58 protein-coding genes and 5 pseudogenes (2 of these 63 running past the window's edge) are annotated in these 115,343 nt (G+C 65.9%); 28 read left to right on the top strand and 35 right to left on the bottom strand.

The genetic code is table 11. From position 1 onward, the window contains the following. The 8 genes and pseudogenes from QE379_RS16310 to QE379_RS16345 form a co-directional block, all read right to left on the bottom strand. Positions 1-70, bottom strand: partial view of a helix-turn-helix domain-containing protein gene (locus QE379_RS16310; protein ID WP_307002113.1) — the beginning only. 671 nt of this gene lie to the left of the window's left edge; the window shows 70 of its 741 coding nt (coding positions 1-70); its start codon is at positions 68-70; its stop codon lies off the left edge, out of view. Between the two features lie 195 nt (positions 71-265). Next, entirely contained in the window at positions 266-8,494 is an 8,229-nt protein-coding gene (locus QE379_RS16315) for an MBG domain-containing protein (RefSeq protein ID WP_307002115.1), read from the bottom strand. 15 nt (positions 8,495-8,509) lie between these two features. Next, positions 8,510-10,246, bottom strand: a complete 1,737-nt coding sequence (locus tag QE379_RS16320; RefSeq protein ID WP_307002118.1) for a ShlB/FhaC/HecB family hemolysin secretion/activation protein — start codon at positions 10,244-10,246, stop codon at positions 8,510-8,512. A gap of 108 nt (positions 10,247-10,354) precedes the next feature. Then, positions 10,355-25,387 (bottom strand): YDG domain-containing protein, encoded by a 15,033-nt coding sequence (locus tag QE379_RS16325; protein ID WP_307002120.1) that lies wholly within the window; start codon positions 25,385-25,387, stop codon positions 10,355-10,357. Positions 25,388-25,406: 19 nt separating this feature from the next. After that, positions 25,407-36,677: pseudogene (locus QE379_RS16330) on the bottom strand (YDG domain-containing protein); the annotation flags it as partial. 106 nt (positions 36,678-36,783) lie between these two features. Continuing rightward, on the bottom strand, positions 36,784-37,560 hold the full coding sequence (locus QE379_RS16335; protein WP_307002122.1) for a SapC family protein: 777 nt from the start codon (positions 37,558-37,560) through the stop codon (positions 36,784-36,786). Positions 37,561-37,584: 24 nt separating this feature from the next. Further along, positions 37,585-39,321: a ShlB/FhaC/HecB family hemolysin secretion/activation protein gene (locus QE379_RS16340; RefSeq protein WP_307003265.1), complete on the bottom strand. Its 1,737-nt coding sequence runs from the start codon at positions 39,319-39,321 to the stop codon at positions 37,585-37,587. A 237-nt stretch (positions 39,322-39,558) separates the two neighbouring features. Then, positions 39,559-40,905 carry an EAL domain-containing protein gene (locus QE379_RS16345; RefSeq protein WP_307002124.1) on the bottom strand — a complete coding sequence of 449 codons (1,347 nt, stop codon included), beginning with the start codon at positions 40,903-40,905 and terminating at the stop codon, positions 39,559-39,561. Positions 40,906-41,085: 180 nt separating this feature from the next. Here QE379_RS16345 and QE379_RS19665 point away from each other — a divergent pair, with 180 nt between their 5' ends. Both QE379_RS19665 and QE379_RS19670 read left to right on the top strand, forming a co-directional pair. After that, the gene (locus QE379_RS19665; protein ID WP_373461810.1) at positions 41,086-41,424 is read left to right on the top strand and encodes a tyrosine-type recombinase/integrase; all 339 of its coding nucleotides are present in this window, start codon (positions 41,086-41,088) and stop codon (positions 41,422-41,424) included. Positions 41,425-41,450: 26 nt separating this feature from the next. Next, a complete protein-coding gene (locus QE379_RS19670; protein WP_373461866.1) occupies positions 41,451-41,708 on the top strand; it encodes a tyrosine-type recombinase/integrase in 258 nt (85 codons plus the stop codon). A gap of 711 nt (positions 41,709-42,419) precedes the next feature. Here QE379_RS19670 and QE379_RS16350 read toward each other — a convergent pair. From QE379_RS16350 to QE379_RS16370, 5 genes and pseudogenes are all read right to left on the bottom strand, one after another. Continuing rightward, positions 42,420-44,321 (bottom strand): amidohydrolase, encoded by a 1,902-nt coding sequence (locus QE379_RS16350; protein WP_307002126.1) that lies wholly within the window; start codon positions 44,319-44,321, stop codon positions 42,420-42,422. Between the two features lie 5 nt (positions 44,322-44,326). Then, positions 44,327-46,819 carry a TonB-dependent siderophore receptor gene (locus QE379_RS16355; RefSeq protein ID WP_307002128.1) on the bottom strand — a complete coding sequence of 831 codons (2,493 nt, stop codon included), beginning with the start codon at positions 46,817-46,819 and terminating at the stop codon, positions 44,327-44,329. Positions 46,820-47,235: 416 nt separating this feature from the next. Next, the gene (locus tag QE379_RS19675) at positions 47,236-48,222 is read right to left on the bottom strand and encodes an FAD-dependent oxidoreductase (protein ID WP_373461867.1); all 987 of its coding nucleotides are present in this window, start codon (positions 48,220-48,222) and stop codon (positions 47,236-47,238) included. Between the two features lie 147 nt (positions 48,223-48,369). Next, positions 48,370-49,327 (bottom strand): annotated as a pseudogene (locus QE379_RS19680) (NADH:flavin oxidoreductase); the annotation flags it as partial. 15 nt (positions 49,328-49,342) lie between these two features. Beyond that, entirely contained in the window at positions 49,343-50,857 is a 1,515-nt protein-coding gene (locus tag QE379_RS16370; RefSeq protein ID WP_307002132.1) for an APC family permease, read from the bottom strand. 296 nt (positions 50,858-51,153) lie between these two features. Here QE379_RS16370 and QE379_RS16375 point away from each other — a divergent pair, with 296 nt between their 5' ends. From QE379_RS16375 to QE379_RS16395, 5 genes are all read left to right on the top strand, one after another. Further along, a complete protein-coding gene (locus QE379_RS16375) occupies positions 51,154-52,074 on the top strand; it encodes a LysR family transcriptional regulator (RefSeq protein ID WP_307002134.1) in 921 nt (306 codons plus the stop codon). A gap of 89 nt (positions 52,075-52,163) precedes the next feature. Further along, entirely contained in the window at positions 52,164-53,690 is a 1,527-nt protein-coding gene (locus QE379_RS16380) for a sulfotransferase (protein ID WP_307002136.1), read from the top strand. 179 nt (positions 53,691-53,869) lie between these two features. Continuing rightward, the gene (locus QE379_RS16385) at positions 53,870-55,120 is read left to right on the top strand and encodes a cytochrome P450 (RefSeq protein ID WP_307002138.1); all 1,251 of its coding nucleotides are present in this window, start codon (positions 53,870-53,872) and stop codon (positions 55,118-55,120) included. Between the two features lie 299 nt (positions 55,121-55,419). Then, positions 55,420-56,094 (top strand): site-specific integrase, encoded by a 675-nt coding sequence (locus QE379_RS16390; RefSeq protein ID WP_307002140.1) that lies wholly within the window; start codon positions 55,420-55,422, stop codon positions 56,092-56,094. A gap of 524 nt (positions 56,095-56,618) precedes the next feature. Next, complete coding sequence (locus QE379_RS16395) at positions 56,619-58,454, top strand: M66 family metalloprotease (protein ID WP_307002142.1); 1,836 nt, start codon at positions 56,619-56,621, stop codon at positions 58,452-58,454. Between the two features lie 125 nt (positions 58,455-58,579). Here the strand turns inward: QE379_RS16395 and QE379_RS16400 are convergent. Next, a pseudogene (locus QE379_RS16400) lies at positions 58,580-58,749 on the bottom strand (IS630 family transposase); the annotation flags it as partial. 333 nt (positions 58,750-59,082) lie between these two features. On the opposite strand from QE379_RS16400, the gene QE379_RS16405 reads away from it, so the two are divergent. The 4 genes from QE379_RS16405 to QE379_RS16420 all read left to right on the top strand — a co-directional run bounded on the left by QE379_RS16405 (position 59,083) and on the right by QE379_RS16420 (position 65,190). Next, positions 59,083-61,275, top strand: a complete 2,193-nt coding sequence (locus QE379_RS16405; protein WP_307002144.1) for an alpha-galactosidase — start codon at positions 59,083-59,085, stop codon at positions 61,273-61,275. Between the two features lie 121 nt (positions 61,276-61,396). After that, positions 61,397-63,919 (top strand): TonB-dependent receptor, encoded by a 2,523-nt coding sequence (locus QE379_RS16410; protein ID WP_307002145.1) that lies wholly within the window; start codon positions 61,397-61,399, stop codon positions 63,917-63,919. Next, the gene (locus QE379_RS16415) at positions 63,882-64,160 is read left to right on the top strand and encodes a TonB-dependent receptor (RefSeq protein WP_307002147.1); all 279 of its coding nucleotides are present in this window, start codon (positions 63,882-63,884) and stop codon (positions 64,158-64,160) included. The genes QE379_RS16410 and QE379_RS16415 overlap by 38 nt, the downstream gene beginning before the upstream one ends. Before the next feature lie 52 nt (positions 64,161-64,212). Beyond that, on the top strand, positions 64,213-65,190 hold the full coding sequence (locus QE379_RS16420) for an aldose epimerase family protein (protein ID WP_307002148.1): 978 nt from the start codon (positions 64,213-64,215) through the stop codon (positions 65,188-65,190). Here the strand turns inward: QE379_RS16420 and QE379_RS16425 are convergent. From QE379_RS16425 to QE379_RS16445, 5 genes are read right to left on the bottom strand one after another with little or no spacing between them, the layout of a single operon-like run. Then, positions 65,185-65,901 carry an SDR family NAD(P)-dependent oxidoreductase gene (locus tag QE379_RS16425; protein WP_307002149.1) on the bottom strand — a complete coding sequence of 239 codons (717 nt, stop codon included), beginning with the start codon at positions 65,899-65,901 and terminating at the stop codon, positions 65,185-65,187. The two genes, QE379_RS16420 and QE379_RS16425, sit on opposite strands and share 6 nt — an antisense overlap. Next, entirely contained in the window at positions 65,895-67,040 is a 1,146-nt protein-coding gene (gene dgoD / locus QE379_RS16430; protein ID WP_307002150.1) for a galactonate dehydratase, read from the bottom strand. Before dgoD ends, QE379_RS16425 begins: the two co-directional genes overlap by 7 nt. Before the next feature lies 1 nt (position 67,041). Continuing rightward, positions 67,042-68,022: an L-arabinose ABC transporter permease AraH gene (gene araH, locus QE379_RS16435; protein ID WP_307002151.1), complete on the bottom strand. Its 981-nt coding sequence runs from the start codon at positions 68,020-68,022 to the stop codon at positions 67,042-67,044. Then, positions 68,019-69,539, bottom strand: coding sequence for an L-arabinose ABC transporter ATP-binding protein AraG (gene araG / locus QE379_RS16440; protein ID WP_307002153.1), 1,521 nt, complete (start codon positions 69,537-69,539; stop codon positions 68,019-68,021). The genes araH and araG overlap by 4 nt, the downstream gene beginning before the upstream one ends. Continuing rightward, positions 69,536-70,528 (bottom strand): substrate-binding domain-containing protein, encoded by a 993-nt coding sequence (locus tag QE379_RS16445; RefSeq protein ID WP_307002155.1) that lies wholly within the window; start codon positions 70,526-70,528, stop codon positions 69,536-69,538. The genes araG and QE379_RS16445 overlap by 4 nt, the downstream gene beginning before the upstream one ends. A 76-nt stretch (positions 70,529-70,604) precedes the next feature. Here QE379_RS16445 and QE379_RS16450 point away from each other — a divergent pair, with 76 nt between their 5' ends. Both QE379_RS16450 and QE379_RS16455 read left to right on the top strand, forming a co-directional pair. Further along, entirely contained in the window at positions 70,605-71,462 is an 858-nt protein-coding gene (locus tag QE379_RS16450; protein ID WP_307002156.1) for an SMP-30/gluconolactonase/LRE family protein, read from the top strand. 43 nt (positions 71,463-71,505) lie between these two features. Next, positions 71,506-72,234 carry a FadR/GntR family transcriptional regulator gene (locus QE379_RS16455; RefSeq protein WP_267433485.1) on the top strand — a complete coding sequence of 243 codons (729 nt, stop codon included), beginning with the start codon at positions 71,506-71,508 and terminating at the stop codon, positions 72,232-72,234. On the opposite strand, the gene QE379_RS16460 is transcribed toward QE379_RS16455, so the two are convergent. After that, a complete protein-coding gene (locus QE379_RS16460; RefSeq protein WP_307002158.1) occupies positions 72,231-74,456 on the bottom strand; it encodes a penicillin acylase family protein in 2,226 nt (741 codons plus the stop codon). The genes QE379_RS16455 and QE379_RS16460 overlap by 4 nt on opposite strands. Positions 74,457-74,525: 69 nt before the next feature. On the opposite strand from QE379_RS16460, the gene QE379_RS16465 reads away from it, so the two are divergent. Next, positions 74,526-75,899 carry a hypothetical protein gene (locus QE379_RS16465; protein ID WP_307002160.1) on the top strand — a complete coding sequence of 458 codons (1,374 nt, stop codon included), beginning with the start codon at positions 74,526-74,528 and terminating at the stop codon, positions 75,897-75,899. 187 nt (positions 75,900-76,086) lie between these two features. Further along, complete coding sequence (locus QE379_RS16470) at positions 76,087-77,244, top strand: alpha/beta hydrolase-fold protein (protein ID WP_307002162.1); 1,158 nt, start codon at positions 76,087-76,089, stop codon at positions 77,242-77,244. A gap of 35 nt (positions 77,245-77,279) precedes the next feature. On the opposite strand, the gene QE379_RS16475 is transcribed toward QE379_RS16470, so the two are convergent. Next, positions 77,280-78,254: an SMP-30/gluconolactonase/LRE family protein gene (locus tag QE379_RS16475; protein ID WP_307002164.1), complete on the bottom strand. Its 975-nt coding sequence runs from the start codon at positions 78,252-78,254 to the stop codon at positions 77,280-77,282. A gap of 258 nt (positions 78,255-78,512) precedes the next feature. On the opposite strand from QE379_RS16475, the gene QE379_RS16480 reads away from it, so the two are divergent. Continuing rightward, positions 78,513-79,883: a glycoside hydrolase family 27 protein gene (locus tag QE379_RS16480; protein ID WP_373461812.1), complete on the top strand. Its 1,371-nt coding sequence runs from the start codon at positions 78,513-78,515 to the stop codon at positions 79,881-79,883. A 71-nt stretch (positions 79,884-79,954) separates the two neighbouring features. On the opposite strand, the gene QE379_RS16485 is transcribed toward QE379_RS16480, so the two are convergent. Beyond that, complete coding sequence (locus tag QE379_RS16485) at positions 79,955-81,100, bottom strand: cellulase family glycosylhydrolase (RefSeq protein ID WP_307002165.1); 1,146 nt, start codon at positions 81,098-81,100, stop codon at positions 79,955-79,957. A 145-nt stretch (positions 81,101-81,245) separates the two neighbouring features. Between QE379_RS16485 and QE379_RS16490 the strand changes: the two genes are divergently transcribed. The 8 genes and pseudogenes from QE379_RS16490 (at position 81,246) to QE379_RS16525 (ending at position 96,635) form a co-directional block, all read left to right on the top strand. After that, positions 81,246-82,229 carry a family 43 glycosylhydrolase gene (locus tag QE379_RS16490; RefSeq protein ID WP_307002168.1) on the top strand — a complete coding sequence of 328 codons (984 nt, stop codon included), beginning with the start codon at positions 81,246-81,248 and terminating at the stop codon, positions 82,227-82,229. A gap of 177 nt (positions 82,230-82,406) precedes the next feature. Continuing rightward, entirely contained in the window at positions 82,407-85,445 is a 3,039-nt protein-coding gene (locus QE379_RS16495) for an Ig-like domain-containing protein (RefSeq protein WP_307002170.1), read from the top strand. Beyond that, positions 85,442-88,342 (top strand): annotated as a pseudogene (locus QE379_RS16500) (Ig-like domain-containing protein); the annotation flags it as partial. The gene QE379_RS16495 and the pseudogene QE379_RS16500, both read left to right, overlap by 4 nt. A gap of 46 nt (positions 88,343-88,388) precedes the next feature. Next, positions 88,389-91,361, top strand: a complete 2,973-nt coding sequence (locus tag QE379_RS16505) for a BapA/Bap/LapF family large adhesin (protein WP_307002172.1) — start codon at positions 88,389-88,391, stop codon at positions 91,359-91,361. A 177-nt stretch (positions 91,362-91,538) separates the two neighbouring features. After that, positions 91,539-92,804: a TolC family protein gene (locus QE379_RS16510; RefSeq protein ID WP_307002173.1), complete on the top strand. Its 1,266-nt coding sequence runs from the start codon at positions 91,539-91,541 to the stop codon at positions 92,802-92,804. Next, the gene (locus QE379_RS16515; protein WP_307002175.1) at positions 92,801-94,942 is read left to right on the top strand and encodes a type I secretion system permease/ATPase; all 2,142 of its coding nucleotides are present in this window, start codon (positions 92,801-92,803) and stop codon (positions 94,940-94,942) included. The genes QE379_RS16510 and QE379_RS16515 overlap by 4 nt, the downstream gene beginning before the upstream one ends. Beyond that, on the top strand, positions 94,939-96,126 hold the full coding sequence (locus QE379_RS16520; RefSeq protein ID WP_307002176.1) for an HlyD family type I secretion periplasmic adaptor subunit: 1,188 nt from the start codon (positions 94,939-94,941) through the stop codon (positions 96,124-96,126). The genes QE379_RS16515 and QE379_RS16520 overlap by 4 nt, the downstream gene beginning before the upstream one ends. 71 nt (positions 96,127-96,197) lie before the next feature. Next, on the top strand, positions 96,198-96,635 hold the full coding sequence (locus tag QE379_RS16525; protein ID WP_307002178.1) for a MarR family transcriptional regulator: 438 nt from the start codon (positions 96,198-96,200) through the stop codon (positions 96,633-96,635). 16 nt (positions 96,636-96,651) lie between these two features. On the opposite strand, the gene QE379_RS16530 is transcribed toward QE379_RS16525, so the two are convergent. Next, positions 96,652-98,862, bottom strand: coding sequence for a TonB-dependent receptor (locus QE379_RS16530; protein ID WP_373461869.1), 2,211 nt, complete (start codon positions 98,860-98,862; stop codon positions 96,652-96,654). A gap of 111 nt (positions 98,863-98,973) precedes the next feature. Between QE379_RS16530 and QE379_RS16535 the strand changes: the two genes are divergently transcribed. Continuing rightward, positions 98,974-101,463, top strand: a complete 2,490-nt coding sequence (locus QE379_RS16535) for a sulfite reductase flavoprotein subunit alpha (RefSeq protein ID WP_307002181.1) — start codon at positions 98,974-98,976, stop codon at positions 101,461-101,463. Here QE379_RS16535 and QE379_RS16540 read toward each other — a convergent pair. Next, positions 101,460-102,302, bottom strand: a complete 843-nt coding sequence (locus tag QE379_RS16540) for an IclR family transcriptional regulator (RefSeq protein WP_307002184.1) — start codon at positions 102,300-102,302, stop codon at positions 101,460-101,462. The two genes, QE379_RS16535 and QE379_RS16540, sit on opposite strands and share 4 nt — an antisense overlap. A gap of 43 nt (positions 102,303-102,345) precedes the next feature. Then, positions 102,346-103,395, bottom strand: a complete 1,050-nt coding sequence (locus tag QE379_RS16545; RefSeq protein WP_307002186.1) for a zinc-binding alcohol dehydrogenase family protein — start codon at positions 103,393-103,395, stop codon at positions 102,346-102,348. A gap of 117 nt (positions 103,396-103,512) precedes the next feature. On the opposite strand from QE379_RS16545, the gene QE379_RS16550 reads away from it, so the two are divergent. Further along, a complete protein-coding gene (locus QE379_RS16550; RefSeq protein WP_307002187.1) occupies positions 103,513-103,851 on the top strand; it encodes an L-rhamnose mutarotase in 339 nt (112 codons plus the stop codon). Next, the gene (locus QE379_RS16555) at positions 103,848-104,981 is read left to right on the top strand and encodes a mannitol dehydrogenase family protein (RefSeq protein ID WP_307002189.1); all 1,134 of its coding nucleotides are present in this window, start codon (positions 103,848-103,850) and stop codon (positions 104,979-104,981) included. The genes QE379_RS16550 and QE379_RS16555 overlap by 4 nt, the downstream gene beginning before the upstream one ends. Before the next feature lie 117 nt (positions 104,982-105,098). Here the strand turns inward: QE379_RS16555 and QE379_RS16560 are convergent, their stop codons facing one another. The 6 genes from QE379_RS16560 to fucP are packed head-to-tail and all read right to left on the bottom strand — an operon-like array spanning position 105,099 to position 110,571. After that, a complete protein-coding gene (locus tag QE379_RS16560) occupies positions 105,099-106,310 on the bottom strand; it encodes a UxaA family hydrolase (RefSeq protein WP_307002190.1) in 1,212 nt (403 codons plus the stop codon). 8 nt (positions 106,311-106,318) lie between these two features. After that, on the bottom strand, positions 106,319-106,618 hold the full coding sequence (locus QE379_RS16565; protein ID WP_307002191.1) for a UxaA family hydrolase: 300 nt from the start codon (positions 106,616-106,618) through the stop codon (positions 106,319-106,321). Continuing rightward, positions 106,615-107,643 carry an aldo/keto reductase gene (locus QE379_RS16570; RefSeq protein WP_307002193.1) on the bottom strand — a complete coding sequence of 343 codons (1,029 nt, stop codon included), beginning with the start codon at positions 107,641-107,643 and terminating at the stop codon, positions 106,615-106,617. Before QE379_RS16570 ends, QE379_RS16565 begins: the two co-directional genes overlap by 4 nt. Then, a complete protein-coding gene (locus tag QE379_RS16575; RefSeq protein ID WP_307002195.1) occupies positions 107,640-108,527 on the bottom strand; it encodes an amidohydrolase in 888 nt (295 codons plus the stop codon). Before QE379_RS16575 ends, QE379_RS16570 begins: the two co-directional genes overlap by 4 nt. Beyond that, positions 108,524-109,255, bottom strand: a complete 732-nt coding sequence (locus tag QE379_RS16580) for an SDR family oxidoreductase (RefSeq protein WP_307002197.1) — start codon at positions 109,253-109,255, stop codon at positions 108,524-108,526. Before QE379_RS16580 ends, QE379_RS16575 begins: the two co-directional genes overlap by 4 nt. Next, positions 109,255-110,571 (bottom strand): L-fucose:H+ symporter permease, encoded by a 1,317-nt coding sequence (gene fucP, locus QE379_RS16585; protein WP_373461870.1) that lies wholly within the window; start codon positions 110,569-110,571, stop codon positions 109,255-109,257. Before fucP ends, QE379_RS16580 begins: the two co-directional genes overlap by 1 nt. A 309-nt stretch (positions 110,572-110,880) precedes the next feature. On the opposite strand from fucP, the gene QE379_RS16590 reads away from it, so the two are divergent. After that, positions 110,881-111,486, top strand: a complete 606-nt coding sequence (locus tag QE379_RS16590; RefSeq protein WP_307002201.1) for a DedA family protein — start codon at positions 110,881-110,883, stop codon at positions 111,484-111,486. Between the two features lie 3 nt (positions 111,487-111,489). Here QE379_RS16590 and QE379_RS16595 read toward each other — a convergent pair whose 3' ends face one another. From QE379_RS16595 to rplO, 4 genes and pseudogenes are all read right to left on the bottom strand, one after another. Further along, positions 111,490-112,368, bottom strand: coding sequence for a tyrosine recombinase XerC (locus QE379_RS16595; RefSeq protein ID WP_307002203.1), 879 nt, complete (start codon positions 112,366-112,368; stop codon positions 111,490-111,492). Positions 112,369-112,793: 425 nt separating this feature from the next. Beyond that, positions 112,794-113,441, bottom strand: coding sequence for an adenylate kinase (locus QE379_RS16600; RefSeq protein ID WP_307003269.1), 648 nt, complete (start codon positions 113,439-113,441; stop codon positions 112,794-112,796). 43 nt (positions 113,442-113,484) lie between these two features. Beyond that, positions 113,485-114,850 (bottom strand): annotated as a pseudogene (gene secY, locus QE379_RS16605) (preprotein translocase subunit SecY). 159 nt (positions 114,851-115,009) lie between these two features. Then, positions 115,010-115,343: the 3' portion of a 50S ribosomal protein L15 gene (gene rplO, locus QE379_RS16610; protein WP_307002205.1), read on the bottom strand. 197 nt of this gene lie beyond the right edge of the window; only the last 334 of its 531 coding nucleotides appear in the window; its start codon lies beyond the right edge, outside the window — the gene reads right to left on this strand; the stop codon is at positions 115,010-115,012.

Genomic DNA, 115,343 nt, shown 5'->3' on the forward strand with positions numbered 1-115,343 from the left:
TCACTGCACCTTCACAGGTGCGGGCCGATGTGTCGTGACACGAAGGCGCCGGATTTTTGAAACGCATCATATGCGCTTCCCCGCCTTGGAACTGATCGGTGACCGATCAGATGCTTTGTGCCGCGACGCCCTGTCCATATTCTTCAACATCTTCCGTCGGGCCGTTCGAAGGGCGATCTTCAGCCATTATCCGGATATCGCCTTGCAAATCGGCCCTACCCTGCCGCGACACCGGCACTCATCGCGCCGGTGTCGCGGGTGAGGATCATCGGACTCCGGCGCTGCAACCCCCGTCCGCGAAACAGTAGCGGATGAGGACAGGCGCGCTATCGGCAGCCGCCGGCCGGAGCGGCACCTGGAACCCGAAGTTGCGGTTGTCCATGACGATGCTGGCGATGGTGTTGGGGGCATCGACAGACGCCTGGCGCGTCACGATCAGGGCGTTCCGGTTGCCGATCGCCTGTGTGCCGGTCAGCGAATAGTTGCCGCTGGCGGACAGGCCCGCACCGTCGATCGCATAGCGCCCGATATCGAGGCTCGACGGAGCATTGGTCGCCCACGTCGCCGTGCCGGCCAGCGTATCACCATTGACAAGGCCGTCGACCGCGACGGTCCCGCTGAGTGCCGGCAGCGGATCGCCATAGGTGATGCGGATGGGCGTTGCGCGGTAGATCACCGATAGCGGCCGCGGGGTAACCACCAGATCGGCCCCGACATAGGTGACGGCGTAATTGGCCGATGCGCCCAGCGTGCCCTGCCCGATGCCGTAGCGGCCGACATTGCTGGTCGGGGCCGCATTGGACGTGAGCGCGCCGGTCAGGCTGTCCCCATTGACGAGACCACGACCACCGATGGTGTAGGTCAGTGCCGGGTTCGCGTCGCCATACACGCGGGTCCGTGCATCGGCGCTGACCGTGATCGCTCGCGGCGTGATCGCCAAGGCCGTGGCATTGCCGCTGTCCTGGACGCTGGTGACCGCATAATTGGCGCTGGCGCCCAGGCCCGAGCCCTCCACGGCGTAGGTGCCGACATTCGATGTCGACGAACCGGTCGTGGTCCACAAGACCGATCCCGTCAGCGTGTCGCCGTTGACCAGGCCGCTGTTCGCGACCGTGCCCGTGAGACCGGTCACCGCATCGCCGTAGAGGCTGTTCAGCGGCGTGGCGGTGTAGGTGATCGTCAGCGGCCGCGCGTTCACGACGAGGTCCGTCCCGACATAGCTCAGCGCGTAATTGCCCGAGGCTGCCAGCGAACCCTGGTCGATCGCATAGCTCCCGACGTTGCTCGTGGCCGTCGCGGTCGTCGCGAGCGCGCCGGCCAGCGCGTCCTCCCCGACCAGCCCCAATCCGCCGATCGTATAGGTCAGTGCCGGGTTGGCGTTGCCATAGACGCGGCTGAGCGCATCGGCTGTCACGGTGATCGCGCGCGGCGTGATCGCGAGCGCCGTGGCATTGCCCGCCGCCTGGACGCTCGTCAGCAGGTAGTTCTCGCTCGCGCTCACCCCCGCACCGGTGACCGCATAGCTGCCCACCACCGGATTGGCGGACGCGTTCGTCGTCCACGTCGCCGTCCCTGCCAGGCTGTCACCGTTGACGAGACCGTCGCTGGCGACCGCACCCGTCAGCGCCGGTAGCGCATTGCCGTAGACGCCCCTGACCGGCGTCGCAGTATAGGTCACCGTCAGCGGGCGGGCGGTGACGCTCAGGTCGTTGCCCGCGAAGATCAGGTCGTAGTTCGCCGACCCGGTCAGCGTGCCCCGGCTGATGCTGTAGGTGCCGATGCCGCTGGTCGCCACCGCATCGGTGGCCAGAGAACCGCTCAGCGTATCGCCGTTCACCAGGCCGTTGCCGCCCACGACATAGGTAAGCGTCGGGTTCGCATCGCCATAGCGCCGCGACTGCGCATCGGCATCCACGGTGATCGTCCGCGGGATGATGGTGAGCGCGGTCGCATTGCCGCTGCCTTGGATCTCGGTCAGCGCATAATTCGCGCCGCCGCCGAGCCCGGAGCCGGTGATGGCGTACCGACCGATACCGGATGTCGACGTCGCATTGGTGGTCCAGACCCGCGCACCGGTGAGCGAGTCCCCGTCGAGCAGACCGTTCACGTCCACCGTTCCCGAGATATCCTGGAACGTCTCGCCGTAAACGCCTGGGGTGGGCCGCGCGCTATAGGTGATCGTCAGCGGTCGCGGCGTGACCGTCAGGTCGGCCCCGACATAGGTCAGCGCATAGTTGTCCGATGCGGCCAGCGAACCCTGCGCGATCGCATAGCTACCCACATCGCTGCGGGTGGCTGCGGTCGTCACGAGCCCGCCGCTCAGCGCGTCGCCATCGACCAGCCCCAGTCCGCCGACCGTGTAGGTCAGCGCCGGGTTGGCGTTGCCATAGACGCGGCTGAGCGCATCCGCCGTGACCGTGATCGCACGCGGATCGATCGTCAGGGCGGTGGCATTGCCCGCCGCCTGGACGCTGGTCAGCCGGTAATTCTCGCTCGCCCGCAGGCCGAAACCCTTGACGGCATAGCGGCCCACGACCGGATTGGCCGACGCGCCCGTCGTCCACGCCGCATTGCCCGTCAGGCTTTCGCCGTTGACGAGGCCGTCGATGGCGACAGCCCCCGCCAGATCCGGAAGCCCATTGCCATAGACGCAGCTGACCGGCGTCGCCGTGTAGGTCACCGTCAACGGACGGGCGGTGACGCTCAGGTCGTTGCCCGCGAAGGTCAGGGCGTAGTTCGCCGAGGCGGCCAGCGTCCCCTGCAGGATGCTGTACTGCCCGATATCGCTGGTCGCCACCGCATCGGTCGCCAGCGCGCCGGTCAGCGTGTCACCATTCACCAGACCATTACCGCCGACCGTATAGGTAAAGGTCGGCTCCGCATCGCCATAGAGCCGCGACTGCGCATCGGCATCGACCGTGATCGCACGCGGGGTGATGGTCAGCGCGGTGGCGTTGCCGGTATCCTGAGTGAAGACGTAATTGCCGTTATTGGCCGTCAGCCCCGAACCCGTGACCGCATATTGCCCGATGCCGTTGGTGACCCCGGCCGTGGAGGTGAACGCCAACGTACCGCTCGTCGCACTCGCCACCGTTTCGTTGTTGACGAAGCCCGTCACGTTACCCGTCAGCGCCGGATTGGCGTCGCCATAGCTGCGGCTGGCCGCGTCGGCGACATAGGTCAGCGTGGCCGGCGTGATCTCGCCCGACAGGGTGCTGCCGCCGTTCACCACCACCCTGTAGCCATAGATGGACGTCTGCCCGTTCAGGGCCGTGGCGCTGCCGAAGCCGGAGACGGTCACCGTCTTGCCGGTGCCGACGTTCGCGGTGTCGAAGGTCGCCACGGCCGTCCCGAGCGTCACGACGTCGCCGGCGGCGGCCCCGGTCACATCATAGTTCGCCGACGTCAGCGATGCGGCGGTGGTGCCGTCATAGACCTTCGACACGCTCCCCTTCAGCGACGCCTGCACGGTCGGCGCCAGCGCGTAGAGCACGCCGTTGCCCTGACGCGGCACGAACTGGTTCAGATAGTCATACTGGATGTAATCGGGCGCCAGACCGCCGAGGACGGTCGTACCGGGCGCGGCAGAACCGACGATCCAGCCCTGAGACGCTTGGAGCGCACGGCTGCCGGCGTTGTTGGTAAAGCTGCCGACCGCAGTTACGTTGATCGCATCGGCAGTGATGCCGCTGCCCGCCGCCAGGGTCAGATCATTGTCCGAAGACAGGAACGCATAGCTCGAACCATTGGTCTGGCTCGAATTCCCGACGATCAGCGCGCGATCGAGGGTGAAGCCCCCGCTGCCGGTCGCCTGGACATACAGGTAATCGGTTCCCTGCGCGGAAAGGTCGGCATAGCGCGCCGATCCCAGCGTGGTGCCGAGCGCCGCGTCCACCGCCGACCAGTTCGACAGGGCGGTCCGGATGTCCCACGTCTTCGATCCCATGGACAGGCCGGACAGATTGCCGCTCGTGTCGATCTTGCCGTTGTCGGAATAGAACAGCCCGCTGGCCGTCGTCGCGCCGGGCAGCGTCACCGTCAGCGCGATCGTCCGGCCCGCCACGCCCAGCGTCCCGTTCGGGACGACCGTATAGAAATAGCCGTTCGCCCCCGCCGACACGGTCGGCGCGTTCACGCCATAGGTGGCGACGCGGGCGCCCGGCGCGACCTGACCGGTCGAACGGTCGACCGCGATCCCCGAAATCGCCTGGACGCCGTTCGGGAAGAAGCTCTTCAGATAGGGATATTGGCCATTGGTGCCGCCGCCCCAGAACGTCGCATCGAGGCCGAAGCTTGCGGCGCCATTGGTTTGCAGGGATGTGGTCGTGGACCCGTTGATCGGAAGCGAACTGGTGGTGCCGGCGCCGTACCCGGCAGTCAGGCCGCTCGTGTCGCGATCGAAGGCGACATTGGCGACTGCGCTCCCCGTACCCGTTTCCTTACCGATCAACCCGCCGAGAATAGGGGAGCCGGAGCCTTGAACCCGACCCGTAGAATAGGCCTGGCTGATGTTTCCCTCATAATTCTGTCCAACGAGTCCACCGGCATACGGTGTACCGCCACCGGAGGTGGAAGGCAGTAATGTTACGCTGCCCATGGCATAGGCCTGATTGATCTGGGCCTGCAGATTGCCGCCGACCAGACCGCCGACTTGGTTGGTCCCGCTGACATCGCCGAGCGCGAAGGATTGCATGACGCTCGACTGTCTGTTCCCGGCGCCAAGAAGGCCGCCGACATGGGCATTCCCCTTGACGGTTGCCGAACTATAGGATTGCAGGATCGAGGCTGCGTCAGAAGAATATCCGACCAGACCTCCGGTATAGTATCTACCGGCCGCCGTCTGAAGAACGTTCCCGGTCGAATAGGCCCGGATGACTTTTCCTCCGTAATTCCACCCGAGCAGCGATCCGACAATATTATTGTTGCCTGTGATGGACACGTTCGTGAGTCCAAGGTCGCGAACTAACCCGTTTTGCTGGATGGCACCGAACAATCCGGTTGCGCCGAGGAGGTTTGGGACTGGAGATGTAAAGGTACCCGTGATCGACAGCTTGTCGATCATATGTCCCAGACCGGTGAAGACGCCATCGAACCCGCCGCCGTTCGGTGCTCCGGTCGAGTCCGTGGTCGTATTCTGACCGACGAGCGAGTTGAAATAGCTGTAGGCGCTCGCATCCAGATTCTTCGCAAGCGCGAACTTGCCGGTCAGGTTCGCCGCCGTGACGTTGCCCACACCGGTTCGGGCGGCCGCGCCGTCGATGAAGTCGATGTCGTCCATCGACCGCACCAGCGTATAGGCCGCGCCGTTCATCGTCAGCGCCTGACCCGACTGGCCGTCCGCGAAGGTCAGCGAACTGCCCGCCGCAAACGCCAGCCCGCCGCTGAACCCGCTGTTTCTGTCATAGCCGAGCACGACCTGGCCGCCGCCGGTGATATCGATCGGCGCGTTGACCAGCAGGCTTTTCGACGATCGGAGCGTCAGCGTCCCCGTACCCGCCATCGACACCGGCGCGGCGACGGTCAGGTCTCCGCCGGTCGCCTCCACGCCGAAACCGGCCGTCAGGGACAGGGCGGTGTCGATGGTGAAGCCCGCAATATTGGTTGCAGTAAGGCGGGGAGCCAGCGATGAAAGTGCAGCCTGTTGGCCAGCGCTCACCCCCGCCAGAGCGGCAGCACGTTCGGATATGGCGGTTGAAAAGGATGCCTGTGCTGTCCGTGTGCGTAAGAACCCGCCATCGATATTGAACTGGCCGGTCGAGCCCGTCAATGTTGCCAGATTCGCGCCGTTGATAGTGCCGGTCGCCGTCGAGTCTGCGGTCGTCGCGACGAGTACGCTGGTGCCGCTTGGGGAGAGCGTCCCGACGGGGAGCATCATATAATAATAGCCGTTCGCACCGGTCGTGACGCCAGAGAATGCACCGCCGCCGACGCTGGCATAGACGTACTTGGCGCCACCTGCCCCCGAAGCGAGCGGGGTTACACCCGCGTCGCTATAGGCCGTGCCGAACACCGCCTGGACTCCGTTGGGGAAGAAAGCGGTCAGATACGGATACAGTCCACCGACATTGGTGGCGAACGCCGGACTAAATCGCCCGCTGTTCCCGTATTGCAGACCGAAGGTGGTAATGCCCTGCTCCGCCCCGCCCGCGCTGGTGCCTTGGCCCGAGGTGTTGATATCCCAATAGCTCTCGCTGATACTCGAATTATTGCTGTTGCCGATGAGGCCGCCCGCATTTCTGCCAGAAACCGCCCCCGTCGAGTAAGTCGCCGTGACGCGACCATAGAGCGATGTGCCTATAAGGCCACCAGCCCCCTCGCCGTTCACAGCGCCGGTTGCATAGGCATTCGTGAGCGCGATGCTGTCGAGATAGCCGATCAATCCGCCGGCATTAGGGCCCGTGACCGCACCGGTGGCATAGACCGTATTTATGCCTTGACCGCTAGCCAGGCCGATGAGCCCACCAACCCTGCCACTGGTCGCCGTTACAGCGCCGGTTGCGTAGGACCGGCGGACGATGCCGGAATTTTTTCCGACCAGTCCGCCGACCTCCTGAGCCCCGCTCACGGTCATGCCGGAATAGGAATTGGATACGATGGCACCGAAACCAAACGTCGCGCCGGCCAGACCGCCCACACTATTGCCCGAACTCGAAATCGATCCCGTAGAATAGGCGTTCTGGATTAAGCCTTCATTTGTAGCAACGAGGCCGCCCCCGCGGCCCGTCGAGGTGATATTCGCACCGACTACGCCGACATTCCGCACGATCGCGGCAGCGCCTGTCGCGCCGATGAAACCCGTATAATCGTTCGTCCCTGCCATACTGAGATTGCTGACGACATGGCCCAGACCATCGAACGTGCCAGTGAACGGATAGGAGTTGTCACGCCCGAACACGGCGCGGGTAAAGCTCGTGCCCGCGGCGTCGATGTCGTTCGCCAGCGCGTAATTACCGGAAAGGCCGCTATTGATCCCATCGAGATCAGTCAGGCTGCGGACCAGCGTGAAGGATGTTCCGTTGAGCGTCAACGCCTGCCCGGACTGCCCACCCGCGAACGTCAACGCGCCTCCCTGGCCATAGGTCAGCCCACCGGTGATCTCATTGACCGTGGAGTAGTTTAGCGCGACCTTGCCGCCGCCATTGACGGTGATCGGCGCGTTGATAGCGATATTGCCTGCGGCGTTCAGCGTCAGTTGACTGCTCGACGCCCAGGCGATCGGCGCGGCGACGGTGATGTTGCCCGCCTCCGACCCCGACCCCGAGCTACCCGTCGATACGGTGACGTTCGCGCTGGCCAGCGCGTTTTGCAGCGTCGCCACGTTGATGACGCTGCCGCTTGCCGTGGCGGTGAAACCGGACTGGTTGCTGTCGGTCGCGCTCGAAATGGTGACGTTGTACGGATCGAGCAGCAGCGTGCCGAAGCGGCTGCCGGTCAGGTCGGCGGTGCCGCTATAGGCCAGCACCGCCTTGCCCGAGACTTCCGCATCGCCGCCGATGCCGCTCCCTGCACCCTTCGCGCTGATCGCGCCGGCGAAGTCGGTCCGGTGATCCGACCAGAGCACGACCGAGCCGCCGTCGCCGGTGCCCACCGCATCGGCCTTGATTTTACTGGCCGCATCGACGCTCAGCGTCGCGGCCCGCGCTAGCGTGCCGCCGCCCTGCCAGTCGCCACCGATGCGGATACGGCCCCCACCGGTCGCGCCCGAGGCGTCGATCCGCGCACCCGTGAGGTTGATCGCGTCACCGGTCAGCGTGATCGTGCCGCCCCTGGTCGAGACGCTCGACGCATCGAGCACGCCCGACACGTTGACGATCCCGCGCGCCGCGTCGCGCGCGGTGCCCGTGCTCAGCACGATGTCGCTCGCGGTGATCCGGCCCGCGACGGTGATGCCCCCTTCGGGCAGCGCGACGCGCAGGAAGCCGCTGCCGTCAAGATCGAGCGCCTCGCCGCCCCCGGCCATCGCCTCGACCCGCGCGCGGACATAGCCGCCCGCCTTGTCCTGCAACAGCCCGGCGAAACCGCCCTTGGCGAAGCCGATCGGCTGGGCGTCACGGCGGCCCGTCACGGTCAGCGTATCGCTGCCCGCCATGAAGTCCCTGTCGGCGATGTCCAGCGTCGAGGCGGTGAAGCCCGCCGCGTTCACGCTGCCCGTCTTGGTGATCAGAATGCCGTTGGGATTGACCAGGAACACCCGGCCGTTGGCGTTGAGCTGCCCCGCGATCACGCTGGTCGTGTCGCCGGTCACCCGGTTGAGCAGCGCGGACCGGGCGTCGGGCTGGACGATGTCGACACGCCCCCCCTTCGCGATCGAGAAGTCCTGCCAGTTGATGATCGCGCGGTCCGTGGTCTGCGTGATCGTCATGGCATGGTCGGACGGCGTGCTGATCGACGCCTGGCCCGCCTGGACCTGCCCGCCGGTCGGGACCGACTGGGCGAATACCGGCGAGGCCAGCGCACTGCTGGAGAGAAGGACGAGCGCGAGTTTCTTGGTCATGGTACGGCCCCCGGATTAAAAGCGAGTGAGAACGGAGAAGGTCAGGCGGTCGGGTCGAAGCCCCTCGAGATGGGCGCGGCCATATTCGAGGCTGGCGGTGACACCCGGGCTCCCGTCCCGGGCCTGCCCCGCGACGCGTATCCCCGCGCCATAGGCAAAGGCGTCGGTGCGACGCCGTTCGAACACCGTGGGCTGCTCGAACCACACGGTCCCTTGTGCGGCGAAGGCATAGGGCGTGATGTTCGCCAGGATGCCGCTGGCGGCGGCGACGAACGGCGCCTTCAACTCGCCCCGGGCGAAGAAGCCGCTGTCGCCCTGCACCCGCCCGGCATCGAGCGGCGAAATGCCGTCGACCGAGGCTATGCCGAACTGCTCCGAATTGGCCATGACCTGGCCGAAGCTGGTCTGGCCCCGCGCGCGCAGACCCACCGCCAGATTGGGGGCCAGCGGCTGGGTCAGGTTGAACGACGCCGTCAGCTTGCGGAAGTCGGCGTCCGTGCCCGCACGCGACAGCGGCACCGCCACCGTCGCCTGCGATGCGGAGCGCGCGCCCAGCCCCGTCACGCCCAACGAGGCTTCGACCTGGGCCGAGACAAAGCCCTCACCCGGCAGATAGGCGCTCGCGTCGGCGCCGAGCCGCACCACCCGCAACCGGTCCTGCGACAGGGGCAGGACGACCGGGTCGATGATCCGCACCCGCTCATTCTGCGCATCGAATCCGAGCGAGGCGCCTACCGACACGTCCCGCCGCCGCACCACCGGATAGCGCAAGGTCGAGGAGAAACGCTGGAAGCGGCTGCCGAACCCGGGCGAGGTCGCGCTGGCGGGACGCGGCGCGGTGCGCGCATCGGTGCCCTCCAGGGTCAGCGTCAGGCCGTCATCGCCCAGCGGCACGACAAGCCCGGCTGCCAGCGCACGGTTACGCGGCGTCGGGTCGAGCACGCTGGTGCGGTGCCCGGTATTGGGCAGCCCCGAGGCGCGCAGGTAGATCTGCTCGCCCGCCCCCAGCACGGAGTTGAGATTCACCCCCGCGCCATAGGTCAGCGAGCCCAGCGCGCTGGACAGCGTGTTATCGAGGCTGACGAACCCCGAGACCGGCTGCCACTCGCCCTCCAGTCGCAGCACCGTCCCGCCCGGACGCTCGCCGGGCGACAACGTCGAGCGCACCGTCACGCCCGGCACGTCGGCGGCCAGCATCAGCCGCCGTTCGAGATCGCGCAGGGTGAGCGCCTTGTCCTCGGTCAGTTGCTCGGCCAGCCGCGCGATGCGCGAACGGACATTGGCGGGCAGCCCCGACGTGTCGACCCGCTCGATAAAGCCTTCCACCACGGCGAGGCGCACGGGCGCACCGTCCTTCAGATCCTGCTGCGGCACCGACACGCGGAGCAGCACCCGCCCCGCCTTCGCCTCGGCCATCTCCGCTTCACCCGCCGCGGCGAAGATCTCGGCAACCGACACGCGCTTGCCATCCAGACGCTGGCGCAACTGCGCCTCGGTCGCGGGCGACAGTTTCCCGCCCTCGATGGTCAACCCCTGGGGCGTCACGAATAGCGTGTTGGCACCCTCCGGCGGGGTCCGCATCGCCTCCGCCGGAAGGGTTAGCGGCGCGCGTAGCTCCGCCTGTGCCGGCGGGGCATAGCTTGGCGGTGTGATCTGGCTCGCCGTCTGGGCGAACACCGTCACCGGTAACAGAGCAATCAATGCCCCCGCCATAGCAACCGTATAATGCGACAGGATCGTCTTCTTGGACATTGATGCCCCCCTTTGAATTTCGATTGGCATTTATAAGGTTTACTTGAGCTTCGGCCGTCTGATCGGCCTCCCCCAGGGCGATTATTGCCCTTGGGGGGAGGCCTGCCGTCAGAAGCGGCTGGCGATGAAGCGGATCGTCGGCGTGATGACGCGGTTGGTTGGATAGGGAAGACCGGCCCCCTTGCTCGGTGCACAGCGAGCGGAACCGTTCTGATCCGACGCGCAGGTCAGCCCCATCAGATCGGTCGACTCTCCGCTGCCCGAACCGTCCGCTCGATTGCCCGAGCCATTGGAGTTACCGTCACCCCGGTTCGTGCCGGTGCCCTCGTCGGTCGACGATCCGGTGCCGTTCGAGGTGCTTGCGTTCCCGTTCCGGCCCGAGGCGCTGGCACTGCCGGATGCGGTGGACCCCGATCCGCCGGAGCCTGCGTTCCCGGTCGAGAGCCCGTTCGAGCCATTGCCGCTCCCGGCGCCTGCCGAACCAAAGCCACCCGATCCGGTATTTCCGTTGGAGAAGCCGTTCCCGCCATTGCCATTCCCGGCGCCCGCCGAACCGAAGCCGCCCGAACCCGTGCCATTCGAAGGATCCGTGCTCGGGAACCACAAACCGCCCCCCGAACCGAACACGACCGAAATGTTGGTGCCGTCGCGCATCACCGGCGGCAGCTGATTGCCAAGCCTGCCGGCCTCCCTGATGACCTCGGGCGTGATCACACGAATGCCATCATCGGAACCGCGATTGATGGTGAAGACACCGTTCGTGAACGCCACCCGATAGTTCGAGCCCGCCGACAGGCTGCCGCCGCTGATCGTGTAGGTACCAGCGCCTTCGCCAGCGCTGCGCGACGCGGCGCCGCTCATACTGTCGCCGGACACCATCCCGTCGCCGCCGACCGTGAAGCTCAGCGCCGGATCGACCTGACCTTGCGTCTTCGACACGTTGTTGAGCGTGACCAGCAGATCGCGCGGCGTGATCGTGCCGATGTCAGCCGAGACGGCAGTGTTCTGCAGCAGGTAGTTGCCAGAGTCAGCGCCATTCACCGCCAGGCCCGATACCGTGACCCTCTTGCCCGTGCCGACATTGCGGTCCGCATAGCTGGCGCTGGCGGCCGTGACGGACAGAGCATCGCCTGCGACCACGCCGTCGAGATTGACCGGCGACAGCGTGGCCGTCGTCGTGCCGTCATAACGCTTGGTGACCGCCCCGGTGAGTTGCCCGGTCAGCAGCTTGCGAGCGATGGCGCCCGTCGCGTCGACCTTCACCACGGCGTAATTGCCGCCGGCATTGCCGTCATCGATCGTCCAGTTATCGACGATCAGCGTGCGGTTGCCGGCGTTCCGGCCGTCGAAGCTTTGGCGCAGGCCGTTCACCTGGTCGCCGGCCATCAGGCCGCTCACCGTGACCGCGCCATTCGACGCGTCGGTCCCGTCATAGACCTTGCTGTCGCCACTTGCCGTGAGCGTCAGCGTGGCCTTGCCGATCGAAGCCGTACCGCTGGCGATCGGGGCGAGCACGTAATTGCCCGCATCGGCACCGGTGAGCGATGCATTCGTCAGCGTGACACTCTTGTTCACGCCGACATTGCGATCGGCAAAGGCGAAGGATGCGCTCGCCGCGACATCGTCGCCGGACACCATATTGCCAAGCGAACCGAAGCGGCCCACAGCCCCGGTCGTACCGTCGTAGATCTTGTCCTGGACGCTGACCGCGGCGGTCAGCGTGCGGCGCGTGATCGTACCGGCGGCATCGCGCAACGTGACGACATAATTGTCGCCGCCATTGCCGTCATCCACGCTGAAGCCGTTCACCGTGATCAGGCGGTCGCCGGCATTCCGGCTATCAAAAGCCTGGGTCGCACTGACCCGATCGTTGCCGATCAGCCCGGAGGCCGTGACCGAACCCGCCGACGACAGGCTGCCGTCATAGACCTTGGTGTCACCCGTCGCCGCCAGCACCAGGCTGGCCCGGGCGACATCGGCCAGGGCGGTCAGATTGCCCGATGCAAGGGCATAATTGCCAAGACCATTGCCGCTCAGACCGTAGCCGGTGAGGAGAAGGCTCTTGCCCATTCCCGCATGGCGATCGCCAAGCGTGCCGGTCGCGCCGGACATGTCGAGGGCAATCCCGTCTGCCAGCATCAGGGCCTGCGTCGTGGTATCGCCATCCGCCGCCAGGAAGACCAACGAGCCGTGCTGGCCGGCGCTCAGCAGATCGGTGCCGTCATAGGTCTTCGCACCACGCCCGGATACCGAGATCGAAACGAGACGCGGCGTGATCGCGCCGACATCGGCCGAAGCACTGTCATTCAACAGCACATAGTTGGCCGCATCGGTACCGCCCAGGACCATGCCCGACACCGTGACCCGCTTGCCCGTCCCGACATTGCGATCGGCATAGGTCGCCGATGCGGTCGTGAGATCGAGCGCGTCGCCCGCGATCACGCCATCGAGGTTGACCGGGAGCAGCGTTGCGTCGCTCGTCCCGTCATAGGTCTTGGCGACGCCGCCGGTGAGTTGCCCGGTCAACCGCTTCTTCGCGATCGTGCCGACGGCACCGACCGTGACGACGGCATAGTTGCCTCCGCCATTGCCGTCGTTGATCGTCCAGCCCGTGGCGCCGAGGCTGCGATGGCCCGCATCCTTGCTTGCGAATGTCTGGACAAGGCCGCTCAAGGTATCGCCGTTCACCAGGCCGGTGACGCCCACCACGCCATTCGACGCGTTCGTGCCATCATAGGTCTTGGCGTCGTCGACCGCCGTGAACGTCAACACCGCCTTGGCGATGTCGGCCGTTCCATAGGCGATGCGATCCAGAGCATAATTGCCGGCATCGCCGCCGGACAGGGCCACGCCGCTGACGGTCAAGGCCTTGGCCGTGCCGGCATTGCGATCGACAAAGGCGAACAGGCCATTGCCCGAGAAGGCGACATCGTCTCCCGTCACCACCCCGAACAAGCCCGTCATCGAACCCGTCGCCGCCGTCGTGCCATCATAGACCTTGCCGTTGACCACGCCGGTCGCCTGCAACAGCTTGGGCGTGATGAGGCCACTCACCGGGCCGCCGGTCGTCACGACATAGTTGTTGCCGCCATTCCCGTCCGCGATCGTCCAGCCGCCATCGATCGTCAGCAGGGCATTGCCCGCATTCCGGGTGTCGAACGACTGCGTGGCGGAGAAAGCGTCACCGCCCACCAGGCCGATCGCCTGCACCTGTGCGGCCGATCCCCTTGTGCCGTCATAGACCTTGGTGTCGCTTACGGCGTTGAGAGACAGCGCTCTCGCCGTGATCGTGCCCGTACCGACGCCCAGGCCACTCAGCACATAGTTGGCGGCATCCGCCCCGCTCAAAACCGCGCCGGTGACGTTGACCGCCTTACCGGTACCGGCATGGCGATCGGCAAAGGAGAGCGCACCACCCGAGAGGGTCACGCGGTCGCCGACCACCAGGTTCTGCAGGTCGCCGAACGTACCGCTGGCCGCCAGCGTGCCGTCATAGACCTTGCTATCGACCGAAACCGCGGTGGTCAGCACACGCTGCGTGATCGCGCCGGCGATATCGAACAGCGTGACGACGTAATTGTCACCGCCATTGCCGTCGCTGATGGCATAGCCGCGATCGATGCGAAGGACGCGAGCACCCGCATTCTTGCTGTCGAACGATTGGGTGAGCCCGCTCACGCGGTCCCCGGCGACCAGCCCGGTCATGGTGACGGTTCCGGCCGACGAGGTCGTCCCGTCATACTGACGAATATCGGACCCGGCGGTCAGGATCAGGCTCGCCCTGTTGATCGTCGCGGTGGCGGTGGAACCGAGCGGAACCAGATTGTAATTACCCGCATCCGCCCCGGTCAGGCTGCCGCTCCCGATCGTCACGATCTTGTTCGCGCCTGCGTTGCGATCGACGAAGTTCATCGCGGCATGGGCGGAGACATCGTCACCGGCGATCAGGTTCTGGAGCGGACCGAAGCGACCGGTGGCGGTCGTCGTGCCGTCATAGACCTTGTCGTTGACGGTCACCGTCGTGGCGAGATCGCGCTTGGCGATCGTCCCGTTGGCATTGCGCAGGGCCACTACATAATTGTCGCCGCCATTGCCGTCCGAAAGCGCCACGCCATTGACCCGGATCGTCCGAGCGCCGGCGTTGCGGCTGTCGAAGGCCTGCCCGGCGGTGACGGTATCGCCCACCATCAGCCCCGTGACGAGCACCGCGCCGGTCGACGTCGCGGTGCCGTCATAGATCTTGCTTTCGGCCACCGCCGTCAGCGTCAACTGCGCGCGAGCGATATCGGCAAGGCCGTGAGCGGGGGCTCCGGACAGGACGTAGTTGCCGTTCGTATCACCGTCGAGCACATAGCCCGTCAAGTCCACGCTCTTGCCTGTCCCGGCGTTACGATCCGCGAGGACACCCGTGACCCCCGAGATATCGAGGCGGACGCCGTCCGCACGCATCAGCCCCTGCGTCAGTGCGTCGCCATCGGCGGTCAGGAAGACAAGCGACCCGAATTGGCCCGCGCCGAGCGCGTTGGTGCCGTCATAGACCTTGCCCCCGCGGCCCGTGGTGGTGACCACCACCTGACGCGCGGTGATCTCGCCGACATTGCCGGAAGTCGAGGTCGACTGCAGGACGTAATTGTCCGCGTCCGCGCCGTTCAGCGCCATGCCCGACACCGTCACCCGCTTGCCCGTGCCGGCATTCTTGTCGGCATAGGCGGCGCTGGTGGCGGTCACGGTGACCGCATCGCCCGCGACCACGCCCGCCAGATTGGCCGGCAGCAGCGTCGCCGTCGTCGTGCCGTCATAGACCTTGCTGACCGTACCGCTCAGGTCGCCCGTCAACTGCCTCTTGGAGATGATACCCGTGGCATCGACCTTGCTGATCGTGTAGTTGCCGCCGCCATTGCCGTCGGCAACCGTCCAACTCTCGGCACTCAGGGCCTGGCTACCCGCATTCTTGCTGGCAAAGGCCTGCGTCGCTTCTGCGGTGTCGCTGCCGACCAGCCCGGTGATCCCGACCACACCGGTCGAGCTGCGCGTTCCGTCATAGATCTTGCTATCGGCGCTCGCCGTCAGCGTCAGTACCGCCTTGGCGATGTTCGCGGTGCCATTGGCGGTTGCGCCAAGCATATAATTGCCCGCATCGACACCGTCCAGAACAAGCCCACCCACCGTCACGGCCTTGCCGTTCCCGGCGTTGCGGTCGACGAATTCAAATGATCCGCTGCCGGTGACGCTGACCCTGTCGGCGCCGAGCACCCCGAACAGGCCGGTGACCCTGCCGGTCGCGGCTTTCGTGCCGTCATAGACCTTGTCGTTAACCGAAGCGCTCGCCTGCAACAGCTTGGGCGTGATGACGCCGTTGGCACCAGCACCAATGGTCACGACATAGTTGTTACCACCGTTGCCATCCGTGATCGTCCAGCCACCATCCACGCTCAGCAACCGGCTGCCCGCATTCTTCCCGTCGAACGACTGGGTCGCGTTATACCCGTCGCCCCCGACAAGACCGAAAGCCTGCACTCGGCCTGCCGAACCGGTCGTACCGTCATAGACCTTGCTGTCGGCAACCGCGTTCAGCGTCAGCGCCTTGGCGGTGATCGTGCCGGTGCCATTGCCGATGGTGCTCAGCACATAATTGGCCGCATCCACGCCGCCCAGGGTGGCGCCCGTCACGTTGACGACCTTGCCGCTGCCGGCATTGCGATCCGCGAACGACAAGGTGCCGCCCGAGAGGGTCACCGTCTCATTGCGGATAACGTTCTGGAGGCCACCGAACGTCCCCGTTGCGGTGGTCGTACCGTCATATTCCTTGGCGTCGACCGTAACCGAGGTGGTGAGTATCCGCTGGGTGATCGCACCCGACGCATCCGCCAGCGTCACGACATAGTTGTTGCCGCCATTGCCATCGGCAACGACATAACGACCGTTGACCCGGAGCAGTCGGCCGCCGGCATTCTTATTATCGAAGGACTGGCTAAGACCGGTGACGCTGTCACCGCTCACAAGGCCATTGGTCAGGACCAGACCAGCGGAATCGGTGGTGCCGTCATACTGCCGATTGTCCGCCACGGCCGTCAGCGCGAGCGATGCGCGGGTGATGTCGGCCACACTGTCGGCAAGCGCGGCGAGCGTATAATTGCCCGCATCCGCGCCCGTCAGCCCGGCGTTCGACACCGTCACGACCTTGGCCGCGCCCGCATTGCGATCCGCAAAGGCAAGAGTGGCGGTCGCCGCCACGCTGTCGCCCACGATCAGATTATTCAGCCTGCCGAACGTGCCGGTGGCCGCTACCGTGCCGTCATAGACCTTGTTGTTCGCCGTGACGCTCGTGGTCAGTTGACGCTTGGCGATATTGCCGACGCCATCCCGCAGTTGGACGACATAGTTCGCCCCCAGGTTGCCGTCATCGAGAGTGTAGCCGGTGACCTTCAACGCCCGGTCACCCGCATTGCGGCTGTCGAACGCCTGGACCAAACCGCTCAGCGTATCGCCCGTCACCAGGCCGCTCGACGTAACAAGACCCGAAGACGCCTCAGTGCCGTCATAGGTCTTGGCATCGCCCGCGGCGGTCAGGATCAGGGTCGCACGCGCGATATCGGCAAGCCCACCGACACTGGTCGAGGCCAGCACGTAATTGCCGGCGGCATTGTTCTGGAGACCATAGCCCGACAGCGTCACGCTCTTGCCGGTGCCCGCGTTGCGATCCACCAACGCGCCCGTCACGCTTAAGGTGTCCAGGCTGACCCCGTCCTGCCCCATCAGGTCCCGCGTCGCCCTATCCCCGTCCGCCGCCAGGAAGACCAGCGAGCCCAGCTGGCCCGTGCCCAGCGTGGTGCCGCCGTCATAGACCTTGCCCCCGCGGCCCGTGGTGGTGACCACCACCTGACGCGCGGTGATCTCGCCGACATCGGCCCAGGTCGAGGTCGACTGCAGGACGTAATTGTCCGCGTCCGCGCCGTTCAGCGCCATGCCCGACACCGTCACCCGCTTGCCCGTGCCGGCATTCTTGTCGGCATAGGCGGCGCTGGTGGCGGTCACGGTGACCGCATCGCCCGCGACCACGCCCGCCAGATTGGCCGGCAGCAGCGTCGCCGTCGTCGTGCCATCATAGACCTTGCTGACCGTACCGCTCAGGTCGCCCGTCAACTGCCTCTTGGAGATGATACCCGTGGCATCGACCTTGCTGATCGTGTAGTTGCCGCCGCCATTGCCGTCGGCGACCGTCCAGCTGTCGGCACTCAGGGCCTGGCTACCCGCATTCTTGCTGGCAAAGACCTGCGTCGCTTCTGCGGTGTCGCTGCCGACCAGCCCGGTGATCCCGACCACACCGGTCGAGCTGCGCGTTCCGTCATAGATCTTGCTATCGGCGCTCGCCGTCAGCGTCAGTACCGCCTTGGCGATGTTCGCGGTGCCATTGGCGACGCTATCGAGAACATAGTTGCTCGCATCCGCGCCCGACAGGGTCAGCCCGCTGACCGTGACGGCCTTGCCGGTGCCGGCATGGCGATCGACAAAGGCGAAAGTCCCGCTGCCATTGCTGGTGACGTCATCGCTTCCGATGACGCCAATCAGACTTCCAATCACGCCCGTCGCATCGACCGTGCCGTCATAGGTCTTGTTGCTGACGGTCGCTCCCGTTTGCAGCCGCTTTTGCGAAATCGTGCCCGCAGCGGTGTTGCCGATGGTCACGACATAGTTGTTGCCGCCATTGCCATCCGCGATCGACCAGCCGCCATCCACGCTCAGCAACCGGCTGCCCGCATTCTTCCCGTCGAACGACTGGGTCGCGTTGACCACGTCGCCCGCGATGAGGCCCACCGACTGGACACGTCCTGCCGACGCCTTGGTGGCATCATAGACCTTTGTGTCGGCAACCGCGTTCAGCGTCAGCGCCTTGGCGGTGATCGTGCCGGTGCCATTGCCGATGGTGCTCAGCACATAATTGGCCGCATCCACGCCGCCCAGGGTGGCGCCCGTCACGTTGACGACCTTGCCGCTGCCGGCATTGCGGTCGGCGAACGACAAGGTGCCGCCCGAAAGGGTCACCGTCTCATTGCGGATGACGTTCTGGAGGCCACCGAACGTCCCCGTTGCGGTGGTCGTGCCGTCATATTCCTTGGCGTCGACCGTAACCGAGGTGGTGAGAATCCGCTGGGTGATCGCACCCGACGCATCGGCCAGCGTCACGACATAGTTGTTGCCGCTATTGCCGTCACTGACCACATAGCCATTGTCGACGGTGATCGCGCGAGCGCCCGCGTTCTTGCTGTCGAAGGATTGGGTCGCCGAGACACTGTCTCCACCGACCAGGCCGATCGCCCGCACCGTCCCGGTCGAGACCGTGGAGCCGTCATACTGACGGATGTCGGTCGTCGCAGCGAGCGTCAGTGCCGCCTGGCTGATCGTCGCCGTTGCAGCCGTACCAAGCGACAACAGGTTGTAATTGCCCGCATCTACTCCCGTCAGACCGGCCCCGCTGATGGTGACCAGCTTGTTCGATCCGGCGTTGCGATCGGCGAACGTCATCACGCCCGTGGCACTCACGGTATCGCCCACAATGACGTTCCGAAGCGCCGCGAAGCTGCCCGTCGCGGCCCTGGTCCCGTCATAGACCTTGTCGTTGACCGTAACCGTGGTCGTGACATCGCGCCTGGCGATATTGCCGACGCCATCCCGCAGTTGGACGACATAGTTCGCGCCCAGGTTGCCGTCGTCGAGCGTATAGCCGGTGACCTTCAAGGCCCGGTCACCCGCATTGCGGCTGTCGAACGCCTGGACCAAACCGCTCAGCGTATCACCCGACACCAGCCCGCTCGACGTGACAAGACCCGAGGACGCCACCGTGCCGTCATAGGTCTTGGCATCGCCTGCGGCGGTCAGCACCAGCGTTGCACGCGCGATATCGGCAAGCCCACCGACACTGGTCGAGGCCAGCACGTAATTGCCGGCGGCATTGTTCTGGAGACCATAGCCCGACAGCGTCACGCCCTTGCCGGTGCCCGCATTGCGATCCACCAGCGTGCCCGTCACGCTCAAGGTGTCCAGGCTGACCCCGTCCGAAACCATCAGGTCCCGCGTCGCCCTATCCCCGTCCGCCGCCAGGAAGACCAGCGAGCCCAGCTGGCCCGTGCCCAGCGTGGTGCCGCCGTCATAGACCTTGCCCCCGCGGCCCGTGGTGGTGACCACCACCTGACGCGCGGTGATCTCGCCGACATCGGCCCAGGTCGAGGTCGACTGCAGGACGTAATTGTCCGCGTCCGCGCCGTTCAGCGCCATGCCCGACACCGTCACCCGCTTGCCCGTGCCGGCATTCTTGTCGGCATAGGCGGCGCTGGTGGCGGTCACGGTGACCGCATCGCCCGCGACCACGCCCGCCAGATTGGCCGGCAGCAGCGTCGCCGTCGTCGTGCCGTCATAGACCTTGCTGACCGTGCCGCTCAGGTCGCCCGTCAGCTGCCTCTTGGAGATCGTACCCGTGGCATCGACCTTGCTGATCGTATAGTTGCCGCCACCGTTACCGTCGGCGACCGTCCAGCTTTCCGCACTCAGGGCCTGGCTACCCGCATTCTTACTGGCGAAGGCCTGCGTCGCTTCCGCGGTGTCGCTGCCGACCAATCCGGTGATCCCGACCACGCCGGTCGAGCTGCGCGTGCCATCATAGATCTTGGTGTCGCCGCTCGCCGTCAGCGTCAGTACCGCCTTGGCGATGTTCGCGGTGCCGTTGGCGACCGAACCGAGCGTATAGTTGTCCGCATCCGCGCCCGCCAGCGTCATGCCGCTCACCGTCACCGCCTTGCCGTTACCGGCATGGCGATCGACAAAGGCGAACACGCCGGTGCCGTCCGCGTTGACAGTGTCGCCGCTCACGACGCCCGACAGGCCGGTCACGACGCCCGTGGCGGCGACGGTTCCGTCATACACCTTGTCCGAGACGCGAGAGCCGACCTGCACTTCCTTGCGCAGGATGGTGCCGAACGCCGTGTTGCCGATGGTCACGACATAATTGTTGCCGCCATTGCCATCGGCGACCGCCCAGCCGCCATCGACCGAAATCGTGCGATCGCCCGCGTTCCGATCGTCGAAGGACTGCGTCGCGTTGACCACATCACCCGCGACCAAGCCCACTGCCTGCACACGACCCGCCGAGGCGGTCAGGCGGTCATAGACCTTCGTATCCGCCACGGCGTTGAGGGTCAGCGCCTTGGCCGTGATCGTGCCGGTCCCGGTGCCGAGGGTGCTGAGCACGTAATTGGCGGCGTCGGCTCCCCCGAGCGCTGCGCCGTTCACATTGACCGCCTTGCCGCTCCCGGCATTGCGGTCCGCGAACGTCAATACGCCACCCGACAGGCTGACACTATCGTCCCTGACGACATTGTTCAGCGTGCCGAACGTGCCGGTCGCCGACGTCGTGCCGTCATACTCCTTGGTATCCACGCTCACCGTCGTGGTGAGAACGCGACGGGTGATCGTACCAGCAGCATTCGCCAGCGCGACGACGTAATTGTCGCCGCCATTGCCGTCACTGACCGTATAGCCGCCATCGACGCTGATCGTCCGAGCACCGGCATTCCTGCTGTCGAACGACTGAGTGGCGACGACGCTGTCGCCGGTTGCCAGACCAGTCACCCGAACAACGCCCGACGACGCTCGTGAGCCGTCATATTCGCGGCTCTCCGCCGAAGCGCTCAGGACCAGCGATGCGCGGGCAATGTCGGCCACACTGTCGGCGAGGGCGGCGAGCGTATAATTGCCCGCATCCGCGCCCGTCAGCCCTGCGCCCGACACCGTCACGACCTTGGCCGCGCCCGCATTGCGATCCGCAAAGGCGAGAGTGGCGGTCGCCGCCACGCTGTCGCCCGCGATCAGGTTGTTCAGCCTGCCGAACGTGCCGGTGGCCGCGACCGTGCCGTCATAGACCTTATTGTTCGCCGTGACGCTCGTGGTCAGCTGGCGCTTGGCGATAGTGCCGACGCCATCCTGTAGCTGGACGATATAGTTCGCGCCCAGATTGCCGTCGTCGAGCGTGTAGCCGGTGACCTTCAACGCCCGGTCACCCGCATTGCGGCTGTCGAACGCCTGGACCAATCCGCTCAGCGTATCGCCCGACACCAGCCCGGTCGACGTGACGAGGCCCGAGGACGTCACAGTGCCGTCATAGGTCTTCGTATCGCCCGCAGCGGTCAGCACCAGCGTCGCACGTGCAATATCAGCAAGCCCGCCGACACTGGTCGAGGCCAACACGTAATTGCCGACGGCATTGTTCAGGAGACCATAGCCCGACAGCGTCACGCTCTTGCCGGTGCCCGCGTTGCGATCCACCAACGCGCCCGTCACGCTTAAGGTGTCCAGGCTGACCCCGTCCTGCCCCATCAGGAACTGCGTCGTCGTGTCCCCGCTCGCTGCCAGGAAGACCAGCGAGCCGAGCTCGTTCGTTCCCAGCACGGTGCCGCCGTCATAGGTCTTCGTACCCCGGCCCGACACATCGATCGTGACCGTCCGGGCCAGAATCGTGCCGGTGTTCGCCGACGCCGCACCGGCGCGCAGGGCATAATTGGCCGCATCCGCGCCGCCCAGGCTCATGCCCGAGATGGTCACGGTCTTGTCGCTACCGGCATTCTTATCCGAATAGGTCGCGCCTGTGCTCGACACCGCGACATCGTCACCACGGACGACGCCGTCTAGCGACGCACCCGCCAGGACGGCGGTGTCCGTGCCGTCATACACCTTGCTGAAGGTGCCGCTGATCTGACCCGTCAGGACCTTCTTGGCGATCGTGCCGACGGCATCGACCTTGGTGACGGCGTAGTTGCCGCCGTCATTGCCGTCCCCGATCGTCCAGCCGTCCACGCTGAGGGCCTGGTCGCCCGCATTCTTGCTGGCGAAGGCCTGCGTCGCTTCCGCGGTGTCACCGGTAACCAGTCCGCTGATCCCGACCACACCGGTCGAGCTGCGCAACCCGTCGTAGATCTTGCTATCGGCACTCGCCGTCAGCGTCAGCACCGCCTTGGCGATGTCAGCGGAACCCTGGACCGAATTGTTGCTGAGGACGTAGTTGCCCGCCGCGTCATTGGTCAGGGTATAGCCCGACAGGGTGACGATCTTGCCGTTACCGGCGTTGCGGTTTGCCAACAGGCCCGTCACGGTCGACGTATCGACCCGAACATTCTCCCCGGCGAGCAGGGCCTGAGTCGTGGCATCGCCATCCGCCAGGACGAACCCGAGCGAGCCCAACTGCGCGGCCGTGATGGTATCCAGGCCATCATAGGTCTTGGCGGCACTGCCGCTCGTGGTCACGGCGACCTGTCGCGCCAGGATCGTGCCGATATCGGCGGACGCAGCCGCCGACTGCAGCACGTAATTGGCGGCATCGTCGCCGCCCAGCGTCATGCCCGATACGGTGACCGTCTTGTTGGTGCCACGGTTCTTGTCGGCGTAGCGCGCACTGGTCGCCGATACGGAAACCAGGTCGCCCGCGATGACGCCGTCGAGATTGGTGCCGGTCAGCGTGGCCGTATCGGTTCCGTCATAGACCTTGCTAACCACACCGGTCAGTCCGCCGGTGATGGACTTTTGCGAGATCGAACCGACCGCGTCGGTCTTCGTAACGAGGTAATTCCCTCCCCCGTTGCCGTCGCTGATCGTCCAGACATCGGCACTCAGGGTTTGCGCACCGGCATTCTTGGTCGCGAATGCCTGACTCGCGGTGGCGGTATCGCTTCCCACCAGGCCCGTCACGGTCACGGTCCCATTCGATCGACGCGTGCCGTCATAGACCTTGGTGTCGCCGCTCGCCGTCAGGGTGAGCGTGGCCTTGGTGATGTTGGCCGAACCGTTGGCCGTCGCCCCAAGCTGGTAGTTGTCGGCATCCACGCCCGAAAGGGTGAGCCCGCCGACCGTCACCGCCTTGCCGGTGCCCGCGTCGCGGTTGAGGAACGCCAGCACGCCACTGGACAGATCGACCGACACCGTGTCGCCGTCCACGACCCCGCTCAGCCCATTGATGGTACCGGTCGCGGTGGTCGTGCCGTCATAGACCTTGTCGTTGGCGGTCACGTCGGCGCTCAGCACCTTCTTCGTGATCGCACCCGCGACCGCCTGGCCGAGCGAGACGACGTAGTTGTTGCCGCCGTTGCCGTCGCCGACCGCATAGGTCGCCACTTGCAGCGCACGAGCCCCGGCGTTCTTGGCATCGAACGTCTGCGTCGCGATCAGGGCGTCGCCGCTCACCAGACCCACCGCCTGAACGATACCCGCCGAACGGTCGGTGCCGTCATAGACCTTGGTGTCGGCGACCGCGTTGAGCGTCAGCGCCTTCGCCGTGATCGCACCGGTGCCGGTGCCGAGGCTGTTGAGGACATAGTTGGCCGCATCCGTACCACTCAGCACCGCGCCGGTGATATTGACCGCCTTGCCGGTGCCGGCGTTACGGTCGGCAAAGGTCAGGGTACCCCCGGTCAGGTCGACCCGATCGCCCGAGACGACATTGCTCAGGTCGCCGAACGTACCCGTCGCCGCCGTCGTGCCGTCATATTCCTTCGTGTCGACCGCGACGGTGGTGGTGAGCACGCGCTTCGTGATCGCACCCGCCGCAGTCTGGAGGGTTACGGCATAGTTGCCGCCACCGTTGCCGTCGTCGACGACATAGCCGGCATTGACGCGCAGCGTGCGCGCACCGGCATTCTTGCTGTCGAACGACTGGCTGGCGCTGGCACTGTCGCTGCCGATCAGCCCGATCGCCGTGACCGAACCGATCGACGTGGTGAAGCCGTCATACTCGCGACTGTCGTTCGACGCTCGCAGGATGAGCGACGCCTTCGTGATGTCGGCCACCCCATCGGCGATCGTCGCCAGCGTGTAGTTGCGCGAGTCCGCACCGGTCAGGCTCGCGTTCGATGCCTTCACGACCTTTCCGGTGCCCGCATTTCGCGTGTCGAAGTCGAGCGTCGCGCTCACGCCCAGCGAATCGCCCGTCACCATATTGGTGAGTGCGGCGAAAGTGCCGGTCGCCGTGGTGGTCCCGTCATAGACCTTGTTGTTGGCGGTCATCGTCGTCGTGACGATCCGCTTGGCAATGGTGCCGACGCCGTCGACCCGGGTCACGGCATAATTGCCACCGTCATTGCCGTCATCGAGCGTGAAGGTGTCGACGACCGTCGCACGCGAACCGGCGTCCTTGTTGGCGAAGCGCTGGAGCGCAGTCACGCTGTCGCCGGTGATCAGGCCGGCGATGCCGACGCTGCCGCCCGACGTGGTCGTGCCGTCATAGGTCTTGCTGTCGTTCGCCGCCGTCAGCGTCAGCGCCGCGCGGGAGACATCGGCCAGGCCCGCCACCGTGTTCGACGCGAGAACGTAATTGCCCGCGCCATTGTTCGACAGCGTATACCCGGTCAACGTGACGCCCTTGGCCGTCCCCGCGTTCCGATCCGCCAGCGTGCCCGTGACGCCCGAGGTGAGGAGCGATACGCCATCGGCCAGCAACATGTCATGGGTAACGGAATCGCCGTCCGCCGCCGTGAAGGTCAGCGTTCCCAACTGGCTGGTGCCGAGCGTCGCCGTGCGATCATAGGTCTTGGCGCCGCGCCCCGAGACTCCGACTGTGACCGTGCGCGCGATGATCGCGCCGATATCGGCCGAGGTCGAATTCGAAAGAAGGCTGTAATTGTCGGCGTCGGTCCCGGTCAGGCTCATGCCCGACAGGGTCACCGTCTTGTTCGTGCCGGCATTCTTGTCGGCATAGGTGGCGCTGGTGCTCGACAGCGTGACGAGATCGCCACGAACGACGCCGGTGAGGTTCGATCCGCTGACCGTCGCGGTGTCGGTACCGTCGTAGATCTTGCTGACCGTGCCGGTCAGTTCGCCCGTCAGGTCCCTGCGCGAGATGGTGCCGCTGGCGTCGACCAGCGTGACCAGATAGTTGCCGCCGCCATTGCCGTCGTCGATCGCGTAGTTCGCGACCTTCAGCGCACGCGTCCCGGCGTCCTTGCTGGCGAACGCCTGCGTGGCCGAGGTCAGGGTATCGGTCGACACCAGGCCCGTCGCCGTGACGGTACCGCCCGACGTGGTCGTGCCGTCGTAGATCTTGCTGTCGGCAGCGGCCGTCAGCGACAGCGCCGCCTTGGTGATGTTGGCGACGCCGTTCGACACCGTTTCCCAGCGTGTAGTTGAGCGCATCGCTGCCCGACAGCGACCAGCCGCTGGCCGTCACCGCCTTGCCCACACCCGCATTCTTGTCGAGGAAGGCGAGCGTGCCGCCGCTTCCCTCGACGAAGTCGCCGTCGACAACATCATGCAGCGTGATCGATCCGGCAGCGGTCTTCCCGCCGTCATAGACCTTGTTGTTCGCATTGGCCGTCGCGGTAATGGCGCGTTGCGTGATCGACCCGTCGACGGAGTCGCCGAAGCTGACGGTATAGTTGCCGCCGCCGAAGGTGTCGAAAATATTATACCCCGACACGCTCAGCTTGCGCGCGCCCGCATCGCGGGTGTCGAAAATCTGGGTGGCGGAGAAGGTATCGCCCGCGACGAGACCATTCGCCAGCACCGTTTTCGACGAACTGTTGGTCCCGTCATAGACCTTCTCGTCCGTGACCGGGGTCAGCTTCAACTCCTTGCGGGTGATCGTTCCGATATTGCCCGATACCGTCGTCGCCAGCGTGTAGTTGCTTGCGTCCGCCCCGGTCAGCGAGACGCCGGAAACCTTGATCGCCTTGTTGTTACCGACGTTCTTGTTGTTGAAGGCCGCGGTCGCCGCCACCAGGGTCGCAGCATCGCTACCCACCACGCCCGACAGTGCATAGTTGGCGGACGTCAGCGCGGCCGTCGTCGTGCCGTCATAGGTCTTGCTGACGCTGCCGGTCAGCGAGAGCGACAGGGCCTTCGCCGTGATCGCGCCCGTGCCCGTAAGCGTCGTCGCCGCCAGCGCGTAGTTCGTCGCGTCGTTACCCGCCAGGCTGAGGCCCCTGACCGTCACCGCCTTGCCGGTGCCGGCATTCTTGTCGACATAGGCCGCGGTCGCGCCGCTGCCCAGGGTCACATTGTCGCTGCCGATCTTGCCGGACAGCGAGATGTCGGTCGTCCCCAGGGTCGCCGTCGCGTTTCCGTCATAGGTCTTGGTCAGGTTGACCAGGCTGGCGGTCAGCGTCTTGGCCGTGATCGTGCCGATGTTGCCCGACACGCTGGAGCCGATCGAATAGTTGGCTGCGTCTGCACCGCTCAGGGACAGACCTGTCGCGGTGACGATCTTGCCGACAGCGGCGTTCTTGTCATTGTACGATGCCGATCCCGTGCCCAAGGTCACGGCATCGCTGCCGATGATCCCCGAAAGGCTGTAGTTCGCGGCCGAAAGGCTCGCCGTCGCCGACCCGTCATAGACCTTAGACACCGTACCGGTCAGGCCCAGCGGCAACCACTTCACTGTGATGACACCAGTGTTCAGCGTCAGCGAATTCGCCACGGTATAATTTGCGGCGTTCGTTCCCACCAGGGTGATGCCGTCGATGATCACCGTCTTGCCGGTGCCGACCGTCTTGGAGTCATACCTCGCGAACGGCCTTGAACCGACGCCGACGAGATCGCCGTCAACCACGCCTGCCAGCGTGATGCTGCTCGCGCTCATAATGGCGGTGAGCGTACCGTCATACGTCCTGTTGATACTGCCGGAGTAACCCGCAGTCAGCGCCTTGGCGGTGATGACACCGTTCAGCGCCGACGTCGTGGACGCGACGGAGTAATTGCCCGCATCCGCGCCGCTCAGCGACAGGCCGGTGACGTTCACCGTCTTGCCGAACCCCGCATTTTTGTCGGCATAGGTCGCCGTGCCGCGGTTAAGCGTCACGGCGTCGCTGCCGATGACGCCGTTCACCTGGAAATTGGCTGCCGTCGTGGTCGCGGTAGCGCCGCCGTCATAGATCTTGCTGACGGTCCCACCGAAATTGACGTTCAGCGCCTTCTGCGTGATCGTCCCGATCGTGGCCGTGGCGCTCGTATTGGCGAGCTGATACCCGTAGATGCGGACGCCATTGTTGCGCGTGACGAGCGACAGATCGTCCGCGGTGATCGTCTTGCCGGTGCCCGCATTCTTGGTGTCGAAGCGCGCGATCGAGAAGGCGGTCGCGGTGTCGCCGTTCAGCAAGCCGGAGAACGAATAATTGGCCTGCCCGAGATTGGCGGTGTCGGTCGCATCATATTCCCGGCTGTAGGTACCGGTCAGCGTCACCGTCACCAGCGGCGCCATGGCATAGAGCAGACCGTTGCCCGAACCGGCCGGTCGGCTCAGCGTGTAGCCCGCGCTATACTGGATGAACGAATAAGGCAGGCTCCCCGTCGTGTCGTTGCTCGGATCCTGCGACCAGACGAGCCAGCGACCCTGCGGGGTCGAAAGCGCGTCGGACGTCGAATTGTTGATGAAGCGGGTGCCCGTTACGAGCTGGAGCGGCGCAACCGAGTCGACGCCGGACGCCGCGACCTTGGCGCCCGAGGCCAGCGTCAGATTGGCGAGCGAACGCAGGACGCCCGTCGCCATGCTGTTATCCCCGCTCACCGACATCGCCGTGCCGCTGGTCACGATCATATTGCCGGTGGCCTTCAGATTACCGACTTCGGCAATCTGGTTCCCTAGCCGCGTGAGAAGCACGTTACCGGCCGTACCGGTCAGCTTGTTCGTGATGAGGTCGACCGTCTGGGTGATCGACGCGTTGCTGGTGGAGGTCGCGCTGACGAGCGAGATACCCTGGATCGTCAGCGGCCCCGCACCGCCATCGCCGAACGCGACATTCTGCGCCGCGCCGAACGCCACCGTGCGGGCGATATTGTTGTATCCGCTGACGGAGTTGAAGTTCAGCGACGTGGTGTTCTCATCGCCGAACTGGAGCGTCGCATATTTGCTCGCACCATTCCCGCCATAACGCAGATCATTGGCAGTGATGATCGAGGCGAGCACATTGCCGTCGATGGTCAGCGCCCCGTTATCGAGCGCCGCGAACAGGAGCTTTCCGGTCGTCTTGGGCAACAGCGCGCCGCCGGTGCCGTTCAACATCATCTTCGACGACTTGAGCGTGATCTGCCCGGTCATCGAGTCACCGCCGATGACGGCGGCCCCGCTATTGCCCTGGAAGATCCCGTACCCGGCCCCGTTCGCGGCGCCGATCACCTTGATGGCGCCGCTGCCCTGCATCGAGATCGGCACGGACGTGCCGGTACCGTTCAGATACACGCCATGCGTGGTCGAAGCGCTGCCCGCAGCAGTGCCGTTGACGGTAATGGTCCCGGTCGTCACTGCCTTGATGGCACCGCCATCGATGCTGACGCCGTAGCCGGATGCGCCCGTACCGCTGACGCCAAGCACGCCAATATCATTCGTATTCCCAGCGAGGTCGCTGATTTCAGCACCGCCCGAAATGGTCACGCCGCTGCTGCCGGTCACGGACGCGCCCAGCGCGCTTCCGGATATGGAGACACTGCCCTTGGTCGTCTTCAGGGCTGCACCGCTGCCCAGAAGAACGCCGCTGCCGCTCGATCGCGCTGCGCCATAGAGTGTCAGATCGCCATTGACCGTCCTGAACGTGCCACCCAGGTTCTTGATGCCGCCGGTCGTGCCAGCCGCATAGATCGAGAGCGTACCTGACCCCGTCGTCTCGATCGTCTGGCCCGCGCCGAGGCTGAGGGCATCGCCGGTCGCGTAGGCCCGAATTACGATGTTGCCGCCGCCCGCGTTCAACGGGCTACCGACGAGTTGCACGCCCGTTCCGGTAGCGCTGAGCGCACTGACGAAATCGGTGTAGTTCGCGGTCGGGACGCCCGTGCCCGCGAGCGCGGCGGAGCCGCCGCGAATAGTGATCGCCCCCCCGGCCGTCGTCACCGCATTGGAGATGGTGACGGTGCCCGTGGCGGCATCGGCACTGCGGCTGTTGAACGTCGTATTGAGCGCACCGCCGTTGCTGGTGATCGTGCCGCCGGTCGTGATGCTCCCCGCCGACTTGATCGTCAGCGTCGAAGCGCCGGTCGCCAGCGCGGATTTGGTGACCTGTGCGGTCGTAAGATCGGCACCGGCGGCCAGGTCGATATTCCCGGCACCATCCGTGCTGATCGCACCTGTGATGAGCGCGCCCCCCGCGGTGAGCGAGATGGCGCCGGCCCCCGTCTCCTTGACGGCACCGGTCGTAGCGCCCGTCTTTGCGGTCACCGTAAGCTTGTCGCTCGCGGTCAGCGCGGCGGTCGAGATGAAGCCACCGCCCGCCGTGACGTCGAGCGTACCGTTCGCCTTGACCTCACCGTCCGCGAGCGTGACGGAACCGACGTCCGATTTGATCGTCAGACCGCCCGCGGCGTTCTGGGCAATGGCGCCCCACCGGATGTCGCCTGCCGACGACGTGATCTTGCTCGCGCCCGCGCCCGACTGGGTCGTCCCCGCGCGCAGATAGACGGTCTTGTCGCCCGTCACGGTGATCGCGCCGCCCGACGTGATCGTGGCCGCCGTTCCATACCCATCGATGAAGTTGGTCGCCGTCGCCGCCGACGTTCCGGTGAAGGTCAGGCCACCGGTGCCCGCCTCGATCTTCAGGGTCGACGGGGTCGAGGAATTGCCGAATTCGATCGCGGCGGCGGTATAGCTGGACCCGCCCGCCAGCGCACCGCCTTCGCCGTTGATGGTCATCAGACCATTGGTCGTCTTCAGGTTGAACGCACCGCTGCCGTCCGCCAGAATGCCCTGAAGGCTGGACGACGCACTGGTGCTCTTGCCGTCGAGCTTCAGCGTGCCCGTCGCGGTCAGGCTGGTCGCGTTTGAGCTGTTGCGCCAGATTCCGACGCCGGTGGTCGACGTGCCGTTGACCAACAAATTGCCGCCGGCCGTCACCGTCGCACCCGCGATGGCGGTGCCATAGCTGCTGACCGCCGTGCCAGACAACGTCACGTCGCCGCCGCCGTTGAGCGTCAGGCCACTGGCCAGATTCAGGCCACGACCGCTACCCTTTGCTTCACCGGTCAGGCTGATCGTGCCCGTGCCGCTCGTCTGAACGGCGGACGTGGTCACATCGAGACCGTTCGACGAGCCACCCGAGACCGACTCGACCTTGATATTGCCGCCACCGGCATTGAGTTGGGTAGCCAGTGCATAGCCGACCGCGTTAGTGCTGGTGCCACGGACTGTGATGTCGCCGCCCAGCGTCGACAGATTGTTGGCGAGCGTGACGCCACTGCCATTGACGCTGACGGCGTTCCCGACGCCATCGATCCCGCCGACCAGGCTGACCGAGCCGCCGTTGGTCGTGATCGTACCATTGGCCGTGATCGCGCCATTGGCCGCCCCCGTGCTGCGGCTGTTGAGCGTGACATTCATCTTGCCGGTCGTCGCCGTGAGCGACGCCCCGCTATTCACTGTCACATTGCCCACCGATTTCAGCGTCAGCGACGCCGTGCCGCTGCCCGTCTTCGCGACATTGCTGATCAACGTGAGATCGTTGGTCGTGCCGACGCTCATCACGCCTGCGCCGGTCTGCGTCAGCCACGTCGGCAGCGATCCGGTCGACAACGACTGCGCCGTTGCCGTCAGATTGCCGTCGGTCGAGATCGTACCGCTCGCCCATGCGCCAGCGACGGTGATGGTCGAAGCACCGGCACCGGTGACCGTAATTGGCAATCTACTAAGATCGGCAATAGGCGCCGATATAGCCAGATTTCCGCCATTGCTAACTGAAATAGATCCGGCAATATTGATGGGCCCCGTCGATTTTACATTGGTTGGACCGCCCGAGGATATCACAAGATATCCCGTGTCGACCATGGTAGACGACGATGTCGGAGTGCCGTTGTTGTCGGTTCTGTATGTGGTATTAGCCCCCCTGCTCTTTATTCCCTCGAATGTTTCTTGTGATACCCCGTTTGCTGACTGTATATTTACGGATACGCCTTCGCTTCCACCTGATATTCTTATGGCTGGCGCCGAATTATCATAGTGCTTACTTTTGCTGTTAATGACGCCTATCGAACTTGTTGCTTCAGTTGTGGTATAGCCAGCTTGCCCGACGCTCATGGCGACAGCTGAGGAAAACGCCTCAATGGTAGCCGACTTTGAAGCGGCTGAAGATAGCTTAAGATCGCCGGCTGCTTGGTATGAAATACCTAAACCAGACGATGTTGATTTTCCTTTGAATACAACCGAACCAGCCGTAGATGAGACATTCAACGGTGATGTGTCATATTCGTAATAGTCATCTACGAATACGACAGATCCATCTGAGTTTGAAACAGAGTTACTTCTTGCGCTGTCGTATTTAGGCGCACTCAGATCGCTAAGAATTCCAGATCCAGACGCAGATGTACCGGATATACTAACATTTCCTGAAGAGGAGTAGGTACCATCTAGTATATAAATCCCGGCGCCACTGTTTGCAGTTCCGTCAATGCTAAGACCTCCGGAACCAGAAAGAATGTTTTCGTTCTTTCCAAAGTCAATTCCACGACCGGAGCCTGTCGATTTTCCGATCAACGTCGTGCTTCCGCCGATGGTCGTCGAAATGATGCCGTTGTCGATAACGTTGATGCCCCGCGCCGATCCCGTGGAACTGCCATCGAGCTTCAGGTTACCCGAGCCGCCGAACACGAACGCCCGAACATCGATGCCGGCGTTGGTCCCTGCCGTCTTGCCGAAGATCGTGACATTGCCGCTGGTCGTCGAGATTTCACCGAGGATCGAGACACCGGTGTTGGTGCCGATCGCATAGTCATCGTCGGCGGAACCGCCCGAAACCAGCAGGTTGCCGCCCTTCGTCGTGACCGCACCGCCCAGCGTGACGCCGCCGATGGCGGCGTTGGTCGCGCGCGACTTCAGGGTGACGTTCAGCGCACCACCACTCGTCGTAACCGCACCGCCGAACGAGATGCCCGCGTTGGACGTGGCTTTCAGGGTGGACGCGCCCGTCCCGGCGGCCGTCTTCGTAACGCTCGCGACCGTCAGATCGGCCGCCGAAGACAGGGTGATGTCCCCGCTGCTGGTGGTCGTGATCGCGTCGGTGGACAGCGTCCCCTTCGACGTGACGGTGATGGCGCCGCCGTTCGGCCCGGTGACGTCGATCGTCCCGGTGCCGACATTCAGGTCTCCGTCGATCGTCACCGTCGTCGCGGCTGCCACCGCTCCGGTCGAGATATCATAGGTTGTGCCCGACCGCTTGCTCGACACGTCGATCGCGCCGGTCTTCGCCGTCAGCGCGGCGGCGGTGATCCCATTGGGTGCCTTGAGCGTCAGCGATCCCTGTGCGGTGATCGCGCCGGTCGCCGTCAGGCTGCCCGCCGCATCGACCGTCAGGTCAGACGCACCAGAAGTCGTCGTCGTCCCGCGCAGGAAGATGGCGCCGTCGGACTGGATCTTCGACGCCGTCCCTGCCGTCTGGATGATCGCCCCCCGGTGCTCGATCGATGCCGAGGTCGTGAAGTTGATCGCGCCCGCCGACGTGATCGAGCTGCTACCGCTGCTCGAGCTGTTGGTGCGATATCCCCAGCCGCCCCAGCCGCTTCCGGTCGTATCGACGGTGAGGCCGCCGGTGCCCGCATTGATCGTCAGGTTGCCCGTGACGCTGGGCGTGCCCGAGGTGCCGACGATGAAGCCCTGATAATCGCTTTGCGCGGTGATCTTCATCAGCGGCGAGATCGACGTATCCGACGAAACCGAGTTGAGACCGACCGCGCCGCTGCCCGCAAACCAGATACCGGTGTTGGACGACGTCGCCGCCGCCGCCGACAACGTCCCCGTGACCTTGCCGGTCAGCGACAACCCGCTCTTGCCGGTGATGCTGGTCGGATTGGCGGAGTTACGAAGGATGCCGCCGCCCGTGGTGGACGTGCCGCTGAATTCGACCAGGCCATTGGAACTATACGTCCCGCCATAGAGACCGATGCCCCAGCCGCTCGTCGACGTGCCGGTGAAGCTCAGCTTGCCCGCGCCCGCGGTGATCGTCGTGTCGAGCGGGAAATCGATGCCGGTGCCGCTGGTCGACACACCGGTGAAGGTGATCGTGCCGCTGTTGATCGTCTTGATCGACGTGGACGTCAGGTTCATGCCCGTGCCGCTGTTCGACACGCCATCCAGGGTGATGTTGCCACCGCCGGCGTCGATCGTCGTTGTCAGGTGGATGCCCGTCGTGGTCCCGCCCGAACCGTAGACGGTCACATTGCCGCCGGAGGTCGAGATGGCGCCGCTGAGCGCAACCCCCTTGGACGGATCGGTCGCGTATTTGTCCGTACCGGTGCCGGTGCTGCCCTGAACGGTCAGCGATCCGCCGGCGGTCGTCACGGTGCCGCCGACATTGACGAAGCCCGTGCTGGCGCCCTTGTACCGGCTGTTCAACAGCACGTTCAGCGCCCCGCCGGTGCTGGCGATCGCACCCGGTGCCGAAATGCTGCCTTCCGACTTGACCGTCAGCGTCGATGCGCCCGTGCCGGTCTTCGAGATCGCCGCCAGGGTGATGTCGTTCACCGCGGTCAGGTCGATCGCGCCGGTACCGGATGCCGTGGTGATCGCCTGCGTCGACAGCGTCTGGTCCGAGGTCATCGAAATGGCCCCGCCGCTCGGGCCGGTGACGTCGACGGTCCCGGTCGTCACATTCTTCTTGCCGGTGACGGTCAGCGTCGTAGCGGCCTTCAGGGCCCCTGTGCTGATGTCATAGGTGCCGGTGGTCGGCGTGCTCGTGATCTTCAGAGCGCCTGTCTTCGCCGTGAAAGCGGCGTTGCCGGCGTCCACGCCCAAGGGACCGGTAACAGTCAGCGAGCCTTCGGCGGTCACGTTGGCTTCGGCACGCACGAGGCCCTTGGCGTCGATCGTGAGGTCGGATGCCCCCGACGTCGTCACCACGCCACGCAGGAAGATCGCGCCGGCGGACTTGATGGAAGAGGCCAACCCTGCCGTCTGCGTCAGCGTCCCGCCGATATCGATCGATGCGGAGGTATCGAAGGTGATCGCGCCGGCGGAGGTGATGGACGTGCTGCCGCTGTCGGCCACAGGGGCGCGGAAGCCCCATCCGCCCTGGCCCTGTCCGGTGGTCGTGACCGTCAGGCCGCCCTTGCCCGCGTCGATCGTCAGCGCAGCGACACCGTTGCCGTCGCCCACCACGAAGCCCGAATAATCGCTCTTCGCTTCGATGCTCAGGACCGGCGACTTGCTGGTGTCGGAGGACTTCGACGTCAGGCTGACCGCGCCGGTCCCGCCCAGGAAAATCCCGGTGTTCGCCGCCACGGCCGAGGAAATCGTATTCTCGACCCGGCCGATGAGTTTCAGACCGCCGTCGCCGGAGATCACCGTCGCGTTGCTCGACGACCGGAAGATGCCGCCGAACGAGGTGGAAATCCCGCTCAGGGTCAGGACCCCGGCGGATTTGAACGTGCCGCCGCGGAAGATCAGGCCGGTGCCGGTGTTCGACTTGCCGAGCACCGACACATTTCCGGCGGTGGTCGCGGCGTCGTTGTTGATCGACGCCCCTTCGGCCAGGTTGATACCGATGCCGCTGGCGAGCGCTTCCCCGACGATGGTCGTCGTGCCGGTCGTCGTCTTGATCGCCACGGCCTGGACGTCGACGCCGTGGCTGTTCGCGGACTGGCCGTCCAGCGTGATATTGCCGTTCGTCGTCGTTATCGACGACCCGACGCTGACGCCGACCGCAGAACCGCTGCCGCCGGCCCCCTTCACCGAGACGGCACCGGCCCCGGTGCTAATCGCCGCGCCGATCGTGACACCGGCCGTGGTGCCGGCGCCGATCGACCGAGTCGCCCCTCCCGAACCGCCGCCGATCACCAGATCGCCGCCGTTCGTCGTGATCCCAGCGCCCACGTTGACATAGCCCGACGCGCCATCGCTCACGCGACTAATCATCGTGACATGAAGTGCGCCAGTGGTCGAACCGATCGAGCTGTTGACGATGATGTTGCGATCCGCGAGCAATCTCAGCGTCGCCGTGCCCCCTCCCGTCTTGGAGATCGCACCGCTGACGGTGATGTCGCCGGCCCCGCCGCCGGCGCTGCCGGTCGTGATCGTGACGCCGGTGCCCGCGTTCAGGCTTGCGTTGATCGCGTTGACATTCACCACCGAGTTCGTCGACGCCGTCGGTATGAAGATATTGGGCGACCCGCCGTCGAAGCTTCCGTTGCTCGTCGCGCCGCTGCTGATCGTGATATTGGTGGGATCGAGCAGCCACGCGCCCGCCTGGCCGGTGCCGGCCGCGGCGTTCACGCCGCCCTGTGCCATCAGCAGGCCCTTCGACGACGTCTCGACGCGCCCCCCATCGGTTGCGCCACTGGCGTCGATCTTGCCCAGGAAATTGGTATAACGATCGGACCACAGCACGGCCTTGCCGCCCGCCCCCGCACTGCCCGACACGTCGATCTTCGCCGTATCCGCCACCACGACCGCATCGGCATTGGCGACATCATGGCCGACCAGCTTCAGCGATGCGTCCGCCCCGCCCTGCCAGTCGCCACCGACCAGCACCCGCCCGCCCGTGATGCCCGATGCGTCGAGCGTCGCGCCGCTGTCGAGCAGCACGTTCTTCGCCGTGGCGACGATCGCCCCGCCCGATCCATCCGCCTTGCGTGCGGTCAGCGTCCCCGCGATGCGCGCCTCGCCGCCCTCGGCCGTCAGAAAGATGCGCCCGTCCTTTTCGGACACACCTCGGGCGTTGATCACGCCGCTGGTGTTGCCCGCCAGCGCATAGATGTTGCCGCCCTGCGCCCGCAATTCGGCTTCCGCCGCCTGGATGGCGCCGCTGTTCGTGACGGTCGTGTCCGCCCCGCCGACCACGACCGCAAACTTGCCGTCATCGAGCGCCTGGTCACGCAGCACGACCTGATAGCCCGCCAGCAGCCCCACCGAGCCCTTCGCGGCGTCGATCGAACCTTCGTTGACGACCTTGGAGGCGACCAGGACGACGTCGCCGCCAAGGCTGCCGATCTTGCCATAGTTGAGCAGCGGCGCTTCGCTCGCCCCCGCAAGCGTCAGGCTCCCCCCCGCCATGAAGCTGGCATTGTCGAGATCCTGGGTCGAGCCGACAAAACGGCCGCCGACATTGATCTCACCCGTCTTGCCTATGACGATACCGTTGCGGTTGATCAGGTAGACCGACCCTTCGCCCCGCAACATGCCATCGATCATGCTCGCCGAATTGCCGGTCACCCGGTTCAGCGTCGCACCGTCCTTGCCATTGTTGAAGGTGACGGTTGCGCCCTCGGCGACCGAAAAGCCCTTCCAGTCGATGATCGCCTTGCTCGTCGATTGGCGGACCGTCATGTCCATCCCGCTCGTCTCGACGGTTGCCTGTCCGGCAACGACCTGACCGCCCGTAGGCAGCGTCTGGGCAAAGGCGGGCGTCGCGTTGGGAACAAGGCCTGCCAACGACAAACCGAAGATCGGTGCCGAGAAGAGGAGCTTGGCGCGATTGCGAGGACGAGCGATCATTGCTTTTTCCAGTTTAGCAGGTCGACAGTCAGGTCCTGTCGACCTGCATCATCAATCGAGGAACAGTTCAGTCAGTCAGAAGAAGAAGGAGCACTCGCCCAATGTCTTATTCTGCGTTTTCCAGATCTTTTTCCGGCTCAGCCTGATCAACCGAGGCGCGATCCCGTCGCGCGATCAGGGCATCCCATTGCTTGAGGGAAAGCAGGTGCGCGTCGATCGCGACCACCGCGCCCGCCCGGACCAGGCTGGCCAGCTGATTGTCGGGCAGCGCCCGCAGCCGCTCTTCGGATACGCCGTAATAGTCGGCGATCAGTTCACGCTCCGATCCGTCGGCGGGCACCGTGACCGTATGCTTCACTTCCAGCAGATCGGCTTCGATCAGCACCTCGACAAACAACTGGGTGCGCTTGCGCTCGGCCTCGAACTCGTTGAGGAAGTTGATCGCGTTCTTGGTGAATTCGGTCGGCTCGTCGCCCTCGAACAGCGACTGGCCGTCGCCGCCCTCCTCGAAGCCCGGCGCATCGCGGTCGATGCACACCACGAAATCATCGCCCTCGGTGCCCGCGAGCGTGAACGGATAGCGGCGCAGGTAGGCGGGCACATAGACACCGTCCTCGAACCGACCGTCCTTCATGAAGAGGTTCTGGCCCTCCTTCATCCCCAGGATCGCCATCGGCGTCTTCTCCGGACCGCCGAACACGATCGGGTAATGATGCATGGCCTGCGTAAACTCGCCGACGAGCAGTGGCACGACCTGAACCGCGCCGACCTTCGCCAGAAGCCGATCGTCGACGACGAACTTCAGATCTGCGTGATCGCGCGAATGCAGGGCTTCGGGCTTCTCGTAGAGATACTGCGAGCCGGACAGTTCGATGTTACCCATGACTTTGCCTTTTCCGTTATTTTCTTAGAAGGTTACGGTGGATCGAAGTTGCACGCGCCAATCCCCGACGCGCGTCCGTTGACCGTTGCGGAGCACCCAGGCGGAATTGCCGCCGAGCGAGAAATGCGAGCCGAGCCGATAGTCGCCGCCAAGACCGGCCGAGGCGAGGAAGGTGTCGACCTTCTTCTGATTGTCATGCCCCCAACCCGCGTCGAGGAAGACATAGGGCGCCATCTGTCCCTGCGTGCCTCGCGGCAGGGCGATCGCTGGCAACCGCAGTTCGTTGCGCGACAACGCCCCCGTGTCGAACGCCCCCTCGTCCGGGGTGTAGCCGCGCACCAGACCGTCACCGCCCAGACCCAATTGGGCCGGCAGCGGAAGCGCGCTACGCGACATTTGCAGCGTCAGTTGGCCCGAATAGCCGAGGCCCCAGGGCAGGCGCTTCTGCCCCGTCAGATCGAGCGTGCCGTAGCTGAACCGATCGTCCTTCGTGCGGCCGTTGGTGAACGCGGCCAGTCGGGCACTGCGTCGAGACGACGGATCGCCGGGGCTGACATGCAGATTGGCTGCAAAGGTCAGGCTGCCCGTATTGCTCGCCCAAGACTTGGAATAGCCCAGAAGTGCCTGCCAATAGTTCGCCGTGCCATCCAGGGCGACCTGATTGCCGAAGTAGACGATCCGGTGCTGCTGCTTGGATTCCAATCCGACGACGACGTCGCCCGAGGTCGAGGCAAGTCCGAACGTCGACAACGCGAAACGATAACCCAGCGTCGCTTCCGTCGTCCGCTGGCGGACCGAGAAGTCCTTGTTGACCTGTTGATTGGTCAGTGCATCGCTGAACGTGAACTCGATATTCTGACGCGGCAGGGTCGGGATATACAGACGACCGCCTTGCGCCCGATAACGTGGCTCCTTGGCGTAGAAGTCCGAGCCGTTGCGCAGCCAGGAATCCCCGCTGCCGGTGAGCTGATACGAGCCGTAGGCCCCCGTCAGGCCCGGCAGCTTGAAAATCGTGCCGACGAAAAAGCGGTCGAGGCCGGTCGAACTCGCGCCGGTGTTGGACCAGCCGGCATAGACACGCACCGGCGCCGGAGCCTGGGAAAGGAGGTTCAGGGTCGTGCGCCCCGTCTCACGTCCCGGGGAGAATTGCGCCGAGATCGGGGTGAGCGGATCGCGGTTGATCCAGTCGATATCCTCCTGCAAATCCTGGCTGTTCACGGGCGCGCCCACGCTGAGCCGCAGGTTCCGCTTGATCGCCACGGCCTCGCCCGGCGTCACGCCTCGGACGTTCACGCCGTCGAGACGAAACTCGGTCACCCGGAGCTGCAAGACGCCCGTCGTGATCTCTTGCTCAGGGGCGCTCAGCGAGACGAACGGGCGGCCCGCAGCGCGCGACAGCCGTGCCACTTCGGCCTGGATCTGCGCGATGAGCTGCCGGGAAAGCGGCTGGCCGATAAACCGCTTGAGGGCCGACGCCGCCCGCGCCCGATCGACCGCCTCGACGTTCGAGACGTGAACGCCCGGCGTCAGCGTCGCGGGATCACGCAAAGCCTCTCCCTGATCCAACAGAACCAGTGCCTTCAACGCCGGGCCGATCGGAGTCATATCCGCTTCCGTCGGCAGTGCGTCTTGCACCTCGACGCTCTGTTTGGGCGGCTGCGGCACGGGAGGAAGGTTGCGCTCGACAGCGGTCTGTGCCGAGGCATGCCCGGCGATGGAGAGCGCGGTTCCGGCAAGCAGTAGTCTACAAGTCAGTTTCATCACGACGCAGGCCGATCACAATCAGTGGTTTGAAGTCCGTGTTGGCGGTGTTCGCAGCGCCGGACCGCGCTGCGCGCTGAGCTCAAGCGAGGCCGAGAGGGCACCGGCTGCTGCTCCGCCATTGGCGGTCCGGCAACGAGATGGTCGTCCCCGGACAAGCCGGTGGCTGAGGGACGCCGGCGACCGGCGTGGCTGGGACCGAATTGCGCCCGTCAGCGATCGCGAACGGCAGGGCGGTCATAGCGCCCTCCCGCGCGGCAGTTGCGCCGCGCTGTGTAGATGAGCGACCCTTGCGGCTGTCGCTGCGAACCCCGGAATACCGACCGAACGATGCTTGGCAGAATTACGCCAAGGCATGCCGCATGTCGGACGTGCAAAGTGATAACCTTGCTGCCATTCGGCGCCGGCCGCATGGGCCAGTTCGAGGTCGGCTTCATCCTCGATACCTTCGACGATCACCGTCGACGCGATCGACCCCGCCAGTGCGACCATATGGGTCAGGGTTTCGAGCCCCGCATTCGACACCACCGCCCGCCGCAGAAAGACATGATCGATCTTCACGATATCGGGCGCGAGTGCGAGCAACTGCCGGATCGAGGCATGGCCCACGCCGAAATCATCGACCGCGATCCGACACCCCGTCCGCCGCATGCGCGACACGAACAGCGCCGTCTCGCCGATGTCGGCGATCGGCGTGCTCTCCGTCACCTCCAGGATGAGCCGACATGCGACACCCGGATGCGCCGCGAAATGCGCGCAAACCTCCTCCCAGTCGCCGTTCCATCGCGCGCTTTGTGCCGAGATGTTGACGCCCAGCACGATATCGGGCGAGCGCTCCAACTCCTCGATCACGCGGTCGACCACGTAACGATCGAGAAGCGTCGCAAAGCCGAGCCGTTCGAACGCCTGAATCGTATCATGCGGCGAACCATGAACATCCGCAGCCGTCATGACCCGCAGCAGCGCCTCCCGGTAGAGGATCGTCGCCGGGTCCTGTGCGGCGCAGATCGGCTGCCAGGCGAGATGAAGCTCCGTCGGGCCCGCCCGTGACGGGATGGCGGATCGCGACGCCTCGATCGCCCCGAGACACGAGCCCACCAGGGTCATGTCGGCGCGGTAACGTGCCGCCCATCCTCCGACGCCGCCGACCTGCTCTCCGAGAAAGCCATGGGCGATCGCTGCGACCGACGCATCCTCGTCGTCCGTTTGGTCGATCCACTGTCCGCTCAGCCAGATGTGGAGAGGTCCTGCCGTCGACGGGAATACGGTCGCGGACACCTCTTTGCACAGCCGGTCGAGCCAGGCCATGCGGCGCCCACCTGCCTGCCCCCCGACTTCCTCCCGGTCGAAGACCAGAAGCTGAAAGAGTCCGGGATCGATCTCGATCAGCGTTCCGCCATGGCCGATCACAGCTCCGAGCGCCGCCGAAAGCCCGAGGCGCACCTCGCCAGCGGCATCGATGCCGTAAGCCGTCTCGATATGCCGGATATTCTCGATCCGCAGCACGGCATGAGCCGCTGCAAGCGCCGCTGCAAGCGCCGCTCGCGCCGCATCAAGGCGAGACAGCGTGGCGCTCGAAGCCACGGCGCCCACTTCCCCGAGATATGACTGCCCCATGACTTCGCCCCTGATCGACGGGCGGAGGCCCTTCGAGTCTGTGACGGTCTAGCCAAAAGTGTAACAGCCCCCTGGACAGGCATGATCGCCGGCTACGGGGTAATAGGCACGATAAGGATAGAAACGATGTCGGCGGAATTTCGTTAAATGAACACTGGCATTTTTACCAAATATGGTAACAGAAAATATCTCACCGCCAGTGAGGTCGAACATTTCATCAGCGCGACCCGAAAATACTCGATAGAGGTTCGGGCATTTTGCCTTGTCATGGCTTTTACCGGTTGTCGTATATCGGAAGCCCTATCGTTAACGACTGACAGTATCGACTTCGTATCGGAACAGGTGGTGATCCGGTGCCTGAAGAAGCGGGGCAGGACGATATTTCGCGCAATACCTCTCCCCTCCAATGTTATAAAGATATTGAAACGATGGTTCGATCAGCGCCCCGCGAACAAACCGACCTGCTATGGCCATGGTGTCGAATGACGGGATATCGCCGAATTCGTGAAGTTATGGATGCTGCCGGGATCAGCGGGGGTCATGCGACCCCGAAGGGATTGCGCCATGGCTTCGGCGTCAAGGCGATACAGTCCGGCGTCCCGTTAACTCTTGTCCAGCGTTGGCTAGGGCATGCCGATATTAAGACGACGGCAATCTACACCAGTGCGATGGGCCCCGAAGAGCGCCAGCTCGCGGCGCGAATGTGGGGCAAACATACTCGCGTCCGGAGAGGTGGTAAGCAAGCTGGAGCATGTCTTGAGCCCGCATAAACGGTGCATCGCAGGCTGTGGCCATCCCTACTTCGGAAAGACTAAGCGGTATACCAAACAGCGAAGATGCAGCAATGAAAGGAGAATAGATTTTATTAACCATAGTTTTCGAGGACGGTTCGCAGCCGTAACAATAGCTTATTTCTTTCAGCTTTAAACAAAGGCTTGCACAAAGTTACATTATTGGCTATTTTGTATCGCATAAAATGGCTTAATATCAACAGGCTATCCATTGTCGGTGGCCTTTACTGAATGAGTGTCATCGCGATGACACGCCTCTGTTCCGTGGATCGAAATATCGGCGTTCTCTCCGATACCCCGTCACATATTTTTTGACGCATTGATGTTTCGGAACCTTGATCCACACCGTGCACGTTGGCGTACCACGCCTTCACACCATCGATTGATGCAAGGCAATCAGGTGGGGCAGATCGATCGAGTTTGAAAGCCGATGGTCGTTACAAAGGGTTCACAATGGTGTAAAAGCGGAATGAATGCGCGTGGTAGCGGCGCCACCGGGGCGCGGCCGTCACGATGTTGCAGCCCATTCGGCCGCCGCCCCCACCGCTCGACATGGTTTTCGCATGAAACTGCGTGGCTTAATGGGCCCGAAAAGCCTGAGGACTGCCTATCCTGCGGCACGGGCTACCCGCCTCTACCTGAACCGGCATTTTGCCATGCTTCCGCTTCATCGATCGAAATGAAAGCGCCTTATCGGAGCCGATAGACCGTCTTACCGCCGACAATGGTCCGAAGGACGGCGACCTTTGCGATCTCCGTAGGCGCAGTGCCGAACACATCGCGATCCAGAACGATCAGATCGGCCAGTTTGCCGACTTCGAGCGAGCCCGTCAGATGGTCCTGATGGAGTTGATGAGCCGCGTCGATGGTCATCGCACGTATCGCCTCCAGGATCGATAAGCCCGGATCTATGCCAAGGCGTCCGGGAAGATACGGTATCGAAGATCGATCCGCCTGTCGGGTCAACGCAACCTGCAAGGCAAACCAGGGATTCAGACGGTCGACGGGCCAGTCGCTGCCATAGCTGATCCTGGCCCCCTTGGCCTTCAACAAGCCGGCAGGTTCGAGCAACGCGGATCGTCGTTCGCCCAGCGACCCGCGCGAACGCTCATATTCCGGGGCGGGCTTCGCCCATTGGAAGGAAAGCGTGGGCTGAACGTCGAGTTGCGCGAACCGCGCGAAATCCGTCGGGTCGACCAGATCGGCATGCGCGATCGACAGCCGGATGTCCCTGTCCGGAAATGCAGCCCGCACACCCGCGAAACTGTCCAGAGCCTCCCGCACGGAACGATCGCCGACGGCGTGGATGTGCGGCTCCAGGCCATGCCTTGCCAGACTGACCACCAATCGGCGCAGGAGCGGCGCCGGCACGTACAGGGGATCGGGTCCGCGGTCCGTACCCGGTCGCCAATCGGGTCGCGCGAGCGTTCCGTGATTGACGCGGTAAGGCTCCAGCAGAGCGCCGGTATTTTCGGGCGCGGTGCTGATGCCGTCCAACATGATCTTGGCGTTTCTGACGGCCACTTGCGGTTCTGGCCCGGAGGCTGGCTGATCGAACCGATGCGCGAGCGCCACCGCATCCTCTACGACCTTCGCTTCGTCCGCAGCCGCCTTCGATGGGTTGATGAAGACCGCGAAATTCGCCCGAGCGGTCAGTCCGCTTGCCCGCTCGACGGCGGCGAATGCCCCGATGGTCCGCTCACTGGCGAGCGCATCCAGAAAGCCGGTAATCCCCTGCGCGGCCATGACGCGCAGGGCCGCCCGCGCCGACTCCGCATCCTCGGTCGCAGAGGGCGGCGGTATCAGATCCTCGACCAGTCGTTGCGCGGCGTCCTCCAGCAGGCCGGTCAACTCCCCCGAAGCGTCCCGGCCGATCCTGCCCCCCGCAGGGTCCGGCGTTGCTCGCGTAATGCCCGCCAGCGCCAAGGCCTTGCTGTTCACGACGACACTGTGCGCGAACGACGAGCGAACCACGATCGGCCGGTCCGTCCGCAGTTCGTCGAGGAGCGCGCGGTCAAAGGCACGACCGCCAGTGAGGGTTCCACCCTGATACCATGCCGAAGCGATCAACCACCGATGCGCTCTGGTGCCCTTGCTTGTGTCGAGACACTGCTGAATGCGGCGCTTCAACTCCGCGACGGCGAGCGCTTCATAATTGAGGTAGCATTGCCGCAAGATGGCGCCGCCGCCCAAAGGGTGCATATGGGCGTCCACCAGACCCGGCAGCACGGTACGCCCCCGGAGGTCCTCGACGACCGTCCCATGTCCGATCAGCCGTCTTGCGTCTGCGTTACTCCCAACGAAGACGATTCGCCCGCCTCTGACAGCCAGTGCTTGCACGACGCTGTTGTCCGCATCGACCGTATGAATCCGCCCATTTAGATAGACGGTGTCCGCCAAACCGACTGGCTCGGCTGGCGCGGGACCGGCCGACCAAGCCGCCAGAAACAATAGCAACCAGCGCACGGCCCGCTCCGATATCGCCCGCATCCGGTCACCCCTCCCCTTCTGGCGACGCGACGATGTCGTTGCCGCATGTCGGCCGAACGACGCCCAGCCGCCGGGACGAAGCTTTGTGAAGAACCGCCGCACTCGGCCTATAGCCGCCAATGCGCGCCGAGCGTGATCGTCCTTGGGCGGGCGATATTCGCGAAGCTGAACGGTCCGGTATATTGGGCGGGCGGGCCGCTCGATCGCGCCAGGCTGTTCGTCAGGTTCTGAACCGTCAGATCGACGCCCCACGCCTCGCCCTTGTCCAGCGTGAACCGGCTCCCCACCAGGCCATAGCCGGGTATCGAATAGAAGAAGCTCGAAGCGCTGGGGAGCGCGGCGACGATGGAACTGCGATAGGACGCATTGAGATTGGCGCCGATCGTCCAACCGCTGTCTCGCAGGCTGGTTCGATAATCGATGAAACCGCTCAACGAATGCCGGGGCGTCGCCGGGAGTCGCGCACCCGCAGCACCACGGATGGCGACGATCGGCCTGCCGCCATATTGCGGCAGGTCGATGATCTCGAAAGACCGCGTGAGCCGCGCATCCGTATAGGCATAGCCAGCCGATAAGGTGAGCGCGTCGCTCACCCGCGCCGTCCATTCGATCTCGCCCCCGCGACTGCGCGCCTCACTACCATTGAAGACCGCGGGAATCGCCGAGGGCGTCAGCGCCTCGAATTGGAAAGCGGACCAATCGATCTGGAAAAGAGCCAGTGTGAAATCAACACGACGCCGCACCGAACCCTTGAATCCGATCTCGTAATTCCTGGCGAAATCGGGCTCGAACGACTGGTAGGCCGGTAACGACGCGAAATTGCCGCTATTCGCCACCGTATTGGCTCCCCCGCGCCGGAAGCCCTCCGAATAGGTCGCGTACACCCTTATGCTAGGGCTCGGTTCATAGGATGTGTTGAGCTTCTTGATCGCGCGGTGAAAGGACCGCGTCCGAGAGACGAAGCTGCCGCCCCGTTGCTGGCCAGGTGAAAAGCCATCCCCGCAATATAGCCCGCATATGGGGTATTCCTGGCGATAGCTGTTGGCGAAGCGCTGCCAGAATACGCGCGTACCGCCCGTGACCTGCCATTTGGGCGTAAGATGCGCGGTAACCTCGCCAAAAACCGCCTTGTCCTCAAACGTGATCCGCCGGTCCGCATGCCAGTTCAGGTCACCGGCTTCGGGGTTCGCATGGAAGCGGGTCGTGGCATTGGAAAATGCCAAGATTCCCGGGTTGGACTGATGGACGATGTCCCGCTGTCGGTCCTTGGAATAATAGACCCCGGCCACATAATCGATGATGTTCGAACCTTCGGAAGCCAATCGAAGCTCCTCGGTGAAGACCCGATTGCGGCGTTCGTTAAGGGTTGGGGCCATCAGCCGGGGATAATAATTGTAGAATGAGGCCAGCGGATAGCCGCCAGCCGGGTTCGAGACGTTCAGATAAAGATCCGTATTATTGGTCAGGAAATCCACTTGGTTGTCGGCATAGGTCGTGGTCGACGTGACCGTCGCGAAGCCAAGATCCATGCTGGCATCGAGGCTGACGAGATCGACATCACGATCATTATATTGCCTGATGAAGCTCGTGCTGCGATACTTTCCTCCATCCGGCAGGAACGTCGCTCCATTGGGATAAAGCCCGCCCGCTGGAGTGGTCGTATCGCGGTTTCGCCCTCTGGAACCGGGAAAGTCGGCGACGCTGTAATCGACCGTCTGCCCCTGCCAGAACCTGTTGACAGACTGCGCATCGTCGACCGCCGTCCGTTCATGATGATAGGTCAGATCGACGATGGCGGCCTCGCTCGCCTCCCAGCGCAACGTGCCGCGCGCGAACCAGTTGGCGGAGCTGTTGGTATCTTCGCGGGGGGCGAGCACGAAACCGCTGGCGATATCCGACGCGACACGGCGGCTTGGAATGCCGAAGGGATCTTGGGTGTCCGTCGCGACCAGTCCCACGGCATCGATGAAGCCCGCCAAGCGCTGGTATCCCCCGACGGCACGAAGCGTGATGGCGCCCGAAATCGGAAGATTGAAAACGGCGCCGAGGTCGTAATTGGGCGAACCCGCACGCTCGCTCCAGCCGAAGCCCGAACGCGCCTCGGCGAGAAATTGCCCAGATTGCGGCTTCTTCGGGATGAATCGCAATGTGCCGCCGACCGAGCCGGAACCGTAGAGCGTACCCTGCGGGCCACGCAGCACCTCGACGCGCTCGATGTCGTTCATCGTGAGTGCGAAGAAGACAGGAACATTGCCGAAATAGGTCAACACAGGCGACACGGTCTGCGTCGTCCCGCCCGTGCCGATCCGGCTCTGGGACTGGGCATTCAGACCCCGCATGACGACGTTGTTGCCGCTGCCGTATAGCGCTGGCCCCTGATCGTTCTGGACCAGTCCGGGAACGAGCCGGATGACGTCGTTGACGGAAGACGCACCCGTCCTCGACAATGTGTCTGCGCTCAATGCGGTGATGTTGTACGGTACATCGAGAACAGTTTGCGACCGCCGCCCCGCCGTGACGACAATCTCTTCGGATGGCCCCTCCTCTTCCTCGTGCACCGAAACGACCGCGACTTGCGCCACCGCAGGGTCGGTTCCCAACGACATGATCGCTGTCGCACACAAAAACCCGAGTTTGCCCGAAACCCGATCACTCCCACGACGCATGCACTTCCCCCCAAGCTTTGCGTCCAGACGAACGGGAGGTCCACCGCCCGCTCACCACTTCAATCGGGCAAGGGATTAATCGGCCACCCTAAAACGTAAAATCGAAAAATCCGAACCAATGCGTAGATTAAACCTAACGCTTCGGGAGAACGTCGCCATTTCGTATCACATCAGTGCACAGCCTCCATATGCAACATCTCTTCCTTATTTTGCGTGGTTTAGCTGACAGCATTGATACCGGGAGGATCGTCTTCCCACCACGACAATATCTATTCTTCAAAACGTGTTAGCGACAGACGACTCCGGTTTATGGATCTCGGCCCAGCAATCAAATCGTCTTTCGCGCGACGTCAGCCCGCACCCGATACCCCCATCAGTTCGGTGATCTCACGCCGAAACGGGATAGTGTCTTCAGCGACCGGTGGCGCATCCAGTTCCTCGGCGAAACGGCGGCCCGCATAGGTCGCATGGGCGATCGTCGCGGGTGCCAGAGCGTCGCCGATCACCGTCACCGCCTCGATCCCGGCATCCGCCCATTCGATCTCGCGAGCTTTCAGGTCGAATGCCAATCCATCCTCAGGCAGACGCGCCGTCACCAGGACGACGGCATCCACCTCGATCAGGGTCTCACGCCCGGTAAACACGCATTTCAGGACGGCACGCCCCGTCTCGATGCGCTCGAGCGCTAGGAAGGTGCGGATGGCGATCCCCTTCTCCAGCATCCGCTTTTGAATGAAATGCTGCTCCAGCGTGTTGCGCGTCCAGGTGGACGCCTCCGAGGCGGGCGTGACGTAGATCGTCTCGTAGCCCTCATCGGCCAGCCGCTCGGCGACGACGCCGCCCATATAATAATGGTCGTCGTCCCAGACGAGCACGCGCTTGCCCGCCGGCAACCGCCCTGCCAGCATGTCGGTCGCGGACAGGACCTCCATCGCCTCGTCGATCGCGATCAGCCGGGTATGAACATGGCCCACGCCATCGCGCCGCCACGTCGAGCCGGTTGCCATCACGATCCGGGGAATGCCGAGCGCCAGAATATGGTCGGCATCCAACCGGCTGTCGAAAAAGACCTCGACGTTCGGCAATTTGCGGATCTGGAGCTCCCGATGGTCCCGTACCCGGCGCCACGCCGCAAGGCCCGGCATGCGCGCCTCGAGGGTCACGCGCCCCCCAAGCTCCTTGCCCGCCTCGGCCAGCATGACGTCATAGCCGCGCTTTCCCAGAGCCTGCGCCGCCTCCATGCCCGCAGGTCCCGCGCCGACGATCAGCACGGGCTTGTCCGTGGTCCTCGGCCGGATCGTCTCGGGGTGCCAGCCCTTGCGCCATTCCTCACCCATGGTCGGGTTCTGGGTGCACCGCAACGGCGACTGGGTGAAATCGCCCGACACGCAGATGTTACAGCCGATACACTCCCGAATATCATCGAGCCGACCGTCGCGCACCTTGTTGGGCAGGAACGGATCAGCGATCGAGGGCCGCGCCGCCCCGATCAGGTCGAGCACGCCCTGGCGCACAAGGCTCGCCATGCGGTCGACCGAGGTGTAGCGGCCGACCCCGACGACCGGCTTATCCGTCAGTCGCTTGATCCCGGAAATGAACGGCTCGGAATAGCCCTCCTGCGCGAAACGCGAGGTCGCGCTGTCATTCTCCCATCCCGCAAGCGTGACATCCCACAGATCGGGAAGGTCGCCGAGCAGGCCGATCATGTCCTCGACCTCCTCCTTGTAGAGGCCTTGCTCGCCGATCAGTTCGTCCACCGAAATACGGATCGGGATCGCGCAGCTATCTCCGACGGCCGCCTTGGTGTCCTCGGTGATCTCGCGCAGCAGGCGGACCCGGTTCTCCAGGCTGCCGCCATATTCGTCGACGCGATCATTGTACCGGCGCGAAAGGAAATGATGGAGGAACCCCAGGGCATGGGCGGCATAGACATAGATGAGGTCGAACCCCGCCCGTCGCGCACGCCGAACGGCGTCCAGATGCCAGCGCCGGATATTGGCGATATCCGCTCTTGTCCATCCGGCGGGCCTGTACCGGGTCGTAGGTGAAGGTCGCCACCGGCAAGGGTGACGGCGCCATCGGCACCTCGCGCGAGTAGAGATTGGGGCCGTTGAGACCGTTATAGGCCAGTTCTATCCCCGCCAACGCACCATGTTCGTGGATCTTCTCCGCCATACGCGCAAGGGCAGGAATGTCGCGATCGTCCCAAAGGCGCAGTTCGATAAAGGGCGTGATATCCGACGAATAATGAAGTTCGACCTGCTCGGTACAGACGACCGCCCATCCCCCCTCGGCCTTGATACCCCGCATCGCCGCCAGCGCGGTCGGATCACGATATCCCATGCCGTTGCAATGCGGCACCTGGTAAAAGCGATTGCGCGCCGTCACCGGCCCGATATCGATCGGCTCGAACAGAATATCGTGGTGCGGCTCACATGGCATTCGCAACTATTCCCCTCAAATCGTCACGCTCGAACGACGCCCGCCCAAAAGCGAGATGCGCATATTGTTCATATAGCCAAGCAGAGCGATCACGATGAGCAGAGCCAATGTTCCCAAGGTAAAGACCTCGAAACGAAGCCGTGAAACGCCCCAGTTTTCTTCAAAGGCATATTGAAAGCCCAGGATATACTCCAGCGAACCGGGAAGTATGGCGCTCCAGGACCCCAGTATCGCCCAGAACATCGCCAGCGCCGCTGCAACGCCCATACCTGCAAGGCCCCCTGGTACGGCGTAGGGCCGCGCTACCCGAGGGTAGCGCAAGCGCAACCTGACGGCGGCCGGAAAAACGAACAGCAACGTCAGCAAGAAGGTGGATGTCGCGATCGACAGGACGACCTTGAACGTCGCTTCGCTATCCCCCTGGGAGAAGATCGTCCCTGCGGCCATGAAGAGCAGCGCGACGACAGTGCCCAAGCCACTCACGCGAAGCGGCACCCCGGTGCGTCGCTCGACCTTTCCGAAAGCGGAGAAGAAGGCACCATCTGCGGCCGCCACGGCGAGGGTCCGGTTGGCTGCGGTAGCCCATGCCGCTCCCGTGATCATCAGACACGCGATGAATGCGATCACCGCCCCACCGAGCAGGATCGGCGCGAACCGCCCATAAACACCCAGGACCATCGCCACGGCGGACATGAACCCCGAGATGCCGGTGATGGAAGCCGGGGGAAGCACCAGAAAGAGCGACAGCATCGGCAGCGCATAGGCGAGCACACCGATGACGCCGCTCAGCCCCACCCCGCGGGGAATGTCACGTTGCGGATTGCGCAGGCCGCCGCCTGCCTGGCTTGGCACCTCGAAGCCCGACAAGGAGAAGACCAGCAACGGCGCGAGCCCGAGAAAGCCCATCATCGTCGGCGTCATCGCGTTAACCCCGGCACCACGGAAACCCGACAGCGCACCATAGATCAACGTGGATGAAATGAACGCGGCCGTCAGCACAAGCTTAAGGCATGCGCCGATCCTGAATAGTATGATCGACCGCTCCAGCGGGAGCACCGTGATGATAAAGGTCACCAGCACGAATATCGTCTTGAACCCCAGATCTCCCAACGATCCGGGGGTGACGGGATGAATATAGCCGTTCCATGCCTCCACGCTGAGAAACGCGAGGGACCCGCCAATCCAGATCGGGTTGATCGACCAATATAGCATCGTAGCCAGACAGGCCGGCAGCCGGCCGAATGCCAGTTTCACCCAGATGTACAGGCCACCCTCGCCGGGAAATGCGCTCCCCAGTTCCGCCGTGATAAGACCATAAGGTACCATCCAGAGAACGGCCATCACGATCAGCATCGTAAAGGTCTGTCCTCCGAAGGTCGAAATCTGGCCGACCATGTCCAGGCTGATCAGCGCAGCCAGGATCATGAACGGCACATCCAACCGCTTCAGCGGACCGAGCGGCAGCCCTGCCGGGCCATCCCGCTTCGCTCCGCCGTCCATCACCCCTTCCTCACGCTCCCCAAGCGTCATCGTCTGCCGATCCCATCATCCATGAGCTCAACCCTCGGGACCGCCCTCGATCGATTGTCGTGGCCGATCTGGCCTTTCACTGTGCCTCACGCGCTCCAGCCTGGCTTGATCCCGTTGGGGAATAAGGGCTTAGCCGCGGCGGAAATTTAACCTTTCCACCTGATATTTTTATAATCTATATCAGCATTATAGGAGCAGCAATACGTCAAAAATAAACCTTGTTTACCATATGAGTTAACGCCGATTACTGGCCGATAGCGCTCGCACAGTCTCTGAAACGTACAAAGAAGGACTTCATGCGCTTCACTCTCAAGCAGCTCAGCTATTTCATTGCGGCTGGGGAAGCTCGCAGCATCACGCTGGCCTCGGAGCGGGTACACATTTCCCCGCCCTCCATCTCCTCTGCAATATCCCAACTCGAGAGCGAATTCGGCGTCCAGCTCTTCTTCCGCCATCATGCACAGGGCATGTCGCTGACCCCGGCCGGTGAGCGCTTTTTGATCGCAGCGCGTGACCTATTGGGTCACGCCCAGCGCCTCCATGATCTGGCCCATGACATTACCTCCAGCGTGGCAGGCCCATTGCGGGTAGGAACGTTTCGCACCTTCGCTCCGCTTATCATGCCCGCCTTGTTCAAGGATTTCCTCGACCAGCATCCGCAGGTCCAGATGCAGTTTTTCGAGGACGACGAGTTCGAGCTGGTATCGAAGGTTCGCAGGGCCGAGCTCGACATTGCCATCACCTATGAGCAGGAAGGTATCGATCTTCAATTCGAGCGCCTGGCCTTGTTGCCGACCTATCTGCTCCTGTCCGCGAGCCACCCGATGGCGACCAGCGAGAGCCTCAGCCTGGCGGAGCTGGCCGACCAGCCCTTCGTCCTGCTCGATCTGCCGGTCAGCCGCGAATATTTTCAGTCGCTGTTCGACCGGCTGGGACTTCGGATGAATGTCATCGCGCGCAGCGCGCAACCCGAAACGGTGCGAAGCTTCGTGGCGAGCGGCCTCGGCTTCTCCTTGCTGACCTCACGCCCGGCCTCGCGGATCGCCGCGAACGGCGGCAAACTCGCTTATATTCCTATGAGCGATGATACCCCCCCGATGAAACTGGGTCTCGTGACCGCCAAGAATATCCGCAAAACACGCGCGATACTGGCCTTCGAGGACCATTGCCGCAGGCGGATCAGCACCAATGATATTCCCGGTATGGCCCCGCTTTGAGGCGGATCGACATTCACCCTGCACCACCTTCTTTTCTCCGCTGACAGGGCAGAAATAGAATGCGCTCCCGCCAGGCAGGACACCAGTTCGTGGCCCCATCCGACCCACTCGATCCGATCGTCGCGCGCTGCCGGGCCGCGCCCGACGCCCCGCATCTCTGGGTCCAGCTTCTGGACGTCGCGCTGTCCGTGGGCAATTTGCGCGTGGCGTGTGCGGCGTCCGATCATCTGCGCGACCTGGCCGTTTCGGATTGGCGGATCGAATTGAAACGCGCGATGCTTCTCGCCCTGATGGGACAACGGCGGCCCGCGCTGGATCAGGTCGCCCACGCGCTCGACCTGGCACAGTCATCGTTCGACGACCATGCGACGTTGGGGCTCATCTATAGCTATTGCAACGAAGCCGCCTTGGCCGAACCGGCTTTCCGACAGGCCCTGACGGAAAATCCCGCCAGTCCGACCCTGTGCTACAATCTGGCGGTGACTTTGCGCATGACGGGCAAATTCCCGGAGGCGCTGGCGTTATGCGCGACGCTCTTGCGCGCCCGCCCCGACCATGTCGACGCCCTGAGCCTACAGTCCGAACTCCGCCGCCAAACCGAAGACGACAATCATGTCGCCACCTTGCAGGCGCAACTGGACGGCGGCGACCTCAGCCACCGGGATCAGATACGGCTCCGATTTGCACTCGCAAAGGAACTGGAGGACCTCAAACAGGCCGACGCCGCATTGGAACAAGTGAATCTGGGCTGCGAACTGCAACGTCGTGTCATCGCCTATACCGTCGAGGATGATCTGGAGACGCTCGATCTCATCCGCCGATCGCATGATGCAAGGGGCCTTGCGAGCATGGCCAACGGCCGGACCACCGCCGCCCCCATTTTTCTGGTCGGCCTCCCGCGAACCGGCACGACGCTTCTGGAGCGCATGCTCACCATGCATTCCTCGATCGGCACCGTCGGAGAGACCAACGCCTTTGCGCTCGAACTCATGGCTGAGGCCGGTCGCAAAGGCCGACGGCTCGACAAGAAGACGCTGGTGGAAGAGTCCCTTACTCTTTCCCCCGATAGCCTGGCCGACGCCTATCAGCACGCCGTGGGAGCCGATCTCCACCCTGGTCTCAGGCTTATCGACAAGATGCCCCTGAATTACCTCTATCTCGGGCTGATTGCGCGGGCGATGCCCCAGGCCACGCTGGTGTTCATGGATCGCAGTCCGATGGATTCGATCTACGCCATGTACAAATCCTTGTTCGCCAACGCCTATCCCTTCTCCTATCAACTGGAAGAGCTCGCTCGCTACTATGTGCACTGGCGTGCTCTGATGACGCATTGGCGCGACACGCTTGGCGATCGCCTTCTGATCGTCCGCTACGAGGATCTCATTTCGCGACCCGAACCGGTCCTCCGCAAGGCGCTGGCACATTGCCGACTGGCCTTTGACGAGCGCTGCCTGAACTTCACCCGAAACCCGATCGCGTCGCAAACCCTCAGTGCCGTGCAAGTGCGCCAACCACTGCATCGGGAATCCATCGGGCGCTGGCGGCAACATGCTGTTCACTTGCAGCCTGCCGTCGCGATTTTGACCGAGGCGGGCATACCGCTCGAATGGGGTTAGGTCTGCTACCCGCGATCGCGGGGTTCCGCGCCAGTTCACCGACTGCCCCTTTTTCGAACCGAGGGGTATGATCTTGCGGAGGCCATGGGCAACCGCTTTGGAAATCTCAAAGCCTTCGTTTTGAACTTCAGAATTCTCAACGCCGCTCGGCATCGACTATGAAAATGCCATCAGGATCAATGACGCTGACGGGGGGGGCGTTACCGATGAACTTTCCAGCAAGCTGTAGCGGCACAGACCCGGGCCAATCGGTTCATGATATCGTCGTCGATATCTCGCTGGAGGCACTCGAAAACGATCCTTATCCCTTTTATGATTGGGCACGCCGCGCCTGCCCGGTCGCCTATGTGCCTGCCACCGGCCGGGTGCTCGTCATGACATGGGATCTGTGTCGGCAGGCGGGTGCGAACGACAGGATATTCGGCCCCTCCGCCGCCACGCATGAGGCGGTCTACGGCAAACCCAACATCATGAGCATGTCAGGTTGTGCCCACCAGCAGATCCGCACGGCCGTCGCAGCCCCTCTGCAGCCCAATGCCATCGCCGCTTATCGCGAGACGGCCATTCGCGACGTCGTGGTCCGCTACATCGAAGCGGTACGCAAAAAGGGAGCCGCCGATATCGCCACGGCTATCGCAGAGCCGATCAGCGCGCGCGTCGTGGGCGATCTGATCGGCTTCCGTGACGTTGACGATGCCACATTGCGTCGGTGGTTCCGGGCCTATGCCGCCAATCTCGTCGATCATGGACGCAACCCGCTCGTCGCGGACGAAATCGGTATCGTCAAAGCCGAGGTCGCCGACCATCTCGCCCGTCAAGCGGACGGAGCCAGCCGCGCGGCCGGGGACAGCATCGTCTTACGGCTCTTGCGATATGGCGTATCGGCGGGGACCATCCGCTCCGTCGAGGAAATTCTGCCGACCGTCGGCGTCCTGATCGTCGGCGGTTTTCAAGAACCTGCCCATGCCATCGCCAATACCCTGCTCGGCCTGTTCACCGACCCCTGCCAGGCCGCACGGGTTGCGGCCGATCCGCGCGGTCGAAGCGCCGCCGCGATCCTGGAGGGCCTTCGTTGGCTGCCGCCCTTCGGCATGACCGAGAAGCGCACGACCCAGGACATCGTGCTTGGCCATGTCAGCATCCTCGCCGACACCGAAATCGCCCTCGTCATCGGTTCGGCGAACCGGGACCCGGCACGCTTTGAACGCCCCGACATGTTCGACCTGGAACGCCCACGGCAATCCACCCTGGCGTTCGGCTTTGGCGGGCATTTCTGCCCCGGCCACGGCCTGGCCAGAACGCTCGCGTCTATCGTCCTGGAAGAGATGTTTCTCCGATTGCCGGGCCTGCGACCAGACCCGCGTGGTTCCGCGGTCGTTCATGGTTGGCTGTCTCGCGGGGTCACGTCGCTGCCGATGGTCTGGGATTGAGGGGGGCGAACCGGAATTGCCTCGCGTCTGCAAGGATCGTCGCAGCGCGCCGCTGACCCACGCGGCATAGGCGTTTTCGTTCGGATCATCTGCATCACGACCCGATGCGACACCATGATCGTCCTCACATCGGGGCGAATCATGGTGGAGGAAAAGCGCGCCCGAATGGAGGCGATCGATGACCAGCAGTGTCTTCAATCAATATGGAACGCGCAAATATCTCACCATGGCGGAGATCGACCGCTTCGTGCTTGCCGCCGGTACATCACCGGTCCGAAACCCGCGCGTTTTGCTGGCTGATGGCATTTTCCGGTTGCCGAATCTCGGAAGCGCTCTCCCTGACCGCGCAAAGCATCGATTTCGCCTCCGGTCAGGTCGTGATCAAATGCCTGAAAAAGCGCGGAAAGACCGTGTTCAGATCCATACCACTGCCCTCCAACCTTCTCCAACTGTTCAAAAGCTGGTTCGCAACGCGGCCCAACGACGCCGATCTCTTATGGCCCTGGTCGCGAATGACGGGATATCGACGCATTCGGGATGTCATGCTGGAGGCCCGGATCAGGGGCAGCCATGCATCGCCCAAGGGGTTGCGGCACGGTTTTGGAGTCCGCGCCATCCAGACCGGCGTTCCCCTGACGCTGGTTCAGCGCTGGCTCGGCCATGCCGATATCAAGACGACGGCGATCTATACGAGCGCGATGGGCCCGGAAGAGCGCCAGATCGCCGAGCGCATGTGGAATGGTCGTGCGCGGCGACCCACCGGGATCGTTCCGCCCGCTCCTCCCGAGGTCGATTGCACAGCGGCTACGCGGCCGCTCGATGCCCATGCGTCCGTGCAACGCCATAGCGAGCCGCCGCCCGCCTGCCAGGGCTCGCCGCTGGCCGGCCCGACGCGCGGGCCACTGCGCAAACTACTGCGTTTTCTTACGACCAATCTGAGTTCTGCCAGTCGAATGCAAACAGCGGGGCCATAAGGGTCTGACCATAAAGGGTGATTGTCGCGTCGTCCACGAAACGACAGCGACTGACGCTGTCTCCTTCAAAATTTTTCGCCGACCGGACAAAGACAGGCCCCGTGCGAATCGTCTGCGGACAATCCTTTTTTACCTTGCGGTCCTAGCCCCGGCCTAGACCGACCAAGGCCGTGTCTAGCGCAAGCAAGGCCCAATCGGGATCCGTCAATCTTCTCGTCAATCAACACATAACGGCAAATACCAATGAGCAAATATATGATCGGGAATGCATTTTATCCTTAATTATCGAAAATTCACTGTGATCGGATGCGATGTATTTGAAATATTTTTTTGCCTATGGTATAACTATGGAACTTATTCAGCCGCTTTAAATGTTATGAACTTACATTAAACGGCGGCTCCGCTGGGAGGCATCGATGTTTAACTTGAAAATCGGCAGCTCCATTGGGATCAAGATCATCGCTGCATCCTCGATATCACTCCTCACCGGCGGCACCGCCTTTCTCGCGCTTTCATCCCAAGATATGGAAACCACGGCGACCGATGGCCTCTCCGGATATGTCCAGGTCGTGACGGGCGCCTCCTCGGGCCCATCCTCGGCGGGCGCACTACCGATGACGGTCCTGAGCGCCACGATGGAATTTGCGCAGACGCATGTCCTGCCCGCACAGGGCATCACCTGGACCTCGGAGGACAGGACGACCAACCTCCATCTCATCGCAAATCGCGCCGCATTGGCGATCGTTCGGCTCGGCGCCACCGACGCCGTGTCCCCCTCGATCGAGGCATTGCGCGACGGTGTGGTCCTCGGTTCGGTCGAACTCGCCCCACCCTCGGCCGTGCCCTCGTCCGAAGGCGGCGGCCCGGCCTTTGCCACGGACGCCTGGACCGCCGACCTGCCCCGAAACTGGATCGCCCCGGGTACGCAATTCATCGTCAAGGCGGCGAATTACGCTCCTTCCGCTCCGATCAGCCCCCTCATCGGGGCGGACAGTTCGATGTTGTTACGAGTGCTGCCCTTCTATCTGTTCGGCGGGACAGAGGCGAACACCCAGCCACTTTGGGTGGCGCAGCGGCCCAATCCGGCCATCGAAAGCGAACTGGCCGCCAAATGGCCGGTCGCCAATCTCGAGGTCGCGCCCCATCCTGCGGGCTTCGTCAGTTGGGATCACCTCGTAATTTCACCCAATGACGGTCGGCCCGCCTATGTCATGAGGAACGCCGATCAGGAGCAGGGCGGCTCGGAACTGCTTGGCGCCGTGCTCGGCATTCTGAACGCCTTGCGCAAGGCGAATGGCGAGAGCCGGACCAACAATCAATATTACGCCTCCCTGCTGCCATTGGGTGCCGCCGGGACGTATCGCTGGTCGGGAGGCGGGCTAGGCACGGTCGGTGGCGGCATCGGGGCGGGCACATTCCGCTTCGGCAGCATTTTCTTTCACGAGCAAGGGCATGCGTTCGGCCTCGGGCATGCGGGTCATGAAGACGGCTATCCTTATCCGGCCGGCAGCCTCAAGGGCTCCGCATGGGGCTACGATCCCGATCGGCGACAGTTCCTATCGCCCCTCGTCCCGACGACGGCCTCGAATTACGCGGGCTGTGCGCGGGACCATGAACTCGATGAAACCGGTCGCTGCTACAAGCAGGATCCGATGCAGAACGGCGCGGGCGATCAGGACCCCTCCTATCGCTTCACCATGTTCTCCGATTTCAATACCGCCCGAATGCAGCGCTGGTTGGAGGGAACGACCACGATCGGGTCAGACGGACAACCCCTATTCTCCGGTGGCCGGATTTTCGCGCAGCCCAATGGTTACGCGCGTTGGAACAGCCTGAGCCAGGCATGGTCACCTTTGCCGGACGACAATACCGAGGATCGGGGACTTTACGGGGTCAACCTCAATCTGCCCGTCGAGCGGAACCTGCCCGTCTACGCGATCGTCATTACCTACAGCCTGACGGCAACGCCCGGTGTATCCCAGATTTATCCGGTATTGCGCTTTACCGGAAATACGATCCGGACCTTCGATCCGACCAACGCCCAGGATCGGGCGGATATCGACATCAGGACGGGAAAATACCGGCAATATTGCCAGAATAGCGGTTGCGATTACACGCTACGCGTAACCTATTCCGACGGCTCTATCATCCACCGCATATTGAAGGACGGTTTCCGCGGCTTTATCGGCGCCGACCGGCCCCTGCCCGCCAGAGCAAGCGATCCGACAAGCGACGGAAGCTTCAAGACCTGGGCGATCAATATCCCCGCGACCCATGCCATCAGCAGGATCGAACTGCTTGAAACACCGACGGCATGGCGCGGCATGCCCGCCGAACCGCGCGTCGTCCTGCGGCAATAGACGCCATATCATCGTTGCAACAACTTTAACTGTGCAAGCCGGTCGCCAGCGACAACGATCGCGGCGATCGGCATGAACATGCGCAATTCATGCTTTCGAATATCAAACCGTCGGAGCGGCTTTCTTTCAGGCTCATAACCGCAGGAACCAATATAGACAGTTGGTGCGCTCCTGCGGCCGAAACTGTCGACCAGCTTACCGATGAACGACCACAGCCCGGATACTATCCGCTCGCTAACCTTTCGGGGCATGCCTTGAGGAAAACCTTCTCGATCCAATTGAAGTCGGGGCTGTAGCCCGTCATGGCGAAGGCCGGCGCGCGCGATCCCGCTCGGCCGCGCGCCCGGTCCCTCTTGCAGCACTCCGCTCACCGCGACCCGGTCCAGCTCACGGCACACTCAACCCGGACAACGTCGCGAGGAGGCCTGCGTGCCGCGCTAGGATCATATGTGCATGCGCCTCTGTCCGTCGGTCCGCCGCACTAAGCCTTGGATCGCGAGGGTGCTTGGTCATGGACGCCGGAACCCATCCCCACCGAGATACTATTTGCGCTTCAAATAAATATGATATTAAATCCAGCGCGCGTCCGCCAGGCCGCTGTCGATATGAAGGAGAGAATATGCGAGCGATGGGCAAAATAGCGGCTCTGCTTCTGCTGGGTACGGCACCGGTTCCGGCGCTCGCACAGGCCAGCTACGATGGCGCGGCGCGTATGTTCCGGCTCGATGGCGGCGACGTGACCTATGCGTTCAAGGTCAATGCACAGGGTATATTGCAGTCGGTCTATTGGGGCAGGCGCCTGCCCGATCGCGTCCCCTTGAGCGCTCCCGAACTGTCGGGCCTGAGCGGATTCGACATCGCCGCCAATGTCGTGCCGCAGGAATATGCCGGTCAGGGCGGCGGGCTCTATGCCGAACCCGCGCTGAAGGTCGCCTATCCCGATGGCAATCGCGATCTGGTCCTATACTATCGCAGCCACCGGATGGACGGCGATGCCGTACATGTTACGCTGAGCGATCTGGACCGGCCGCTGTTCGTCACCCTGACATACCGGATCGATCGCGGCACCGGCGTCATCGCGCGTTCGGCGGTCATCGAAAATCGCGGCACCGCGGACGTTCGGCTCGATCAAGTCGCCGCCGCCGGGCTGACACTGCCGGTCGCCTATGACTACAAGTTGCATTTCTCCACCGGGCGCTGGGCGGCGGAATGGACGATGCGCGAACGCGCGATCACGCCGGGCGCCACCGTGCTGGAGAGCCGTCGCGGATCGACCGGAAGCGAGAACAACCCGTGGTTCATGGTGACCCGCCAAGGCACCGACGAAGCCAAGGGTCCGGCCTGGATCGGCGCGCTCGCCTGGAGCGGATCGTGGCGGCTGAACTTCAACCAGGATGTGACCGGACGCATCCGTATCGTCGGCGGCTATAACCCGTTCGACTTCGCCTATCGCCTGCAACCGGGCGGGAAGCTGGAAACGCCGATCTTCTATGTCGGCTTTTCCGACGCCGGCAAGGGCGGCGCCAGCCGCATCTTCCACCGGTTCCAGCGCGAACAGGTGCTGCCACGACATGGCGGTCGCCTGCCCTTGCGCAAGGTCCTCTACAATAGCTGGGAAGCGACCGAGTTCGACGTCAACGAGGCGGGGCAGATCGCGCTGGCCGAACGCGCCGCGACGCTGGGCGTGGAGCGGTTCGTGATGGACGATGGCTGGTTCGGCGGACGTAACAACGACCGTGCGGGCCTGGGCGACTGGAGCGTCAACCGTACGAAATTCCCCAACGGGCTGACGCCGCTGATCGACCGGGTCAAGGCGCTGGGCATGGATTTCGGTCTGTGGGTCGAACCGGAGATGATCAACGCCGACAGCGACCTGTACCGTGCCCATCCCGACTGGGTGATGCAGTTCAAGGGCCGTCCGCGCAGCGAGGGGCGCAACCAGCTGGTCCTCAACCTCGCGCGGACCGATGTGCGCGACTATGTGCTGGCGACGCTCGACGGCCTGCTGAAGACCAACGACATCGCGTTCCTCAAATGGGACTATAACCGCAACTGGTCCGAACCCGGCTGGCCCGACGCCGATGTCGCCGACCAGCAGGCCATCTATGTGGCGTATGTCCGCAACCTCTACTGGATCCTCGACGAGCTGCGCAAACGGCATCCGCGCGTGGAGATCGAGAGTTGTTCGGGCGGCGGCGGTCGGGTCGACATGGGGATCATGGCGCGCACCGATCAGATGTGGCCGTCGGACAATACCGACCCGCTCGACCGGATGGATATCCAGGACGGCTATACCCAGGCCTATGCGCCCGCGACGATGATGGCGTGGGTGACCGACAGCCCGCATTGGGTGAACCATCGCCAGACGACGCTGGCGTTCCGGTTCCTGTCGGCGATGCAGGGCGGGCTGGGGATCGGCACCAACCTGAACAAATGGCAGGAGATCGATTTCACCATCGCCCGTGCCTATATCGCCGCATACAAGCGTATCCGCGAAACGGTGCAGCAGGGCGACCTGTACCGGCTGAACCGTCCGACCGAGGCCGATCCGCGCTGGACCAACCTCTATGTGTCCGCCGATCGCAAACAGGCGGCGTTGTTCGCGCTGGTCGCCAACACCCACAAGCTGGACGTGATGCCCGCCATCGCGCTCACCGGACTCGACCCCGATGCGCAATATCGGATCGAGTCGATGGACGGGCAGAAACTGCCCGCCACCGTGCCGCCCGTCGCCAGCGGCGGCTATTGGATGCGGCATGGATTGGACGTCACGCTGAGAGGCGACTTCCAAGGGGTCGGCGTGATCCTGACGCGGCAATGACGCATCGCAATAAGTAATACAAAATCTGCATTCATCTGGACGAAACCCCGAAAAAACGCTGGACACCCGTTTTAAAGTAATATTTATTGTCGGCCAGTCACAACAAAATGGGGGGATCGTCATGCGAAAATTTCGTCACAATGCGGCCTTGCTGCTGTCGGGAGCATCACTGCTGCTGCTGGCCGGAACCGCACCCGCGCTGGCACAGGAGGCGCCGACCGCGCCCAGCCGAACGACGGAAGACGATCCCCTCAGGGAAGGCGACGAAATCGTCGTCACCGGCATCCGGGCCAGCCTGGCCAACGCGCTGGAGGTGAAGCGCGACACGATCGGGGTGGTCGACGGTATTTCGGCCAAGGATATCGGCGACTTCCCCGACGCCAATATCGCGGAATCGCTGCAACGCATCACCGGCGTCGCGATCAGCCGCACCAATGGCGAAGGTCGCGGGATCACGGTTCGCGGCCTGGGGCCGGAATTCAATACGGTCCTGCTCAACAACCGGCTGCTGTCGACCGATGCGGGTGGCCGCTCCTTCTCGTTCGACATCCTGTCGTCCGAACTCATCACCGGGGCCGAGGTCTATAAATCGTCGGAAGCGCGGTTCCAGGAGGGCGGCATCGGCTCGACGGTCATCCTGCGCACCGCGCGCCCGACCGACCGCGCCGGTCTGCGCTTTTCGGGCAGCGTCCAGGGGCGGCACGACAACACGTCGGACACCATCACCCCGGTCGTGTCGGGCGTCATCAGCCATAGCAACGCCGATCGCACCTTCGGCGTGCTCGCCAGCGTGATCTACGACAAGCGTCGCTTCGCGCTGCGCAACATCTCGACCGATGGCTGGATCGTCAACCAGCGGGTCGACACCGATGGCGACGGCGTGCGCGAAAGGACCGGGGTGGCGCTGCCGCGCACATTGAACTTCACCGCCAGCGAAACGAGCCGCGAACGCATCGGCGGCACCTTCGCGCTGGATTATGTGATCTCCGACAAGGTGCGCTTCGAGCTGGACGCGCTCTATACCCAGCAAAAGGCCGACAGCCGCACCAACCAGCTCGGCTATTATGTCGATCCGGCGCGGATCACGTCGGCGACGATCAACGCGAACGGCACCGCCACGCAGTTCACCGTGCTGCCCGCGACCGCCACCGCAGGGCTGGCCGCCGACCATATCGTGTCGACCGCGCCGCAGGATGCCCGCACCTATCAGATCGGCGCGCGCATCAAGTGGAAGCCGACCGACACGCTCTCCATCGATTTCGACGCGGCGCATTCCAATTCGCGCAATGCATCGGACCAGTTGTTCTATGTCGTCGGCGTGCGCCAGACCGGCGTGACGCCGACCTTCGTCCTGAACGGGCCGGACGGCCTGCCGACCATGACGAACATCCTGCCGACCAACGACAATTCGGCGGTGCGGCTGCATTGCTGTTCGGAACGCGGCGGGCGCAACGGCGATACGGTGAACCAGGGCGCGGTCGATCTGACGTGGGACCGCAACGGCTTTCTCGACACGATCCAGGCGGGGCTGCTGTTCACCAACCGCAAGAAGATCACCGTCGCGCGCGAATCGCCGGAACCGCTCGGCTGCTTCTATTGCGGCTATCAGGCGCTGGCGCCGTCGTCGCTTTTCACCAATTTCAACGCCAATGTCCTGGGCCGCAACCTGACCTGGCTGAACTATGATCGCGACGCGCTGGTCCGCTATTGGGGATCGGCCGAGGCCGCCAATCAGGTCGGCGGATCGTCGCAATCGGCGATCGACGCGCGCAACCGGTTCCTCGCGGTGTTCGCCGGGAACAACAACAGCCTGAATCCGATCGACCTCGAACGTGGATCGGGTACCGTGCGCGAGAACACCTATGCCGGCTATGTCCAGGCGGCGTTCGCGGGTGAAATGGGCGGCGGCCGCTGGACCGCGATGGCGGGCGCGCGGCTGATCCACACCGATCTCTATGCCACCGGCTATTCGGTGACGCTGCTCAACGTCATCAAGAACCCGGCGGACCCTACGGCGGCGCAACCGGTCTATAGCCCGAATATCCCGGTCGATGCGCGCAACAACTATACCTATGTCCTGCCGTCGCTGAACTTCCGCTTCGACGCGACCGACCAGTTGACCTTCCGCCTCGCGGGGTCGCGGACGATGACCCGTCCGACGCTCAGCCGATTGGGGCTGTCGCAGTCCTTCACCTTCCGCCCGCCCGATTCCAGCTCGGTCAGCGGCGGCAACCCCTATCTGCTGCCGTTCCTGGCGTGGAACGTCGATGCGTCGGCCGACTATTATTTCAGCCGGACCAGCTATGCGAGCATCGCCGCCTTCTACAAGAAGTTGCAGAACTTCATCATCTCCGCCCAGCGCGAAGAGGTGTATTTCGGCGAACGCTTCCTCGCCAACCGACCGTTCAACGCACAGAACGGCGATGTGTACGGGGTGGAAGCGGCGGTGCAGACGGTGTTCGACTTCCTGCCCGCGCCGTTCGACGGCTTCGGCGCATCGGCCAACTATACGCTGGTCCGCAGTTCGATCCGGTTCGATCCGACGCTGAGCAATCAGACGTTCAACGTCGAAGGGCTGTCGGATACCGCCAACCTCGTGCTGTTCTATGAAAAGGACGGTTTTTTCGATCCGCGGCGCCTATAACTGGCGTGCGCCGTTCCTCGCTGCGACGTTCGGGGCGCAGAGCCAGCCGACCCAGGTCTTCGCCTATGACCAGATCGACCTGTCGGCATCGGCCAAGCTGAACGACTCGATTTCGGTCTTTGCCGAGGTGCTGAACCTGACCGACAACCGCTACCAGGATTATTCGCGGTTCGAAGAGCGGCGGATCACCGTATCGACGCAAGGCCGCCGTATCGGAGCGGGTATGCGGTTCAACTTCTGATCGGCTATGGAGGGGGGAGACCATGACGGCTTCCCCCTCCCCTTCACCGTTCATGTCCGGGATCGACAGCTTCATCCTCCGCCGCGACGGCGGTATCCGCGTCACGCTGACCAATCTGGGCGCGACGCTGATGGCGATCGATGCGCCGGACCGGCATGGTCGCCATGCGAACGTCCTGCTCGGCCATGCGCGGGTGCGGGACTATCCCGCCGCCGGTGCGCCGGGGCCCGACGCCTATATGGGGGCGACGTGCGGGCGCTATGCCAATCGGATCGCGGGCGCGACCTTCCCGCTGGACGGCGGGATCGTCCGGTTGGTGGCGAATGACGGGCCCAACCATCTCCATGGCGGCATACCCGGCTTTCACCGGGCGATCTGGCGGGTGGAACGGGCGGAGGCGACGCGCCTCGTCCTGGCGCACCACAGCCCGGATGGCGATGCGGGCTGGCCCGGCGCGCTGCATGTCACCGCCACCTTCCTGCTCCCCACGCCGGACCGGTTGCGGGTCGAGTATCGGGCGACGACCGACCGTCCGACGCACGTCAATCTGGTCAGCCATCCCTATTTCAACCTGTCGGGCGATCCGGCGACGACGATCCACGATCACCGCCTGCGCATCGCCGCCGACCATGTCCTGTCGATCGACGAGGCCGCGCTGCCGACCGGGGAGCGCCAGCGCGTCGGGGGAACGCCCTTCGACTTTCGGACCTCGCGGCCGATCGGTCGGGGTGTCCATCCCGGATACAACCACAACTACTGCCTGGCCGGGGACGGCCTGCGCGAAGTCGCCTGGCTCGACCATCCCGCCAGCGGCCGGAACCTGACGATCACGACCGACCGGCCGGGACTGCAATTCTATGACGGATACGCCTTGTCGGGCGCGTTCGCACCGCATGAAGGGCTGTGCCTGGAGGCGCAGGGCTGGCCGGACGCGGTCCACCATCCGCAATTTCCCTCCAGCCGCCTCGATCCCGGTAATCGCTGGCAGGCGGTTACCGAATGGCGCTTCGGCGTGACCCCGGCGTCATAACCGCCCCATCCTGCCGCCATCGGCAACCAGCTCCGCGCCGGACACGAAGCGCGCCCCATCCGAGGCGAGGAACAGCGCAAGCGAGGCGATATCCGCCGGTGTGCCGATATCGGCGGGATCGATCACCTCGATCCCCGCCGCGATGTTCGGGCTGGCGCGCAGCAGCGGCGTGTCGATCGCGCCGGGCAGGATCGCGTTGCAGCGGATGCCGCGCGCCGCCCCCTCGATCGCGGTCGATCGCGTCAGGCTGACCAGCGCGGCCTTGGATGCGGCATAGGATGCGACCTCGGCGGAGGTGCGATGGGCATGGATCGACGCCACGTTCACGATCGCCCCGCCCGACGGCATGTGGCGCAACGCGTGGCCGGTGAACAGCGCCGGCGCGATCAGGTTGACCGCCAGCAAGCGCTGCCAGTCGGCGGCGTCCTGTTCCGTGATCGGCTTGTAGATCATGATCCCGGCGACGTTGACCAATATGTCGAACCGCCCGAACCGGTCGAGCGTCGCCGCCACCGCCCGGTCGACAGCGGTCGGGTCGGCGATGTCGCACGCGATCGCCAAATGCCGGTCGTCGTGGCGCAGTGCATCGGCAGTGCGGTCGACCATCGCGACCGCCGCCCCCGCTTCCGCCAGCGCCTTGGCGATCGCCCCGCCGATGCCGCCGCCCGCACCGGTGACGATCGCCCCCCTGCCATCGAACCCCGTCACCATTCGCGAAGACTCCCGTCGGTGCCGCGCCATACCGGATTGCGCCAGCGATGCGGAACCCGTGCCGCGTCGCGCACCCGCGCCTCGTCGATCGTCACGCCCAGTCCCGGTCCGCGCGGCACGGCGACGCGGCCATTGCGCACGGTCAGCACCTCCGGATCGCTCAGATAGGTCAGCAGATCGGCATCGGCCTGGTTATAATGGATGCCGAGCGAGATTTCCTGGATCACGAAATTGGGCGTCGTAGCCGCGACCTGGAAACAGGCGGCCAGCGCCAGCGGTCCCAACGGGCAATGCGGGGCGAGCGCCACGTCATAGGCCTCGGCCATGGCGGCGATCCGGCGCCCCTCCGAAATGCCACCGGCATGGGCCAGATCGGGCTGCGCCACATCGATGACCGCGCGCTCGAAAAAGGGTTTGAAATCCCACCGCGAATAAAGCCGCTCGCCCATCGCCAGCGGCACCGTGGACTGGGCAGCGATCTGCGCCAGCGCTTCGGGGTGTTCGCCCAGCAGCACCTCCTCGACGAACAGCGGGCCGAGCGGGGCCAGCGCCTCCACCAGCCGCCGCGCAACCGGTTTGTGGACCCGGCCGTGGAAATCGATGCCCACGTCCATCCCCGTCTCGCGCACCATCGCCAGCCGTTCGACGGCGGCATCGACCGCGCTGGGGCTGGCCAGCCATTCCATCTCCTCCGACCCGTTCATCTTGATCGCGTCGAACCCTTGCGCCTTGCGGGTAAGCGCGGCGGCGGCGACGTCGCTCGGCCGGTCGCCGCCGATCCAGGCATAGACGCGGATGCTGTCGCGCACGCGCCCGCCCAGCAGGTCATGGACCGGTACGCCCAGCGCCCGCCCGCGCAAGTCCCACAAAGCCATGTCGATGCCGGAGATCGCCGACATCAGCACCGGGCCGCCGCGATAGAAGCCCAGGCGATAGAGCATCTGCCACGCATCCTCGATCCGGTCGGCGTCATGGCCGATCAGCCGGTCGCGCGCGGCGTCCAGCGCCCCCGCCACCGCCTCCGCATGGCCCTCCAGACTGGCCTCGCCCCAGCCGACGCTGCCGTCGTCGCACTCGATCCGCACGAACAGCCAGCGCGGCGGCACGAGAAAATGTTCGATCCTGGCGATGCGGGCCATGTCAGCGAATGCTCCGTTCGGGGGCCGCGCGCGTCAGCGACAGGCGCGGCAGGCGCCCCGTCTGACGCAGCCGGTCGGCGATGACCGCGATCAGCAGGATGCCGCCGCGCACGACATATTGATAGAAGGTGGGGATGTTCAGCAGGTTCAGCGCATTTTGCGCCGCGCCCATGATGAGGACGCCGATCATCACCCCGCCGATCGTCGCGACCCCGCCCGACAACGACACGCCGCCCAGCACACAGGCCGAGATCACCGCCAGCTCCAATCCGATGCTGGTATTGGGCTGGCCGCTGGTGATGCGCGCCGCCAGGATGATACCAGCCAGCGCCGCCATCAGCCCCTGCAACGCGAACACGATGATCCGCACCCGGGTGATCGGCACCCCCGCCAGGCGCGCTGCCTCGGCATTGCCGCCGATCGCCAGGATGTTGCGACCGAACACCGTGCGGTTGAGCACGACGCCGAACAGCGCGAACCCGGCCACCATGATCCAGATCGGCCAGCCGATGCCCAGCATCCCGCCCGACCCCAGCGTATAGAAGCGCTGGAGCGGGATGGCGACGCTCTGTCCGCCCGAGGTGAGGAAGGCGAGGCCGCGCACCATTTCCATCGTCGCCAGCGTGACGATCAGGGAATTGACCTGGAAACCGGCGATCAGCACGCCGTTCACCAGCCCGACCGCCAACCCGCCGCCCAGCCCGGCCAGCACGCCCAGCGTCACGCTGCCGGTCGCGCCCATCGTCACCGCCGCCAGCACGCCCGAAAAGGCGACCGTCGAGCCGACCGACAGGTCGACTTCGCGCATCGCCAGCACGAGCATCATCGTCGCGGCGATGGTGCCGACCAGCGTGACCGACAATAACAGGCCCTGTGCGTTTCGTACCGACAGGAAGTCGGGAACGAACAGGCCGAGCGCGGCGAGCAGTAGGACGAGCAGCAGCAGCGGCCCTGCGCGCGAAAGGATCGAGGAAGGCGTCATACGGGCATCGGCTCCCTGACAGATGAAGTTGTGGATTCGGGCAGCGCTAGCCGCAGCAACGTCTCGGCATTCGCCTGTTCGCGGGGGATGACGGCGGCCAGCGTGCCTTCGCGCATCACCGCGATGCGATCGGCGACGCCCAGCACTTCGGCCATGTCGGACGAGGCGAACAGGACGCTGCCGCCCGCTTCGGCGAAGCGGTACAGCCGGTCGTAGATTTCGCTGCGCGCGCCGACATCGATACCGCGCGTCGGTTCGTCGAGCAGCAGGACGCGGGCCTCCGCCATCAGCCAGCGGCCGATCACTGCCTTTTGCTGGTTGCCGCCCGACAATTGCGCGATCGGCGTCTCGGCGCTGGCGGTCTTGACCCGCATATCGGCGATGACCGCCGCCGCGCCGTTGCGTTCGGCACGGCGCCGCAGCCACGGCGTACCGCCCCGCAGGTTACGCCAAGCCATCGCGATATTCTCCCGCACAGAGGCCAGCGGGATCAGCCCGGCGTCCTTGCGATCCTCTGGGCACAGGCCCAGGCCGGCGGCGATCGCCGCACGCGGCTCGCCGGGCGGCAGTACGACACCATCGCGCAACACCCGTCCCGCGCTCGGTCGTGCCGCGCCGTACACCAGCCGGAACAGCTCGGAACGCCCCGCCCCGACCAGCCCGAACAGGCCCAGTATCTCTCCCTCGGCCACCTGCAACGACAGCGGCGCGCGGACCCCCGGCCCCGTGATGCCGTCGATCGTCAACGCCTCGCGCCCCCTTGCGCGGGGGCGATAGTGATAGATGTCGGCGATCTCTCGTCCGGCCATCGCGGCGATCAGCCGGTCGGCGTCGCTGGGACCGATCGGCGAGACATCGGTCACATGACGCCCGTCGCGCAGCACCGTGGCGCTGTCGGCCAGGGCATAGACCTCTTCCATCCGGTGGCTGACATACAGGATCGCCGCACCGCCCGCGCGCAATTCGCCGATGATCGCCATCAGTCGGTCCGTCTCGCGCGCGCTCAGCGAACTGGTCGGCTCGTCGAACGCGATGATGCGGGCGTCGCGCAGCAGCGCGCGGCCGATCTCGACCATCTGACGCTGGCCGATCGACAGGCTGCCGAGCCGCGTGTCCGGCGCGATCTCCTCGCCCAGCCGGGCCAGCACCGAAGCGGCGCGGGCGTGCAGATCCGCGCGATCGACCCAGCCGCCCCGCGCGGGCAGCGTACCGAGCATCAGATTCTCGGCGACCGACAGGTCGGGCACGAGTTGCAATTCCTGATGGATGATCGCGATTCCGGCATCCTGCGCGTCGCGCGGTCGGTGAAAGGCACAAGGCCGCCCATCGACCGCCAGCGTACCGGCATCGGGGCGATACTGGCCAGACAGGATCTTCAGCAGCGTCGACTTGCCCGCGCCATTCTCGCCGATCAACGCGCGCACCTCGCCCGCCGCGACGGTGAAGGATATGTCGTCGAGCGCGACAACGCCGGGAAACCGCTTGCCGACATGATCGAAGCGCAACCGTTCGCTCATGCCATCGCCTCCTCGGCCAGGATGCGGCGGAAATTGCCGCGATCGAGCAGGACCCCGCTGGTCAGCGTGAGCGGCGGCGGGGCCAGACCGTCGCGAACCCAGCGCGCCACCGCCGCCGCCGTGTCATATCCATGCCGCCGCGCGCTGAGCAGCACGGTGGCGAAGAAGCCGGTCGGGACGGGCTTGGCCAGTTCGGCGATCGCCGCCTCCGATCCGCCGATACCGATGCCGATCAACGCGGCGGGCGACAGGCGCAATCCTTCGGCGGCGCGCACCCCGCCAACGACCGTCTCGTCATTGAGGCCTAGGATGATCCAATGGTCGATATCGGCATGCGCGGTCAGCACCGGCGCGGCGGCGGTGAACGCCCCCTCGGTATCGGTGGTCCGTTGCGGCGCATCGAACACACGCGCGAAGCCCGCCGCCCGCAACGCGCCGACCGCGCCAGCCGTGCGTTCGCGCCCGGTGTCGAGACTGTCATAGGCGATGCGCAACACGCCCGTGGTCGCGGGGGACCAGCCACGCCGCCCCGCCTCCGCCGCCGCCGCACGCCCTGCGACTTCGCCGATCGCGGTCGCCGAAATGCCGACATGCGGCACCGATTCGATCGGCTGTCCGTCCGCGCCGATCAGCCGGTCGTCGACCGATAGCAGCTTCATTCCCGTCCGCGCGGCGAACCCCGCAATGGCCGGGCCCAGCCGGGGATCGGGCGTGCAGATGACCAAGCCCCCGGCATAACGCGCATAGAGGGTCCACAAGGCGGAGAGCAGCCGGTCGCCATCCTCCGCGCCGATCTCGATGACCGAAAAGCCCAGATGGCGCGCCGCCGCGCGGGCGAAGCGCCACTCGTCCTGAAACCATTGTTCCTGCGGCATCTTCACGACGAAGCCGATCCGCACGCCGTCCGCTGCGGCAGAACAACCGCCCAGCGTGCCGCCCAGCGTCGTGGCGGCCAACGTGCCCAGCATCGCCCTGCGCGTGCTTATCATCGTGCCGCCCCCTCTCCTATCGGCTTGCATCCTTCCGCTCGTTATATATCATATTTATTGAAGGGAAAGGGCCAAGATGACCGATTTCGAGATCGTGGCGCGCGACGGCGTCGACCAACTGGGCGAAGGACCACTGTGGCGGGTGGCGGACCGGAGCCTCTGGTGGGTCGATATCGTCGCCCCGGCGCTCAACCGGCTGACGGTGGCGACCGGCGCGGTCGAACGCTGGGCGATGCCCGAACCGATCGGCTGGGTGGTGGAACGCGCGGGCGGCGGCCTGCTCGCCGGGTTCCGCAGCGGGATCGCGGCGCTCGACCCCGACAGCCTTGCGATCGACTTCTGGGTCGCGCCCGAGCCGGACCGGCCGCACAACCGGCTGAACGACGCGAAGGTCGATGCGACCGGACGGCTGTGGTTCGGGTCGAAGGACGATCGCGATCTCGACGACAGCGGCGCACTCTATGCGATGGGTGCGGATCGCCGACCGAGGCGGCATGACGACGGCTATCGGGTCGCCAACGGCCCCGCCTTCTCGCTCGACGGGCGTTTCCTCTACCATGCCGACAGCGGACGGCGTGTCGTCTATCGTTTTGCCGTCGATGAGGACGGAGCGCTCGCCGAGCGTGTCCCGTTCCTAACCTTCGACCCGGCATGGGGCTATCCCGACGGCATGACCGTCGATGCGCAGGACTGTCTGTGGGTCGCGCACTGGGGTGGCGGCGCGATCAGCCGGTTCGATCCTGAGGGGCGACGGATGCAGACGGTGGCGCTGCCCGCGACCAATGTGACCAGTTGCACATTCGGCGGGGCGGGACTCGATCGGCTTTACGTCACATCGGCGGCGATGACGTCGCCGGGGATGCCGGCGGATGGGGCGCTGTTCGTGCTGGAGGTCGGCGTCGGCGGCCGTCCCGCCACGGCGTTCGCCGGGTAAAGCCCGCTTGGCGCATTCTTGTCGCATGCCCTATGGGAAGGAGATGACAGAGGAATCCGGATCGCATGACGGCCGCAACCTGACCGCAAAGATCGTCGACGATCTCGGCCTGGCCATCGTCACCGAGCATTTCCGGTCGGGATCGCCCTTCCCGACCGAAGCGGAATTGTGCGAACGCTATGACGCCAGCCGCCCGGTCCTGCGCGAGGCGGTGAAGATGCTGGCGGCCAAGGGGCTGCTGGTCGGGCGCAAGCGGGCAGGGACTCTGGTCCAGCCGGAAGACAATTGGAACCTGCTCGACCCCGATGTGCTGCGCTGGATGTTGCAGCGTGACTTCTCTATCGACCTGTTGATCGACTTCACCGAAATCCGCCTCGCCATCGAACCGCGCGCCGCGACGCTGGCGGCGCATTCGGCGTCGGGGCCGCAGCGCGCCGCGATCGTCGCCGCGACCGAACGCATGGCCGCCGCCGACCGGGGAGAGGAAGATGCGCTGGAAGCCGATATCGCCTTCCACATCGCGGTGCTCCGGGCGAGCAACAACCGGTTCCTTCGCCAGTTCACCGACCTGACGGAGACGACGCTGCGCTTCTCGATCCGGCGGACCAACGAATATAAGGGCGTGCCCCGCGCCAGCGCACGCGACCACAAACGCGTCGCCGATGCGATCGTAGAGGGCAATGCCACACTGGCGGGCACGCGGATGTACGAACTGATCTACGGCGCGCTGGAGTTGCTGCTGGTGGCGGGAAAGCACCCGCTGCGCCCCTAGCCGCAGGGCGCGCCAGGGAGTGTCGGGGCGCGCGCCGGGGCGGCGGGACGCGGTTCGCCCGGGTGATAGGCGCGGCTCGCAATCGGTCCCAAAGGGATGGCGCGCAAATCACCGGCGGCATAGCGCACCGCCTGGTCGTCGAAATGGGGTGAAGCGGGATCGCCGCTCTGCCCACCCGCCGATACCGACCAGGCGCGCGGCCCCTGCGGCGTGAATTCGACCATCGCGACGAAGCTGTTGCCGCTGGTCCCATAGAAACAGCGCTGCCCCGCCTGCCGCTCCACGCCGAACGACGCGAGCGACCCAAAATTGCCGCTGGTGAAGGGCACGGGAACGCTCGGCGCGCGGTCGTCGAAACGCGATACGATCGCCCCGCTCAGCCGCTGGAACCGGTTGACCCGCCCCCAGGCGATCGGACCGCCGAAATCGGCATTCAGCCGCCGCCACCCATCGGCCAGCGCGGCGATCCGGTCGGCATCGATGGTGCTATCGGCCAGCCATGCGAAGATCGGGCGGCCCGCGGCCCGGGCCTTCGGCCCCTCTCGCCGCCAGAGCGCCTCGCCCCAAAAGACCGCAACGGTCGTCGCCACCGACTCCAGCCCCCAGCGACGGTCCCATGCGGTCAGCAGCGCCATCGCCTGTCGAAGCTCTTCGCGGCGTGGATCGCCCGGCGGCAAGGCGGCGAAACCACGGGCCAGCAACGGGATCTGCTGATCGAATAATGGCAGGAAGGAATCGAACGCCGCATCGCGCAGCATGGTCGGCGTGAACCGCCGATCCCCGGACAGCAGAGCCGTGGCATGCACCCCGCGCGGGTTCTCACCGAACTGGTCCATATAGCGCGGATAGTCGGCCGGCCGTGGACTATCGGCACCGGAGGCGGTCCATGGCGCGTCGTTGACGTTCATCACCCAGCCGCTGCGAGGCCGCACGACCTGCGGCAGGTCGGCGAGACGGTGCAGCCCACGCCATGCCGTCGCCGGATCGCTGCCATCGACGGGACGGGTATAATCGAACCGGTCGTCGCGGATCGGCACGAATTGCGGGTGGAGATAGGCGATCGTCCCGTCATCGGCGGCGAGGATGGTGTTGTTGGACGAATTGGCCTTGCGGTCGGCGACCCGCAAATAATCGGTCAGCGTCGTCGCCTTGGTCCGCAGCCAGCTCTGCTCCAGCGCCGGGCGCGGCGCGTTCAGCATCGCCACCGCGACCCAGCGCCCGCCTTCGCTGCGAATGATCGGCCCGTGCCGCGTCGCCAGCGTGGTGAAGACCCGTTCGCGCAAGCCGCCATCGGCCGCACGCACCAGCAGCCGCACCGTGCTTCGGGCGAAGGGCCGCCACACGGTGCCGTCGCGCCAGCGGGCCGCGTCGCCCCGCCCGCGCACCTCGACCGCAAATTCGTCGATATTGTCCACGCCGCTCGACGTATGCATCCAGCCGAGCCGCCGGTTGAACCCCTGATAGACGAAGAACTGGCCCCAGGTCGCCGCGCCATAGACCGACAACCCCTCGTCGCTGCTGACCTGTTGCTCGGAGCGGAAGAAGAAGGATGTATGCGGGTTGATCCACAACAGGGCATGGCCGCTGGCGCTGCGCGACGGGCCGATGGCGATGCCGTTCGACCCCTTGGGCTCGACCAGCCGCCCGGCATCGGCCAGCATCGGGTCCGACGCCCGACGCGCGCCGGGCGTGCCGTAAAAGGCGGCGAGCGCGGTCGGATCGACCCCGCGTTCGATATCGCCGCCGATGCTGCCTTCGGAAAAGGCCAGCGCCATCCATGGCTCGAACCGGGTGATCCGCGCCGGGCGTACCGCAGGGTGATCGGCAAGATACTGGTTCAGCCCCGCCGCCCATGCATCCATCAGCCGCCGCAGCCAGGCCGGGCTGCGGCGATATTCGGCGGGCAGGCGCGCAGGATCGACGAACAGGCGCTGACGCAGGTCCAGCCACAGGGCCGCTTCCCCCTCCACCTCCGCCAACCGACCCAGCGCGGTCAGATAATTGCGTTCGATCCGGGGAAAATCATCTTCCGCCTGGGCATAGATCATGCCGAACACCGCATCGGCATCGCTGCGGCCATGGACATGGGCGATCCCCACCTCGTCCCGGACGATGCTGACCCGTGCGGCATGGGGCGACGGCGCCGCCGCGCAGGGTAGCGCGCACGTCAGCGCCGCGCCGATCAGGAACAGCCTATGGAGGGCATGGATGCGGTGCTTCATTCGGTTCCCCTTTGCATCGCCATAAAATCATATATATTGGAACGGCGCAAGAATATGCAGGGAGCGTTCATGTCCATTCGCCTGTCCCCCGTCACCATCCCCGATTTCGGCCCGATCGACGAACCGCCCCCCCTGCCCGCCGAGCGTTACGCCGCGCGGTGCGATGCGGCGCTGGCGACGGCGGGTACGGACTGGCTGATGGTCTATGCCGATCGCGAGCATATGGCCAACGTCATGTTCCTGTCGGGGTTCGAGCCCCGGTTCGAGGAGGCGCTATTGCTGCTGGGCCCGAGCGGTACGCGGATCCTGATCACCGGCAACGAGTGCATTCCCTATGCCGCCCGCGCCGCGCTTCCGGGGCTAGAAGTGCGCCTGTCGCAGACGATGAGCCTGCTGGGCCAGGATCGCACCGCCGCGCCGCGCCTGACCGATGTGCTGCGCGACGCAGGGGTGCGGCGGGGGGCGTCGGTCGGGATCGTCGGGTGGAAATATCTGGGCGAAGAGGAATGGGACCACGACGCGGACGGACCGCCACCGCCTTTCCTGCCCGCCGCCTATCTCGGCGCGATCGCCGCCGTGGCGGGGGCGGACAGCGTATGCGATCGGACCGAGGTTCTGCTCCATCCCGAACGGGGGCAGCGGTCGATCATCGATGCCGATCAGATCGCGGTGTTCGAGGCCGCGGCGGCACGCGGCTCGGCGATGGTCTGGTCGATCCTGTCGGGACTGCGCCCCGGCGACAGCGAACGGGCGGGCGCGGCCCGGATGGGCTATGGCGGCGATCCGTTCAACGTCCATGCCATGCTCGCTTCGGGCGGGCCGTCCGACGGATCGGTGATCGGGCTGGCCAGTCCGGGCGCGCGCGTGCTGCGCAAGGGGGACGGCGTATCGACAGCCATCGGGCTATGGGGGGGCCTCAGCGCGCGTGCCGGGTTGCTCGACGATGCGAACGACGCCTTCGTCGCCACCGCCTCCGCCTATTTCGCGGGGCTGCTGGCCTGGTATCGCCATGCCCGTATCGGTTGCACCGGAGCGGCCCTGCACGATGCGGTGGTGGAAACACTCGCCGCCGGTGGGTTGCGATCGCTGCTGAATCCCGGCCATTTGACCGGGCATGAGGAATGGTCCCACACCCCCGTGCGCCCCGGTTCGACCGATCGCTTTCGATCCGGCATGCATGTCCAGGTCGACGTGATCCCGACGCCGATGCCCGATGGCTGGGCGCTGAACTGCGAAGACAGCATCGTGCTGGCCGATGCGGCGCTGCGCGCCGATCTGGCGGAGCGCCATCCGGCAGTGGCTGCGCGGATCGCGGCACGGCGGCGTTTCATGATCGACGTCATCGGGGCGGAAGTCGATGAAGCGGTGCTGCCCCTGTCGACGACACCGCTCTGCCTTCCCCCCTTATGGTTGCGCAGCGACGAGTTGCTCGTCCGCGCATAGCGTCCGGGCGGCGGTAACGCTCACCTCCCGGGCGCGATCGGCTCCTTTATCGGATGGATTTGCGGCAGGGCTTGTCTCCTGTCGCCAATCGGCTCACCATGCTTGGCACAAGGCACGGTCGGAACGGCTGGCCGACAATCACATGGGAGGATGGTCGATGAGGGTGATCCATGCCGCATTGGCAGCAATGATGATAGCGATACCGCAGGCTTATGCGCAGACGGCACCATCCCCGAACGCCTCCGCCCCCATCGTCGAGGATTTCAAACCCTCCTCGCTCAACCAGCCGGGGCAAGCCTATCCGCAGGTCAATTCGCAGGGCTATGCCCGTTTCCGCATCGTCGCCCCCGATGCAAAGGCGGTGAAGGTCAGCCTGGGTCTCGGGGGGCGCGGCGGGACCGTGTTGACCAAGGGGCCCGACGGCACATGGGTCGGCACGTCCGAAGGGCCGCTGGACGAAGGCTTCCATTATTACCACCTGACCGTCGATGGCGGGACGTTCAACGATCCGGGGACGCTCAACTTCTATGGCTCGACCCGGTGGGAGAGCGGGATCGAAATCCCGGCGCATGACGCCGATTTCTATGCGCTGAAGGACGTGCCCCATGGCCACGTCGAACAGATATTGTTCCCCTCCCCCAGCACGGGGACGCAGCGGCGCGCCTTCGTCTACACCCCGCCCGGCTATGACCGGAATGCGCGCGAGCGATATCCGGTCCTCTATCTCCAGCATGGCTGGGGCGAGGACGAAACCGCCTGGTCGAACCAGGGCCATGCCAATCTGATCATGGACAATCTGATCGCCGCCGGAAAGACGCGGCCGTTCATCATCGTCATGACCTATGGCATGACCAACGACATTCGCCCCGGCCAGCCCGGCGGATTGGCGGCATTCGATATCCGCCCGTTCCAGACGGTGCTGCTGAACGAGTTGATCCCCTATGTCGACGGGCATTTCCGTACCCTGTCGGACCAGCGCCATCGCGCCATGGCGGGCCTGTCGATGGGCGGGTTCGAGACCAAGCTGATCGCGCCCAAAAATCTCGACCGCTTCGCCTATATCGGGTTGCTCAGCGGGGGCACCGTCTCGCTGGACGACGTCAAGGCGACGCCGGGCTATCGCGACAAGGTCAAGCTGACCTTTGTCAGCTTCGGCAGCCGCGAGTTGGAGGGGGGCCGCTCGGGCCCGCCCGGTGGTCCGCGCAGCGACCCGCGCGCCAATGCCGAGGCGCTGAAACAGGCGGGGCTGAACAGCGTGTTCTTCGTCTCGCCCGATACGGGGCATGAGTTCCAGACCTGGCGGCGCAGCCTTCAGGCGATGGCGCCTTTGCTGTTCCGCGACTGAACCGGGTCGGGGCGGCTGACCCGTGCCCGCCCCGATCAGAGGATGCCCGGCGTTCGCAGGGCGATCGCATGGACGCTGTCGGTCGCGCAGAGATAGAGCGTCCGACCGTCCCGCCCGCCAAAGGCGATGTTGGCGCAGGGCTTGGGCGTCGGGATGGTGCCCAGCCGTTCGCCATCCGGGGACCAGACCCCCGCCCCCTCGGCCACACCGGCATAGACGCGCCCCGCCCGGTCCACCGCCAGCCCGTCGGGAATACCGCGTTCCAACCGCGCGAAGACCCGGCGGCGGGCCAGTTTCCGCCCGTCCACCACGTCGAAGGCCAGGATCTCGCGCGGGCCATCGAGCTTCAGCGCCCCGCCCGTCTCGCTGACGTACAGGATGCGGCCATCGGGGGAAAAGACGATGCCGTTGGGCTGGTCCATATCCCCCTCGACCATGGTCAGCGCACCCGAGGGATCGATGCGATAGACGAACCGGCCCGGCTGCTCGGGCTCGGCGCGTATTCCCTCATCGGGCACGGTGATGCCGTAGATCGGATCGGTGAACCAGACCGCACCATCGGCGGCGACCGTCAGGTCGTTGGGCGAATTGAGCCGCTTGCCCCGATAGCGATCGGCAAGAACGGTAATCCGTCCATTCGCCTCCTGCCGCACCACCCGCCGCGTCCGCTGCTCGCAGGTCAGCAGACGCCCGCGCGCGTCGAAACAATTGCCGTTGGCGTTGTTCGAAGGCGAGCGGAAAATGCCGACACCCTTGGCATCGACGCGCATCATGACGTTGCGCTTCACGTCGCTGAACACCAGAGCGTTCCTGCGGCGGTCCCAGGCCGGTCCTTCGATCCAACGCCCGCCGCTGTAGAGGGTCCGCAACGGCGCGGCGGGATCGACGATATCGGCCATGGCGGGCTGCGCCATGGCGGGGCTGGCGAAGGCCAGCAGCGAGAGGCCGGTTCCCGCCATCATCGCCCGGCGGTTGAGGATCGGACCGTCAAGGCCAGGGTCGGAATTCATCGGCATCGCATATCCTTGCGAGACTGGAGAAGGACCGCGCGGCGCGCACCGGCCGGTCGGGATGATCTTGAAAATCCACCGTAAAGACAAGCCGGACCGCACCCAAAGCCCATCCGACCCCAAATTATCCAATGTCGGACTTTATTGCCCCCGCGAGAGCCAGCTTTTCCGTCCCTAATATGGGCAAGCAAGACTTGCCGTCGCCATGATCCTCTCTACAATTGTTCGACTATAAGCGAACGACATAGGGAGTGGAGCATGACCGAAACCGGCGCGGGGATCAGCCGCAGACAGGCGCTGGCCGGAGCGGCCTGGACGGGAACCGCGATGCTTGCCAGTGGCCCGGCGCAGGGCGCGGCCCAGCCCGGATCAAGGCCCCTCGCCCAGCGGCCGCCGATGGGCTGGAATAGCTGGAACAGCTTCGCCACCACCATCACCGAGGCGCAGGCGCGCGAAACGGCGGCGATCATGCGGGAAAAGCTGCTGCCCTTCGGCTATGACATCTTCACCGTCGACATCCAATGGTATGAGCCGGAGGCGTCGAGTTACACCTACAACGCCGCGCCGGTGCCCGCGATGGACGGCCATGGCCGGTTAATCCCCGCGCCCAACCGCTTTCCCTCCAGCGCCGACGGATCGGGCTTCACCAAGCTGGCCGCCGACGTGCACGCCATGGGGATGAAGTTCGGCATCCATCTGATGCGGGGCATTCCCCGGCTGGCGGTAAGCAAGAACCTGCCGATCCTCGGTACGCGCTACCGCGCCGCCGACATCGCCGATACCGGCAGCATCTGCACCTGGAACCCCGACATGTACGGGGTCGACATGACGAAGCCGGGGGCGCAGGCCTATTATGACAGCGTCTTCGCGCTCTATGCCTCCTGGGGCGTCGATTTCGTCAAGATGGACGATATGAGCCGCCCCTATGACGCCCACGCGCCGGAGATCGAGGCGGCGCACAAGGCGATCGGCGCGACCGGTCGCCCCATCGTCCTCAGCCTGTCGCCCGGCGAAACCCCGGTCATCCGCGGCCCCCATGTCCGCCGCTTCGCACAGATGTGGCGCATCTCGGACGATTTCTGGGATGAGTGGGCGATGCTGGAGGCACAATTCACCCGGCTGGAAAATTGGACGCCCCATCGCGGACCGGGCGGCTGGCCCGATGCCGACATGCTGCCGCTCGGGCGACTGGCGCTCGGCAAGCGCGATACCAAGTTCACCCCCGACGAGCAGCGGACGCTGATGACGCTCTGGTCGATCGCGCGGTCGCCGCTGATCATGGGCGGCGATCTGCGCTATCTCGACGCGCCGACGCTGGCGCTGCTGACCAATCGCGCGGTGCTGGCGGTGAACCAGGCCTCGACCGACAACCAGCCGCACTTCGTCGAGGACGGCACCCGCATCTGGTCCGCCAAGCCCGAAGGCGCGGGCGGCGACCGTTACCTGGCGCTGTTCAACACCACCGACAAGCCGAAGGAGGTGGCGATCTCGCTGCGGCAACTGGGCCTGACCGGTGCGGTGACGGCGACCGATCTCTGGGAGGGCAGGAGCCTGGGCCGCATCACGGGCCGGATGGCGCGGACCCTGCCCGCGCATGGCGCGGGGCTGTACCGGTTGCGGGCGGGGTGACGACATTCAGCCCCCTCCCCCCTGGACAGGGGAGAGGGGCAAGGGGAGGTTGCACACGCACGGCCTATGGATCACCGCACCGCCGGAACCACCCCCTTGGGCGCCGCCGCCAGCCGCCGGATCAGGTCGGTTTCCGCCTGGCGATAGGGCGTGCCGTCGGCGCGAAACACCTCGTGGAACCAGATGGTGGGTTCCTCCAGCACATAGGGCTTCTTCCAGCTATCCCAGGGCAGCCGCGTCTGCGTCTTCCCGTCGACGAAGCCCCAGTTCATCATCGCCACATTGTACCGCTTGGCGATGGGCAGCGATCCGTCGAAAGTCGATCCGTTGCCGCGCGCCATATATTCGGTGCACAGGATCGGGCGCTTATAGGGCAGCAACTGCTTCACCCGCCGCTCGAACGTCTCGGGCCAGCTATAGTCGTGGAAGGTGATGACATCGGACTGCGACAATTGCAGCCTGTCCATCGCCGAGGTCCGCCCGCCGCCACTTCCATCGGGGGTCCAGTCATCGCCCTGCCACACGCCCGACGTCAGTGGCTGTGAAGGCTCCGATGCGCGCGCCCAGTCGAACACCTGCGCCAGCAGCGCGCGGACCAGCGGTTCCTTGCCCTCCTGCCCCTTATACTGGTCCGCGCCATTGTCGGGCTCGTTCCACAGGTCCCAGCCCAGGATGCGCGGATCGTCCTTGAACGCGCCGATCACGCCTTGGACATAAGCGCGGTATTTCCGCCAGTTCGCCCGGTCGCGAAGCCCCGCCATGCCCGGTCCCTGCACCCAGCCCGAATTGTGGACGCCGGGGATCGGCGGATGCTGCGGCCCCAGCACCGGGTTCGGGTCCCAGCAACTGTCGAACAGCACGAACAGCGGGCGGATGCCGTGCTTTTGCGCGATGGTCAGGAATGCGTCGGTGCGTCGTTTGAACCCTTCGGGGTCCTGCACCCAGAGCTGGTCGTGCAAGAACACGCGCATGGTGTTCATCCCGTTCCCCTGCGCCAATCCCAGTTCGTCATCGATCCGCCTGGGATCCCAGCTTTCGACCTGCCACATCTCCAACTGGTTGATAGCGCTGGCCGGAGTATAGTTCGCGCCGACCAGCCAGGGCTGGCGGTCATACCAGGCCCTGGCCTGCGCCTCGGTCCAGCGGCCCCGCGCCTCGGCGGGCGCGGTCGCCAGCATCGCGACGATCGCCGCCCCCAGAAACAGACGCATCCTCATCCCATCTCTCCCGCTTGGACGCCCGTGGTTCATGCCCGGGCTGTTGGTACGAATGTCCTTGATAAAGTCGGACTTATCAAGTGATGTCGAGATCGGAACGAGGCACGGCCCGGCACAGGGCACCCGTTGGAACGAGAGGATGCGGATGAAAGTGATCCCCTGTATCGCCGCCGGAATGGCGCTGGCCATGACCGGATCGGTCGCAGCAAAGAACCCGCAATTCGAAGGCGCCGATCCCCATGCAATGATGATCGGCGACGAGTTGTGGATCTTTCCCACAGGCGGTCCGGGGGGAAGCTGGGCGGCGGACCGCTTCGGCGCCTTTTCCAGCCGCGACCTGAAGAACTGGCGGCCGCGCGGCGAGTTGATCCGCCGCGACCAGATCGGATGGATCAAGGATGACGGCGCGCCCGAACATTTCCTCTGGGCGCCCGGCGTCGCGACGCGGAACGGGAAATATTATCTCTATTACTCGGTCGGTCCACAGAATCCGACACCCAGCCGGATCGGCGTCGCCGTCGCCGACAAACCGCAAGGCCCCTATCGCGACAGCGGTCGTCCGCTGATCACCGGCGGCCAGGGCTTCGAGGCGATCGATCCGATGGTCTTTCCGGATCGCAAATCGGGGAAGACCTATCTCTATGCGGGCGGCAGCGCGGGCGCGAAGCTGCGCGTCTGGGAACTGAAACCCGACATGGTCACCATCGCCCGCGAAGTCACGGTGCCCAACCCGCCCGCATTCATCGAGGGGGCGTTCATGCATGAGCGCAACGGCACCTATTACCTGTCCTACAGCCATGGCCGCTTCGACGGGCCGGACTATTCTGTCCATTACGCCACCGCCCCCTCCCCCATCGGGCCCTGGCGCTATCGCGGGCCGATCCTGACCAGCGACGACCGGCATCAGGGGCCGGGGCATCACAGTTTCGTCAGGACGCCGGACGGACGCTGGCTGATCGTCTATCACCGCTGGGACCGCGCCCCGGGGCCGGGGCCCTTCCACGGCGAGCGCGTCGTGGCGATCGACCGGATCGACTATGCCCCGGACGGCAGCATCCGTGCCGTTCGGATGACCGACGCGGATGCGCCCATCCTAAAAGCGGCACGACCCCGCCGACGTGGCGCTTAAACTTTCATTAACCATTTGAATCAATTCCGAAATCGGAATTTCGGCATCGCATCCCGGTCCGCCATGGTTCCGGCCTTCGCATAGGGGGAGGTCGCGAGCCCATGTGCGCAGATACGTGCGTGGCCTTCCCCGCCCGTCCCCGAACCGGGGACGGACATGTTATGGGAGGAACAGGCCATGCAGACCGAGATCATCGCCAAGGCGAGCCGCGCCACGACGACGACCAGCGCCGACGTCATCGAACTCGACACCCCCAGCATCGTCCGGCTGAACCTGGACCGCGCCCAGGTCACGGCGATGGAGCGGCAGGGCGATGACCTGATCCTCCGACTGGTGGACGGCAGCACGCTGCGCATCGATAACTTCTATCAGGCGCAACAGGGTGCGGTCAGCGATCTGGTCCTGCGCGACGAACAGGGCGGGCAGTGGCTGGCTCATCCCGCAGCGACGGGTGCGGGCCGGTTCACGGCGCTGGGCGACTTGGACGAGTTGCTGGGTGCCGGTGCGGCGGCGGAAGGCGCGAGTTCCTCCTTCATCCTTCCCGCCGTGCTGGGCGTGGCGGGCGTAGGCGGCCTGGTCGCGGCGGTGTCGGGCGGGGGCGGCAATGGCGACGGCCGGACGCCCGAGCCGCCCGCCGATACCGTGGCCCCCGGTCGTCCCACCGCCGTCTTCGGCAGCGCCGGAAGCAGCGTCAGCGGGACCGGCGAGCCCGGCGCGACCATCCGCGTGACCGATGCCGCTGGCGTGGTGATCGGCACCGGCACGGTCGGCGCGGACGGCAATTTCACCATCCCCGTCAATCCGCCGCAGACCAACGGCCAGCCCGTCACCGTGACCCAGTCCGACGCGGCGGGCAACACTTCGCCCGGCCTGAGCGTCAGCGCCCCGGACACCACGCCCCCGATCGCACCGACCGCAACCCTGACGGGACAGGGCACGACGATCACCGGCACGGGTGAGGCCGGTGCGACCGTCACCGTGCGCGACGCCGCCGGGCAGGTGCTGGGCACCGCCATCGTCGGGGCGCAGGGCGGCTATACGCTGACGCTGACCACGCCGCAGACCAATGGCGGCACCCTGACCGTGACGCAGAGCGATGCGGCGGGCAATGTCTCCCCCCCCACCACCCTGACCGTCGCCGACACCAGCGCGCCCGCCGCGCCGGTCGTAACCTTGGGCGAGGGTGGCGCCACCGTCTCCGGCACCGGCGAGCCCGGCGCGACGGTGCGGATCACCGGCCCCGACGGACAGGTGCTGGGCACCGCCACGGTCTCGGCGGACGGCAGCTTCGCCGCGCCGCTCTCCGCCGCTCAGACCAATGGCCAGACACTGACCGTCACCCAGTCGGATGCGGCAGGCAACACCTCCCCCGCCGCCAGCGTGACCGCCGCCGACACCACGCCGCCCACCGCTCCGACCGCCACGATCGACGGACAGGGTACGGCCATCACCGGCACCGGCGAGGCGGGTGCGACCGTCACGGTGCGCGACGGCACGGGCCAGCCGCTGGGGCAGGCCACGGTCGATGCGCAGGGCAATTACAGCATCCCGCTGACCACTCCCCAGGCCAATGGCGGCACCTTGACGGTGGTGCAGAGCGATCCGACCGGCAACGCCTCCCCGGCCACCACCATCGCCGCGCCGGACATCACGCCGCCCACCGTGCCGACCGCCATCGTCAGCGCGGACGGCACGACCCTGACCGGAACCGGCGAGCCGGGCGCGACGGTCAGCGTCACCGATGCGGGCGGCCAGCCGATCGGCACCGCCACGGTGGGGGCGGATGGCGGCTTCACCGTCACCCTGCCCGCGGGCGCGGCCAATGGTCAAACCCTGTCGGTCGTGCAGATCGACCCTGCGGGCAATCTTTCGCCCGCCGCGAGCATCGCCACCCCCGATCTCGTCGCGCCGTCCGCGCCCACCGCGATCGTCAGCACCGACGGCACCAGCATCAGCGGTACGGGCGAACCCGGCGCGACCCTAGAGGTGCGCGACCCCGCCGGAACGGTGATCGCCACCGTCCTTGTGTCCGCTGCGGGCACCTATGACGTCGCGCTCACCACGCCGCAGGCCAATGGCGAGACGCTGACCGTGACGCAGACGGATGCCGCCGGAAACGCCTCCGCCGCCGCAACCGTCGTCGCACCCGATATCACCCCGCCCGCGCCGCCGAGCGCGATCCTGTCGGCGGACGGCAGTTCGGTCTATGGCAATGGCGAACCCGGCGCGACGGTGCGTGTGGTCGATAGGAGCGGCAATGCGCTGGGCACCGCCGTGGTCGGCGCGGATACCAGCTTCACCCTGCTCCTGATCCCGCCGCAGACCAGCGGCCAGACCCTGGCCGCCGTGCAGGCCGATCCGGCGGGCAATGTCTCGCTGCCCAGCCAGGTCGGCGCGCCCGACCTGACCGCGCCCGATGCCCCCCTCGCCACCATCTCGCCCGATGGCACGAGCGTCACCGGCACCGGCGAGCCCTTCGCCACCGTGACGGTCCGCGAGGCGGACGGGACGATCCTGGGCCAGGCGGTGGTGGGCGCGGATGGCGGCTTCACCGCGACGCTCTCGCCCCCTCAGGCCAATGGCGAGACGCTGTCGATCGACCAGAGCGACCGGGGCGGCAACCTGTCGCCCGCCGCGACGCTGACCGCGCCCGACATCACCGCGCCCATAGGACTTACGGCTGCCGTCAGCGGTGACGGCGTCTTCGTCACCGGCAGGGGCGAAGCCGGGGCCAGCGTCACCATCCGCGACGCGGGCGGCAATGTGATCGGCACCGCGACGGTCGCCGCCAACGGCGTCTATACCGCGACCCTGACCACGCCGCAGACCAATGGGGAAGCGTTGCAGGTGACGCAGGCCGATGCGGCGGGCAATGTCTCCGCCCCCGCCACCGTCATCGCGCCCGACATCACCGCGCCGCTCGCGCCGACCGGATCGGTCGTCGACAATGGCGCGACCCTGTCGGGGACGGGCGAGGCAGGCGCGACGGTCACGGTCCGCGCCGCCGACGGTACCGTCATCGGCAGCGGACAGGTCGGCGCGGACGGCAATTTCGCCGTCATCCTGACCCCGGCCCAGGCCAATGGCCAGCCGTTGCAACTCGTGCAGAGCGATGCGGCGGGCAATTCGTCGCCCGTCGTTACCGTGACCGCGCCGGACACGACCGCGCGCCCATCGGCCTTACCGCCGCGATCAGCGCGGATGGCGGCATCGTGACCGGTCTGGGCGAGGCGGGCGCGACCGTCACGGTCCGCGACCCGGCGGGTGCCACGATCGGCACCGCGCTGGTCGGCTCGGACGGCAGCTACGCCGTCGCCCTCATCCCGGCGCAGCGCAATGGCGAGACGCTGCGAGTGACCCAGGCCGATGCGGCCGGCAACGCCTCCGCCCCCGTGACGCCCATCGCCCCGGACCTGACCGCCCCCGCCGCGCCGCTGGGGACGCTGGCGGCGGACGGCACATCCGTGACCGGCACCGGCGAGGCGGGCGCGACCGTCACCGTGCGCGCCGCCGACGGCACCGTGCTGGGCAGCGTCGTCGCGGCGGCGGACGGCAGCTTCACCGTGCCGCTGTCCACGCCGCAGGTGAACGGCCAGACCCTGTCGGTGGTGCAGGCGGATGCGGCGGGCAATGTCTCGCCCCCGCTCGGACTGACCGCGCTCGACACGACCGCGCCGGTCGGGCTGACCGCGACGCTGGACGGCGGCGGCACGATCGTCAGCGGCCAGGCGGAGGCGGGCGCGACCGTCACCGTGCGTGACCCCGGCGGACAGGTGATCGGTACTGGCACCGCCTCGGCGACGGGTGCCTATGCGCTGGCGCTGACCACGCCGCAATTGAACGGCCAGGTGCTTCAGGTGACTCAGGCCGATGCCACCGGCAATGCGTCCGCACCTGTCTCCGTCACCGCGCCGGACGTCACCGCGCCCGACGCACCGCTCTTCACGCTCGATGCGACGGGCGCCAACGCGAACGGCACCGGCGAAGCGGGCGCGACGGTTACCATCCGCGATGCGGGCGGCAACGTCATCGGCACCGGCGTCGTGGCTGGGGACGGCAGCTTCAGCGTGCCCCTGACGACCGCGCAGGCCAATGGCGGGACGGTGTCCGCGACGCTGACCGATGCGAGCGCGAACGTCTCGGGTGCGACCATCGTCGCCGCGCCCGACATCACCCCGCCCGCCGCGCCCGCCGCGACGCTCGATGCGACAGGCACCATCGTCACCGGCACCGGAGAGGTCGGCGCGACCGTCACCGTGCAGGATGCGGGTGGCGGTGTGCTGGGCACCACCGTCGTCGGCCCGCAAGGCAATTACGCCGTCACCCTGTCGGCGGCGCAGTTGAACAGCCAGGTGCTCAGCGTCACCCAGGCCGATGCGATCGGCAACCCCTCCCCCGCCACGATCGTCACCGCGCTGGACCAGACGCCTCCGGCGGCCCCCGTCGCGACCGTCTCCGCCGATGGCGCGACCGTGTCGGGCACCGGCGAGATCGGCGCGACCGTGACGATCACCGACCCGGTCGGGCTGGTGCTGGCCACGGTGCCGGTGGGCGCGGACGGCGCCTTCAGCGTGACGCTGGGTACGCCGCTGATCAACGGCCAGGTGCTCACGCTGACCCAGGCCGATGCGGCGGGCAATGTCTCCGCCCCCGGCACGGCGAACGCGCCCGACCTGATCCCCAACGACACACCGCTCGCCCCGACCGCGACCGTCGCGCTCGACGGGGCGAGCGTCACCGGCACGGGTCAGCCGACGACAACCATCATCGTCCGCGATACGACCGGCGCGGTGATCGGCACGACCATCGTCGCCGGGGACGGCAGCTACACCGCCCTCCTCACCACGCCGCAATTGAACGGAGAGACGGTCCGCGTGACCCAGACGGATGCGGAGGGTGATGTCTCGCCCCCCGCCATCGCCATCGCGCCCGACCTCACCCCGCCCGCCCCGCCGGTCGCGGCGATCGACCCGACCGGCACGATCGTCAGCGGCTCGGGCGAAGTCGGTGCGACGGTGCAGGTCACCAACGCGGGCGGCACGGTGCTGGGCACCGCGACGGTCGGGGCGAATGGCAGCTATGCCACGATCCTGACCCCGCCGCTGACCAATGGCGAGGCATTGACCGTGGTGCAGATCGACGGCGGCGGCAATGCCTCCCCGCCCGCCGCCGTCACCGCGCCGGACCTGACCGCCCCTGCGGCTCCGCTGGGCATCGTCGCGGTCGACGGCACCAGCATCACCGGCACCGGCGAGCCGGGCGCGACCGTCACCATCCGTGGTGCCGGTGGTGCGGTGATCGGCACCGCGCTGGTCGCCCCGGACGGCAGCTATACCGCGCCCCTGACCCCGGTTCAGGCCAATGGACAGGTGGTGACGCTGACCCAGGCGGACGCGGCGGGCAATGTCTCGGTCCCCGTGCAGGCGACCGCGCCCGACATCACCGCGCCTACCGGCCTGACCGCCGCGATCAACAGCGCGGGCAGCCTGATTACCGGTCAGGGTGAGGCGGGCGCGACCGTCACCATCCGTGACGCGGGCGGCACGCTGCTGGGCACGGCGACGGTCGCCGCCAGTGGCAGCTATGCCGCGATCCTGACCACGCCGCAGGTCAACGGACAGGCGCTGTCGGTCACGCAGGCCGATGCGGCGGGCAACGCCTCCATCCCCGCCGCCGTCACCGCACCCGACCTGACGCCCCCGGCGGCCCCGATCGGCCTGGTCTCGGGCGACGGCACCACCCTGACCGGCACCGGAGAGGCGGGCGCGACCGTCACCATCCGGGGCGTCGGCGGGGCGGTGATCGGCACCGCCGTGGTGGCAGCGGACGGCAGCTTCACTGCACCGCTGACCCCGGCACAGGCCAATGGCCAACTCCTGTCGCTGACCCAGTCGGACCCGGCGGGCAATGTCTCGCCCGTCGCTCAGGCACCCGCACCCGATATCACCGCCCCCATCGGCCTGAGCGCCACGATCAATGGCGCGGGCACCGTCGTCACCGGCCAGGGCGAGGCGGGCGCCACCGTCACCATCCGCGATGCGGGTGGCGCGGTGCTGGGCACCACGGTGGTCGCCGCCAATGGCAGCTATGCCGCGATCCTGACCACGCCGCAGATCAACGGCCAGGCGCTGAGCGTCGTGCAGGCGGACGTGGCGGGCAATGCCTCCACCCCCCGCCGCCGTCACCGCGCCCGACCGCACCCCGCCGCTGGCCCCGGTCGGCACGATCGCGGGCGACGGCACGAGCCTGACCGGCACCGGCGAGCCCGGCGCGACCGTCACCATCCGTGGGGCGGGCGGCGTCACGCTGGGCTCCGCGCTGGTCGCGGCGGACGGCGGCTTCACCGCGACCCTGACCCCGGCGCAAGCCAACGGACAGGTGGTGACGCTGACCCAGGCCGACCCGGCAGGCAATGTCTCGCCGGTGGCGCAGGCGACCGCGCCCGACATCACCGCCCCCATCGGCCTGACCGCCGCGATCGACGCGACCGGCGTGATCGTCACCGGGCGCGGAGAGGTCGGCGCGACCGTCACCGTGCGGGATGCTGGCGGCGCGGTGATCGGCACCGCCATCGTCGCGGCGAACGGCGCCTATAGCGCCACGCTGACCACGCCGCAGGCCAATGGGCAGGCGCTGACCGTGACCCAGGCGGACGTGGCCGGGAACGCCTCCGTGCCCACGCCGCTGACCGCGCCCGACATCACCCCGCCCGCCGCGCCGACCGCGCTGGTCAACGGCGTCGGTACCATCGTGACCGGCACGGGAGAGATCGGCGCGACCGTCCGCATCCTCGATCCGCAAGGCACGCTGGTCGGCACCGCGCTGGTCGGGGCGGACGGCAGCTACTCCGCGACGCTGACCACGCCGCAGGCCAATGGCCAGACGCTGACCGTGACCCAGGTCGATGCGGCGGGCAACGGGTCGCTCCAGACCCCGACCCTCGCCCCCGACATCACCCCGCCCGCGCCGCCCGCCGCCGCGATCAACGGGCTGGGCACCATCGTCACCGGCACCGGCGAGCCCGGCACCGTCGTCGAGGTCCGCAATGCCGGCGGCACCGTCCTGGCCAGCGGCGGCGTGACGGCCGGCGGCACCTTCGCCCTCACCCTGCCCGTCCCGCAGGTGGCGGGCGAGACGCTGAACGTGGGCCTGCGCGATGCGGCGGGCAATGTCTCGGCCACGGTGTCCGTGATCGCGCCCTTCGACATCGTCGCCTTCGACAACACGGCCACCGCGCTGGTCGATCTGGTTCCGGTCCAGACCAACCAGAATCTGGGCAATGCCAATTACACCGCGCTCGTCTCGCTCGGCCTGGTCAATCTCGATGCGCAGGTGCTGGCGATCCCCAATGTCCAGTTCACCGTCCAGCCGGGTCATACGCTGGATGCGACCTTCACCTATGACGCGACGCTCAACCTGGGCGTGGCGAGCGGTTATTCGGTGGTGGTCCAGCGGTTCGACGGCACCAATTGGGTCGCGGTCAATGGCGGGAGCGGCAATTCGACGCTGCTGGAGGTCGGGCTGCTGAACGGCAATCTGGTCGCCAATGCCGATCTGGGGCCGGGCCAGTATCGTGCCTTCGTCTCGTTCGACAATACGCTGGGCGTCGGCCTGCTCGGCGGGTTGAGCGTCGCCGGGGTCGATTCCGACTTCACCGATATCGGACAGGTCATCCCGGCGCTCACCACCGGCAACGTCATCACCGATGTCGGACCCGGCGGGCAGGTCGATGTGGTCAGCCCGCAGACCCGGGTCGAGAGCGTCACCCTGAACGGCGTGACGACCGCCGTCGTCGCCGACGATACGGTGATCGTCGGGCAATGGGGCACGCTGACCATCGATCGCGACGGCAGCTACAGCTACACGCCCAATGCCAGCGCCACCGTGCTGGGCAAGGTGGACAACTTCACCTACACGCTGCTCGACGCCAGCGATGGCGAGCGGGAGAGCGCCACGCTGTCCATTGCCATCGGCAGCCCCGACGTGACCGGTGCGCCGATCGCGATCAACGATACCGCCATCGCCGCCGCGACCTTCGCCAATGTCGTGGAGACCCGCGCTCCCGCGATCGACAGCAGCTTCGGCACCCCCACGGCGGCGGTGCTGAACGGGCCGCAGACCGGGCGGATCGTCGACAGCTTCACCGTCGAGCCCAACAGCGTCGCCAACGTCACCCTGTCGGCGGTGATCGCACCGGGGCTGTCGGTCCTGCCCAGCTATACGATCACCGTCACCAATGCGGCGGGCACCGTTGTCGGCACCGCCAACGGCGTCGCGATAGCGGGGGTCGGCGGGCTGCTGGGTTCGGGGATCAGCGTGACGCTGCCCAATCTGCCATCGGGCACGTACAACTACACCGTCACCAGCACCAACATATTGGGGGCGGGTTATACCACCAATGTCTATGTCGGCGAGACGATCACCCATCTCGACCAGTTCACCCTGACCGGCACCACGCCGGTCAGCGGCGACCTGCTCGCCAACGACACGCTGGGCAGTCCCTTCCTGGGCATCAAGGTGCTCAGCGGCGGCGCATTCGTCGAGGTGGGCGATACGCCGCTGACCCTGAACGGCGCACACGGCACGCTGACCATCGATGAGGTCGGACGGTACAGCTATCAACCCTTCTCGACGCTGACCTATGCCGCGACCGATCCGGTGGACCGCTTCACCTATCAGATCGTCCAGCCCGACGGACAGGTTTCGACCGCCCGGTTGGACGTGGCGATCGACCTGAACAACGGCGTCGCGCCCGCCTTCCCGACCGCAACGATCACCAGCCTGTCGGTGCATGATGCCGTCACGCTGGACGCCGATGTCGTGCCCCTGTCGCTGACCGCGCAGACCGCCAACCATATGACCGCCGACCATGCGACGCCGGACCATGCCACCGATGCGCAGGTCACCCTGTCGCTGATGGAAGGACAGGGCAGTCTGGAGGACGTGCTGTCGCGCTATCTCGACGCTCAGCAAGGCATCGCCGAACCGGCCCCGACCGACTCAAGCCTGCACAACGTGCCCATCGTCGCCGACACCCCGGTCGTCGCGTCGGAGCCGATCGATCCGCTCGGCTATCTGACCGTTTCGGTCGATCCCGAACATGACCGAACGACGCAAATGCACGTCATCTGACCGTCTTGGCCAGCGATCCGGAAACGGAGTTGATTTCCAGTGCCGAAGGGGTTTCCCTTCGGCACTAATTTTCAATCTGTTAAATATGTTAGCCGGAACCTCCGCGGCAATTGATAAGAAGAGGCCGTAATGGAACCGCAGTGGCGAGAACGCTACCATTTGCGATCGGGGAGGATCATGACGGCTATGCTCGCCTTTCTGGTCACCACCGCGGCGGGTGCCGAGTCCGCCGTGACGATGGAAAGCGCGATGCATGAGGTGCTGCAATGGCACCCCGCCGTCACCCAGGCCGCCGCGACCGTCGAGGCGCGGGGCGAGGATGTCGAGGTCGCCCGCGCGGGCTATCTTCCCCGGATCAGCGCCGGGGTCGGCAGCGGCTATGACAGCCGGTTGGGCAGCATCTGGCGTCCCCGCCCCCAGGTCTCGGCATCGCAGATGCTCTATGATTTCGGCAAGGTCGCGGGCGCGGTCGATGCCGCGCGCGCGGGCACCCGGATCGGGCGTGCCGACATGCTGCTGGCGGTCGACGGGCTGATCCGCGACACCGGCTATGCGATGATCGAGGTGCAGCGCAACGCCGCGCTGCGCGACATCGCGATCGAACAACTGGCGCGCATCCGCGAGATCAGCGACCTGGTCGAAAAGCGCTTCGGCAAGGGCGCGACGACCCGCTCCGACGCACTCCAGGCCCAGTCGCGCGTCGCCGCGGCGGAGGCGACCTTGACCCGGATCGAGGCGGAGCAGCGGCGCTGGACCACCGGCCTGTCCTTCCTGCTGGGTCGCGACACGGCCCCGGCGGTCGATCCGGGCGTCCCCGACTGGCTGATGGCCAGTTGCACCCGCGCCGCGACGGTCGAATGGGCGGACGTCCCCGCGATCATGCGCGCCCGCGCCCAGTTCGAGCAGGCGACCGCCGAGAGCCGCCGCGTCCATGCCGCGCGCCTGCCCACCGTCGCGCTGGCGGGTGATGCGGCGGCGGATGTCAGCTCGCCCTTCTCCGACCGAAGCCTCTATAATTTCGGGCTGAACGTCAGCAGCGACGTGTTCGGCGGCAATGCCGTGCGCGCCCGCGTGCGCAGCGCCGATTACGGCGTCCGCGCCGCCGAGGCCGCCGAACGCCAGGCCCGCAACGAGGTCGCCTCGCAACTGGCCGAAGCGCAACAGCAGATCGCCGGGCTGTCCCAGCTTCTCAGCACGCTGGCCGCGCGGCAGGACAATATGGTCGAGACGGGCAAACTCTATCGCCTGCAATATCTCGACATGGGCACGCGCACGCTGGTCGACCTGCTCAATGCCGAGCAGGAATTGCAGCAGGCGCGCTTCGACGCGGTCAATACGGTCCACGACCTGCGACGGCTGGCGATGGAGTGCCTCTATGTCTCGGGCAAGGCGCGAGACGATTTCGGGCTGACCGGCACCGCGATCCGGGGCGTCACTCTGTGACCGCCGCCACCCTGCCGCCGACCGGCCCGCTGGCGTGGATCGACATGCTGGGACAGGTCGCGCGGCATTACCGCATGCCCTTTGCCGAGCAACGCGCGCGGCTGACCGCCTTGTGGCAGGGCGACGACGGGGAGGAGACACGCGTCCGGGCGATCGCGCGCGCTTCCGGCCTGTCGGTGCGTTTCGTCGCGCCGGGCGCGATCAAGCTGACGAGCTGGCGGCTGCCGGTCATCGCCTGCCTGACCGATGGCGAACTGGCGCTGGTCACCGGGATCGATGCCGAGGGGCAGGTCGAGTTCATCGTCGCGGGCGAGGACGGACAGGCCGTGCAGCGTCCGCTGGCGATGCTGGTCGAACAGACCCGCCTGTTCGTCGTCCCCCGCCCGGCCCGATCGGCGGCGGATGTCCGGGTCGACAGCTATATCCGCCCGTTCGAGGAGCATTGGCTGCGCAGCCTGCTGCTCCAGGACGCGCGCAGTTATGGCAATGTCGCCGTCGCGTCGGTGGTGACCAACTGCCTGGGGCTGGCGGGCGTGCTATTCTCGATGCAGGTCTATGACCGCGTCGTCCCCGCCCAGTCGATGCCGACGCTCTATATCCTGTTCCTGGGCGTGCTGCTGGCGACCGGGTTCGATTTCGTGCTGCGGCGGCTGCGGGTCGGGATCACCGATATTCTCGGCAAGCGCGCCGATCTGCGGCTGTCGGACCGGGTGTTCGGCCATGCCCTGCGCGTCCGCAACCGGGCGCGGCCGACCTCAACCGGCACCTTCATCGCGCAGCTTCGCGATCTGGACCAGGTGCGCGACATGCTGACCTCCACCACCGTCGCGGCGGTGGCGGACCTGCCCTTCTTCCTGCTGTTTCTGGTCATCCTGGCCTTTATCGGCGGGGTGCTGGCGCTGGTGCCGGTGGTCGCATTGATCGCGCTGCTGCTGCCCAGCCTGCTCGCCCAGCGCCGCCTCCGCGCCTATGCCACGGAGTCGATGCGCGAAACTTCGCTGCGCAACGCCCTGCTGGTGGAGGCGGTGCAGGGGATCGAGGATATCAAGGCGCTTCAGGCGGAGGAGCGGTTCCAGCGCCAGTGGAACCATTGCAATGCGGTGGCGGGCGAGGCGCAATTGCGGCTGCGCGGCCTGACCGCCAGCCTGTCGACCTGGGCGCAGAGCGTGCAGAACGCCGTCTATGCCACCGTCATCTTCGTCGGCGCGCCGATGGTGATCGCAGGCGACATCACGACCGGCGCGCTGGTCGCCACCTCGATGCTGGCCAGCCGGATGATGGCACCGATGGGGCAGGTGTCGCACCTGCTCGGCCGCTATCAGCATGCCAAGGTCGCGGCGAACAGCCTGGACCAGATCATGGCCTTGCCGGTCGACAACCCGGACGCCGAACATCGCATCCCCCTGCCCTCCGCGCGCGGCGGCTTCACCCTGCGCACGGCGGTCTTCTCCTATGCCGATCCGCAATCGCCTCCGGCACTGACCGTCCCCCGGCTGGAGATCGCGGGCGGTGAGAAGATCGCGGTGCTGGGCCGAAACGGCGCGGGCAAGTCGACCTTGCTCCAGGGCCTGTCGGGCATGTTGCAGCCGGTCTCGGGCGAGGTGCTGCTCGACGACCTGGCGCTGCATCAGATCGACCCGGCGGATGTCCGGCGCGAGGTCGCGCTGCTGACCCAGAACAGCCGTTTGTTCCACGGCACGCTCCGCGAGAACCTGACCATGGGCGCGCCGGTGGCGGGCAATGACGCGATCCTGGCCGCGCTGGAGATGGTCGGCGCAGTCGATTTCGTCCGCCGTCTTCGCGACGGGCTGGAACATGTCGTGCTGGAGGGCGGGCGCGGCCTGTCGGGGGGCCAGCAACAGGCGTTGCTGCTCGCCCGGCTGCTGATCCGCCAGCCGCAGGTGATGCTGCTGGACGAACCCACCGCCGCGATGGACGAAGCCTCCGAGCGCCAGTTCATCGCGCGCTTCCAGGAATGGAGCCGCGACCGGACGGTGGTGGTCGCCACCCACCGGATGCGGGTGCTCGACTGGGTCGACCGGGTGATCGTGATCGACAACGGCCTGATCCTGCTCGACCAGCCCAAGGCGCAGGCGCTCGCGACGCTCCAGGGCGCGGCGCGGAGCCAGGCGGCATGAGCGCGGCGGCGACCTTCGACGACCGGCCCTTTGCCGATGAGGGCGGCGCACAGTTGCTGGCCGCACGGCGGATGCTGTGGGTGCTGACCGCGCTGTTCCTCGTGGCGCTCATCTGGGCCTGGTTCGCCGAACTGGACGAAGTGGCGACCGGCACGGGCCGGGTCGTGCCGACCAGCCGCGAACAGGTGCTGCAATCGCTGGAAGGCGGCATCCTGGCCAAGATGCTGGTGCGGCAGGACGATATCGTGAAGCCGGGGCAGGTGCTGGCCCAACTCGACCCGACCCAAGCCGGATCGACCGTCGAGGAGAGCGCCGCCAAGTACCGCGCCGCACTGGCCGCGCAAGCCCGGTTGCAGGCGGAGGTGAACGGCACGCCCCTGACCTTCTCGCCCGAGTTGAACGACTTCCCCGCGCTCAAGGCGGAGCAGCAACGCCTCTATGACGCGCGCCGTCGCAGTCTGGCGAGTTCGCTGGGACTGATCGACGAATCCCTCGCGCTGATCGGGCGCGAGGTCGGGATCGGCGAGTCGCTGATCGAGGTCGGCGCGGCGAGCAATGTCGAGGTGCTGCGCCTGAAGCGGCAACGCGCCGATCTGGACTTGAAGAAATCCGACCTGCGCTCGCAATATACCGTCGAGGCGCGGCAGGATCTGGCCAAGGTCAGCGAGGAGGTGGAGGCGCTGGCCCCCGTGGTGCGCGGCCGCTCGGACACGCTCAGCCGCCTGACCCTGCGCTCGCCGGTGCGCGGCGTGGTCAAGAATATCGAAGTGTCGACCATCGGCGGCGTCATCCCGCCGGGCGGCAAGATCATGGAGATCGTGCCGATGGACGAACGCCTGCTGGTCGAGGCGCGAATCTCGCCGCGCGACATCGCCTTCATCCGCCCCGGTCAGCGCGCCAGCGTCAAGATCACCGCCTATGACTATGCGATCTTCGGGGGGCTGGAAGGCCGGGTCAGCAGCATCTCGCCCGACACCATCCGGGACGAGGTAAACCCGGACGTCTATTATTACCGCGTCTTCGTGCGGACCACGGCGGACTCGCTGGTCAACAAGGCGGGCAAGCGCTTTCCGATCGTGCCCGGCATGATCGCGACCGCCGACATCCACACCGGCAGCAAGACCGTGCTGCAATATCTGCTCAAGCCCCTCAACCGTGCGCGCGAAGCGATGCGCGAGCGATGAGCCGCACCCTTTCCCATCCGCCGCAATCCCGTGGGCATGGATCGCCCATGGCCTCAGCTCAGGATATTCGCATGCCGAAAACCATGGCCGCGGGCCACCATGTTTCCAACGGATTCGGAAGGGTCCCCGGACTGCGTTCCCAGGGGGAGGGCCGCGCCACCCTGGTCGATCTGGCGCGGCAGACCCAGGCCATGCGCGCCAATGTCGCGGAGTTCTTTCCGCGCGACATCTTCCGCGATTCCGCTTGGGACATGATGCTGGAGCTATTCATCGCCGAGCAGGAGAGCCGTCCCCTCTGCGTCAAGGAACTGATCCTGGTCTCCGGCGAAAGCTCGACCAGCGCGCTGCGCCGGATCGACCGGCTGGAAAGCGCCGGGCTGCTGCGCCGACGGACCGACCCCGCCGATCACCGGCGGCTGGCCGTCACCCTGACGCAGCGTGGCACCGACGCGATGACCGCGATGCTCCGCCACCTCTATCTGACCATGGGCGACGGCGACGGCCATTAGGCTCCGCAGGGAGGCCCTACCACCGCGCGTCCCATCCCAAGGTGAAGGTCCGGCCCCGCCCGGCGAAGAAGGCGAAATTGTCGTTCGGCAGGCGCGTGTCGCTGTTATAGTCGATATAGAAGCGGTTGAAGATATTCTGCGCGCTCAGCGAAAGCCCGCCGAATCGGGTCTGATAGCGCAGATAGGCGTCCGTCACGGTATAGCCGCCGAAATTGTTGCGCGGATCGGGATTGGCCTTGCCCCGGAAGTTGCGCGCCAGATACATTTGCGTCTGCACCCGCGCCGTCACCGGCCCGGAGGCGAAGTCGGCGGCGGCGTTCATCCGGTCGGGCGAGATGTTGGTGCCGTCCAGATCGGTATCGACGATCCCGTCCGGGTTGCGCGTATCGCTGTCATAGCGGCCGACCAGATGCGCATAGCCGGTCGTGACGCGTAAGCCCGGGACCGGGGTACGCAGGCCCAGATTGATCTCCAGCCCCTGTATCTCCACCCTCTGGCGCTGCACCTGGAAGATGCCGTTGCCCAGTGCCAGCAGCACCTGGCCGTTGTTGCTGGTCGACCAGAAATAGGTGGTGCTGGCATCGAACGGCCCGCGCTTCACCTCCACCCCGATCTCGCGATTGTTGGAGATGACCGGATCGATCGCGCGGAAACTGCTCAGGTCGGTGCCGGGCGTATCGACCGCGCGGGTGATCCGCCCGATATCAGCCATGGTGAAGCCCTCGGCATAGCTGGCATAGGCGCGGATGCCGGTCAGCGGTTCCACGATCACGCCGCCATTGGCCATGATCCGGTTGAAGCCCGGTTCGCCGCCCTTGACGCTGACCCCGCCATAGGTCGCCAGGTTGCGGCCGTCATAGGTGTTGGAGGCCAGCGTGCGGTAATCGGCGATGCGGACCTTCACATTCTCCCATCGCGCGCCACCGGCCAGCCGCACCACACCGTCGAACAGCTTCAGATTGGCCTGGACGAAAGGGGCCAGGCTGCGGAAATCGGCGGGCGGCACCCAGACGCGGTTGGTCGCGATCAGCCGCTGTTCCGACTTGTCGGCCAACGCGTCGAAGCCGATCGTCGCCACCAGCGCCTCGAACCCCGGCACCGCACGCTCATAGCTGGCGCGCAGGCCCAGCTTGCGCGAACGGTTCTCCGACTGGTCGAACAAGGTGCCGACCGGGGCGATCGCCGGGTCCTGGAAGGTCGGGATCGGGTTCGGCTCGCCGCCGAACGTGTCGTAGGTGCGGTTGAAGAAGAGTTGCGCGACCAGATTGCCGCCCGCCACGTCATGATCGGTATAGGATAGCGACACCGCCTCCGCCAGGTTGGCGGCGGGCTTGCCCGGCGGGTCGCCACGCACCGCGCTGGTCGGCAGGCCGGTCAGGCGGTTGCCCGCCAGCGGGACGAAGCGCCCCTCCCCGTTCAGTTCGTAGCGATTCAGGATCAGGTCGAACCGCCCACTCTCGCGCACCTGCGCGCCCAGTCGCGCAAAGACGTCGGTGGCGCGCGAATCCTGCGTCTCGCCCTGGGTCAGGTTGATGCCGATCCGGCGACCGCGCGCATCGTAGAAGACGCCGCGCCGTTCATAGGACGCACCCACCGTCGCGTCGAACATCCCCGCCTTATACTGGACCAGCCCCGCGACCTTGCCGCCCGGCGAGTCCGACTCGAACCCGTTGGCGACGGTGCCCTGCACCAGCGTCCGGCCGGACAGCCCCTCGGTCGTCGGCGGGCCGACCGTCACCTGGTTGACGATACCGCCGGTCCCGCCAATCCCCTGAAGCGCGTTGGAGCCATAGATCAACTCGACCCGATCGACGAAGAAGCCGTCGATGGTGAAGCCGTCCCGGCTGCCGTCGCGAAGCGGCGTCGTCTGCGGAATGCCGTTGATCGCATAGAGCGGCGAGCGACCGCGCAGAGTCTCCCCCGCGCCGGACAGCTTGCCGCGCGTCGGCGAGAAGCTGGGCGTCAGCGCCGCGACCGCGTCGGTCACGCTGCCCGAGATCGCGATCTGGCGGTCCAGCGCCTCCTTGTCGATGATGTCGATGGTCAGCGGCAAGGCGTTGGGCGGCAGGACGGTGCGAGCGGCGGTGACGACCACTTCCCGGTCCTGCGGCATGTCGGTCCGCTCGTCAGGCGCGACATCAGCCTGTGGCTGGCTCTGCGCCAGCGCGCCGGAGGCCCCGGCCATCAATGCCGTCAGCGATGCTCCGAACACCATGGTCCGGCGCATTTCATAGGCCACGCTCTTCCCCCAACGTTTCATTCTCACCCCGTAATCATTGACGTCATTCGCGCGGTCGCCTAACGCAAGTGATTATCAATAACAAGGGCTGACAGGCCGGTGATTTCGACCCGCACGATCCTGTTCCAGATTCACTGGTTCCTAGGGATCACCGCTGGACTGGTGCTGGCTGTGATGGGCGTCACGGGTGCGCTGATCAGCTTCGAGCCGGAGATCATGGCGGCGACCAATCCCGGCATCGTCACGGTGACACCGGGGCATAGCGCGCCGCTTTCCGCCCCGGCACTGATCGCCCGGATCACCGAGCAGATGCCGGACGCGCGCATTGCCCGGCTGGTGGTCGACAGCGCCCCGACCAAGGCGGCCTTTGTCGGCTATACCTTGGGCGAGGATAAGACGCGGCTTAACGCCTATGTCGATCCGACGACGGGCCGAATACTGGGCGAGCCGCGCGGCGCGGGTTTCTTCGAGACGGTAGAGGAACTGCATCGCTGGCTCGCGCTGCCCGGCAAAGGGAACGGCATCGGACGCCAGATCACGGGTTTCGCCGCGCTGTCGCTCATCTATTTCGCGCTGTCGGGTCTCTATCTGCGCTGGCCGCGCAAGCCGCTGGACTGGCGCAACTGGTTCGTGCTCGACCTGCGGATGACCGGGCGCAACCTGTACCGGGCGCTCCATGCGGTCATCGGCGGCTGGGTGCTGATCTTCTATCTCATCAGCGCGGGCACGGGGCTGTGGTGGTCCTATGACTGGTACCGCACCGGGGTCCGGCACCTTCTGTCCAGCGAACAGGCCGCGCATGGCCCACGCGAGGGTGGCAAGGACGGTCGGGGCAAGCAAGCCACGCCCGTCGACCTCGCGACCATCTGGCAGCGTTTCGATCAGGCGACCGGCCATCATCCCTATGAGCGCGTCACCGCCTCGGTTCGCGACGGCGTGGTCCAGTTCCGGGGCAAGCTGGCCGAAGGGCGGCACGACCGCGTCTCCGACGAAGTCAGCATCGACAGCGTGACCGGGCGCGTCACCTCCAACCAGCCCTATGCGAAGCGTCCCTTGGGTGATGATATCGTCACCAGCGTCTATGAAATCCATCGCGGCGCCTATTTTGGTCTGGTCGGGCGGATCGCCATGACGCTGGCCAGCCTGACCATGCCGCTGTTCACCATCACCGGCTTCCTTCTCTATTTCGCACGGCGGCGGCGGAAAGCGGCCCTGGGCGCGGTCCTCACCGATACGGCTCCGGTCCCGACAGAGGCGGCGGCCACCCTGGTCGCCTATGCGAGCCAGACGGGCTCCGCCGAGCGGATCGCCCGGCTGACCGCACAGGCACTGCCCGGCGCCGCCGCGCTGCCCATCGCCTCGCTGACCGCCGAGCAACTGGCACGGGTCGACCGGCTGTTCGTCGTCGCCAGCACCTATGGCGAGGGGGAGCCGCCCGACGCCGCGCGCGGCTTTGCCCGGACCATGGCACAGACGCCCGCCGACCTGTCGCACCTCTCCTATGCCGTATTGGCGCTGGGCGACCGGGAATATCCCGACTTCTGCGCCTTCGGGCACCGGATCGACCAGTGGCTGCACAGCGGCGGCGCGCAGCGGCTGTTCGACGCGATCGAGCAGGATGGCGAGGATGCCGATGCGCAGCGCCTGTGGCAGCAGCAACTGGCCGGGCTCGGCGCGCGCACAGACCAGCCCGATTGGGCCCCCGCCGCCATGGCCGACTGGCGGCTGGTCGAGCGGCGCCTGCTCAATCCGGGCAGCAGCGGCGGCGAGACATGGCATATCGCGCTGGAACCGCTGGCGGGGCCCGCCGACTGGGCGGCGGGCGACATATTGGAAATCCTGCCCCGCCAAGACCCCCGCCGGGTCGATGCCTTTCTGTCGGCCACCGGGCTGGCCGATACGCCCGAATTGCGCGAGCGGCTGATGGACAGCATCCTGCCTGCGGAGGCGGGGCCCGGTTTCGACTCCACCGCGCTGCGTCCCCTCGCCCACCGCGAATATTCGATCGCCTCGATCCCGGTTGCGGGCCGCGCCGAGCTGATCGTCCGGCTGGCGGAGGCGGAGGATGGCCTGCCGGGGCTGGGATCGGGCTGGCTATGCCATGGCGCGCCGCTGGGCTCGGTGGTGCGGGCGCGGGTCCATGCCAATGCGGCGTTCCACTCGCCCGCCAATCCGGCCACGCCGATGGTGCTGATCGGCAACGGCACGGGCCTGGCGGGCCTGCTCGCCCATCTGCGCGGACGCGCGGCGAGCGGTGGCGGACCCGTCCTGCTGTTCTGGGGGGAGCGGCATCCCGAACATGACGATTATCACCGCGAGGAACGCCGGGCGCTGCTCGATGCCGGGGTGCTGTCGGGCATGACCACCGCCTGGTCGCGCCTGGGCCATGGTCCGCGCTATGTGCAGGACGCGCTGGCGGACGCGGCGGATGTGCTCCGCGACGCGGTGGCGGCGGGCGCCGCCCTCTATGTCTGCGGCAGCCTGAAGGGCATGGCGGGCGATGTGCACCGCGTGCTGACCGATATCCTGGGCGACGACATGCTGGAGGATATGGCGGCGACGAGCCGCTACGCCCGCGATGTCTATTAACCCGCCGCCCCGTCATCGGGGCGATAGCCCAGTTGCTGCGAAATGCGGGCGGTGGTCTCGGCCAGGATGCGCCGCGCCTCCTCGATCGTCACCGATTGCGAGCCGTCGATCGTCTCCAGGAACGGGATGGTCAGCGCCGCCATGCAGTCGCCGCCGAACCCGAACACCGGATAGCTGATATCGGTGACGCCGCGCGTGATCGGGCTTTCGCGCAGTTCATAGCCCTGCGCCCGCACCCGCTCCAGATCCTCGATCAGGCGGGTCCGCCCGATCGGCCTGCCCTGTGCCAGTTCGACCCGGTCGACGATCCGCCCGAACTGCGCGCGCGGCGCGAAGGCGAGCAGCACCTTGCCCGAGCAGCTGGTGACGATATCGATCGACGCGCCCATGCGCAGCGCGAAGCCCCGCGTCCCCGGATTCTCCTCGCGCGCGATGACCAGCCCCGCACCGCCCTCGATCACCACCAGGTGACAGGACTGCCCGACCGTCAGCGCCAGCGACTGCATCTCGGGCAGCGCGGCGGCGGTCAACTGGCGCGCGGGCGTGGCGCGATAGGCTATGTCGAGGAATTTGTACGTCACCCGGTACCGATCGTCGATCGGCGACTTTTCCAGATAGCGCGCCTCTTCCATCACCACGACGATGCGGAACAACTCGCCCAGCGAGCGGCCCAGCGCGGTCGCCATCTCGCTGACCAGCATGCCCTGCGGATGGCTGGCGAGCAGTTCGATGATGAGAAACGCCTTGTCCAGCGCGGGCGCGGCATAGCTGCCCTTGCGGACACGCCCCTCGACCGTCTTGCCGCCCTCACCCGTCATGCCATCCCCTTCCATCGTCATCGGATTAGGACGACGCCGGATGGCGGGCAATAGGGCATGGGGATCAGGCGATGGTGACGATCGCCTTCAGCACCGAATCCGCCTCCGCGATCAGTTCGGGCAGGCGGCGGGGCGCCTCGTCCAGCGTCAGCGCATGGGTGCGGATCGCATCGGTCGGGATCGCGCCGCTGCGGATGCTGGCGATGACATGGTCAAAATCGACCGACAGCGCGTTGCGGCTGCCGATCAGCGTCGTCTCGCGCTTGTGGAATTCGGGATCAGGAAAGACCAGATCGTCCTTGCACACGCCCACCAGCGTGAAGCTGCCGCCATGCGCCAGCCAGTTCAGCCCGTCGCGCATTGCATGGATATTGCCCGTCGCGTCGAAGACATGGTCGAACATCTCGCCATTCGTCATCGCCGCCAGCCGCGCGGCCATGTCGACATCGGCGACCACCCCCTCGGCAAAGCCCAGATGCTCGCGCGCATAGGCCAGGCGCGGTGCGCGGGTATCGACCAGCACGATCCGCCCCGCCCCCGCGATCCGCGCGAACAGGGCGACCGCGATCCCGATCGGCCCCGCGCCGATGACGATCACCTCCTCGCCCGCCGTCAGCATCGATCGCCGCACGGCATGCGCGCCGATCGCCAGAAACTCGACCATCGCCGCCTGGTCGAGCGACAGGCCCTCCGCATCGATCACCGCGCTTTCGGGCGCCGACAGCATCTCGCACATGCCGCCATCGGCATGGACGCCCAGCACGCTGATCCGCGCGCAGCAATTGGGCTTGCCCCGGCGACAGGCGCGACAGGTGCCGCAGGCGATATAGGGATTGATCGTCACCACCTGCCCGACCGCGAAGCGCGAGCCCGATGGCACCTCGGCCACCTCACCCGCCAGTTCGTGTCCGATCAGCCGAGGATATTCGAGGAAGGGGTGCTTGCCGCCATAGATATGATAGTCGGTGCCGCAAATCCCCGCCCGACGCATCCGCAGCAGCACCTCGCCCTCACTCCGCACCGGCGCGGGGCGATCCTCCACGCGGATTTCGTTCGGCCGCACACAGACCAGAGCCTTCATTTCACCCTCTTCCACATTCCTATATGCGACCATGCTCTCACATATGCCATTGAAGCGCTAGTGCAGGATGGCTAGTCTGGCAAGAATTGCTCTCGGGACGACCGATGGTACGCATCCGGGGGCGACATGAGAGAAGAGAGGAGGCCCGTTATGGCCCGACGCCTGTGTTTCGCGCTCGATCTGGTCGCGGATGCCGAACTGATCGCGGAATATGAACATGCCCATGCCGCCGGACGCGCCTGGCCCGAGGTGACGGCGGCGATCCGGGCCAAGGGGTTCCTGGCGATGGAGATCTGGCGCACCGGCGACCGGCTGTTCATGATCGCCGAGGTCGCGGACGACTGGCCCCGCGCCATCCCCGCCGAACTGGCCGCCACCGATGCGCGCTGGGAAGCGGCGATGGACCGCTTCCAAAAGCCCCTGCCCCATGCCGCACCGGGCGAGAAATGGGTGGCGATGGAGCGCATCTATTCGCTGGACGAACAATGACCGACGTGGCCCCGCCCAACTCCTGCATCCTGCAATTCGGGACCAGCCGCTTCCTCCAGGCGCATGTCGACTTCTTCGCCGAGGAAGCGCGCGCCGGGGGACAGGCGGTGCCGCCGATCGTCATCGTCCAGACCACCCGCGACCCGGAGCGGGCGAAGAGGCTGGCGGGATTTGCCGATCCGGCGGGTTTCCCGGTCATCCTGCGCGGCTTGCGCGAGGGCACTCCCTTTGAGCGGACCGTCACGATCCGCAGCGTGCGCGAGGGGTTGAGCGCCGCCGCGCAATGGGATCGGCTGACCCGGCTGGCCGTGGAAGAGGCGACGCATATCGTCTCCAACTCCGGCGATAGCGGCTATCAGGTGCCCGACAGCGATCGCATCGCCCCGGACGAAGGTGAGGTTCCGGTGAACTTCGTCGGGATGCTGACCGAATTGCTCCATCGCCGGTGGCGGGCGGGTGATGCGCCCGTAACCATGCTGCCGTGCGAGTTGGTCGCGCGCAACGGCGACGCGCTGAAGGGCGTCGTCACGGGGCTCGCGCGCGAACAGGGGCGCGACCCTACCTATCTCGACTGGCTGGAGCGGGCCTGCGTCTGGGCCAACACGCTGGTCGACCGGATCGTCAGCGAACCGCTCTCCCCTGCCGGGGCGGTCGCCGAACCCTATGCGCTCTGGGCGGTCGAGCGGCAGCCGGGGCTGGTCCTGCCCTTCACCCATCCCGACATCGTCCTGACCGACGATCTGGAGCGATATGAGCGGCTGAAGCTGCATATCCTCAATCTCGGCCATAGCTGGCTGGCGGCGCGCTGGCATGCACGGAGCGGCGCGGCGGACCAGACGGTCCGCGCGGCGCTGGCCGATGGCGAGACGCGGGCGGCGCTGGAGCGGGTGATGGTGCAGGAGGTCATCCCCGGTTTCGCCGCGCATGGGCTGGCCGAGGAGGCGCGCGATTATGCCGCGACGACGCTGGAGCGCTTCGCCAATCCGTTCCTCGACCACCGGCTGTCGGATATCTTTTCCGGACATGCGGCGAAGATCGACAAGCGGGTGGGCGCGTTCATCCGCTGGGTCGATGCGACGGGGGAGAAGGTGGCGATGCCGGAGTTGCGGATGCTGGTGGAGCGGGCCTGAACTTCCCTACCTCCGTTCAGCCTGAGCGAAGTCGAAGGCCAAGGGATTCCCGTGCTCTAAGGTCGGGGGCGTGCACTTCGACTTCGCTCAGTGCGAACGGGCGTCGAAAGTCCCTCCTCACGCCGCGCGCGGCAGACAGGCGGGCCCCTTGGCCCCCGCCGCCTTGTAGGTCAGGACGAACTCCTGATGCCCCAGCGCTTCAGACTTGGTTTCCGCGCCCGCCGACACCGCGACGATCAGGTCGACGATCTCCGCCCCCACTTCGTCCAGCGTCGCCTCGCCATAGAGGATGCGACCGGCATTGACGTCCATGTCGCCTTCCATGCGCGCGTACATTTCCGGGTTGGCCGCGATCTTGATGACCGGCGAGATGGCCGAGCCGACCACCGAGCCGCGCCCGGTCACGAACAGGTTGATATGCGCTCCGCACGCGATCAACTCGCCGATCTCGGCATTGTCGACGATATTGGGGAAGCCGAACTTCGGGTCGCCCGCAGGCACCACGTCGAGCAGATACAGCCCCGGCCCCGGCGCCTGTTCGGCGGGCAGGATGACGCCGGTGATCGGACGGCTGCCCGACTTGGCATAGGCGCCCGCCGACTTCTCCTCCTGGCTCGACAGGCCGCCTTCGGCATTGCCCGGCGCGAAGCTGCCATAGCCCATTGCCCGGTAATAGCGTTCGGCCTGCGCGACCGAGGCGATCAACGCGTCGGCCACCTCCGGCGTCGCGGCACGCTCGGCCATATGGCCCTCGCACCCGATCATCTCGCCGGTTTCTTCAAAGATGCAGATCGCGCCCGCATCGTACAGCGTGTCGAAGGCGCGGCCGACCGCCGGGTTGCCGGTGATGCCGCTGGTCCCGTCCGATCCGCCGCAGATGGTGCCGATCACCAGTTCGGACATGGTCATCGGCACCCGCACGGCCTGCGCATCCGCCGCCGCGCGGACCCGCTCGACCGCCGCGATCCCCGCCTCCATCGCGCCGCGCGTGCCGCCCGACTGCTGGATGACGATCGTCTCGACCGGACGCCCCTGCTCGCGCGCATTGGCGGCCAGCGCCTCGCGGTTGAAGCTCTCGCAGCCCAGCGACAACAGGACGACGCCACCGACATTGGGATGCGTCGTCAGCGCCTTCATCATCGCCAGCGCATAGTCATTGGGGTAGCAGCCGGGAAAGCCGATCAACTGCACGCGCGGGTCGTCCATGCGGTCGACGATCCGTCGCGCGACATGATGCGCACACTCGACCAGATAGACGACGACGATCGCGTCGCGAATACCCTTGCGGCCATCGGGACGTGCCCAGGCCTGCCAAGTCCGTCCAGTCATGCCCAGCGTCATGCGTGATCTCCGTGCGCGTCGCGCAGATGCGCGGGAATATAATCGCTTTGCATATTGTGCATGTGGACCCAGCCCCCGGCGGGCGCGTCCTGCGTCATCGATCCGATGGGCATGCCGTATTTGATGACCTTGTCCCCCGCCGCCAGCGGCACGACCGCCAGCTTGTGGCCCAGCGCCACGCGCTCGCCGATGACGAGTTCATGGCCGTCCACGACGATATGCTCGCCCGGCTCGACCGTGCGACAGCAGACCGCGACATTGTCCGTCGGGGTCAGGCGGATCGCCGCGACGCTCATGCCGCGTCCCCCGGAACGGGCGCATCGGGGCGGACGAGCCCTTCGTCCCGCAGCTCCGCCCAGAAGGCGGACGGAATGGGTTCAGCATAAAGACGCATGGTATCGGCCACTTGTTGCGGATCGGCGATGCCCGGAATGACGCTCGCGACCTGGGGATGCGCCAGGACGAAGGCGAGCGCGGCGGCGGGAAGCGAGACATGGTGCCGCCCCGCGACCTTTTCCAGCGCGCGGACCTTGTCCAGCACGGCGGCGGGCGCGGGGGCGTAGTTGTAGCGGGCGGCGGCCTCGCTGCCCGTCGCGAGGATGCCGCTGTTATAGGGCCCGCCGACGACGATGGCGGTATCCGCCTCCGCGCAGGCCGGGAACAGCGCGTCGAGCGCCCCCTGCTCCAGCAGCGTATAGCGCCCGGCGAGCAGGATGACGTCGAACCGCGCCACCTCCATCAGCTCCAGACAGACCTCGACCTCGTTCACCCCCAGCCCGAACCCGGCGATCGCGCCCTCGTCGCGGAGCCGCTCCAGCGCCTTGAGGCCACCGCCCGCGATCAGTTGCTCGCGATATCGCGCATCCGCCTCGCCATGCGTGACGCGGCCGATATCGTGGATGAAGGCGAGATCGACCCTGGCCAGCCCCAGCCGCTGAAGGCTGTGCTCATGGCTGCGCATGATGCCGTCATGCGTATAGTCGTAGCGCATGCGGAAGGGCATGGCGGTGTGGAAGCCGTCGCGCTCGCGATCGTCGGTGATGCCCGCATCCGGGTCCATCAGCCGCCCGACCTTGGTCGAGACGATCACGTCGCCCCGCCCGCGCAGCGCGTCGCCCAGCCGCCGTTCGCTCAACCCCCGGCCATAATGCGGCGCGGTGTCGAAATAGCGGAAGCCGGCGTCCAGCGCCGCCGCCAGCGTGGCGGCGGCCTGCGTATCGCTCATCGCGGCGTAGAGATTGCCCATCGCCGCCGCGCCGAAGCCCAGTTCGGGAAGCCGGCAACCGGTCCGACCCACCGGGCGGCGGGGAATATCGGTCATAGGTCCAGGTCCAGTCGATAGATCCGGTTGGCGTTGCGGCCCCACAGGTCGCGCCGCTCATCCTCCGAAAAGCCCGCCAGCAGCGTCTCATAGGCGCTAAGCGTCCGTTCGAGATCGGCGGCCAGCCGGTCGGTCGGGAAGTTGGTCGCGACCATCACGCGGGAGGGGCCGAACCGGTCGATCACCTCCGCAATGATGTCGGCGAAACCGGCGGGATCGAAACGCGGCCCGATAAAGCCCGCCCCCGACAGCTTGATCGCGGCATGCGGCATGGCGGCGAAGGCGTTCAGCCCGGCGCGCCATTCCTCCAGCCCGTCCGCCGGGATCGGCAGCGCGAGATGGTTGAGGATGACCGGCACCTCCGGATGCCGAACCGCCACCTCCGCCAGCCCCGCAAGTTGCGCCGGAAAGCCGTGAAAGTCGTAGCTGAGGCCGTAGCGCCCGAGCAGCGCATAGCCGTCCCGCCAGCGTGGATCGCGGGTCAGGTCGCGATCATAGGCCCGGCGCGCCGCATCGGTCGGGTGCCAGTTGATGAGGTGACGGATGCCCTTCACGCGAGGATGCGCCGCCTGCCATGCCAGTTGCGGCTCGACCGCCGGACGGTCCAGTTCGACCCGCGCGACGATGCCGCTCGGCAGTCCGTCCGCATCGGCGACGCGATTCAGCCAGACGGTCTCGTCCGCGCCCTGATCGGGATGCGCGCCCGCATCGACATGCACAGCGCCGACCAGGTTCCACGCGGAAAGCTCCGCCCGGTAATCGGCGATCCGATAATCCCCGGCGATCGCGGCGGTGGCCGCATCGTCCAGCCAGGGATAGCGCAGCACACCATGATCCCACAGGTGGAAATGCGCGTCGACAAAGGGAGGGCGATGCTGGCTCACGCCATCGTCCATCCGCCGTCGATGACGTGCATTTGCCCGGTGGTATAGGCGCTCTCGTCCGAGGCGAGATAGAGCGCCAGCGCGGCGATCTCCTCCGCCCGGCCCAGCCGCCCCATCGGCTGACGCGCGATAAAGGCAGCGCGGGCCGCCTCCGCATCGCCGGTCGCGGCCAGACGCTCGTCCAGGCTCGGCGACTGGACGGTGCCGGGGCAGATCGCGTTGCAGCGTATCCCCTTGCCGACATAGTCGAGCGCGACCGAGCGCGTGATCCCCGCCACCGCGCCCTTGGACGCGCAATAGGCATAGCGGTTGCCCACGCCGATCACCGCGCCCGCGACCGACGCCATATTGACGATCGCCCCGCCGCCCCGCGCGATCATCGCGGGCAGGAAGGCCTGGAGCATATGGGTGATCGCATGGACGTTCAGGTCGAAGGACAGCCGATACCCGGCGTCCTGCGTCGCCAGCAGGTCGCCCGCATCGACATAGCCCGCACAGTTGAACAGCACGTCCACCGCCCCCGTCCGCTCACCGAACGCGGCGATCGCCGCCGGGTCGAGCAGATCGAGCGTCTCGGTCTCGCAACCTTTCAGCGTCGCCAGCGCGTCGGCGTTGCGATCCACCGCGATCACCTGCGCCCCCTCGGCGGCGAACAGTTCGGCGGCAGCGCGGCCGATACCCTGGCCCGCGCCGGTCACGATCGCACGCCTGGCCTGCAAACGGCCCATCACTTCATCTCCTTGTGACGCTTTATCAATATGGCGAAGGCCGTGACGACCGCGAAGCTGACGGTCGGAACCAGCATCGCGGCGGTGATCCCCGCACGGTCGGACACCAGACCCATCAGCGCGGTCAGCCCCGCACCGCCGATGATCGCCATGACGATCAACGACGCGCCCGCACGGCGCAGCGGCCCCAGCCCCTCGATCCCCAGCGCGAAGATCGTCGGGAACTGGATCGACATGAAGAAGCTGGCCGCGACCAGCGCGATCAGCCCCGGCCAGCCGCCCAGCAAAACGGCCATGGCGGTCAGCACGATCGACGCAGTCGCGAAGACGGTCAGCAGCCTGACCGGCTCCAGCCTCGCCATCAGCGCGCTGCCCAGAAAGCGCCCCGCCGCGAACAGGACCAGCGAGACGAACAGCGCATCGGCCCCGCCCCGCTCGCCCAGCCCTGCATTGGCCTGCGCATAGCGGATGGTGTAGCTCCACACCCCGACCTGCGCACCGACATAGAAGAATTGCGCGACGACCGCGCCGAGCAGCCGGGGACGGCGGAAGACATCGACGAATCGCCCACCGCCACTGGCGTCGCCCGCCCGCGCCGGAGCCCCGGCGGGGAAGCGGACGAACGCCGTCGCCAGCGCGAAGAGCAACACGACGATCGCGATCGCGACATAGGGCGGCGCGATCGCCTGCACCTCGGCCTTGTAAAAGGCGGTGCGGGCGGCGGCGTCCATCGTCGCCAGCGCGGCCTCGTCATGCTCGATACCCGACAGGATGAAGAAGCGCCCGATCAGCACGCCGGTGATCGCGCCCAGCGGATTGGCCGCCTGCGCCCAGTTGAGCCGGCGGGTCGCGCCCGCCGGATCGCCCAGCTCGCCCATCAACGGGTTGGCCGAGGTTTCCAGGAACGCCAGTCCCGCCGCGATGACGAACAGGCCGAGCAGGAACAGTTGGTACAGGCTGGCCGCAGCAGCCGGATAGAAAAGCAGCGCGCCGGTGCCGTAGAGCGTCAGCCCCAGCACGATCGCCGCCTTATACCCATAGCGCCGCATCACCAGCGACGCGGGCACCGCGAGCAGGAAATAGCCGAGATAGAAGACCTGCTGGACGAAACTGGTCCCGAAGTCGCTGAGGGTGAAGGCCTTGCGAAACTGCGCGATCAGAATGTCGTTCAGATTGTTGGCCATGCCCCACAGGAAAAACAGGCTGACGGTGATGATCAGCGCGGGCAGATAGCGCCGCGATGCGGTCCCCTCACCGGAATCCGCAGGGCGTGGAGGGGAAGCGGTCAGCGTATCGACCGGCAGATCGGCGGGAATGGCCATGCCTATCGTTCCTCATGCCCAGGGGATGCTCCGACTGGCACCATGGCGGCGCTCCTTCTCCATGAAATCTGTCTTTTATAGGCGTAATCCTACGACTTCACCGCTTCGATTGGCAAGGGCAATCGCAGGCGGGATCGGGACTCGGTCGAGGCATTCCACCCTCGCCTCTACGATGGGCGAGGGAAAAGACGGGCATATCTGAATGTCGATCGGACCCAGAAGGAGCGAAGGAGGCCATGGCGATCGGAGGTCGATTGCGTCTATGGGAACCGCCCCTGCCCTCATCGGTACATCCCTGCACGCATGACCGATTTCATCCTCAACCTGATCGCCTGGGGCGGCTATTTCGGCATCTTCCTGCTGATGGCGCTGGAAAATGTCGTACCCCCTATCCCGTCGGAGGTCATCATGGGCCTGGGCGGCATGGCGGTGGCGCGCGGGCAGATGGAGATGATCCCGCTGATCCTATGGGGCACGGCGGGCACGACGGCGGGCAATTATGCCTGGTACGCGGTCGGTCGCTATATCGGTTACGAGCGGTTCCGGCCCTTCATCGACAAGCATGGCCGCTGGCTGACCATGGAGTGGCGCGATGTCGAGCGGCTGCACCGGTTCTTCGTCCGGCATGGCGGCTGGGTGGTGTTCGTCTTCCGCTTCATGCCCGCCTTTCGCACCCTGATCTCGCTGCCCGCCGGGATCACGCGGATGCCGCTGGGCAAATTCCTGCTCTGGACCTTTGCGGGCAGCACGATCTGGAACGTGATCCTGGCCTATGCCGGACTGTGGCTGGGCGAGAATTTCGAGGCGATCAACCGCTATGTCGGTCCGGCGGCGGTGGTGATGACGGTGGCGATCGTGATCGGCTATCTCTGGCGGGTCATCACCTGGAAGCCGTCGCGCAAAAGCTGATGCTCAGGCGCGGGGATGCGCGGTGCGATAGACGTCGAGCAGATGCGCCGCATCCACCGCCGTATAGATTTGGGTCGAACTCAGGCTGGCATGGCCCAGCAATTCCTGAAGCTGGCGAAGATCGGCTCCGCGCCCCAGCAGATGCGTCGCGAAGCTGTGGCGCAAGGCATGGGGCGTCGTCCGCGCGCCCAGCCCCAGCCGATCGCGCGCGCCCTGTACCGAGCGCCGGATGATCGCGGGCGACAGCGGCCCGCCCTTGGCCCCGCGAAACAGCGGCTCGTCCGGCTCGAGGGCGAAGGGCACCAGCGCGGCATAGCGCTCGATCGCCTCGCGCAATTCGGGCAGCAGCGGCACGATCCGCGTCTTGTCGCGCTTGCCGGTCACGCGGATCGTCTCGCCGAGCGGCAGGATCGCGGCCGGCAGCATCATCGCCTCCCCGATCCGCAACCCCGCGCCGTAGAGCAGCAACAGCACCGCCCAGTCGCGCGCCGCGATCCAGGGTTCGGCGGCGTTTTCGCAGACATCCTCCGACAGGGCGATGATGTCGGCGGGCGCTTGCGGGCGCGGGATGCTGCGCTTGCGGCGGGGGCCTTTCAGCGCGGGCGGCTCGGTTCCGGTCCAATGGAGGAAGGTCCGCACCGCCGACAATTCGCGCGCTGTGGAGGCGGCGGTCAGCCCCTCGCCCCGCCGTCTGGCGAGATAGGCCCGCAGATCGGCGGCGGTGATCCGCGCGAGCGTCGCGCCATCGATCGCCTCGCCCCAATGCTCGGAGAGGAATCGGCATAGCCGCTCGGCGGTGGCGACATAGGCGCGCACCGTGTGATCGGACCGGCGCAGGTCGACGGTCAGGTGGCGGTAATAGTCGGCGATCAGCGCGGTCATGCCGGGGGTTTAGGGCCGGAACTTGCCGAGCACGAGGGGGTAAGGTGATTTGGTTCGCCGCACGCGGGGGAAATCCGACGGGGATCACGGCTTGGGGCGAGGCCCCTACTCCAAACCCCTCCCCTGCCGGGGAGGGGCTTCGCACACTGCGATGCCCTGACCGAGGGCGTGGCCTCGCTCTCACCAAGGCATCGGCCAGCGGCAAGAAAACCAAAGTCACCTCTGGCCGCTCCCCTCCCGCAGGCGGGAGGGGATGGGGGAGGGCAAGGAGTCTCACCGAGACCAGCGCCCGTGGCCCAGCCCCCACCCCCAACCCCTCCCCCCTGCCGGGAGGAGGGGCTTTGCTTACGGCTCCGCGCCAACACGGAAATAAAAAAGGGGCGCTCCCTTTCGGAAACGCCCCTCTTCAAACGCTCGGGTGTGAATCAGCGATCGAGGATCGCATCGATCTCCGCGCCGACCGCATCCATCGCGGCCATGCCGTCGACACGGCTGACGATCCCGCGCGCCTCATAGACCGGCAGGATCGGGGCCGTCTTGGCGCGGTACTCGGCCATGCGGGTGCGCACCGTTTCGGCATTGTCATCGGGACGACGCTTGAACTCGGTCGAGCCACATACGTCGCAGACGCCCGCGACCTGGGTCGGCTTGAAGCTGTCGTGATAGCCGGCGCCGCACGACGCACAGGTGAAGCGCCCGGTGATCCGCTCGACCAGCGCATCCTCGTCCACCGCCAGTTCAATGACATGGTCCAGCGTCTTGCCACGCTCGGCCAGCAGCACGTCCAGCGCCTCGGCCTGCGCCTCGGTCCGGGGATAGCCGTCGAAGATCGCGCCACCTTCCGCCTCGGCAGCATCCAGTCGCTCACCGATCAGCGCCGAGACGATCGCGTCCGACACCAGTTCGCCCGCATCCATCACCGCCTTGGCCTGGAGCCCGACGGGGGTGCCCGCCTTGACCGCCGCGCGCAGCATGTCGCCGGTCGACAACTGCACCATGCCGCGATTGGCCACCAGCCGCTGCGCCTGGGTTCCCTTGCCCGCCCCCGGCGGACCCAGCAGGATGATGTTCACGCCCACGTCACTCTCCCCTGTATTCCCTGTACCGTCCGCGCGATCAGCGCAGACGACCGCCTTTCAGCTTCGCCTTCTTGATCAGATCGCCATATTGATGCGCGAGCAAGTGGCTTTGAATCTGCGTCACCGTGTCCATCGTCACGTTGACGACGATCAGCAGGCTGGTGCCGCCCAGATAGAAGGGAATCTGGAGCGCCGAGACCAGATATTCGGGCAGCAGACAGATGATCGTCAGGTACGCCGCGCCGATCACCGTGATGCGGGTCAGCACATAATCCAGATAAGTCTCGGTGTTCTTGCCCGGACGGATGCCGGGAATGAAGCCGCCATAGCGCTTGAGGTTGTCCGCCGTCTCTTCCGGGTTGAAGACGACCGCGGTGTAGAAGAACGAGAAGAAGATGATGCCCGCGCCGTACAGCAGCATGTAAACCGGCGAGCCGTGCTGCAGATACTGGGTTCAGGCTGATGATGAAGTCGCCCCAGCGGCTCTCGCCCGCGACACGCTGCCCGGCGAACTGCGAAATGGTCAGCGGCATCAGCAGCAGCGACGAGGCGAAGATCGGAGGGATCACGCCTGCGGTGTTGATCTTGAGCGGCAGGTGGCTGCGGTCGGCCTGCATCCCGCGCTGCGTGGCGCGCTTGGGATACTGGATCAGGATGCGGCGCTGCGCGCGCTCCATGAAGCAGATGAACAGGACGAGGACGACGACCGCGACGATGATGCCGATCAGGCGGACCGGATCGATGCTGCCGGTACGACCGCCTTCCAGCAGGTTAACCAGCGTGGTCGGCAGATGCGCGACGATGCCCGCCATGATGATCAGCGACACGCCGTTGCCGATACCCCGGCTGGTGATCTGCTCGCCCAGCCACATCAGGAACATCGTACCGCCGATCAGCGAGATGACCGCCGCGATGCGGAAGGTCATGCCCGGCTCGATCACCGCCTGGATGCCCTGGCTGGCGCCCAGCGTCTCAAGGCCGACGGCGATGAAATAGCCCTGGATCGCGGTCAGCAGCACCGTGCCGTAGCGGGTATATTGGTTCAGCTTCTTGCGGCCGCTCTCGCCTTCCTTCTTGATGGCGGCAAGCTGCGGGCTCAGCGAGGTCGCGAGCTGCACGACGATCGACGCCGTGATGTACGGCATCACGCCCAGCGCGATCAGCGACATGCGGCTGAGCGAACCGCCCGAGAAGGTGTTGAAGAAGTCGAGCACGCCGCCCGTGGTCTTCTGGCTCAACAGGCCCAGCGCGGTCGGGTCGACGCCCGGCAGCGGAACATAGCTGAGCAGGCGGAAGACGATCAGCGCGCCGATGGTGAACCACAGCCGCTTCTTGAGGTCGGTGGCCTTGGCGAATTTCGCCAGGCTGATGCTTTGCGCCATCTGGTCGGCTGCGGATGCCATAGCTGTTGCGTTATCCTGGAAACGAAAAACGGCGGGATGCGTTTTGAACCGCCCCGCCGCTCATATAGGCGCGAAGACGCGCTTGTCTAATCCGGATGAAAAAATCCGCCGCTGTCATGGTGGCCTCGCGCCATCCGACAGCGGCGGATCTTATCCGATTCAGGCCTTGGCGGCGAGCTTCGCGGCGCGGGTCTTGCCCTTCTTCGCAGCGGCCTTCTCGGCGGCGGGCACGATGTGCGGCACGTCGACCGAACCACCGACCTTCTCGACCGCCGCGCGCGCCGAGGCCGACACGCCCTGCACGACGAACGACAGCTTGGCGGTCAGTTCACCCTTGGCGAGCAGACGGACGCCGTCCTTGCCGCCACGGGCCAGGCCAGCGGCCTTCAGCGCGGCGTGGTCGATCGTGCCGTCGGTCTTCAACTTGCCCGAGTCGATCGCCTTCTGGATCGCGCCCAGGTTCACCTCGGCATAGTCCTTGGCGAAGATGTTG

The sequence above is a fragment of the Sphingomonas sp. SORGH_AS_0879 genome (assembly GCF_030819175.1).
Classification (GTDB): domain Bacteria; phylum Pseudomonadota; class Alphaproteobacteria; order Sphingomonadales; family Sphingomonadaceae; genus Sphingomonas.

Bases quoted from the DNA above. Each gene is read 5' to 3' on its own strand.
- QE379_RS16315 (WP_307002115.1), bottom strand. From the start codon at position 8,494: ATGACCAAGAAACTCGCGCTCGTCCTTCTCTCCAGCAGTGCGCTGGCC.
- QE379_RS16320 (WP_307002118.1), bottom strand. From the start codon at position 10,246: ATGTCCAAGAAGACGATCCTGTCGCATTATACGGTTGCTATGGCGGGG.
- QE379_RS16335 (WP_307002122.1), bottom strand. From the start codon at position 37,560: ATGGGTAACATCGAACTGTCCGGCTCGCAGTATCTCTACGAGAAGCCC.
- QE379_RS16340 (WP_307003265.1), bottom strand. From the start codon at position 39,321: ATGAAACTGACTTGTAGACTACTGCTTGCCGGAACCGCGCTCTCCATC.
- QE379_RS19665 (WP_373461810.1), top strand. From the start codon at position 41,086: ATGAACACTGGCATTTTTACCAAATATGGTAACAGAAAATATCTCACC.
- QE379_RS19670 (WP_373461866.1), top strand. From the start codon at position 41,451: ATGGATGCTGCCGGGATCAGCGGGGGTCATGCGACCCCGAAGGGATTG.
- QE379_RS19675 (WP_373461867.1), bottom strand. From the start codon at position 48,222: ATGGGTGAGGAATGGCGCAAGGGCTGGCACCCCGAGACGATCCGGCCG.
- QE379_RS16370 (WP_307002132.1), bottom strand. From the start codon at position 50,857: ATGACGCTTGGGGAGCGTGAGGAAGGGGTGATGGACGGCGGAGCGAAG.
- QE379_RS16375 (WP_307002134.1), top strand. From the start codon at position 51,154: ATGCGCTTCACTCTCAAGCAGCTCAGCTATTTCATTGCGGCTGGGGAA.
- QE379_RS16385 (WP_307002138.1), top strand. From the start codon at position 53,870: ATGACGCTGACGGGGGGGGCGTTACCGATGAACTTTCCAGCAAGCTGT.
- QE379_RS16390 (WP_307002140.1), top strand. From the start codon at position 55,420: ATGGCATTTTCCGGTTGCCGAATCTCGGAAGCGCTCTCCCTGACCGCG.
- QE379_RS16395 (WP_307002142.1), top strand. From the start codon at position 56,619: ATGGAAACCACGGCGACCGATGGCCTCTCCGGATATGTCCAGGTCGTG.
- QE379_RS16405 (WP_307002144.1), top strand. From the start codon at position 59,083: ATGGGCAAAATAGCGGCTCTGCTTCTGCTGGGTACGGCACCGGTTCCG.
- QE379_RS16410 (WP_307002145.1), top strand. From the start codon at position 61,397: ATGCGAAAATTTCGTCACAATGCGGCCTTGCTGCTGTCGGGAGCATCA.
- QE379_RS16415 (WP_307002147.1), top strand. From the start codon at position 63,882: ATGAAAAGGACGGTTTTTTCGATCCGCGGCGCCTATAACTGGCGTGCG.
- QE379_RS16420 (WP_307002148.1), top strand. From the start codon at position 64,213: ATGTCCGGGATCGACAGCTTCATCCTCCGCCGCGACGGCGGTATCCGC.
- QE379_RS16425 (WP_307002149.1), bottom strand. From the start codon at position 65,901: ATGGTGACGGGGTTCGATGGCAGGGGGGCGATCGTCACCGGTGCGGGC.
- dgoD (WP_307002150.1), bottom strand. From the start codon at position 67,040: ATGGCCCGCATCGCCAGGATCGAACATTTTCTCGTGCCGCCGCGCTGG.
- araH (WP_307002151.1), bottom strand. From the start codon at position 68,022: ATGACGCCTTCCTCGATCCTTTCGCGCGCAGGGCCGCTGCTGCTGCTC.
- araG (WP_307002153.1), bottom strand. From the start codon at position 69,539: ATGAGCGAACGGTTGCGCTTCGATCATGTCGGCAAGCGGTTTCCCGGC.
- QE379_RS16445 (WP_307002155.1), bottom strand. From the start codon at position 70,528: ATGATAAGCACGCGCAGGGCGATGCTGGGCACGTTGGCCGCCACGACG.
- QE379_RS16450 (WP_307002156.1), top strand. From the start codon at position 70,605: ATGACCGATTTCGAGATCGTGGCGCGCGACGGCGTCGACCAACTGGGC.
- QE379_RS16455 (WP_267433485.1), top strand. From the start codon at position 71,506: ATGACAGAGGAATCCGGATCGCATGACGGCCGCAACCTGACCGCAAAG.
- QE379_RS16460 (WP_307002158.1), bottom strand. From the start codon at position 74,456: ATGAAGCACCGCATCCATGCCCTCCATAGGCTGTTCCTGATCGGCGCG.
- QE379_RS16465 (WP_307002160.1), top strand. From the start codon at position 74,526: ATGTCCATTCGCCTGTCCCCCGTCACCATCCCCGATTTCGGCCCGATC.
- QE379_RS16470 (WP_307002162.1), top strand. From the start codon at position 76,087: ATGATGATAGCGATACCGCAGGCTTATGCGCAGACGGCACCATCCCCG.
- QE379_RS16475 (WP_307002164.1), bottom strand. From the start codon at position 78,254: ATGAATTCCGACCCTGGCCTTGACGGTCCGATCCTCAACCGCCGGGCG.
- QE379_RS16480 (WP_373461812.1), top strand. From the start codon at position 78,513: ATGACCGAAACCGGCGCGGGGATCAGCCGCAGACAGGCGCTGGCCGGA.
- QE379_RS16485 (WP_307002165.1), bottom strand. From the start codon at position 81,100: ATGAGGATGCGTCTGTTTCTGGGGGCGGCGATCGTCGCGATGCTGGCG.
- QE379_RS16490 (WP_307002168.1), top strand. From the start codon at position 81,246: ATGAAAGTGATCCCCTGTATCGCCGCCGGAATGGCGCTGGCCATGACC.
- QE379_RS16495 (WP_307002170.1), top strand. From the start codon at position 82,407: ATGCAGACCGAGATCATCGCCAAGGCGAGCCGCGCCACGACGACGACC.
- QE379_RS16505 (WP_307002172.1), top strand. From the start codon at position 88,389: ATGCCTCCACCCCCCGCCGCCGTCACCGCGCCCGACCGCACCCCGCCG.
- QE379_RS16510 (WP_307002173.1), top strand. From the start codon at position 91,539: ATGACGGCTATGCTCGCCTTTCTGGTCACCACCGCGGCGGGTGCCGAG.
- QE379_RS16520 (WP_307002176.1), top strand. From the start codon at position 94,939: ATGAGCGCGGCGGCGACCTTCGACGACCGGCCCTTTGCCGATGAGGGC.
- QE379_RS16525 (WP_307002178.1), top strand. From the start codon at position 96,198: ATGCCGAAAACCATGGCCGCGGGCCACCATGTTTCCAACGGATTCGGA.
- QE379_RS16530 (WP_373461869.1), bottom strand. From the start codon at position 98,862: ATGCGCCGGACCATGGTGTTCGGAGCATCGCTGACGGCATTGATGGCC.
- QE379_RS16540 (WP_307002184.1), bottom strand. From the start codon at position 102,302: ATGACGATGGAAGGGGATGGCATGACGGGTGAGGGCGGCAAGACGGTC.
- QE379_RS16545 (WP_307002186.1), bottom strand. From the start codon at position 103,395: ATGGTCGCATATAGGAATGTGGAAGAGGGTGAAATGAAGGCTCTGGTC.
- QE379_RS16550 (WP_307002187.1), top strand. From the start codon at position 103,513: ATGGCCCGACGCCTGTGTTTCGCGCTCGATCTGGTCGCGGATGCCGAA.
- QE379_RS16555 (WP_307002189.1), top strand. From the start codon at position 103,848: ATGACCGACGTGGCCCCGCCCAACTCCTGCATCCTGCAATTCGGGACC.
- QE379_RS16560 (WP_307002190.1), bottom strand. From the start codon at position 106,310: ATGACTGGACGGACTTGGCAGGCCTGGGCACGTCCCGATGGCCGCAAG.
- QE379_RS16565 (WP_307002191.1), bottom strand. From the start codon at position 106,618: ATGAGCGTCGCGGCGATCCGCCTGACCCCGACGGACAATGTCGCGGTC.
- QE379_RS16570 (WP_307002193.1), bottom strand. From the start codon at position 107,643: ATGACCGATATTCCCCGCCGCCCGGTGGGTCGGACCGGTTGCCGGCTT.
- QE379_RS16580 (WP_307002197.1), bottom strand. From the start codon at position 109,255: ATGGGCCGTTTGCAGGCCAGGCGTGCGATCGTGACCGGCGCGGGCCAG.
- QE379_RS16590 (WP_307002201.1), top strand. From the start codon at position 110,881: ATGACCGATTTCATCCTCAACCTGATCGCCTGGGGCGGCTATTTCGGC.
- QE379_RS16595 (WP_307002203.1), bottom strand. From the start codon at position 112,368: ATGACCGCGCTGATCGCCGACTATTACCGCCACCTGACCGTCGACCTG.